This is a genomic window from Cyclobacterium salsum (assembly GCF_010119245.1).
GTDB classification, from domain to species: Bacteria; Bacteroidota; Bacteroidia; order Cytophagales; family Cyclobacteriaceae; genus Cyclobacterium; species Cyclobacterium salsum.
On the sequence record NZ_WNKG01000007.1, the window covers coordinates 1 to 115,343 of the forward strand.

The 115,343-nt window shown below is 45.7% G+C and carries 95 protein-coding genes and 1 pseudogene (1 of these 96 running past the window's edge); 45 read left to right on the forward strand and 51 right to left on the reverse strand.

Annotation, left to right across the window (positions count from 1 at the left end):
• Positions 1-814: 814 nt before the first annotated feature.
• The 4 genes from rluF to GJS45_RS13165 all read right to left on the reverse strand — a co-directional run bounded on the left by rluF (position 815) and on the right by GJS45_RS13165 (position 5,530).
• Positions 815-1,546 (reverse strand): 23S rRNA pseudouridine(2604) synthase RluF, encoded by a 732-nt coding sequence (rluF, locus tag GJS45_RS13150; RefSeq protein ID WP_162342322.1) that lies wholly within the window; start codon positions 1,544-1,546, stop codon positions 815-817.
• Positions 1,547-2,536 carry a D-alanine--D-alanine ligase gene (locus GJS45_RS13155; protein WP_162342323.1) on the reverse strand — a complete coding sequence of 330 codons (990 nt, stop codon included), beginning with the start codon at positions 2,534-2,536 and terminating at the stop codon, positions 1,547-1,549.
• A 313-nt stretch (positions 2,537-2,849) separates the two neighbouring features.
• Positions 2,850-3,287, reverse strand: a complete 438-nt coding sequence (locus GJS45_RS13160; RefSeq protein WP_162342324.1) for a DUF4221 family protein — start codon at positions 3,285-3,287, stop codon at positions 2,850-2,852.
• Between the two features lie 386 nt (positions 3,288-3,673).
• Complete coding sequence (locus tag GJS45_RS13165; protein WP_162342325.1) at positions 3,674-5,530, reverse strand: arylsulfatase; 1,857 nt, start codon at positions 5,528-5,530, stop codon at positions 3,674-3,676.
• Between the two features lie 681 nt (positions 5,531-6,211).
• On the opposite strand from GJS45_RS13165, the gene GJS45_RS13170 reads away from it, so the two are divergent.
• Both GJS45_RS13170 and GJS45_RS13175 read left to right on the forward strand, forming a co-directional pair.
• Entirely contained in the window at positions 6,212-6,772 is a 561-nt protein-coding gene (locus GJS45_RS13170) for a Crp/Fnr family transcriptional regulator (RefSeq protein WP_235954750.1), read from the forward strand.
• A 68-nt stretch (positions 6,773-6,840) separates the two neighbouring features.
• The gene (locus tag GJS45_RS13175) at positions 6,841-8,091 is read left to right on the forward strand and encodes an MFS transporter (RefSeq protein ID WP_162342327.1); all 1,251 of its coding nucleotides are present in this window, start codon (positions 6,841-6,843) and stop codon (positions 8,089-8,091) included.
• 187 nt (positions 8,092-8,278) lie between these two features.
• Here GJS45_RS13175 and GJS45_RS13180 read toward each other — a convergent pair whose 3' ends face one another.
• The 6 genes from GJS45_RS13180 to GJS45_RS13205 all read right to left on the reverse strand — a co-directional run bounded on the left by GJS45_RS13180 (position 8,279) and on the right by GJS45_RS13205 (position 16,510).
• Positions 8,279-9,934, reverse strand: coding sequence for a hypothetical protein (locus GJS45_RS13180; RefSeq protein ID WP_162342328.1), 1,656 nt, complete (start codon positions 9,932-9,934; stop codon positions 8,279-8,281).
• Between the two features lie 222 nt (positions 9,935-10,156).
• On the reverse strand, positions 10,157-10,681 hold the full coding sequence (locus GJS45_RS13185) for a hypothetical protein (protein ID WP_162342329.1): 525 nt from the start codon (positions 10,679-10,681) through the stop codon (positions 10,157-10,159).
• Positions 10,682-10,746: 65 nt separating this feature from the next.
• Entirely contained in the window at positions 10,747-11,250 is a 504-nt protein-coding gene (locus tag GJS45_RS13190; protein ID WP_162342330.1) for a hypothetical protein, read from the reverse strand.
• Positions 11,251-11,506: 256 nt separating this feature from the next.
• On the reverse strand, positions 11,507-12,574 hold the full coding sequence (locus tag GJS45_RS13195) for an NHL repeat-containing protein (protein ID WP_162342331.1): 1,068 nt from the start codon (positions 12,572-12,574) through the stop codon (positions 11,507-11,509).
• A gap of 9 nt (positions 12,575-12,583) precedes the next feature.
• The gene (locus tag GJS45_RS13200; protein WP_162342332.1) at positions 12,584-14,011 is read right to left on the reverse strand and encodes a DUF1501 domain-containing protein; all 1,428 of its coding nucleotides are present in this window, start codon (positions 14,009-14,011) and stop codon (positions 12,584-12,586) included.
• Between the two features lie 15 nt (positions 14,012-14,026).
• The gene (locus GJS45_RS13205) at positions 14,027-16,510 is read right to left on the reverse strand and encodes a DUF1549 domain-containing protein (RefSeq protein WP_202928082.1); all 2,484 of its coding nucleotides are present in this window, start codon (positions 16,508-16,510) and stop codon (positions 14,027-14,029) included.
• 299 nt (positions 16,511-16,809) lie between these two features.
• On the opposite strand from GJS45_RS13205, the gene GJS45_RS13210 reads away from it, so the two are divergent.
• Complete coding sequence (locus tag GJS45_RS13210) at positions 16,810-19,554, forward strand: DUF1553 domain-containing protein (RefSeq protein ID WP_162342334.1); 2,745 nt, start codon at positions 16,810-16,812, stop codon at positions 19,552-19,554.
• Between the two features lies 1 nt (position 19,555).
• Positions 19,556-21,016 (forward strand): DUF1501 domain-containing protein, encoded by a 1,461-nt coding sequence (locus GJS45_RS13215; protein WP_162342335.1) that lies wholly within the window; start codon positions 19,556-19,558, stop codon positions 21,014-21,016.
• Positions 21,017-21,063: 47 nt separating this feature from the next.
• Here the strand turns inward: GJS45_RS13215 and GJS45_RS13220 are convergent, their stop codons facing one another.
• Positions 21,064-22,449: a hypothetical protein gene (locus tag GJS45_RS13220; RefSeq protein ID WP_162342336.1), complete on the reverse strand. Its 1,386-nt coding sequence runs from the start codon at positions 22,447-22,449 to the stop codon at positions 21,064-21,066.
• A 288-nt stretch (positions 22,450-22,737) separates the two neighbouring features.
• Here GJS45_RS13220 and GJS45_RS13225 point away from each other — a divergent pair, with 288 nt between their 5' ends.
• The 3 genes from GJS45_RS13225 (at position 22,738) to GJS45_RS13235 (ending at position 26,781) form a co-directional block, all read left to right on the forward strand.
• Positions 22,738-24,891: an amino acid permease gene (locus GJS45_RS13225; protein WP_162342337.1), complete on the forward strand. Its 2,154-nt coding sequence runs from the start codon at positions 22,738-22,740 to the stop codon at positions 24,889-24,891.
• A 32-nt stretch (positions 24,892-24,923) separates the two neighbouring features.
• Positions 24,924-26,096 (forward strand): CynX/NimT family MFS transporter, encoded by a 1,173-nt coding sequence (locus tag GJS45_RS13230; protein ID WP_162342338.1) that lies wholly within the window; start codon positions 24,924-24,926, stop codon positions 26,094-26,096.
• 82 nt (positions 26,097-26,178) lie between these two features.
• A complete protein-coding gene (locus GJS45_RS13235) occupies positions 26,179-26,781 on the forward strand; it encodes a DUF2179 domain-containing protein (protein ID WP_162342339.1) in 603 nt (200 codons plus the stop codon).
• A gap of 92 nt (positions 26,782-26,873) precedes the next feature.
• Here the strand turns inward: GJS45_RS13235 and mtgA are convergent, their stop codons facing one another.
• Together mtgA and hflX are read right to left on the reverse strand one after the other, a co-directional pair.
• Entirely contained in the window at positions 26,874-27,557 is a 684-nt protein-coding gene (gene mtgA, locus GJS45_RS13240) for a monofunctional biosynthetic peptidoglycan transglycosylase (protein ID WP_162342340.1), read from the reverse strand.
• A gap of 159 nt (positions 27,558-27,716) precedes the next feature.
• Positions 27,717-28,982, reverse strand: a complete 1,266-nt coding sequence (gene hflX, locus GJS45_RS13245) for a GTPase HflX (RefSeq protein WP_162342341.1) — start codon at positions 28,980-28,982, stop codon at positions 27,717-27,719.
• 221 nt (positions 28,983-29,203) lie between these two features.
• Here hflX and rfbC point away from each other — a divergent pair, with 221 nt between their 5' ends.
• The 8 genes from rfbC to GJS45_RS13285 all read left to right on the forward strand — a co-directional run bounded on the left by rfbC (position 29,204) and on the right by GJS45_RS13285 (position 37,047).
• Positions 29,204-29,755 carry a dTDP-4-dehydrorhamnose 3,5-epimerase gene (gene rfbC, locus GJS45_RS13250; RefSeq protein ID WP_162342342.1) on the forward strand — a complete coding sequence of 184 codons (552 nt, stop codon included), beginning with the start codon at positions 29,204-29,206 and terminating at the stop codon, positions 29,753-29,755.
• Entirely contained in the window at positions 29,755-30,510 is a 756-nt protein-coding gene (locus GJS45_RS13255) for a tyrosine-protein phosphatase (RefSeq protein ID WP_162342343.1), read from the forward strand. Before rfbC ends, GJS45_RS13255 begins: the two co-directional genes overlap by 1 nt.
• Before the next feature lie 23 nt (positions 30,511-30,533).
• Positions 30,534-31,526, forward strand: a complete 993-nt coding sequence (locus GJS45_RS13260; RefSeq protein WP_162342344.1) for an NAD-dependent epimerase/dehydratase family protein — start codon at positions 30,534-30,536, stop codon at positions 31,524-31,526.
• Positions 31,527-31,571: 45 nt separating this feature from the next.
• Positions 31,572-32,984, forward strand: a complete 1,413-nt coding sequence (locus GJS45_RS13265) for a tetratricopeptide repeat protein (protein WP_162342345.1) — start codon at positions 31,572-31,574, stop codon at positions 32,982-32,984.
• 36 nt (positions 32,985-33,020) lie between these two features.
• The gene (locus tag GJS45_RS13270) at positions 33,021-33,782 is read left to right on the forward strand and encodes a phosphosulfolactate synthase (protein ID WP_162342346.1); all 762 of its coding nucleotides are present in this window, start codon (positions 33,021-33,023) and stop codon (positions 33,780-33,782) included.
• 34 nt (positions 33,783-33,816) lie between these two features.
• Positions 33,817-34,752, forward strand: a complete 936-nt coding sequence (locus GJS45_RS13275) for a DUF368 domain-containing protein (RefSeq protein WP_162342347.1) — start codon at positions 33,817-33,819, stop codon at positions 34,750-34,752.
• On the forward strand, positions 34,749-35,495 hold the full coding sequence (locus GJS45_RS13280) for a shikimate dehydrogenase family protein (protein WP_162342348.1): 747 nt from the start codon (positions 34,749-34,751) through the stop codon (positions 35,493-35,495). Before GJS45_RS13275 ends, GJS45_RS13280 begins: the two co-directional genes overlap by 4 nt.
• Positions 35,496-35,685: 190 nt before the next feature.
• Entirely contained in the window at positions 35,686-37,047 is a 1,362-nt protein-coding gene (locus GJS45_RS13285) for a PhoH family protein (protein ID WP_162342349.1), read from the forward strand.
• A gap of 1 nt (position 37,048) precedes the next feature.
• On the opposite strand, the gene GJS45_RS13290 is transcribed toward GJS45_RS13285, so the two are convergent.
• The 8 genes from GJS45_RS13290 to GJS45_RS13325 form a co-directional block, all read right to left on the reverse strand.
• Positions 37,049-37,804: a LytR/AlgR family response regulator transcription factor gene (locus GJS45_RS13290; RefSeq protein WP_162342350.1), complete on the reverse strand. Its 756-nt coding sequence runs from the start codon at positions 37,802-37,804 to the stop codon at positions 37,049-37,051.
• Positions 37,805-37,930: 126 nt separating this feature from the next.
• Positions 37,931-38,668 (reverse strand): LytR/AlgR family response regulator transcription factor, encoded by a 738-nt coding sequence (locus GJS45_RS13295; RefSeq protein ID WP_162342351.1) that lies wholly within the window; start codon positions 38,666-38,668, stop codon positions 37,931-37,933.
• A gap of 12 nt (positions 38,669-38,680) precedes the next feature.
• Positions 38,681-39,730, reverse strand: a complete 1,050-nt coding sequence (locus GJS45_RS13300) for a sensor histidine kinase (protein ID WP_162342352.1) — start codon at positions 39,728-39,730, stop codon at positions 38,681-38,683.
• A 31-nt stretch (positions 39,731-39,761) separates the two neighbouring features.
• Entirely contained in the window at positions 39,762-40,733 is a 972-nt protein-coding gene (locus GJS45_RS13305) for an AAA family ATPase (protein ID WP_162342353.1), read from the reverse strand.
• Positions 40,734-40,820: 87 nt separating this feature from the next.
• Complete coding sequence (locus tag GJS45_RS13310) at positions 40,821-41,477, reverse strand: pseudouridine synthase (RefSeq protein WP_162342354.1); 657 nt, start codon at positions 41,475-41,477, stop codon at positions 40,821-40,823.
• An 11-nt stretch (positions 41,478-41,488) separates the two neighbouring features.
• A complete protein-coding gene (locus tag GJS45_RS13315) occupies positions 41,489-42,325 on the reverse strand; it encodes an OmpA/MotB family protein (protein ID WP_162342355.1) in 837 nt (278 codons plus the stop codon).
• A gap of 87 nt (positions 42,326-42,412) precedes the next feature.
• Positions 42,413-44,506, reverse strand: coding sequence for an ATP-dependent DNA helicase RecG (gene recG / locus GJS45_RS13320; RefSeq protein ID WP_162342356.1), 2,094 nt, complete (start codon positions 44,504-44,506; stop codon positions 42,413-42,415).
• A 22-nt stretch (positions 44,507-44,528) separates the two neighbouring features.
• Complete coding sequence (locus GJS45_RS13325) at positions 44,529-45,602, reverse strand: phosphotransferase enzyme family protein (protein WP_162342357.1); 1,074 nt, start codon at positions 45,600-45,602, stop codon at positions 44,529-44,531.
• A 285-nt stretch (positions 45,603-45,887) separates the two neighbouring features.
• Between GJS45_RS13325 and GJS45_RS13330 the strand changes: the two genes are divergently transcribed.
• Together GJS45_RS13330 and GJS45_RS13335 are read left to right on the forward strand one after the other, a co-directional pair.
• The gene (locus tag GJS45_RS13330) at positions 45,888-47,663 is read left to right on the forward strand and encodes a sodium:solute symporter family protein (RefSeq protein ID WP_162342358.1); all 1,776 of its coding nucleotides are present in this window, start codon (positions 45,888-45,890) and stop codon (positions 47,661-47,663) included.
• A 101-nt stretch (positions 47,664-47,764) separates the two neighbouring features.
• The gene (locus GJS45_RS13335) at positions 47,765-48,181 is read left to right on the forward strand and encodes a Fur family transcriptional regulator (protein ID WP_162342359.1); all 417 of its coding nucleotides are present in this window, start codon (positions 47,765-47,767) and stop codon (positions 48,179-48,181) included.
• Positions 48,182-48,185: 4 nt separating this feature from the next.
• On the opposite strand, the gene GJS45_RS13340 is transcribed toward GJS45_RS13335, so the two are convergent.
• Positions 48,186-48,413 carry a hypothetical protein gene (locus GJS45_RS13340; protein ID WP_162342650.1) on the reverse strand — a complete coding sequence of 76 codons (228 nt, stop codon included), beginning with the start codon at positions 48,411-48,413 and terminating at the stop codon, positions 48,186-48,188.
• 171 nt (positions 48,414-48,584) lie between these two features.
• On the opposite strand from GJS45_RS13340, the gene GJS45_RS13345 reads away from it, so the two are divergent.
• Entirely contained in the window at positions 48,585-49,058 is a 474-nt protein-coding gene (locus GJS45_RS13345) for a YcxB family protein (protein ID WP_162342360.1), read from the forward strand.
• A gap of 56 nt (positions 49,059-49,114) precedes the next feature.
• On the opposite strand, the gene GJS45_RS13350 is transcribed toward GJS45_RS13345, so the two are convergent.
• The 8 genes from GJS45_RS13350 to GJS45_RS13385 all read right to left on the reverse strand — a co-directional run bounded on the left by GJS45_RS13350 (position 49,115) and on the right by GJS45_RS13385 (position 61,896).
• A complete protein-coding gene (locus tag GJS45_RS13350) occupies positions 49,115-50,035 on the reverse strand; it encodes a hydroxypyruvate isomerase family protein (protein WP_162342361.1) in 921 nt (306 codons plus the stop codon).
• A 4-nt stretch (positions 50,036-50,039) separates the two neighbouring features.
• Positions 50,040-51,359, reverse strand: a complete 1,320-nt coding sequence (locus GJS45_RS13355) for a Gfo/Idh/MocA family protein (protein ID WP_162342362.1) — start codon at positions 51,357-51,359, stop codon at positions 50,040-50,042.
• Positions 51,360-51,378: 19 nt separating this feature from the next.
• Complete coding sequence (locus tag GJS45_RS13360) at positions 51,379-52,359, reverse strand: formylglycine-generating enzyme family protein (protein ID WP_162342363.1); 981 nt, start codon at positions 52,357-52,359, stop codon at positions 51,379-51,381.
• 189 nt (positions 52,360-52,548) lie between these two features.
• Positions 52,549-53,490: a hypothetical protein gene (locus tag GJS45_RS13365; protein WP_162342364.1), complete on the reverse strand. Its 942-nt coding sequence runs from the start codon at positions 53,488-53,490 to the stop codon at positions 52,549-52,551.
• A 5-nt stretch (positions 53,491-53,495) separates the two neighbouring features.
• The gene (locus tag GJS45_RS13370; RefSeq protein WP_162342365.1) at positions 53,496-54,962 is read right to left on the reverse strand and encodes an MBOAT family O-acyltransferase; all 1,467 of its coding nucleotides are present in this window, start codon (positions 54,960-54,962) and stop codon (positions 53,496-53,498) included.
• A gap of 178 nt (positions 54,963-55,140) precedes the next feature.
• A complete protein-coding gene (gene uvrA / locus GJS45_RS13375; RefSeq protein ID WP_162342366.1) occupies positions 55,141-57,969 on the reverse strand; it encodes an excinuclease ABC subunit UvrA in 2,829 nt (942 codons plus the stop codon).
• A gap of 90 nt (positions 57,970-58,059) precedes the next feature.
• Positions 58,060-60,102, reverse strand: coding sequence for a hypothetical protein (locus tag GJS45_RS13380; RefSeq protein WP_162342367.1), 2,043 nt, complete (start codon positions 60,100-60,102; stop codon positions 58,060-58,062).
• A 201-nt stretch (positions 60,103-60,303) separates the two neighbouring features.
• Positions 60,304-61,896: an ATP-dependent DNA helicase gene (locus GJS45_RS13385; RefSeq protein WP_162342368.1), complete on the reverse strand. Its 1,593-nt coding sequence runs from the start codon at positions 61,894-61,896 to the stop codon at positions 60,304-60,306.
• A gap of 119 nt (positions 61,897-62,015) precedes the next feature.
• Between GJS45_RS13385 and GJS45_RS13390 the strand changes: the two genes are divergently transcribed.
• On the forward strand, positions 62,016-63,095 hold the full coding sequence (locus tag GJS45_RS13390; RefSeq protein ID WP_162342369.1) for an endonuclease/exonuclease/phosphatase family protein: 1,080 nt from the start codon (positions 62,016-62,018) through the stop codon (positions 63,093-63,095).
• A gap of 1 nt (position 63,096) precedes the next feature.
• Here GJS45_RS13390 and GJS45_RS13395 read toward each other — a convergent pair whose 3' ends face one another.
• From GJS45_RS13395 to GJS45_RS13405, 3 genes are read right to left on the reverse strand one after another with little or no spacing between them, the layout of a single operon-like run.
• The gene (locus GJS45_RS13395) at positions 63,097-64,020 is read right to left on the reverse strand and encodes a sugar phosphate isomerase/epimerase family protein (protein ID WP_162342370.1); all 924 of its coding nucleotides are present in this window, start codon (positions 64,018-64,020) and stop codon (positions 63,097-63,099) included.
• A gap of 11 nt (positions 64,021-64,031) precedes the next feature.
• Positions 64,032-65,186, reverse strand: coding sequence for a methionine aminotransferase (locus GJS45_RS13400; protein ID WP_162342371.1), 1,155 nt, complete (start codon positions 65,184-65,186; stop codon positions 64,032-64,034).
• Between the two features lie 51 nt (positions 65,187-65,237).
• Positions 65,238-65,705 (reverse strand): GlcG/HbpS family heme-binding protein, encoded by a 468-nt coding sequence (locus tag GJS45_RS13405; RefSeq protein ID WP_235954751.1) that lies wholly within the window; start codon positions 65,703-65,705, stop codon positions 65,238-65,240.
• A 103-nt stretch (positions 65,706-65,808) separates the two neighbouring features.
• On the opposite strand from GJS45_RS13405, the gene GJS45_RS13410 reads away from it, so the two are divergent.
• The gene (locus tag GJS45_RS13410; protein ID WP_162342372.1) at positions 65,809-66,231 is read left to right on the forward strand and encodes a secondary thiamine-phosphate synthase enzyme YjbQ; all 423 of its coding nucleotides are present in this window, start codon (positions 65,809-65,811) and stop codon (positions 66,229-66,231) included.
• 75 nt (positions 66,232-66,306) lie between these two features.
• Here GJS45_RS13410 and dgt read toward each other — a convergent pair whose 3' ends face one another.
• Genes dgt through GJS45_RS13430 form a run of 4 tightly spaced genes read right to left on the reverse strand, consistent with a single transcriptional unit; the run spans position 66,307 to position 73,487 of the window.
• Positions 66,307-67,635, reverse strand: coding sequence for a dGTP triphosphohydrolase (gene dgt / locus GJS45_RS13415; RefSeq protein WP_162342373.1), 1,329 nt, complete (start codon positions 67,633-67,635; stop codon positions 66,307-66,309).
• 48 nt (positions 67,636-67,683) lie between these two features.
• Complete coding sequence (locus GJS45_RS13420; protein WP_162342374.1) at positions 67,684-69,105, reverse strand: TolC family protein; 1,422 nt, start codon at positions 69,103-69,105, stop codon at positions 67,684-67,686.
• Positions 69,106-69,119: 14 nt separating this feature from the next.
• Entirely contained in the window at positions 69,120-72,296 is a 3,177-nt protein-coding gene (locus GJS45_RS13425; protein WP_162342375.1) for an efflux RND transporter permease subunit, read from the reverse strand.
• A 12-nt stretch (positions 72,297-72,308) separates the two neighbouring features.
• Positions 72,309-73,487 (reverse strand): efflux RND transporter periplasmic adaptor subunit, encoded by a 1,179-nt coding sequence (locus GJS45_RS13430; RefSeq protein ID WP_162342376.1) that lies wholly within the window; start codon positions 73,485-73,487, stop codon positions 72,309-72,311.
• A 251-nt stretch (positions 73,488-73,738) separates the two neighbouring features.
• Here GJS45_RS13430 and GJS45_RS13435 point away from each other — a divergent pair, with 251 nt between their 5' ends.
• The 13 genes from GJS45_RS13435 (at position 73,739) to GJS45_RS13490 (ending at position 85,819) form a co-directional block, all read left to right on the forward strand.
• Complete coding sequence (locus GJS45_RS13435; protein ID WP_162342377.1) at positions 73,739-74,803, forward strand: carbohydrate-binding family 9-like protein; 1,065 nt, start codon at positions 73,739-73,741, stop codon at positions 74,801-74,803.
• On the forward strand, positions 74,800-74,934 hold the full coding sequence (locus GJS45_RS23960) for a hypothetical protein (protein WP_262887941.1): 135 nt from the start codon (positions 74,800-74,802) through the stop codon (positions 74,932-74,934). Before GJS45_RS13435 ends, GJS45_RS23960 begins: the two co-directional genes overlap by 4 nt.
• Positions 74,935-74,956: 22 nt before the next feature.
• Positions 74,957-75,793, forward strand: coding sequence for a DUF4382 domain-containing protein (locus GJS45_RS13440; protein WP_162342378.1), 837 nt, complete (start codon positions 74,957-74,959; stop codon positions 75,791-75,793).
• Positions 75,793-76,857 (forward strand): bifunctional diaminohydroxyphosphoribosylaminopyrimidine deaminase/5-amino-6-(5-phosphoribosylamino)uracil reductase RibD, encoded by a 1,065-nt coding sequence (gene ribD, locus GJS45_RS13445; protein WP_235954752.1) that lies wholly within the window; start codon positions 75,793-75,795, stop codon positions 76,855-76,857. Before GJS45_RS13440 ends, ribD begins: the two co-directional genes overlap by 1 nt.
• On the forward strand, positions 76,850-77,332 hold the full coding sequence (locus GJS45_RS13450) for a GAF domain-containing protein (protein WP_162342379.1): 483 nt from the start codon (positions 76,850-76,852) through the stop codon (positions 77,330-77,332). Before ribD ends, GJS45_RS13450 begins: the two co-directional genes overlap by 8 nt.
• A 19-nt stretch (positions 77,333-77,351) precedes the next feature.
• Entirely contained in the window at positions 77,352-77,945 is a 594-nt protein-coding gene (locus GJS45_RS13455) for a non-canonical purine NTP diphosphatase (RefSeq protein ID WP_162342380.1), read from the forward strand.
• A 25-nt stretch (positions 77,946-77,970) separates the two neighbouring features.
• Positions 77,971-78,594 carry a uridine kinase gene (gene udk, locus GJS45_RS13460; protein WP_162342381.1) on the forward strand — a complete coding sequence of 208 codons (624 nt, stop codon included), beginning with the start codon at positions 77,971-77,973 and terminating at the stop codon, positions 78,592-78,594.
• A 146-nt stretch (positions 78,595-78,740) separates the two neighbouring features.
• Positions 78,741-79,118 (forward strand): hypothetical protein, encoded by a 378-nt coding sequence (locus tag GJS45_RS13465; RefSeq protein WP_162342382.1) that lies wholly within the window; start codon positions 78,741-78,743, stop codon positions 79,116-79,118.
• A gap of 97 nt (positions 79,119-79,215) precedes the next feature.
• Positions 79,216-82,194, forward strand: coding sequence for a protein translocase subunit SecDF (gene secDF, locus GJS45_RS13470; protein ID WP_162342383.1), 2,979 nt, complete (start codon positions 79,216-79,218; stop codon positions 82,192-82,194).
• Positions 82,195-82,356: 162 nt separating this feature from the next.
• Complete coding sequence (locus GJS45_RS13475) at positions 82,357-83,031, forward strand: hypothetical protein (RefSeq protein WP_162342384.1); 675 nt, start codon at positions 82,357-82,359, stop codon at positions 83,029-83,031.
• Positions 83,032-83,111: 80 nt separating this feature from the next.
• Positions 83,112-84,365 (forward strand): methionine adenosyltransferase, encoded by a 1,254-nt coding sequence (metK, locus tag GJS45_RS13480; RefSeq protein ID WP_162342385.1) that lies wholly within the window; start codon positions 83,112-83,114, stop codon positions 84,363-84,365.
• 113 nt (positions 84,366-84,478) lie between these two features.
• Entirely contained in the window at positions 84,479-85,057 is a 579-nt protein-coding gene (locus tag GJS45_RS13485; protein WP_162342386.1) for a DUF1572 family protein, read from the forward strand.
• A gap of 3 nt (positions 85,058-85,060) precedes the next feature.
• On the forward strand, positions 85,061-85,819 hold the full coding sequence (locus tag GJS45_RS13490; protein WP_162342387.1) for an EcsC family protein: 759 nt from the start codon (positions 85,061-85,063) through the stop codon (positions 85,817-85,819).
• A gap of 3 nt (positions 85,820-85,822) precedes the next feature.
• On the opposite strand, the gene GJS45_RS13495 is transcribed toward GJS45_RS13490, so the two are convergent.
• A complete protein-coding gene (locus tag GJS45_RS13495; protein WP_162342388.1) occupies positions 85,823-86,914 on the reverse strand; it encodes a Gfo/Idh/MocA family protein in 1,092 nt (363 codons plus the stop codon).
• Positions 86,915-86,916: 2 nt separating this feature from the next.
• On the reverse strand, positions 86,917-87,528 hold the full coding sequence (locus GJS45_RS13500; protein WP_162342389.1) for a hypothetical protein: 612 nt from the start codon (positions 87,526-87,528) through the stop codon (positions 86,917-86,919).
• Between the two features lie 186 nt (positions 87,529-87,714).
• Between GJS45_RS13500 and GJS45_RS13505 the strand changes: the two genes are divergently transcribed.
• The 3 genes from GJS45_RS13505 to gap all read left to right on the forward strand — a co-directional run bounded on the left by GJS45_RS13505 (position 87,715) and on the right by gap (position 90,201).
• Positions 87,715-88,458: a hypothetical protein gene (locus GJS45_RS13505; protein ID WP_162342390.1), complete on the forward strand. Its 744-nt coding sequence runs from the start codon at positions 87,715-87,717 to the stop codon at positions 88,456-88,458.
• A gap of 35 nt (positions 88,459-88,493) precedes the next feature.
• On the forward strand, positions 88,494-89,078 hold the full coding sequence (locus GJS45_RS13510; protein ID WP_162342391.1) for a VTT domain-containing protein: 585 nt from the start codon (positions 88,494-88,496) through the stop codon (positions 89,076-89,078).
• 130 nt (positions 89,079-89,208) lie between these two features.
• Positions 89,209-90,201 carry a type I glyceraldehyde-3-phosphate dehydrogenase gene (gene gap, locus GJS45_RS13515; RefSeq protein ID WP_162342392.1) on the forward strand — a complete coding sequence of 331 codons (993 nt, stop codon included), beginning with the start codon at positions 89,209-89,211 and terminating at the stop codon, positions 90,199-90,201.
• Between the two features lie 3 nt (positions 90,202-90,204).
• On the opposite strand, the gene GJS45_RS13520 is transcribed toward gap, so the two are convergent.
• Both GJS45_RS13520 and GJS45_RS13525 read right to left on the reverse strand, forming a co-directional pair.
• Positions 90,205-91,797, reverse strand: a complete 1,593-nt coding sequence (locus GJS45_RS13520; protein ID WP_235954754.1) for an FG-GAP repeat domain-containing protein — start codon at positions 91,795-91,797, stop codon at positions 90,205-90,207.
• Between the two features lie 271 nt (positions 91,798-92,068).
• Positions 92,069-92,491, reverse strand: coding sequence for a response regulator (locus GJS45_RS13525; protein ID WP_162342393.1), 423 nt, complete (start codon positions 92,489-92,491; stop codon positions 92,069-92,071).
• A 405-nt stretch (positions 92,492-92,896) separates the two neighbouring features.
• Here GJS45_RS13525 and GJS45_RS13530 point away from each other — a divergent pair, with 405 nt between their 5' ends.
• Positions 92,897-93,643: a 4'-phosphopantetheinyl transferase family protein gene (locus GJS45_RS13530; RefSeq protein ID WP_162342394.1), complete on the forward strand. Its 747-nt coding sequence runs from the start codon at positions 92,897-92,899 to the stop codon at positions 93,641-93,643.
• Positions 93,644-93,707: 64 nt separating this feature from the next.
• Here the strand turns inward: GJS45_RS13530 and GJS45_RS13535 are convergent, their stop codons facing one another.
• The 3 genes from GJS45_RS13535 to GJS45_RS13545 form a co-directional block, all read right to left on the reverse strand.
• Positions 93,708-97,079: a DEAD/DEAH box helicase gene (locus GJS45_RS13535; RefSeq protein ID WP_162342395.1), complete on the reverse strand. Its 3,372-nt coding sequence runs from the start codon at positions 97,077-97,079 to the stop codon at positions 93,708-93,710.
• 258 nt (positions 97,080-97,337) lie between these two features.
• Positions 97,338-97,493, reverse strand: coding sequence for a hypothetical protein (locus GJS45_RS13540; protein WP_162342396.1), 156 nt, complete (start codon positions 97,491-97,493; stop codon positions 97,338-97,340).
• A 131-nt stretch (positions 97,494-97,624) separates the two neighbouring features.
• On the reverse strand, positions 97,625-98,200 hold the full coding sequence (locus GJS45_RS13545) for a TetR/AcrR family transcriptional regulator (RefSeq protein ID WP_162342397.1): 576 nt from the start codon (positions 98,198-98,200) through the stop codon (positions 97,625-97,627).
• A gap of 246 nt (positions 98,201-98,446) precedes the next feature.
• Here GJS45_RS13545 and GJS45_RS13550 point away from each other — a divergent pair, with 246 nt between their 5' ends.
• Entirely contained in the window at positions 98,447-99,055 is a 609-nt protein-coding gene (locus GJS45_RS13550; RefSeq protein ID WP_162342398.1) for an alpha-ketoglutarate-dependent dioxygenase AlkB family protein, read from the forward strand.
• 4 nt (positions 99,056-99,059) lie between these two features.
• On the opposite strand, the gene GJS45_RS13555 is transcribed toward GJS45_RS13550, so the two are convergent.
• The 4 genes from GJS45_RS13555 to GJS45_RS13570 form a co-directional block, all read right to left on the reverse strand.
• On the reverse strand, positions 99,060-100,460 hold the full coding sequence (locus GJS45_RS13555; RefSeq protein ID WP_202928083.1) for an NAD-dependent succinate-semialdehyde dehydrogenase: 1,401 nt from the start codon (positions 100,458-100,460) through the stop codon (positions 99,060-99,062).
• Positions 100,461-100,479: 19 nt separating this feature from the next.
• Positions 100,480-101,220 (reverse strand): SDR family oxidoreductase, encoded by a 741-nt coding sequence (locus GJS45_RS13560; protein ID WP_162342399.1) that lies wholly within the window; start codon positions 101,218-101,220, stop codon positions 100,480-100,482.
• 750 nt (positions 101,221-101,970) lie between these two features.
• Positions 101,971-104,262 carry a xanthine dehydrogenase family protein molybdopterin-binding subunit gene (locus GJS45_RS13565; protein WP_162342400.1) on the reverse strand — a complete coding sequence of 764 codons (2,292 nt, stop codon included), beginning with the start codon at positions 104,260-104,262 and terminating at the stop codon, positions 101,971-101,973.
• A gap of 22 nt (positions 104,263-104,284) precedes the next feature.
• On the reverse strand, positions 104,285-104,740 hold the full coding sequence (locus GJS45_RS13570) for a (2Fe-2S)-binding protein (protein ID WP_162342401.1): 456 nt from the start codon (positions 104,738-104,740) through the stop codon (positions 104,285-104,287).
• Between the two features lie 190 nt (positions 104,741-104,930).
• Between GJS45_RS13570 and GJS45_RS13575 the strand changes: the two genes are divergently transcribed.
• From GJS45_RS13575 to GJS45_RS13590, 4 genes are all read left to right on the forward strand, one after another.
• The gene (locus tag GJS45_RS13575; RefSeq protein WP_162342402.1) at positions 104,931-105,305 is read left to right on the forward strand and encodes a BlaI/MecI/CopY family transcriptional regulator; all 375 of its coding nucleotides are present in this window, start codon (positions 104,931-104,933) and stop codon (positions 105,303-105,305) included.
• On the forward strand, positions 105,302-106,543 hold the full coding sequence (locus GJS45_RS23815; RefSeq protein ID WP_162342403.1) for a M56 family metallopeptidase: 1,242 nt from the start codon (positions 105,302-105,304) through the stop codon (positions 106,541-106,543). The genes GJS45_RS13575 and GJS45_RS23815 overlap by 4 nt, the downstream gene beginning before the upstream one ends.
• Positions 106,544-106,707: 164 nt before the next feature.
• Positions 106,708-109,092 (forward strand): PAS domain S-box protein, encoded by a 2,385-nt coding sequence (locus tag GJS45_RS13585; RefSeq protein ID WP_162342404.1) that lies wholly within the window; start codon positions 106,708-106,710, stop codon positions 109,090-109,092.
• A gap of 409 nt (positions 109,093-109,501) precedes the next feature.
• Positions 109,502-110,656, forward strand: a complete 1,155-nt coding sequence (locus tag GJS45_RS13590; RefSeq protein WP_162342405.1) for a baeRF3 domain-containing protein — start codon at positions 109,502-109,504, stop codon at positions 110,654-110,656.
• 8 nt (positions 110,657-110,664) lie between these two features.
• Here GJS45_RS13590 and GJS45_RS13595 read toward each other — a convergent pair.
• A pseudogene (locus tag GJS45_RS13595) lies at positions 110,665-110,880 on the reverse strand (helix-turn-helix domain-containing protein); the annotation flags it as partial.
• A gap of 232 nt (positions 110,881-111,112) precedes the next feature.
• Between GJS45_RS13595 and GJS45_RS13600 the strand changes: the two are divergent.
• Together GJS45_RS13600 and GJS45_RS13605 are read left to right on the forward strand one after the other, a co-directional pair.
• The gene (locus GJS45_RS13600) at positions 111,113-111,427 is read left to right on the forward strand and encodes a VOC family protein (protein WP_202928084.1); all 315 of its coding nucleotides are present in this window, start codon (positions 111,113-111,115) and stop codon (positions 111,425-111,427) included.
• A 138-nt stretch (positions 111,428-111,565) separates the two neighbouring features.
• A complete protein-coding gene (locus GJS45_RS13605) occupies positions 111,566-111,922 on the forward strand; it encodes a nuclear transport factor 2 family protein (protein ID WP_162342407.1) in 357 nt (118 codons plus the stop codon).
• On the opposite strand, the gene GJS45_RS13610 is transcribed toward GJS45_RS13605, so the two are convergent.
• Together GJS45_RS13610 and GJS45_RS13615 are read right to left on the reverse strand one after the other, a co-directional pair.
• On the reverse strand, positions 111,895-112,770 hold the full coding sequence (locus tag GJS45_RS13610) for an alpha/beta fold hydrolase (RefSeq protein ID WP_162342408.1): 876 nt from the start codon (positions 112,768-112,770) through the stop codon (positions 111,895-111,897). The genes GJS45_RS13605 and GJS45_RS13610 overlap by 28 nt on opposite strands.
• 23 nt (positions 112,771-112,793) lie before the next feature.
• Entirely contained in the window at positions 112,794-114,029 is a 1,236-nt protein-coding gene (locus GJS45_RS13615; protein WP_162342409.1) for an MFS transporter, read from the reverse strand.
• Positions 114,030-114,471: 442 nt separating this feature from the next.
• Here GJS45_RS13615 and GJS45_RS13620 point away from each other — a divergent pair, with 442 nt between their 5' ends.
• Positions 114,472-115,343, forward strand: partial view of a DEAD/DEAH box helicase gene (locus GJS45_RS13620; protein WP_162342410.1) — the 5' portion only. It continues 361 nt past the right edge of the window; 872 of the gene's 1,233 nt are visible here — the first part of the coding sequence; its start codon is at positions 114,472-114,474; its stop codon lies beyond the right edge, outside the window.

Here is a 115,343-nt window from a genome sequence, read left to right on the forward strand (position 1 = left end):
AGAATGGAAAAGTATGTGGAATTTTAGCTGTTTTGTTTGCTTTTCAACATAGGAGGACACAAAGGAGGCACGAAGGGCGCGGAGGGATGATTTGGTAATGTGGTGATTTGATGATGTAGTGAACTAAACCAAACCCTGAAAGGGTGAAAAGATGCTAACCCCGGGTAAGCCGACAAGGGAGGCGCAGCCCGGGGATAGGGGAACTGACCCTTCCTGCATTGGCTATCCAGCTGCTCAACAAAGAAGCCGGCTTTCCGCCAATGCCCCGGCACTTTAGGACCACCCCCCGGGCCCCCTTGATTTACCCACTAGATTTAGAGACTGAGAGACTTGCAGACGAAGGGATGATGTGGTGATTTGATGATAATTTGACCAAAAAATTAGTTTTTCAATGCAAGAAAAAAGCCATGAAACACTGTTCCATAGCTTTAGTCAATTAACAATAAACCCAAAATAACCTGCTGTAGGAGAAGGATTCGAACCTCCACGGAGCGGTTGGGCAAAATACGAGCTCGCTATTTGCTTTATTCCGGACTCTCCACCCCCGAGACAGGGGGGCATGTCTGCCAGTTTCATCATCCTACAAGATTTCAAACTTTCTAAGACCTTTTGTCTTTGTTTGTTATTTCAAAGGTAATAAATCGATCCATAAAATAAAATTATATCAATGATTGTAGTAAATATTTACATTTTTTTTAATAAAAATCATTTTAATTTGCTTAATTGATAATCATAAGCTAGAATGAGGTACTGGTATTAACTATTTTTCAAAGGAAAAGTCAAAAAGGGTCTTTAAAACCTCTAAATGCCCTTTTCAGGGCTGCGTTTTGGACGAGTGAGCCACTAGCTGCTGGATTTCTTGTAATTCTGATTCGGTCAGGTCACGCCATTGACCCGTAGGCAAATCCAGGTGGATATTCATGATGCGGATGCGCTTCAGGGAAACCACCTGATAGCCCAGGTATTCGCACATACGCCGGATTTGCCGGTTGAGTCCCTGAGTCAGGATGATTTTAAAGGTGTTTTTCCCCAACTGTTTTACCTGACATTTTCGGGTCATCACTCCCAATATGGGTACTCCACTGCTCATCTTCTCTATAAATTCTGGACGAATGGGCTTGTTGACACGAACCAGGTATTCCTTTTCGTGCTGATTGCCAGCCCTCAGGATTTTATTGACAATATCCCCGTCGCTGGTCAGCAGGATCAGGCCTTCGCTGGGCTTATCCAGGCGACCGATGGGAAAAATCCTCCGGGGGTGCTTGACAAAATCCACAATATTGTCCTTCTCCCCTTTCGTGTCCGTGGTACATACGATGCCCACCGGTTTATTCAGGGCAATGTAAACGGGCTTCTCCTCCGGTTCGGCAATCAATTTTCCATCCACCCGTACCTCATCCTCCGGGCCGATTTTTGTTCCCATTTCAGGTACTTTCCCATTGATAGTCACCCGGCCTGCATCAATGAGTTTATCTGCCGCCCGACGGGAACAGTATCCCACCTCGCTCAAATACTTGTTGATCCGTACCCGGTTTTTATCCTCCATTTAGGCCCACATTTCCTCTATCAACTCGGTATAAAATTCCTTCAGTGTTTTTCCCGTTGCCCGAACCTGTTGGGAAATCAGGCTGGTTTCCGTCTGTCCGGGTACAGTATTGATTTCGATAAAGAAAAAATTACCCGTCTCCCTCTCCAAAAAATAATCCATTCTTACCGAGCCTTTGCAATTGAGTTTCCGATAAACTTGCTCCGCAATCCGACTTACCCGCACTACTTCCCGCTCCTCCATACGGCCTGGGGTAATCTCCTCCGATACACCCGGTATGTATTTGGCTTCAAAGTCAAAAAACTCTTTGGAACTGATGATCTCTGTAGATGGAAGTACGGTAACTTTCCCATCGGTCTTATAAATGCCAATAGAAAACTCCCTGCCGGTCACAAATTCCTCTACCAAAACCTGTTTGTCCTCCTGAAAGGCCTTGTTCAAGGCTTCTTCCAGCTCCTCTGCCGTTTTCACCTTACTCATGCCAATGCTGCTGCCCCCATTATTGGGTTTTACAAAATAAGGTAGTTTCAACTGTGCCAGCACTTCCGAGGCGGCTTGCGGCCCATTGGCAAAAAGCTGCAGGGAGCGGGCCATGTACAGATCGGGTATACCCTCCAGTATAGCTTTGGTATAGCCCTTGTTCATGGTAATGGAAGAAGTCAGCGCATCGCAGGTGGTATAGGGGATGCCCAGCATGTCAAAATAACCCGCCAGTTTCCCATCCTCCCCTGGTGAGCCATGGATGATATTGAAAATACCATCAAAGGCAACTTTCTCCCCGTTAATTTCTACGGTAAACGCATTTTTGTCCACCGGCCATTGGGTTCCGCCTTCCTCTTCCAGGTACCAATTTCCCGGATAGATATGCAGGGGATAAACCTCATAGCGGTCCCGATCCAGGTGTTGGGCCACCACGGCGGCACTTTTTTCGGAGACCACGGCCTCCCCCGTATAGCCGCCCATGATCAGGGCGATTTTTTTCTTTGTCATGGATAAAGATTTACTGGTACGAATTACCGGAATTTTAATTTAAAATAGAAATAGAAAGAGGTTCACGTACTTATTATGCTTTCATTTCCAAATTCCGATTCCTGTGGTACCTGAACCTGTCGAAACTATAGTTCCCGCTGTTCGCTATTTGCAATGCCGAACCGAGGATAAGTAGCGTTTACAAATCCCCCTTTATCTGAACCACAGAATTACAAATTCCAGGGAGCGGGTGAAATTTACCTTTGTTCTTCTGCTGGTAATCCCAAACTTCCACTGAAAACTACCGGTCTGCTGAATTATAAAATACCATTCCTTAAAAAGTAGCCGCCAATCGAATAAAACCCAATTCATCGGCTATATTGGCAAAAATCCAAATATCGCCCTCCCGGACAAAGTAACGCACCGGATTATCTGACAGGTAGACATGGTTTTTGTCCAGCATATTCAAATGATAGATGGGACTTACGGTTCCGTTTGGGCCCTCCTTTTCAAAGGGCAGCTTTTCCAGTAGCCGACGTTCCTCCAGGTCTATTTTTTCCAGCGTATGGTCATACTGATTGAAGTTATACAGGTATTTCCCGTCTGGGGCAAGAGCAAAATCGGCTCCTTCCAGATACAGTATTTCCTCTCCTGCATCCACCATCAGGGTATCCATTTTAATTTTCAAACTATCGGTAGTGCTGGTTTCCGGCTTGTTTCCACAGGAAAAGCCGATCATTGTCAAAATGAGCAGCGGTAATTGTTTCATCATATCAAATTTAGGACAGTGTAAATTAAAAATACTTTATGGGAAAGCGAGGTTAAAAAAGGTTAAGATCAGGAGAATAACTGGAACCCGAATCCCTGGCAGAACAGGTAAAAAAAGCGCATCAGGAGGCCATTGACCAGCAATAGTGTTGATGGTTTGATGATAGGATGTGCTGATTGTGGTGGTTTGATTGTAAGATGAAATTTCTCGTTCTTAATTCCTGGCGATTTCAAATGGACTGTTGGCATAGGGTTTTCCTAGGAGGATCTTCATGTCTATCCTGGGATTACAAATCCCCTTTTATCTATCCACGGAATTACAAATTCCGAGGAGCGGGTATCAGGGATGAAATGGCAAATTTGACCCAGCACATAATTCTCACTCCCCCACTAATCCCCTCTTAAAATTAGATCGGCATGAACCGCCTGATATCCGGTGGTATCTTGGCTAACGGCCGGACCAATCCTTCGGATATGCACATAATTGGCGCTGTAGTTTTTGTCTCCGGAAAACCATGCCTTTAGAGCCGTTTCACCTGGTTTTAAATGCACCAGAAAGCTGGCTGCTCTCCTATCAGGATTCACTTCCGCCTGCCGCTCCTGATTGCCAATGATCAAATGGGCGGTATTGATAGCTGCTGTACCAGGATCAGCGTCGGTTTCAATACGAAAGCGATCGTCCTCCAAAGTGGATGTGGGGGAAAGGTTGTGCCGAAAAGTGGCTCCTTCATTTTCTACGATTCTCCTGCCGGATTCGATGGGCCAGCGATAGAGATGAAATTCATACAGCCCTTCCTGATCCACATCGAGTGCCCAGACCAATCCATCCTCAGGCCTAAGGGCATCATGGGCATAGATGGTGGAGGGGTTTTCATGCTCATTTCCGATAATTATGTGATTGTACCGGTCAAAATCAGTGGATATGTGCTGCCACCAGGCTTCATACTTTTTGGTCAGCGAATCCACCAACTCTTTGTTTTGAGCTGCAATATCCTGTTTTTGTCCCGGATCCGATTGGATGTCATACAGCTCCTTTTTATCGCGTCCTTCCAATCTCCATTTCTCGGTCAACACCTGGAAATCCTTGTACTTTTCCGGGTATTGCAACCGTTGATTGTGAACAAAAAGGGTGCGATCTTCCCATTCTTCCTGCAAACCAGTCAGCAAAGGCCGCAGGCTCCGTCCATCATACTCCAATCCTTCAGGTGCATCCAGGCCGGCCAGGTCAATGAGGGTTGGCAGTATATCAATGTGTGCCGTAAGTTGATCCACATCCCTGCCGCCACCAATACCTCCCGAAGGCCAGCGAATAAAGAATGGCACCCGGTGCGCCCCTTCGTATCCCCTTATTTTTCCTCCCCGCATGCCGGCATTAAACCCCTCCTTTACAAATAGGTCCTCATCGAGGATAATCCCTCCAAACCAGGGGCCGGGGCCATTGTCCGTCATGAATATCACAATGGTATTTTCCCGCAACTTCATCCGGTCTATCTCCGCTAGAAACCTACCCATATCCTCATCGAACTTTGCGAGCATGCCGTAATAATTGGCAATCCGGTCTGACAAGTCCGACTTATAGGGTGCAGAATAGGCTTCATCTACCAGTAAAGGGGCATGGGGAATATTGGAAGAAATGTAGGTAAAAAAGGGCTCGTCCTGGTTTTTTTCAATAAATGTCAGGGCTTCCTCAAACCATACGGTATTTGCATAGCCTTCATATTGTTTGAATATGCCGTTATGCCGGTACACATCATCAAAATAATCATTCCCCCAATAATCGGGATGGATGGCAGACGCCCCACCCCCGTGAACCAGCGTTTCCTGGAAGCCCCTGTCCATCGGGCGAAAAGGGTAATTTTCACCCAAATGCCATTTGCCAAAATACCCGGTTTGATAGCCGGCGTTTCGGAACAGATCAGCGATCGTCACTTTATCCTGCTGCAACAATGACCTGCCCCCGATGGTATGCCATACGCCTGACCGGGATGAATATTGCCCCGTCATGATGGCCGCCCGGGTAGGCGAGCAACTTGGGTCCACATGAAAATCCGTAAGGCGTACACTTTCCTGATAAAGCTGATCCAGATGGGGGGTTTTCAGGTTAGGGTTGCCATGCGCTCCGATATCTCCATAACCCTGATCATCATTCATTATCAAAATCACATTTGGACGCTCCTGCCCCGGGGTACTATCCGCATTATTATCCATGCACCCATATAAAAGCGCAGATAGCAGTCCAACATGCATAAGAAAATACAGTTTATTTACGCCAGGTTTCGTAGGCCACAAATAATTTCTGGTTATTTAGATTAGAAGGAAAATTCAACCATCAAGATCCCGATCAATCGGGAAAGTAGCAGTTTAAAGGTACAGCAATGCCTTTCTAATTGCCAACCAATTTGTTGACCAAATCATGTACTATGTTAGCTTTAATAAATGATGAGATGATTACCAAAAATCCTATTTTCAATTCTCAACAATATGCTGTACTTGACAGATGCATCAAATTTCCTTTCACAAACTCAGACTGCTTCAAAATTCAACATTTAGCTACATTTAACTCCATACCTGTATTAGTGACCATGCCTGAGTTACTAAATAAATGATACTCTTGGGTTGAATTAGGCATTTATTCAGTACATACGCTAATTCATTAAACCGCATTATCGGACCCGTGCTCATTGTCTAATTTTTTGAATTATCCAATCACTATACTTAATTCGGGTTATGCCCCGTTAAATAGTTAGTTTCCGCCTTGCAGGTTTTGGCGTTAAAAAATCCGGGCAGTGAGGTCGCAAAAGCAGAGGCCTGTCTGACGATGGTTTTGGTTTGATTACCGGTCGTGGGCTTACTAACTTACCGATTGAATGGTCAACCTGTTAAGCAGTTACCCCATATACCCCAGCTATGCACCAAACCAAACCCATTGTGAACCTATTCGATTTTTTTGATACCATTTACCCCATGGGTCCCGAAGCAAAAAAAGCCCTGGAACAGCTTATCAGAGAAAAAGGCTATGCCAAAAATGAGATCGTACAGGAACTCGGCAGTAGGTGCCGGACGATTTACATTGTAAAAACGGGTGGGGCCAGGATTTTTTATTATAAAGACGGCATTGACATTACCGAACACTTTGCCTTTGAAAATGACCTCATTGTGAGGGCCGAGAGCCTTTTTACCGGAAACCCTACCTCAAAAGGCATCCAAGCCATTGATAAAACCAGGATGGTGGCCATTGATTCGGAAAAGCTCTTTCACCTTTACGACCAACACCACGATTTGGAAAGGTTGTTTCGGCTCATTTTTGAGCGGGAATACGTGAATACCGTCAAGCGGCTGGAAATCTTGCAGTTTAAATCTGCCAGGGAACGATACCTTGAACTGCTGGAAACCACCGATTTTGTTCAAAAGATCCCGCTGAAGTACATCGCTTCCTACCTGGGAATCACACAGGTTTCCCTCAGTCGTATCCGCTCTGGTCTGGGCTGATTTTTTAACATTTGTAAAAGGTATTGTCTCCCCATCGCCTGACCTTTGTCAGACTAATTATGCGCGAGATGAATACAGATAGCATACAACTTGGATTAAAAGAAAACTGGAAACAGTTTACCATTCTGGTCATTGTAAACGCCTTTGTGGGTGGGATGATCGGCATGGAACGAACCATCATTCCGCAATTTGCGGAGATGGAATTTGGCATTGCTTCAAAAACAGCCATTCTTTCCTTTATCACGGCTTTTGGTATCACCAAAGCCATTGCCAACTACTATACGGGACGACTTGCGAACCGCTTTGGGAGAAAAAATCTGCTCCTGTTTGGATGGCTGCTGGCCATGCCCATACCGTTTATGCTGATTTATGCTGGCAGCTGGAACTGGGTGATTTTTGCCAATGTACTTTTAGGTGTAAGTCAGGGACTCACATGGAGCAGCACGGTGGTCATGAAAATTGACCTGGTGGGAGAAAAAGACCGGGGCCTGGCCATGGGCTTAAACGAATTTGCCGGTTATTTTGCCGTAGGGCTGGTGGCCTTTCTGACAGGCTATGTGGCCAATAAATACGGCATTACGCCTTATCCCTTTTACATTGGAATCTTTATCTCGGTGGTCGGATTTGTGTTGACCGCCCTCTGGGTGAAGGACACGCGGGCATTTGTGCACAAAGAAAGTGCTTCCGATACTACCAAACAGCTGAAAAATGTTTTTGTGGAAACCACCTTCAAAAACAAAACCTTAAGTTCCGTGACCCAGGCGGGGCTGATCAACAACCTGAACGATGGCATGATCTGGGGCTTGCTGCCGATCATTCTTGTCTCTCTCAATTACAACAATGAAAACATAGGCATCATTACAGCCATTTACCCTACCGTTTGGGGTATCGGGCAACTTTTTACCGGTAAGATGTCCGACCATTATTCCAAAAAGGCCATGCTCTTTTGGGGCATGCTGGCGCAGGGCCTGGCCATCTTACTGATTCCGTATAGCAGTAACTTTTACATATTGGCTTCCCTTTCTGCCATTTTAGGATTGGGAACGGCACTGGTATATCCCACCTTCCTCTCCACCATTGCCCAGGCGAGCAGCCCCAAACAGCGGGCTGAAAGCATCGGAACGTTCCGGCTATGGCGGGACATGGGTTATGCTTTCGGGGCGGTAATTTCAGGAATCACAGCCGATCTATTTGGCATTGACTACGCCATAATACTTATTGGGGTACTGACCATTGGTTCTTCCCTTGTTATTAAATTCCGAATGCCGGAGAAAATTTCTAACAAAGAAGAAATGACTTTGGAAGAATTTGGTCGCTAACACCTAAAACAAAAAGACCTGGGAAGAAATACCAATTTCCTACCGTCAGGGGATTGCAAATACCCTTTATCTGGGCCACGAAATTGCAAATTTCGCGGAGCCGTGCTGTTCGACATTTGCAATGTCGAATCACATATAACCAGGATTTGAAATCCTGCTTTCGAGAACCTCCGGACAAGGGACTTCCCTATTCCTTACGTATCTCTACGTTTCGAAATGGATAGGGATTGTCGCTGAGACGTAATTCCTTGCCACTTTCCGTGGTCACATTTTTCAGGATCACCTCCCTGGGTCGCACATGGGGGAACTTTTCCACATACGTATCGTCCGTCATTTCGGGATTGAAATTGCCAAAAATCGCCGGCCCCTGGTAATCTTCCGGATGGTTGGAATCCTTTATCCGCAGGTTTTCAATGACAATCCTTTCCGGCATATAGGTGGTATAGCCAAAATCATGCTGCCCCGAATTGGAGCCGCCGATAAGGCTGGCACTGGTGGTCCTTCCTCCTGCGGGTATAAACACGCAATCCCGAATAATGAATTCTCCCTCCCAGGTACTGCCGTAATCAGAACGTAAATTGATTAGCGTCCTGCCGTTCAGGGTGGAGTTTTCCACCAGAAAGGTGCCGGTACCGATCGCGTTTATTCCCATATGGCCCAGAGTGGAATTACGGACCGTGGCATTGGCCACCCCCATATGGGCATCAAAGCGGGAAAAGGTGCAGTGGTCCAAAATCAGGTTTTTGCAAAAATTGGAACCCATAATGCCCCAATAGGTGCGGTCGTTGATGTCATTAGTCTGGCTGCAATGCTCAAAGGAAACATTCAGCGAACGGCTCAAGGAAATATCGTAGCTGCCCATAGAGACTGGTACACCAGCCGATCCGATGGTCCGGTAGGTTTTGTGTCCTGTCAATACCGTATTGCGAACCGTTACATACGCACAATCCCGGAAATTGAGAAAGCCTCCGTAGGGAGCACCCTGTTCTCCTTCACCGGTAACCCGATGTTCCAGGCCATCCAGTAGCACATTTGATCGCCGGATAGCAATGCCACGACTATAGTAGGTGTATTTTGACTCGTCCTGGTTGGCAATGGTCATAAACCGCCCTCCTGTAATGCTGAGCTGTTTTTCGTCCATCGGGAGGGCCGTAATTTCGGTTATCTGATCAAAATCCCAGATGATGGGGGCATCCGCATCCACCTTTCCATCCTTGTCAACGATAAAAATATCGGTCTGTGGAGATCCGTCGTTTTGGTTGGGCCCATACCGGATATACCGTCTCACATTGGCATCGGTAACGGTTACCAGGCAGGAGCCAGGCAAATCAGCCTCAATTTTGTCCTGGTTCCTCTTGAGGGAAGTTACTCCTTGCAAGTCAAATGAACGCAGGGTGGAACTGACCAAAAACACATGTTTGGTTCGGTCTTCCACATTGGTATCATCAAGGATAAATTCAGCTTTTCCAAAATCGGTGTCGGTCTGGATTACTGCGGTACGCAGTTTCCCGCTAATGTAGTAAGTGTATCCATCATCTGCCTTTACTGACAGGCCTTCCTGATTGGCCAGCGCATGCGTAGCGGCGATGGCATCCATATCGTCCGATTTGCCATCTCCTTTGGCACCCAAATCACTGTAGCGAACATGTCCCCGGCCTTTAAATGCCTGCAGGTCTTCGGGGGTAACGTTGACCACTAACTCCCCCTTTTCATTGCCATTTACCTTCGTTTGACCTGTGTTGTTGGTAATCAAAACGGATTCATGTGGGCTTGTTTCCTGAGCTTCGGCTGGCAGCAAGCCTTGAAGGGTGCATAAGAAGAGGATGATCAACAGGTTTTTCATGGCAATTGGGTTTAATGAAAATAGTAAAACGGTACTCCATTCGCTTTTGACTATAAGCTGTTCAAAAGCTAAAAATTTTCGAGCGTAAACCCAAAGAAATTTCGACCAGCGGAACAAAATCCAATAAAAAGGCCTATTTCAACCGTGAAATAGGCCTTTACCTAAATTACTACATTTATTGGAAGTCCCCGGTTTCTCTTTTTTTATGACAACAGCTAATTTTCAAAGGGCTTCAATACGATCTATTTTTATTCCCCTAAAACAATCATCGACACAATTATTTTCCACATAGCCGCAAGTGGAGATCATCCCGTTGTTCTCTCTCTCAAAATAGGTTTCGGCGTTTTCTCTTGCCACCAACCATTCTTGTTGAGCTTTTGTATATACTTCGTCCAAGGTCATCGGTTCGGCTCCTTTTTGGTGGCTGCCCAGTTCGCTTTCGTTTTCCGTCCATTCCAATTCCTCCTCCGGAATCTCCTCTGACAGGTCTTCTGGTAACGTTGTATATTTAAAATGCCTTTTAGTAATGGACCCATCGATTACAGTTAGCGTGGTTTCCCAAGAAAAACCCACCCAACTTCCAAAAACGACGGTGTAGGTATAGGAATTGCCCGACGATTCCTTAAAATCCAACCAGGCCGATTGACTTGCTTCGAATTCGTTTTGGTGTTCCAGATCATCCGAAACACATGACGAAATCAAGATTCCAATCAGCAGTAGGGCAGTAGTGAAAACGGTGCTTTTCATTTTTTAACCTGTTTCTAAAAATGATTGATAATTCAACATTGAGTGCGGTACCTATTCATCCGGGCTTAAGTGGTTACCCTCGAATAAACCGGATCGGGTGCACACATAGCTGACATTACATCATTGCATTCCGTAATAATGGTCAATTTTGATCCATTTTCCCTGTATTCAAGGCTGGAGCTTACAGGCTGGCCCCCGGAATTGATTTCCATTTCAATAAGGTCATCCATGTTGCCCCATTCCGCCTCATTGCCGATATATAGGTCCTTTTCAGCTTCAAAAGCAATTGTCTCTCCCTCAAGTGTGAAGCTTCCCTCCTGAAAATGGGAATAGCCAATCCTGTGGCCTGTTTCGGGATCACGATAGGTAACGGACCTTTGATAACTCCCATTCCGGTTTAGCACCAGCGAATGGACCAGGTCCAATTCATGGTCCTCATGGAAATGAATCATTTCCCAGGATCCGTAAAGTCCTGCATGATTGAAGTCATCCCCTGAATCGGTACATGCCAGAGAAAGCACCGAAACAAGCAGCGTAAAAAGGATAGCAATTGGTTTTTGTTTTGCCATTGAATTGAAGTTTGGTTTTTTAACCATACGTGATCAACGGTCCTTTTGTCCTGATCTGGAACTAAAAAATTGATTATTTGTAACCATTGGGGAAATATCCCTGATTCCTTCCCATAAAGGTTAGCGAAAACCCAACCAATAGATACCGGCCCTTGGAATATCCGGTAGCTGGTTTCCTATAGATACCAAGAAAAAGGGTCAGACGGTTCTAAACCGTCAGACCCTTCTTCCATTACCAGACCCTTCTTACAAGTTTTTACACTCGCTCCAACTTCACCGGATAGGTTTTTTGGGAAGCCCACTGGGGAACATAGATGTTTTCGTCCCTGTCCACACAAACATCATGTGGATGCATAAACCCCTGGAAACTCATGTCTTTTCGTTGCTCCTGAAGGTTACCATTTACGTATTCGGGGGCCGTCCCTCCCGGAGTGGAAACCACCCGGTCCTGATTATCCAAAACGGTAATGTAACCCGAGTTGGGATAAGCCTGTGTGGTACTGCGGTATACAGCGGCATAAATGTTATCCCCTCGCAACACCGGTCTGCATACAAATGATCCTGGAGTAGGAATGGTTTTGATGTATTGGCCATCCAGGGTAAATCGCTTGTACTGCATGTTGCCCCGGTCGGTAATGAGTAAGGTCGGGTTGTTTTTGTCCCTGGTGTCTACCAGTATGCCATGGCAGCAGTTGAAGGTTTCATCGCTTTCTCCGGACCCACCAAATTGGCGGATAAGCTTGCCGGTGGCATCGTACTGGGTGATGTAATTTTTGCCATACCCGTCTACGACGTAAATGTCGCCATTTGCCGGATTGATGGCCGTTTCGGTCGGTACAAACTGACGGGGATAGTCGTAGTTACCGGTTTCCCTGGGATAGTCAAGGACCATAATTTCCTTTCCTTTCAGATCGGTTTTGATGACCTGACTACGGGTATTATCGCAAATGTACAAGAATTCTTCCCCGCCCTCTTCACTAATGGTCAGGCCATGGGCTCCGGGATAGGTTGTACCCCAGGTTTCCAATAATTTGCCGGATTTGTCATAAATGATGACGTTGTTTTTGGTTTCATTGGTCAACAGGATCAGCCTTCCTTTTGCATCCTCCACCATCTCGTGGCAGTCATTCACAGGATTTTTGGAAGGGTCCAGTTTTCCCCATCCTTCGATGACCCGGTAGCGGTGGCTACCATGTCCTAAAATGGTTTCTTTTTTCATGGCATGGGTTTGATGAGAAATGATGTTGGGAATCAGCACACCGCCAGCGACGGCCAGGCCTGATTTTCGGATAAATTCCCTTCTTGGGTTTACATTTTGTTTCATGATTGATGATTAAGCCAATAAGTCCAGTTCCGCTTCTCCTTCTCCATCCGGAGTGGTATAAAACGGACGTTTTTCAATTTCGTAATTCGTTTCGGGATGGATTCCCAGCGCATGATAGATGGTTTGATGAAGAGCCGCAATCTTGATGGGCTTTTCGATGCTCTTGCAGGGACGCTCATCAGCGGTTTTGCCATAGACATGGCCTCTTTTGGTCCCTCCCCCAAACATCAATATTGAACATCCGTCCGTAAAATGCCGGTGCATGCCGTAATTCTTCATGTCATCAATAATATCGGGTACCTCCACCTGGTCCTTCACTTTGGCTCCGGGCCTTCCTTCAGTAAGCATGTCCCGGCTAAATTCGCTGGCAACGATAATCATGGTCCGGTCCAGTCTGCCACTTTCATCCAGGTCTTTTACGAGCTGGGCTATGGGGGCATCGATCAGCTTTTTCATATCCACCAATCGGGTATGTCCGTTTTCGTGGGTATCCCAACCTACAAAGGGTTCGTATTCCGAAGTCACGCTGATAAAGCGGGCTCCTTGCTCGGTTAGCCTTTTAGCCATCAGGCATCCCAGTCCAAATTTTCCCGTATTGTACACATCGTATTTTTCTTTGGGCTCCTGGCTCAAGTCAAAGGCTTTGGCTTCAGGAGAATTTAACAAGCGGTAGGCCTGTTCCATGGACCGTTTTAGCGACTCTTTCTGATAATCGCTGCCAAACTCTCCCATGGCACTTTCCTGGACCAGGCGTTCATATAGCTGATTTCTGGCTTCAAATCGTTTGGAGGACATGCCTACCGGAGGCCTTACACTGTCCAAGCCGGAGGTAGGATCAGGGATCAGAAAAGGCCCGTACTCACTACCCAGAAATCCGGCACTGTGAAACGCCTTTAGCTCTTCCCCTTCTCCAACCGTAAAGCGCTGCCCAATATTAATAAAGGGGGGAATCACCGGGTTGACTGGCCCTAGTTCTTTGGCCATCCAGGACCCCATATGAGGTACCGCCACCGATTGGGGAGGTTCGTAACAGGTATGCCAATGGTATTGATGGCGGGTATGCAGGATGTGACCCAGGTCTGCGGCCACATAGGAGCGAATCAGCGTACCCCGATCCATTACCTGCCCGATGTTTTCAAGGCCTTCTGAAAATTGAATACCATCCAATGCCGTCGGAACGGATGGGAAGGTGCTTAATACCTCTTTGGATTCCATTCCCTTACGGAAAGGGGTGTATTTCTTTGGATCAAACGTTTCGGTATGCGCCATTCCGCCGGCCATGTACAAAAGAATCACCGTATCGGCACTACTTTTGATCTTGTCCTTTGACGAACAGGATCCCAGAAATCCGGACATAGGTGCTCCCGCAGCCATGGCTGCCAGGGTAGCGGCACTGGTTTTTTTTAGAAAATCCCTTCTTCTCCAATTATAATTCATTGCAAATGCTTTTGATCAGTAAATTAATTGAAATTCAGGAAGTAACAAAACTGCCCAAAACAAATCTTGAATGGCATCGGGCGAAGGATCTTCACCCAATACCTCCATCGCTACGTTGAATTCGCTTTGATGAGGATCTCGTCCCAAAAGCTTTCGGTACGTTTCATGGATGATGATATCGCCATCTTCATATTTCTCCTTCCACTTCTGCGCGCCGTCTTGTAGTGCTTCGTTCAGGGTCTTGCCATTTGTCAATTCCAGGGCCTGCAATAGGCTGGCCTGACTATCTCTATTCGTGGAGACCACTTCCCGGTTAGGTCTGCCCAACGCTTTTAAAAAATCATTATTGGCTACCAGGGATGCCCTGGCAAAAGGCATGGAGGCCTCTTCGGAAACAGCCAGCTCATTGGGATCGTATTTTAGCGCCTCTTTTTCAAAGATCGGATGGATATATTTACTGACCCCATCCGAAAACTGCTCGGCCGTAAGCCTCCTTCGAACCACCCCTTTGAAGACAAAATCATCATCTGTCAAAAGCAATGGATCATCGATACCTACTGAAGGTTGTTGGTAAGCGTTGGAAGTGGCGATTTTATAGATTAGTTGCTTCAAATCATAACCGGAGTCTTCAAAATCCGTCGCCAACCAATCCAGTAAATCCTGACTCCAGGGAATGTTGTCCATCTCATCCGCCGGTTCTACCAGCCCTCTACCCATCAACTGTTTCCAAATACGGTTAACTATAGTTCGGTACATTCTTCCATTTGCGGGCTGAACCAGATTGTCGGCGAGTTGTTTCAGCTTTTCCTTGCGGTTGGCGGTACTATCGATTTCTCCCAACTCTTCCCAAAGTATTTTGGTACTTGCCTTTTTCCCTATGGGCTTTTCACATCGGCTGACTTCCAGCGTGGTATCAGCGAAAATATTGGCAAAAGCATACGCCTCTTCCAGCTTCCAATCGCTGACAAAGCTATCGTGGCAGGAGGCACATTTCAGATTCAAACCCAAAATAACCTGCCCCACGTTTTGTGCGGCCTGCATTTCGGTAACCTGACTGGCATTCACATCCCCTCTCCAACGTATCCCCTCGATGAAGCCTTTTGACTCTTCGGTGGGGTTAAGTAATTGTTTAACAAATTGATCATAGGGCTTATTATCCCGGATAGAAGTGTATAACCAGTCCGTAATAGCAAACCTACCCTTGGTGATATAGCCGGTTCCGGTATAATCGTTTCTCAAGGCATCATTCCAAAACGTCATCCAATGAGTGGCGTAATCATCATTTCGGTTCAATAATGTTTCCACCCAAGCAGCCCGCTTGTTGGGACGGGTGTCTTTTTGAAAGGCAGCATACTCCTCCGGACTGGGTAGCAAGCCAATAATGTCCAGGTATATTCGGCGCAAGTACGTCTTATCGTCTACGGGCTCCTTCCAGGCAATGGAATTTTCCTGAAAATATTCATCCACCCAAATGTCAATGGGTTGCGCCAGCCCTTCCCGGGGTGCCGGCACATTTGGGCGTCTTGGAGCCAGTTCGGCAACTCTGTATTCACTGACTTCACTAGCTGCATCCGGCCAGGGTGCTCCTCTATCTACCCATAAGGAGATCAAGGCAATTTCGTCTGAGGAGAGTACCTTGCCTTTGGACGGCATGGACTCCTTGTGATCCTTGGGTAATTTTATTCTTCTTACCAACTCGCTTCTATCAGACTCCCCGGGCACAATCACCGGACCGGACTCCCCTCCGGTAAAAACATAGTCCTTTTCATCCAGTCGCAGTTCGCCCTTGATTTTAGCATCGCTGTGGCACTTGTAGCAATTATGCGCAAAAACAGCTCTAACTTTGCCAACCAATTCGATTTGCTTTTGTTCGCTGAGATCTCCTTCACCTTCAAACGCCACCAAATCCACCTTTAGGTCTTCCGGCGCGTATTCTTCTTCGGTCCAGGGAAAGGTACTGGTTAGGTAATCTTCCCCATGGGTAAGCGAGGCTCCAAAATGACCAGCCACCGAGACTCCTATGGCGGACACAAATAGTACCGATCGAAAAGCTTTTACTGCCGGTAGGTTTCGACCTTCATCTGTCTTCCTAAGAAAATAAATTAGCAGCAGGCCAATGATTGCGGTAGCTATACCTGTCCATTGGTGCACGTCCAGGATGCTGCCGCCATAGTCTTCCACGGTGGCCAGTATCCAACCGAGACTTGCAGACAGAACCGCCCCGGCTACTCCAGCCCATACCAGCAGGTCAATGCCCGGTCGTAGCTTATGGTTAAAATTTTTTAAGGTAAATAATTCCAACAGGGCCGCAAACAGCAATAAACTCACTGGAAAGTGAACAGCCAGGGGATGCAATCGTCCCATAAACTTCCAAAGCCAGAAGGGTTCATTACCCTCCGCTGCTTCCTGAAGTCCTGCAGCCAGCAATCCATCTCCCAAACCGACACACAGCAATACAACTGCTGTCAGCCAAAAGATGTCCGTTCTTCTAAATTTCATTTTATTCATATCTTTATACCTATACCGAGTATTTTTCATCCGCCTTCCGGCAGCATCCCGAATCAAGGGGAACGGAAAAGGCATTTCACCACTTCCGAAATCGGGATCAAGGCATCACAATAATAATTAAATTCATTAGAATTACTAGCCTGTACTATCCTGTCTATAACTCAAAATATAAATAAAGCAACATAGAATAGCAAACTGTTTTACACCTGTACTACAGTACAGTACAGGATTGGGCTTTGACAATGATGGTATAAATTGCTACTTTTAAAAAAAATGCAGACGCAAATTAAATGAAGAGTCCTAATCGCCTACTTGTATTGCCCTTTCTGGCACTTGCTGTTTATTGGTCATGGCCCAAGGATGACCCGATAAGTTACAATCGTGACATACGGCCTATCATCAACCAGAAATGCATTTCCTGTCATGGAGGGGTAAAGCAATCCGGCGGATTTTCCCTGCTATTTGAATCAGATGCCAAAATGCCCACTGAATCCGGAAAACCGGCCATCATTCCCGGTGATGCCGATGCCTCCGAGATGCTCACGCGCCTTCAGCACCCGGACCCGGAAATGCGCATGCCCCTGGGCAAAAATCCCCTTTCGGAGACAGAGATTGAACTGATAAAAAAATGGATCAATCAGGGTGCCAAATGGGAAAAACACTGGGCCTATATTCCTCCGGAAACGGACATTCCCCTGCCCTCCATTCCCGGAGAACCAGAGGCTAGAAACGAAATAGACCACTTCGTATTCAGCAAGCTTTCAGAAATGGAACTGGCTCCCAATCCGCCGGCACCCAGGGAGATACTTCTCCGTCGGCTGGCACTGGACATTACCGGCATTCCTCCTACATTAAAAGAATACGAGGCCTTTCTGAAGGACACTTCTCCGGAAGCCTATGAAAAGACCGTCGACCGCTTGCTGGATTCCCCACATTTTGGGGAAAAGTGGGCATCCTTTTGGCTGGACCTGGCACGATATGCCGATTCGAAAGGATACGAAAAGGATCTGCACCGTGAAATCTGGAAATATCGGGACTGGCTTATTGAAGCCTTCAACCAGGACATGCCCTTTGACGAATTTACCGTCAAGCAGCTTGCTGGCGATTTACTTCCAGAACCCACTGAAAACGACTTGCTGGCCACGGCCTTTCACCGAAACACCATGGCCAATGATGAGGGCGGTACCAATGACGAAGAATTTCGGGTCGCAGCAGTCATGGAGCGGGTAGGCACCACTTTTGAAGTTTGGCAAGGCACGACCATGGCCTGCGTACAGTGTCACAGCCACCCCTACGACCCCATCCGACACGAAGACTTTTACAAGTCCATGGCCTTCTTCAACAATACCCGGGACAAGGATCTGTACAACGAGCAACCAAAAGTCTTTACCTACGAACCGACCGAAAAAGCAACGGTCCAGCAACTGCTGAGCTGGATAAATGACCAGCTGGAACCTGAAGATCAATTGCCCGAAGTATCGGAAGCCTTTTTACACAGGCAAAAAGAAACCCTGCTTTACAACCTCGGTCATCGGAGGGTGGAAGCCGAAGAGTTTCAGGATAAAAGCCGCTTTATAGAACTGGTGGGCCATGATCAGGCTTCCATATGGCAAGTCCAGGACAGTTCCTGGGTCATGTATGAGCAGGTAGACCTAACCGAAGTAGAAGCGATTTCCCTGGGCTATGCTTCGCTCACCGGAGCAAAGGTAGAAATCCGGCTAGACTCCATGCTAGGCACCAAAATCGGTGAAGGAACGTTCGGTGTCACGGCGAACGGTTTTCCCGGAAACCGGCCAGAACAATGGCAAACCCTAACCGTTCCCATTCAGCCAACGGAGGGAAAGCGGGATGTATATTACTATTTTAAAAAGGACGGGATTTTTGCGCAGGACCTGGTGCGGGTAGACTGGCTCTATTACCAGGAAAAGTCACCAGAGATAGATCGCTATTCAGCAGAAATCCGGGCAAAAATAGATTCCCTTCAAGAAATAGATCCCGTGCAAACGCCCATATTGGGCGAATTGCCGGACGGCCAGAAAAGAACAACTACGGTTTTCGAACGGGGAGACTGGCGTAGCAGGGGAAAAAAAGTGCCAGCCGGTATTCCGGAAATCATGGGGACCATCGACGAAACAAACCCCAATCGGTTGGATTTTGCACAATGGCTGGTCAGTAAAGAAAACCCACTGACTGCCCGGGTAATGGTGAATCGCATTTGGGAACAGCTTTTTGGATTTGGACTGGTGGAGAGCATGGAGGACTTTGGAAGTCAGGGCATCCCTCCCACGCATCCCGAATTGCTGGACTGGATGGCCGTAACGTTTCGAGAGGACCTGAATTGGTCGGTCAAATCTCTGATCAAAAAAATCGTTATGTCCTCCACCTACCGTCAACACTCCGCGGTAAGCGACGAAAAGCAAAATAAAGACCCCTACAACAAGTACTTGTCTCGGGGATCCCGAACCCGGCTTCCGGCAGAAACCATCCGGGACCAGGCACTGGCGATCAGTGGCTTATTAAATCCCGAAACCCATGGACCCAGTGTCATGCCTTACCAGCCGGAACACATTATCAGTTTTGGTGGGAAATTCTGGAATGAAAGCGAAGGAGAAGATGCCTACCGACGAGCTGTCTATACCTATTGGAAACGGACACATCCCTATCCTTCTATGGTCACCTTTGATAATCCCAGCCGGGAAGTATGCACCTCCCGAAGAATCCGCACCAACACCCCTTTGCAATCCCTCGTGCTGCTCAATGATCCGGTTTATCTGGAAGCGGCTACGGCCTGGGCACAAAAAATATTGGATGAGCACGAAAAAGATATTAAAACCGGCATTGAAAAAAACCTGCAGCTAATAACGGCTAAAGCCCCGGAAAAAGAAAAGGTTAGGGTATTACACCAATTATACCAGGAGTCCTTAGCCTACTATCAGCAAGAGGGGGCTGATTTGGATGAAGATCCGGAACTTGCAGCCATGCGCCTGGTAAGCAATGCCATGCTGAATTTAGACGAATTTGTAACCAGAAGATAAGATGAGTATTTGGGAAGAAGCATATCTCCGGAAAGCACAGTACAACAGCCGTAGGCATTTTTTAAAAAAATGTACCTCCGGCCTTGGTGCCCTGGCATTGGGCTCATTGATAGGCTGCGGGAGAGAATCCAAGATGGCTGGGGAAAGTGCTTTCATGGCTGGTCAGGGGCCCCATTTTGCGCCAAAGGCCAAAAGCGTCATTTTCCTTCACATGGCAGGAGGTCCCTCGCACCTGGAGCTCTTTGATTACAAGCCCACCCTTCAGGAGCTCAACGGACAAGACACCCCGGAGTCCCTGATGGAGGGAAAAGAATTTGCCTTTCTTAAAGGAACACCCAAACTACTGGGACCACAGGCCAAATTTGCACAGCATGGCGAATCCAGGGCTTTTGTCTCCGATTACCTCCCCGAATTCGCCAAAATGGTGGACGAGGTCAGCTTTTTGAAAGCCATGCATACCAACGAATTCAACCATGCGCCAGCCCAATTATTCATGCATACCGGAAGTCCGAGACTGGGAAAACCCAGCATAGGTGCCTGGTCCATGTACGGATTGGGATCGGAAAACAAAGACTTACCGGGATATGTGGTGCTCACTTCGGGAGGTGGAGCCATCAGTGCGGGAAAAAGTGCCTGGGGCAGCGGCTTCCTGCCCACTGTCTATCAGGGAGTGCAGTGTCGTTCCCAGGGAGATCCGGTATTGTTTCTATCTAATCCCAGTTCCATCGATGAGCATCTCCGAAAAAAATCCATCGATGCCATCAACCAAATCAATCAGATGGAATACGAACAGGCAAGTGATCCGGAAATTCTAACCCGGATAGCGCAATACGAACTGGCCTTTCGCATGCAAACCTCTGTGCCGGAAACGATGAACATCAATGATGAGCCTGCGCACATTCATCAAATGTATGGTACGGAACCCGGCAAAGCTAGCTTCGCTAATAATTGCCTGCTGGCCCGAAGGCTGGTGGAAAAAGGTGTTCGTTTTGTCCAGCTATTTGACAATCGCTGGGATACCCATGGTGTCGGGGCTGGAAATGGAGTAGGAGCAGGAATGCGCCGCTCCTGCAAGGCCATTGACCAACCGATCGCAGCCTTACTGAAAGACCTGAAACAACGTGGGTTATTGGAACAAACCCTGGTGGTATGGGGAGGAGAGTTTGGCCGTACTCCTATGATGGAATCACGTACCGGAGAAGGATTTGACGGTAGGGACCATCACCTGGCGGCCTTTACCATGTGGATGGCCGGTGCCGGGGTCAAAAAAGGAAAAGTTCACGGTGTCACCGACGAAATCGGCTACTACGGCATTGAAGGGCAAACCCATGTGCACGACCTGCAAGCCACGATTCTGGAAAGGCTAGGTTTTGACCATGAAAAATTAACCTATGAATTTCAGGGAAGAAACTTCCGGTTAACCGACGTGCATGGAAAGGTTATCAATGAAATCCTAACCTGATTTTCTACAGGATTATTCGAAAACACCTTCGCTGAGATCTATTCTATCTAGAAAGCCAAAACGGGTTTGATGCCAACTTCCTGCTGCTTGTTTTCACTTCGGGAGCTGACCGTTGCGGTCGTTCTAAAAATCCCTTCATCAGCAACTTCGGGGTACGGATGGAAGGGCATAACTTGAGTTAGTTCGGTACCCTGCCCGGTTAGCATCATCCCATTTTTTCCCATAGCCATCAACTCCCCTTTCTGATCCAGGACAAACTGAAAATCATTTCCGCCTACTCGGATGCTATACTTAACTTTCCTGGAATCGGCAGCAAATTCGAGGGCAGAACGCTTGTGTACGGGTGAGTACCTCCGGTGAAAATCACTTTCCGTGAGAATTCTTCCGTCAGCCACATGAGTGGTTTCCCAAAGCTTTTGCCCGGTTGAATCAAATTTGCTGACATAAAAGCCATTGTATTTTTGGGCTTTAAAACGGAAAGGGTTCTTCCCAAAGGACTTTTCTCCGGACAAACCACTGATATAGAACGCCCCACTGCGCTTATCAAGGTTAAACCCAAAAAAGGCTCCAATCCGATACGCCATTCGGGACGGGCCAGGCCCAAAGGAGGAATAGTTAAAATAATTATAGTCCTTTGCCAGTACATAAAGGCGGTCATTTTCTTCCAGATGGAAGGACGGGCGGATCGCCTGATCTTCGGGACTATAATCCAGTGCAAAATTTTTGATCAATTGTCCATTGGAATCAAAACTCACCACCTGACAATGGAGGGTGTTAGACTCCAAGTCTGCATCCTTTAGCACCATGTATTTTTCATTCCCTACCTGCCCAGCAAAGGTCCACTGCGGATTCCATTTGCTTTCAGGGATTTTGGGCAAGCTAACCGCCACCTGATCAAAGTGAAAATCGGAAGTCCGGAACCGATTAAGCAAGAAGTTCAGATCAGGGGCTTTGCCTAACCTGAATTTATCCGGATCCTGATCTGCTGTCAGAAAATACAGATAGGCCTCATCCGCAAATACTGCATGCAGGGATTCCCCCATCAGCTTTTGCTGGTCTTCAAAAGAAATGCTGCGAAGCAACTTTCCTTCTTGAATATGATGAATTAAGGCTGTACCTGGCCCTTTGAGGGACGGTGTTATTTCCACCACAAAAACCTGCTCTCCCCTTGCAGAGGCCAGCAATTCTATTTGCGCGTTTGCGGAAGTCAATGGTAGAAAAATCTCCCAACCTTTCTGTCCGGAAGTATCGTAATGTAGGATGGAAAATTGCCTTTTTTGAGTTCTAAATCCTTCTAACCTACCCCCTTCTCCCAGATCCAAACCCTGTCGTTCCGGTGTTGCCTTAGTAACCAGGCAGGCATTCTGTCGCGCAAGCAGGCCGATGCTGCTAATCAAAAGAAAAATTAACGTAAAAATCACCACTCCCCTCATAATTCACTAGTTTAAAAGTTGCTGTTTGCTTTTTATAACACAAATTACATAATTATTAATTTGAATTACAAATATTTGGGTTTAAAAAAATTATTACCCGCAAAAAAATTCATCTTGAAGGGTTTGTCGGTTAAACTTATAAGGATAAAAAATGAAAACATTTCCGGTCAATTCTAAGTTTTTTACCAGAAATGAAATTCCTATATTACTTTTTTTAGTTATTTTTATCCGAAACCCTTATTTAGCTAGTAATTAATCAGTCAACCGTCTAATGCGCAAAAGCACAAAATGTCCGGAAAACGATTAAAAAAAACGTTACGTCTGTTCGATGTATATGCCATCAGTACAGGAGCCATGTTCAGCTCGGGGTTCTTCTTATTACCCGGGCTTGCTGCCGCGATGACAGGGCCGTCGGTGGTGTTGGCCTATCTGGTAGCGGGTGCCATGATGTATCCCACCATGCTTAGCGTAGCCGAATTAGCCACTGCCATGCCCCGGGCTGGCGGTGCTTACTATTTTATTGACCGAAGTTTGGGACCCTTGTTTGGAACCATTGGCGGAATCGGCTCCTGGTTTGCCCTGATATTTAAAAGTGCTTTCGCACTAATAGGAATGGGAGCGTATGTGTCCATTTTTATTGATGTGCCCATTACGCCGGTGGCCATCGGATTGACCCTTACCTTCGGGTTTACCAATATTATTGGCTCGAAAGAGGCTGGCTGGTTACAAAAGGTGTTGGTCGCTACGCTGGTGGTAATCCTGACTTTTTACACGGTCCAAGGCTTGGCAAGGGTCTTTCAATTTGATTTTTTCAACCACCTCAGGAATGAATACGATGTGTTCTTTCTTGATGGAACCCGGGGCTTCTTTGGTTCCATAGGGCTGGTTTTTGTCTCTTATGCAGGCCTGACCAAAGTGGCCAGCGTGGCGGAGGAAGTTCACAATCCAGACAAAAACATCCCCTTGGCCATGTTTTTGTCTCTGGCTACGGCAACAACCATCTACGTGGTGGGCGTTTTTATCATGGTTTCTCTGCTGGACAAGGAGGTGCTTTTCGCTGATTTGACCCCGGTCGCTACTGCCGGAGAAGTATTCATGACCTGGCTGCCGGGAAAAACCGGATTGATTTTAGTGGTTATTGCAGCCATTGCGGCTTTTGCTTCTACTGCCAATGCAGGAATTATGTCAGCGGCCCGGTATCCATTGGGCATGGCCCGAGACCATCTAATTCCCGCCTATTTTGGAAAATTAGGCAAATTCCAAACGCCACTTTATGCCACCCTGGCCACAACCGGACTAATGGTTTTCCTCTTATTGATCTTTAATGTGGAGACCGTCGCCAAAATTGCAAGTACCTTCCAGCTCATGCTATTTGGCTTGCTGAATATCTGTGTCATCGTCATGCGCGAAAGCGAACTAAAAGGTTATGACCCAGGATTCAGGTCACCCTATTATCCCTGGATGCAACTTACCGGTTTGCTTTTTTCGGTGTTTCTGATCATTGAAATGGGCTTTCTATCGCTGATTTTTACGTTTTTGATTATCGGGGCCAGTATTTTCTGGTATTTCAGCTATGCGAAGGATAAGGTCAAACGAGAAGGGGCCATGTTTCATGTGTACAGCAAACTAGGGCAACGGCGCTATGATGGACTGGAAATGGAGCTTTGGTCCATGATGAAAGAAAAAGGATTGCGAGCAGAAGACCCCTATGAAAAAGTGATCAGCCGGGCCTTGATTTTGGATACCAAAGCGGCTGAGTTCAGCTATGAACAATTATTGGAAGAAGTGTCGGTTCATTTTGCCAGAAAGACTGGTTTACGAAAGCGGCAGTTGCTAAAAGCCTTTAGAGATGAAAATGAGGAGGGATTAATTGCCATCGGTAAAACCACTGCCTTGAAGCACATCCGCTTTGAGGAAGAACTGGAATCGGAGGTAGCCATCGCCCGCTTTAAGGAGGGCTTACCGGTAAAATTTGAATTTTTTGAATTGTTTAAAGCGAAGAAACGCAACTGGAGCAAAAAATTACATGCCGTGCTGTTTCTTATCAGCTCTAAAAAACATTCCGGCCAACACCTGCGGATGCTGGCCCATCTCGCAGAAATCCTGGATAATGAAAATTTCCCTAGCCGTTGGTTGCAAGCTGCCGATGAAAGCGAGTTGCGGCAGATCCTGCTTAGAGACGAACGGTTTATCAACCTACTTCTGGAAACCGGAAAACCGTCCGGGGTACTAATCGGAAAGATGATCCAGGAGTTAAAACTTCCCGAAAAATCGCTAATCACGGTGATCAAAAGGGAGGGAAAGGTCATTTTCCCTCATGGAAATTCCGTACTTAAAGAAAGAGATGAACTGTCAATCATAGGAGAAAAGCAGGAAATTGATGAAATTCGCAGCTTGTACGAAGCCGCTAACCGGAAAACCAACGAAAAGTGGGCTGATTAGCGGACCTTTCTTTCTAACTGCAGGTAATTTTTATGAATCTATTGAAGGACAAATCCAGTGATAGCTGGCTTATTTTGGGCATTTTGCTGGTGTCTTTTAACCTTCGCCCCTCTATTACGGCAGTGGGTCCCCTCATTCCCTTTATTCGGGAGGACATGAACCTATCCAATGGCCTGGCGGGTTTTCTGACCACATTGCCCCTGCTGACTTTTGCTACCTTTTCCTTGTTTTCGGCGGCCATCGGCAACCGCCTTGGCAAAGCAAAGGCGATATTTATGGGCTTGCTAGTCCTGGGCACGGGATCGGTACTTCGGGTATCGGCAGGCCCTTTTGCCCTATATCTCGGCACGGCGCTGACCGGAATTGGCATCGTCATTTGCAACGTCCTGTTAATTCCGCTGGTAAAATCCCGCATGCCTTCCAAAACCGGAAAGGTAATGGGCCTATTCAGCACGGGCATGTCCTTATTTGCTGCGATTGCCACCGCAGTAAGTGTTCCCCTGGCCCAGGGTTTGGGTTGGGGCTGGAGAGGGTCCTTATTATTCTGGACATCCTTTCTCTTTTTAGCTTTGCTGGTTTGGTGGCCGCAATTGGCCTTTTCCCCGAGACCGCAAAAGCAAATCGAGAAAACAGGTATATCCGTATGGCGCTCCCGTTTGGCATGGCAGGTCACCTTGTTTATGGGGGTGCAATCCCTGTTGTTTTTTACCCTGATTACCTGGTTACCCGATATGATGATTGACAAAGGGCTAAGTGCCACCCATGCCGGTTTGATGGCTTCTATGATGCAGGTGGTAGGGTTGCTGGGTACGTTATTTGCCCCGGTAGTTGCTAGCCGTTTCCGGCAGCAATCCGGCATTGCCGTTTCCATTGGGGGGATCTACCTGCTGGGGTTCAGCACCTTATTTTCGCCAACCATCTGGCTAAACGTACTGGGAATCGCTGTAGTAGGACTGGGAATGGGCGCGAGCATCAGCCTGGCCTACCTACTGATCGCCCTGCGGACAAAAAATGACCGCTACACGGCAGGACTATCCGGTATGGCACAATCCGCCGGCTACTTTTTAGCAGCTTTTGGGCCGATGCTGTTCGGCATGGCATTTGACCAATGGCAGGATTGGGACATGCTGGTTTACCTGATGCTGGTTTCCTCCGTCTTTTTTACCGGTTTCGGGTATTTAGCAGGAAGAAACCGAACGGTGTAGTACGCAAAGACCCCGGCAGAAAGCTTACCAATTATCCCCAAATTTTCCGTACGTTTGTATTCTCGAACCTTACCTTTGTTTCATGCAGGAATTACTGGAAAACCTGGGCATTTCCCAATCGCTTTTTGACTACCTCGTGATGCCCTTGTTTATCTTTTTGGCCCGGGTAGTAGATGTTTCGATCAATACCCTACGGATCATGTTTGTCTTGAACGGAAAAAAAATCGTGGCTCCGGTTCTGGGTTTCTTTGAAGCACTCATATGGCTAATTGCAATTGGACAGATTTTTCAAAACATCAACAATCCGCTTTCTTACATTGCTTATGCAGGAGGGTATGCCATGGGGACTTATATTGGCATGGTCATCGAAGAACGTCTTGCCCTGGGCCGGGTATTGGTACGAATCATTACTCCCGAAGCCCTTCCCGAACTCGTAGAGTTCATGAAAGAAAAAGAATACCGCTTTACCTCAGTGGGAGCAGAAGGACGATTTGGCAAAGTCATACTCATGTTTACCGTCATCAAAAGGGAACGGCTGAAGGAATTTATCGGCAAACTCAGAGAGAGTAATGAGAAAGCTTTTTACACCATCGAGAGCGTTAAAAGGGTTTCAGAAGATGACCTTAACGTCATGGAAGACCGGCCCCGATTCACTACCCGTCTCCGAAATCTTATCCGAAAATAAACTTTCCTATTTTTCCGTTTTGTTCTCGATAAAAAAACGTCTAACTACAATCCCAAATCATTTGGAAGACCTTTCTCATTAAAGCGTTAGACTTATTCCAGCGGAAGCGCTCCTAAATTCCGCATGTTTCGTAGAATCCAAGCTTGTCGTTGTCGGAGGTAGGAGGTAGGCTGATCGGGCCTCCAGCGCAAAGGGTTAGGCAACACCGCCGCTATTAATGCTGCTTCCTGCCTGTTAAGGTCTGCTGCGGTCTTGCCAAAATAGAACCGTGAGGCTGCTTCCGCGCCATAGATTCCATCTCCCATTTCAATGACATTCAGGTACACTTCCATGATCCTTTCCTTAGACCAAAAAAACTCCATCAGAAACGTAAAATAGGCCTCCATCCCTTTTCGAAGCAGGTTTCTTCCAGGCCATAGAAAAACGTTTTTTGCGGTTTGATTACTAATGGTACTTCCGCCCCTAATCCTTTTCCCTTCCTTGTTCTCCTCCAGGGCACGTTCGATTGCATCCCAGTCAAAACCACCATGATCCAGAAATTTCTGGTCTTCGGCAGCGATAACAGCACGGTACAAATGGGGGGAAATGGCTTCTATGCGTACCCAATCCTTTTGGAAGCGGAAGTCCCTATCTTCATCCAGAACCTGCTCCACGGCTCGAATCCCCATCAAAGGAGTAAAAACGACCGGCAATATGCCCAGCACTATTACAGCCAGGATGGACAATAAAAACAACCCAAGGAAAATCCTGGCCGCCCAAACAAAGGTTTTTCTCACAAATAAATAATTTCGATGAATAAACCCACCACCCTATCCGCTTTGGTTAGGGGGTGGGCGTTGGTTAACTACAGGGGTTTGAGTATCATTTTACTAAAGATGCTGGAAAAATAATCAAATAGCCATTGTCTGAAAGAATAGCGATTATGAATGAATTCATCAATCTCCCACATCGTATTGGGACAGGTCCAACACTTCGTCCTCCAGGTAATGGGGGTATATTTTTTGATGAATTTTTTTTACTTCCGCCGTCACCACTTTTCGAAATCCTTCTATGTTAGTGCCATTTCCGGCTGCCATAAAGACGGGCCTGATCGAAGATTTCTTCGCATAGCTCTCCTCTAGCTTCTCAAAGTCAATGAAATTAGCTTCTTCTACTTCGTGTGCGGACATCAGCATCAGTTCTTCCTCGGAAGGCATCTTGGGAGCCACATCGATTTTATTAAACACCATGATTACGGGCTTGTCACCTGCACCCATTTCGTTTAACGTCTGATTCACCACGGTGATCTGATCTTCAAAATTAGGATGCGAAAGATCCACTACGTGTATAAGTAAATCAGCCTCTTCAATCTCCGCCAGTGTGGATTTAAAGGACTCGATCAGGTGGGTTGGCAGCTTACGGATAAATCCCACGGTGTCGGAAATCAGAAAAGGGATGTTTTCAAGAACCACCTTCCTCACGGTAGAATCCACTGTAGCGAAAAGCTTATTCTCGGCCAGTATATTTGCTTTGGTGAGCAGGTTCATTAGCGTACTTTTCCCCACATTGGTATACCCGACCAGCGCAGCCCTCACAATTCCCTTTCGGCCTTTGCGCTGGGTATGCCCTTGTTTCTCAATTTTCTTTAGCTTTTCTTTTAATAAATCTATTTTTTGCCGGATGTCTCGCTTATCTGTTTCGATTTCCTTTTCTCCGGCACCACCCCGTGTAGCCGTTCCTCCACGCTGTCTTTCCAGGTGAGTCCACATTCGGGTCAACCTGGGCAATAGGTACTGGTAACGTGCCAGTTCCACCTGCGTTTTTGCCTGCGCTGTCTGCGCCCTGCTTAGAAAAATATCAAGAATCAACATGGAGCGGTCATATACCTTAATCTTGAGTTCGTTCTCCAATATTTTTACTTGTGAAGGACTGAGGTCCTCATCAAAAATAGCCATATCCACGGAAAAGTACTCGATATAGGTTTTAATCTCCTCCAATTTGCCGGATCCCACAAAGGTTCTTGCATCCGGTTTATCCATTCGCTGGGTAAACCGATGTACGGATTTTGCTCCCAGCGTCTCTGTCAGGAAGGACAACTCGTCCAGGTGCTCCTGCACCACTTGCTCTGTCTCCTGCTGATGGATTAGCGCAATTAAAACTGCCGTTTCCTCTTTTGGGGCAGTGTCTACCAATTTGGCAATTTTTCTGCTGTATTTACTCATGCAAAGGTTTGTTCAAACTTCCACTCGACGATTCGAAAAGGTTTAACGTAGTTTCGCAGCAATAGATTCATGATCGAAGGTATTTGTGCACAGCGGGCCGCTCTTCTAATTCATTTTCGGTCCTAATCCGGAAACCGCGGCAAAATTCATCCACAAGTACTGCATTTTCAATACATATTTACCAAATTGCACCGTTTTAGTCAATAACCAATAATAAAGGCATGGAAATCAAAAAGACAGCAATCCAGGATGTTTTTGAAATCTACCCAAAAATTTTCGAAGATGCAAGGGGCTATTTCTTAGAAAGTTACCGGGAAGACTTGTTTAAAAAGCACGGCATGAACACCCGCTGGATCCAAGACAATCAGTCCTACTCACAGGCTGGAATCGTGCGGGGACTGCACTTTCAGACCGGAAAGCATGCTCAGGCAAAATTAGTCCGGGTCATCAGCGGAAAAGTCCTGGATGTGTGCGTAGATCTTCGCAAAGGATCAGCCACTTTTGGTGAATACCATTCAGTGATTCTGGATGAAGCACTTCAGAACATGCTCTATGTCCCTACCGGATTTGCCCATGGTTTTGCCGTATTAGAAGATGCAATTTTTACCTATAAGTGCTCCGACGTTTATCACAAAGAAAGTGAGGGGGGAATTATTTGGAATGATAAGCAGTTAAGCATTGATTGGGGAGTGGATAATCCGCTCCTATCCGAAAAGGACCAATCCTGGCCTGATCTGAAAAAATTCGAAGAATTAAGCAGAGGAGGACTTTAATGTCTATATTCGATTTATTCACCAAACAAAGAGCATCATCCGAAAATCAGGCGCTGGATCTTAGTTGGCTACAGGCCGATATGCACAGTCACTTGATTCCAGGCATTGACGATGGCTCCCAATCAATGGAGGAGTCCGTCCTACTGGTAGAGCGGCTGGCTTCCTATGGATTAAAAAAACTCATCATTACCCCGCATATCATGAGTGAGTTTTTTAGAAACACACCTGAGACCATTGAAAGCGGACTAAGGAAATTGAAGAGAGCTGTCAGCGAAGCCGGTATTCCCGTTGAGTTGGAAGCGGCAGCGGAATATTACCTGGACGAGATATTTTTTGAAAAAGTAGAAAAGAACGAACCGCTGCTCAGTTTTGGTGAAAACAAGATGGTACTCGTGGAGACCGGGTTTATGAGTAAGCCCCACATTCTCCTCGAAACCTTTTTTCAGATGGAACTGTCTGGTTACCAACCGGTATTTGCACATCCTGAGCGGTACATTTACCTGCACCAGGAAAGCAGTACGCTGGAAGGTTTGGCAGACCGGAACATCCCTTTTCAATTAAACCTGCTGTCCCTTACCGGGTATTATTCGAAGCCCGTTAAAAAATTTGCCGAGAAGTTAATTGACCGGGAGCTGGTAAAACTTGCCGGAACAGATTGCCACAACGAAAAATACCTGGATGCGTTGGAAAGGTTGCCCCAGGAAAAGTATTTTAACAAATTGAGAGATTTGGACCTTTGGAATAAGAATTTGTAAGCACCGCTCATGATGCTAAAGTTGTGAAAAAGATACTCATCACCGGCATTACCGGACTATTGGGAAGCTACCTCGCTAAAAGTCTTTCCGGCAAAGCGCTGATTTCCGGGACTAAAAGAGCTGGAAGCAATACAAGTCTGCTGGGCAGTATGGCAGACAATATTCAGTGGTATGAGGGAGAAATCACCGATGTAGAAATGCTTACCGAAGCTTGTCGGGATCAGGATCTGGTCATCCATTCCGCAGGACTGGTTTCATTCGATGATTCTAAAAAAGAAGCCTTACTGAAAACCAATGCCCAGGGTACAGCTTGTCTGGTGAATGCCATGCTTTCCCTAAACACTGGCAAATTGGTTTTTATCAGCTCGGTTGCGGCATTGGGTAGACAGGAGAATCAGCTATTCATTACCGAAGAGCAAAAATGGATCAATTCCGAATTGAATACCCCCTATGGCATCTCCAAGCACCTGGCAGAACTGGAGGTCTGGCGCGGGGCGCAGGAAGGTTTACAGGTGATGGTTTTCAATCCTTCCGTCTTGCTCGCAAAAATAACGGACGAACGCAGCAGCAGCCAGATCTATCGGTATGTGTTGGATGGCAACCGCTATTACCCTCAGGGGAATATCAACTATATTGACATACGGGATGCGGTTGCGATCATGGTTCAATTGATAGACAAGGGAGAATGGAACCAACGGTATATCATTAGCAATGAAAGCCTTCCTTACAAGGATTTTTTCAACGAAATGGCCATGGTCTTCGGGAAAAAACCCCCAAGCATTGCCCTTAGCAATTGGATGGCAGGCTGGGTGATCCGCTGGTCCCGGTTACACAACTGGTTCTCAAAAAACAAGCTACCCATCAGCCGACAAACCGTTCGGGCTGCACAGACCAGAGTAGGATATGACAGCAGCAAAATGAAAGAAGCAACCGGAACCTCCTTTACGCCATTGACGGACACATTTGAGTGGGCGATGGCAAATGAAAAGGAAAAAGGATCTGGTAAAAGAACCTAAAATGAAAATATTTGGTATCTTAAACGTAAAATTCATATCAAACCTATGACAGGAGATTTTGACAATCACTCGGATCAGGAGAAAGAATTGGTACAGCGATTTGAAAATTCTCTCAAATCCAATAGAGGCCTATTTTTTGGTGAAGAAGAATTGGAAGATATCATCAGGTATTACCATGATCATTTCAAATACAAAAAGGCTTATAAAACCAGTGAATGGGCGTTGCAGAAATTCCCTTTTTCGGTGGAAATAAAACTTTTGATGGCTCAATCCCTGCTTTTCATGGATGAGTTGGAGGAAAGCCTGGAACTGCTGGAAAACCTAAACAACCTCTCCCCAAACAATGAGGAAGTCATATTGACCATGGCCAATGCCTTGTCCTTATTGGATCAATACGAGGACGCTATCCAGCTGCTGAAAGGATTTTTGCCTTTAGCCGAAGACAAGGCTGAGGTATATTACCTGCTCGGAAATTTCTACCGTAGCGACAAAAAAATGGAGGAGGCCATCAACTGTTTTAAAGAGGTGGTGAAATTAAAGATCAATCATGAAGATGCGCTCTTTCAACTGGCCATGATGACCGAAGAAGAGGGCTCCTTCGATGAAATCCTCAATTTCTACCAGGAATTTATCGATCAAGATCCTTACAATGCCAACGCCTGGTACAATCTGGGGGTGGTCTACAATCGCCTGGGCAAATTCACAGAAGCCATCGATGCCTATGATTACGCCTTGCTCATTGACGATTCCTTTGCTTCGGCTTATTTTAACCTGGGAAATGCGCTGATGAACACCCTTCAGTACGACAAAGCCCTGGAAGCCTATCAAAACACCATCAACTGCGAAGGCAGCAATGCCGAAAACTGTTGTTACCTGGCCGCTTCCTATGAAAAGCTGGACCAGATCGATATGGCCTTCAAGTATTTCAAAAAATCTGCCAAATTGGATCCGGAATACGACGATGCCTGGTTTGGTCTCGGGATGTGCATGATGAAAAAGAAGAAATTCTTTGAAGCGATTCATTATTTTAAAAAAGCGTTGAATTTAACGTCAGAAAATGCCAATTACTGGGTAGGCCTTGCCGGTGCTGAATACGAATTGGGCAACCTTCAGGCCAGTTCAGAGGCCTATGAAGAAGCCATTAACCTGGAACCGGGTATTATTGAGACGTATATAAACCTTTCTCTCATCTATTTCGACCAAAACCGCTTTGAGGAAGCAGAGGACGTCATCAAAGAAGGAATGGAGGAGTTACCGGAGGAAGCCGAACTCTATTACAGACTGGTGGTCTACCTTATTAAAACAGGTAAATACAAAGAAGCCTTTTCAATTTTGGAAAATGCATTAACTTTGGACTTCGAAAAACACGAATTGCTTTACGAACTGATGCCCGAGTTGGAAAAACAGAAAGCAATATTTAAAATTATCAACCAGTACAGAGAGAATTTTAAAAGATAAAATTCCTTTTGTCTCAATTTATCAAAATTTTATTGGATGAATTACGATCTTAAGAGCATTCCTTCCCGGACTGACAAACCTAGAAATTCTGGATTTACCATGGCCATGGATAAGGGGCTTAGCCTTCGGGAAGTGGAAGATTTTATTGAAGTCAGTGGAGATTACGTAGATATTGTCAAACTAGGATGGGCGACTTCTTTTGTTACTAAAAATTTACGGGAAAAGATAGACATTTATCGGGCGGCAGGTATTCCGGTTTATTTCGGAGGAACGCTTTTTGAAGCATTTGTCATCCGTGATCAATTTGACGATTATGTCCGACTTTTAGAGGAATACCAACTTGAGTTCGCAGAGGTGTCTGATGGATCCATCACCCTGGACCATAACAAAAAATGCAGGTACATCGAAACGATGGCTAAAAAGGTGACCGTTTTGTCCGAGGTAGGTTCAAAAGATGCTGCCAAAATCATCCCTCCGTACAAATGGATCGACCAGATGCAGAAAGAATTGAATGCCGGTGCCTGGAAAGTAATCGGAGAATCCAGGGAAGGGGGAACAGTCGGCCTTTTCAGGGATTCCGGAGAAGTACGTCAGGGGCTGGTAGAAGAAATCCTTACCCAAATACCCGAAGAGAAAATCATCTGGGAAGCTCCTCAAAAAGAACAACAGGTATGGTTCATTAAGCTTCTGGGATCAAATGTAAATCTCGGAAACATCGCTCCCAACGAAATCATTCCCCTGGAAACATTAAGGCTGGGGTTGAGAGGAGACACTTTTGACTTCTTTTTGAACCTCTGATTTTTATTGGTTCTACTACTAAACAGGCCACACAATGAAGCGGATCAGTGACTGGGTAATTTTGTTCCTTAAGGGAATGGGTATGGGAAGTGCGGATATTGTACCCGGTGTGTCGGGCGGATCCATCGCTTTGGTTACCAAGATTTATGAGGAATTATTGGAAAGCATTAATTCCTTTAATCTGCAGGCCCTCCATTTGCTAACACGCCTGAAAATAGCTGAATTTTGGAAACACGTTAATGGAGGGTTTCTATTGGTGCTGTTTCTGGGCATTATGACCAGTATTTTTGCCTTCTCGAGGATCATTACCTTTTTTATTGATCATTTTCCCATTCCACTTTGGTCCTTTTTCTGCGGCTTGATCCTGATCAGTGCCATCGTAATCCTGAGGGAAATCAAACGGTGGAACCTCATAGCTATTCTGATGTTTCCGCTGGGAGCAGTCCTGGCCTATTTTATCACCGAATTGCCCTTAATCACCTCACCGGACACGCTTTGGTTTACATTTATTTCGGGAGCCATCGCCATTTGTGCCATGATTTTACCGGGAATTTCCGGCAGCTTCCTGTTACTCATCTTGGGCAAATATGAGTACATCCTCACGGCAGTCAATGATAAAAACCTGCTGATCCTGGGGGTATTTGCACTGGGCTGTGTCAGTGGATTACTCCTCTTTAGCCGGGTAATTTCCTGGTTTCTGAAAAATTTTCATGCGCTTACCTTATCCCTGCTTTCAGGATTTATGGTTGGCTCCATCAATAAAATTTGGCCCTGGAAAAAAGTGTTAAGCTACCGCATTTCCAGTTCTGGCATGCAAAAACCGTTACTAACGGAAAACATCCTTCCTCATGTCTACCTGCTAGAAACAGGGGAGGATCCCGGTTTCCTACTTGCCATTTTTGCGTTTTTATTTGGAGTACTGCTCGTGGTAGGGCTTGAACGATTGGCACATAATTTTAGCAGAGAATGAAAAAATACGGACTCATCGGACTTCCACTGACACATTCCTTCTCCAAGAAATACTTTTCTGAAAAATTCCGAAAAGAAGGCTTGAAAGGGTGTCAATACGAGCTTTATGAGATACCCAATATCCAGGCCTTCCCTGCTTTGCTGGCTAAGGTACCAGACCTCATTGGTCTGAATGTAACCATACCCTATAAGCAACAAGTCATCGCTTACCTGGACCGGCTGGAGCCTGCCTGTCGGGCCATTGGAGCAGTTAATTGCATCAAAGTAAGCCCCGACGAATTGGTAGGATTCAACACCGACTATATTGGGTTTAGAACCTCTCTCGAAAACTGGCTGGGGAAAAAACGGCCTGCTGCCCTTGTCCTTGGCACCGGTGGTGCGTCCAATGCCGTAGCGCAAGCCCTTAATGACCTCAATATTGCTTTTTTAAAAGTTTCCAGAACTTCGCATCCGGATTCCAAATCCATCATATCTTACAAGGAATTAGCTACGGGCCTCCTGGCAGATCATCCTCTGATCATCAATACCACGCCGCTGGGCACCTATCCCAATACCAGCGAAAGGCCGCCTATTCCCCTTGAACAGGTCGGTAAAAACCATTTAGTTTATGATCTGGTCTATAACCCAGAAGAAACCAGCCTGATGAAGGAAGCCACTGGCAGGGGTGCAAAAACTAAAAACGGCATGGAAATGCTCCATTTGCAGGCGGAAGCCGCCTGGGAAATCTGGAACGCGACAGAATGAAACAGGTGCAAGGCAATAGCTCCTTCGTTAAGGCTGGATTCACGATTTTTCGTAAATCCCAGTCGCTTAGCAGGTTAATCCTTGTTGGCAAAAATACGTTCAATGAATCCCCTTTTTTTCAATGATTTCATGAACGTTTGTCGATTAAAATAAGTATTATTAATCGTCATTCCACTCCAATTTTGTTTTTATGGTGAAGAAAGCAACGACTCAGGACAGAAAGATTTTTGTTTTAGACACTTCTGTCATTTTGTATGATCATTACTCCATAATGAATTTTGCCGAGCACGATGTTGTGATTCCGATCACGGTATTGGAAGAACTCGATCAATTCAAAAAAGGCAACGACACCAAAAATTTTGAAGCAAGGGAATTCATTCGCCTATTGGACCGCCTGGCGAAGGATCAAATGATCCAGCACTGGACTCCGCTAAACGGAAAAACCAAGGGCGCTTTTAAGGTGATGATGAATCCGGAAAACGCTCTGAATGCCAATGAAATTTTCGGGGAAGAAAAAAATGATCATAAAATTCTGAATGCGGCCTTAAGCCTGAGGCAAACGGAAAAAAAACGCAAGGTCATATTGGTCAGCAAGGACATCAATCTCCGGCTCAAGGCCAAATCCCTGGATATTCCGGCAGAGGATTACGAAACCGGAAAAATCAAAAACATCACCGAAATTGAAAACACGGGCAAGGAAATAATTGAAAACGTAAGCCCGGAAGTCATCAATACGCTTTACGAAAAAGGCAACCTGGATGCGGAGCAGGTTTTCGGAAAAAGACGAAAATCCCTACCGGCTAATAACACCTACTATATACTGAAAGGAGCCACACCGAACGCTTCCATACTGGCTTTTTACCACGCGACAGAAAATTCCTTCGAAAAAATATCCAAATCCAAGGCCTACAATATCAGTCCCAAAAATGCCGAACAGGCGTTTGCACTCCACGCCATCATGGACCCAAAAATCAAATTGGTTAGCATTCAGGGAGTAGCCGGAACGGGAAAAACCTTATTAGCCCTGGCAGGGGCATTGGAGCAACGCAGTAATTTTAAGCAAATTTTCCTTGCCCGCCCCATCGTCCCATTAAGTAATAAAGACATCGGTTATTTGCCCGGAGACATTAAATCCAAATTGAATCCTTACATGGAACCACTTTGGGACAATTTGAAATTTATTCAAAACCAATACAAGGAACATGACAAGGAGTATCAGCGAATTTCGGACATGGTAAACCAGGAAAAACTGGTGATTCAGCCGCTTGCATACATCCGGGGTCGCTCCCTTTCGAATATCTTTTTTATCGTGGATGAGGCGCAGAATCTCACCCCGCACGAGGTAAAAACCATCATTAGCAGGGCAGGAGAGAACACAAAAATTATCTTTACGGGGGATGTATTCCAGATTGACACTCCTTATCTAGACAGCCAGAGCAACGGCCTTTCTTACCTGATCGACCGGGTAAGGACGCACCCCCTTTATGCCCATGTCAAATTGGAAAAGGGGGAACGTTCCGAACTCGCCAATTTAGCTAACGAGTTGCTATAAATTAACTTTCTGTGATGGTATTCAATTTGGCCAGGAAGCTATTGTAATATTGCCTGCCCACCTGTACCACATCGCCGGTCTTCAGGTTGATCTCTTTGGTATTAAAGCTTTCTATTTGGCCCAATTGGACGATATAGGATTTCTGTACCCGAAGAAACAGGTTGGAAGGCAGCTTTTCTTCCATGTCTTTCATGGACTTTCGGATGGTGAAATTACGGTTCTTTGTAAAAATCGTCACCATGTTTCCGTTAGCTTCCACGTAATAAATGTCCGAGTAATCCACGCGTTCAAAACTGTTGTCGGCCTTTATATAAACGGCATCTACTACCAAATAAGGGCTTTCGACAATTTTAGTACTAACACCCTCTGAAAGTGCTGGTCTGGTTCGCTGGTTGTATAGGACGATTTCCACCATCGCATGGATATCGTTGCTATTGAACGGCTTTACGATGAAACCAGCCGGATGGGTTCTTTTCGCCCGTTCGATGATAGCTGGATCGCTGTAAGAGGTCACGTAGACAATGGGAGCATCCACCATTTGCTGAATAATCTCACCCAGTTCGATCCCGTCTTTATCACCCTTAAGTTTGATGTCCATGAAGACCATGTCCGGGCGGTATTTCTTAACCACTTTAATCGCCTGGTTGGCTGAATTCGCAATGTCAATATTACCATAACCCAAAAGCTGCAAAATTTCTTCGATGTTTTCAGAAATATTTACATCGTCTTCAACAATCAGTATCCTTTCTTCTTTCATGATCTTAAGTTTAAGGGAAAAATTTAAATAAAAGCTGTTTTGACCAATTTACAAATTAAAATACAAATTAATGCACAGATCCCCCTATTAAATGCCAATCCGCCTGATGAAGCCTTGTCATTCTGATTAAAGGCTCATCAAATCTTTGAAACGGGCGGCCTGTCGCCGACTCACTTCAATCCGCTCTCCCCCCTTTAAAGTTACCACCAAACCTCCGTTAAACCAGGGTTCAATGGATTCTACCCAACTCAAGTTAATGATATGTTTTCGGCTGGCCCGAAAAAAGGACTTTTCGTCCAGGCGCTCGTCCAATGCATTAAGCGATTTATGAATCATGGGCTTGTTATTCTCGAAATACACCTTAATGTAATTCCCGTCCGATTCAAATAGGCGTACATTGGCCAGCTTCACAAACCAACATTTGTCACCATCCTTCACAAAGACCTGATCCGTAAGGGAAAGTTGGCTTTTGGGACTTTTGGAAGCAGCTTCGTCTTCTTCCTTTTTCATTTCCTCCAGCTTTTTCTCCAGCTTTTTGAGGGTATCGGTAAGGCGTTCGGGCTCGATGGGTTTCAATAAATAATCCAGTGCATTTACCTGAAAAGCCTGCAAGGCAAACTCATCATAGGCGGTAATGAATACCACAAGCGGTACATGATCCAATTCCTCCAACAAATCAAAACCGGTTTTTTCCGGCATCTGTATATCCAAAAAGAGGACCTCTGGGTTCAATTCTTCTATTTTTTCCCGGGCATCGTCTACATTGTTGGCCTCACCCAAGACTTCCACATTGTCATTTTGATTCAATAGGTTGATGAGCTCCTTCCTTGCCAATCTTTCATCATCTACTACTAATACACGCATATCTTTTTTATTTTATCCTAAATTAAGGTTTTGTTTTGGTATTTTTATTTCTGTGACCACGAATTCATTTCCATAATTGAAAATTTTAAAGGAAGCACGGTTTCCGTAAATTAGTTTTAGCCGTTGTACCGTGTTAGCGATGCCATGTCCTTCGCCTTTTTTCCGTGGGGATTTATCCGCCTTGAGGTGACCGCTGTTTCTAACCCAAATATACAAATCATCCAACAGTCCAATGGTGCATTTGATTTCTATTATTCCGCCTTTCATCAAATTAGATATCCCGTGTTTGATGCCGTTTTCAACGATCGTTTGTAACATCATCGGCGGGATTTTGTACTCATAGGCCTTGGGTTCCACATCATACAGGACTTTTAGACGCTCTTCAAATCGAATGGACTCCAGATTCAAATAGTCTTTTACCGTATTCATCTCTTCCGAAAGCGGAATGGTTTTATGCTTGTCCATGACCAGGGAATACCGCAAAATGTTGGAAAGCTGAGTAATGGCCGTTTTCGCGTTGGTGGGGTTTTCGTCTACCAGCGCCCGCACACTATTCAGGGCATTGAAAATGAAATGCGGGTTTAGCTGGTTTCGTAAATGAATCAGTTTAATTTCATTAATCCTTGCCTGGTATTTCAGGCTGGAATTATAATTATCCAAAAAATAAAAGAGAAAATAGAGCAAAGACCAAAGCGAATAAAACAGAAAACTGGTAAAAAGATTGGCCAAAAGTACCAGTGGGCGGAAATCCTCCCGAAGATGCAGCGTCCCAAAAACCCAATTGATGATAATTTGGGCAAAGGTGTTCAAGAAACTGAGAATCAAAACCGCAATCAATACATGGCTGATCAATTTGGTCAGCTCAAATTCCAGCCAGCTTTTATTCTTTATCAGAAACCTGAAAAAATGTGTTGACAGAAAGTAAAAAATAGCCAGGGAAAAGTAAGCCCCTATCTGAATCGGTGTGATCCCTCTGACCATCGAAACAAAAAATAAATTGACAAGGGCAAAACAGAGCCAACCAAATAGTTGTAATAGCCAATATAACTTGTATTTATCCATTCATTGCCCTTCTCTGCACAGCGGACCGCTACTAACGGACACCGGCCACTTTATTCAAAGGGATTTTATCGAGGATTTTATGAATCAGGTCCCGGGTACTCACGTTATCTGCTTCGGCTTCATAATTTAAAATGATCCGGTGGTTCAAAACATCCTCGGCAATGGCTTTGATATCCTCCGGCAATACGTAGTCCCGTCCATCCATAAAGGCGGTCGCTTTTGCCGCCAGGTTCAAATTAATGGATGCGCGGGGAGAAGCGCCAAACTGAATGTATTTCGCTTCCTCCTGCATGCCGTATTTCTCAGGAAAACGCGTGGAAAACACCAATTCAATAATGTAATTTTCCAACGCCTCGGCTATTTGTACCTCATTGATGGCATTCCGAATCGCAAAGATATTCTCCTTATCCAATATGGGATTAACCTCCGAGGAAAAATGGGCATTAGTCATCCGGCGCATTACCTCTAACTCATCCAACTTGGAAGGGTAATCAATATTTACCTTCATCATAAACCGGTCTACCTGTGCTTCCGGTAGCGGATAGGTTCCCTCCTGATCCACGGGGTTTTGCGTAGCCAAAACCAGGAATGGCCGGTCCAGGGTAAACGTCGTTTCCCCAATGGTCACCTGCTTTTCCTGCATGGCCTCTAATAAGGCCGACTGAACTTTGGCTGGAGAGCGGTTGACCTCATCTGCCAGGATGATATTAGAAAAAATAGGTCCTTTCTTAACCTCAAAACTAGCGTTTAATTGGTTGTAGATCATGGTCCCCACCAAATCCGATGGCAAAAGATCAGGTGTAAATTGAATCCGTTTGAAATCCAAATGAAGCACCTGGGACAAGGTATTTACCGTCAGGGTCTTCGCCAATCCGGGAACCCCTTCCAAAAGAATATGACCGTTGGTGAATAGGCCGATCAAAAGCCGGTTTACCATTTTATCCTGGCCGACTACGATCTTTTTCACTTCCTGAATGACTTCTTGTATCTTCTCCTGATGCATGTTGTTTGATTCAAATTTCAATAGGATAATAAAGGCATCGCCTCAAAATAGAAGCCTAAATTAGAATATTTCATGGTTTATCCCAATTCAGAATCTTCTCTTATTTATTTCCGGGTTAAATTTGGACTTTTTTTCCTGAGATGCACCATTAATTAATAACGGAATTTTCAAAAATTCGTATATCTCTTCCTGCTCAAGTGACCGTACTTCCCCCGGCTGGAAGCCCTGTATCGTTAATGATTCGATAGCCCACCTTACCAGGCGCAAGGTAGGAAAACCCACCGCTGCGGTCATCCTACGAACCTGCCGGTTTTTGCCCTCTTTTAATGATAGTGCTATCCAGGAATCGGATACGTTCTTTCGGAAACGAATGGGAGGAACACGTGACGGTAACAGGGATTCCGCATCGGGAAGGGCAATGGCACTGGCCCCTGATGTTTTGTAGGGCTTACCTTTAATGGTGATGGTTATTCCCCGCTGCAATTGCCGCAGTGCTTCCTCTGAAATATCCCCTTCTACCTGCACCCAATACGTCCGCTCATGTCCATGATGCGGGTCCAGCAGCAAGTGATTGAGCTTAGTGTCATTCGTCAGTAAAAGCAACCCCTCGCTGTCCTTATCCAACCTGCCGACGGGATAAACATCGGAAGGGAAATCACCCAGTGCTGCCAGGGTATCTTCCTCTCCGCTAAATTGGCTTAACATGCCGAAGGGTTTGTAGACAACGAAATACCTGTAATCCATATAACGGTGTTTTACCTCAACAACTGGAACAATTCATTCAACTGAGGCGTGAGGATGATTTCGGTCCTTCTGTTTTTGGCCCGTCCTTCCGGCGAATCATTGGGAGCTTTGGGTTCGTAAAAACTTCGACCAGCTGCAATGACCCTTTCCGGTGCCACCTCGTAGGTTTCGGTCAATATCCGAACGATTGCCGTGGCCCTACCCGTGCTTAACTCCCAGTTGTCCTCAAAACTACCCCGAATAGGCACATCATCCGTGTGCCCTTCGACCATGATCTGTATATCCGGACTGTTGTTCAGGACCACTGCCAATTTTCCCAACGCTTCTCTGCCTTCCTGGTTCACCGTAGCACTCCCCGAAGAAAACAAAAGCTTATCTTGCAACGATACGTACAACTTGCCATCTTGCTCGTTTACCTGGAGTTCATCCGAACGGTATTGCACCAGGGCTTTATCAATGGTTGTTTTCAAACCCTCCATAACCGCCCGCTGCTCGTCCAGCAGGTTCTGCAGCAAATCCAGCCGCTGTTGCTGCTCCGAGAGCCGTTGCTCCTTTTCGGTAAGTTCCTGACGAACAGAAGAGGATGTGGACATGGCCCTTTGCAGCCTGTCTGCCAACTCGGACTTTTCCTGCTGCTCAGCTTCCAATTGCTCCTGAAGGTCTTTGTTTGATTCCTGAAGGCTGGCAAGTTGCTGACGGGTACTGTCTAGAACATCCTCCGTATTTCTTAAAGAACGCATCATCTCTGCATTCCTTATATTTACTTCGTGGTATTTCTTCTGGGGTACACAAGACTCCAACAAGACTACCCCAATTAAAAAACTCCCGAATAGTAAGGCTCTCCTCATAGTATATCTGTCTTTTTTATGAACGTCACCAAAAACATACCAATTTACAGGGAATCTATTAAAATTCCGGCTTGTATGATGAAATGATCAGGAAATTCTACTCCAATTCAACTCATTTTTTCTAAGTCGTGCCACCTGATCGGCTATGGGCTTGTTTTCCGAAAAACTTAGATGCGGATCCCGTTCCAAAATTTTCCGGGCCACCTCTCTCGCCTGTACCAATATTTCACCATCCTTGCTTAAATCGGCCATTTTCAGGTCCGTAATGCCGGATTGCTGAGTGCCGGAAAGGTCGCCCGGACCCCTTAGCCGCAAATCCACATCTGCAATCTCAAACCCATTGGTCGTCCTCACCATGGTTTCCAATCGTACCCGACTATCCTTCCCCAACTCATACTTGCTCATCAGGATGCAATAGGACTGCTCCGCCCCCCGGCCTACCCTGCCTCTCAATTGATGAAGCTGGGATAAACCAAAGCGCTCCGCATTTTCGATGACCATCACGCTGGCATTGGGAACATTTACGCCCACTTCTACTACGGTAGTAGCCACCATGATTTTCGTCTCTCCTTTCGAAAACCGGTTCATTTCAAAATCCTTATCTCCTGGCTTCATATTGCCATGTAATATGCCAATAGGATAGCCCGGAAAAGCCCTGCAAATGCTTTCATATCCATCCATCAGGCTCTTTAAATCGCTCTTTTCAGATTCTTCGATCAGCGGATATACGATGTACACCTGCCTTCCCTGTTCGATTTGCTTTTTTAAAAATCCAAAAACCTTTAGCCGGTCTTTATCATACCGATGAACGGTCTGAATGGCTTTCCGGCCTACCGGTAATTCATCAATGATGGAAATATCCAAATCTCCATACAAGGTCATGGCAAGGGTTCTGGGTATGGGGGTGGCCGTCATTACCAGCACGTGAGGGTAGAAATCATCGTTTTTTGCCCATAATTTAGCCCGCTGGGCCACGCCAAACCGGTGCTGTTCGTCAATAATGGCCAACCCAAGCCGATGAAAACGCACCACATCCTCCAGCAACGCATGGGTACCTACCAATAAATGAAGCTCCCCCGAAGCTAAATCCCGGTGAATTTCTTCCCGCTTTCTTTTACTGCTGGAACCTGTCAGAAGGGCGATCCTCAAGCCCATTTGTTCCGAATAATCCTTCAAGCCCTCGTAATGTTGATTCGCCAGAATCTCGGTGGGTGCCATCATACAGGTTTGGTAACCCGAATCTACCGCCACCAATAGGCAAATAAATGCCACAATGGTTTTGCCCGAGCCCACATCCCCTTGCACCAGCCGATTCATCTGCAGGCCAGATTTGAGGTCTGCGTAGATTTCCTTGATAACCCGCTTCTGCGCACCGGTCAACTGAAAAGGAAGCATTTCTTTATAAAAACGGGTTAGCAGTTGGGTTTGATCCAGTACTTTACCTCTGAATTTTTCGGTTCTGGCGAGCTTTAACTTCAACAGCCGAAGCTGTAAAAAGAAAAACTCTTCAAATTTTAACCGGTACATCGCTTTCCGCAGGGCTTCAGTTCCCGATGGAAAATGAATCTCTTTGATCGACTCTTTTTTGGATACCAGTTTCAGGGCATTAAGAATGGGTATCGGTAAGGTTTCAGGAATCTTTGGTAAAGCCAGGGGCAACAGCGCTTTTAGTATTTTGGAAATGCCCTTGCTATCCAAATACCGCTGCCTGAGCTTCTCCGTGGTGGGATAGACCGGCTGGAAAAAGGGCTCTTCTTCCTGCCTTCCACTGAGGGGTTCAAGATCCGGATGCACCATACTGTACCGACCTCCAAACCGCTGCGGTTTGCCGAATGCCACCATGGGAACACCCGCTACCAGCTTTTTGCCAACCCAATTTAGCCCCTTAAACCAGGTCAGCTCCATAATGCCCGTTTCGTCGGCAAACTGCGCCACCAGTCTTCTTTTCCTTCCCTCTCCTATAGACTGCACGGATGTAATCTTTCCGATCACCTGTACCTGTTGCAGATCGGGTTGGATTTCCCGTATTTTATAAAACCGGGTTCTGTCTTCATACCGGAAAGGATAATGCTGCAGCAGGTCCCCAAAAGTAAACACTTCCAGTTCCTTGTTCAGCAGCTGTGCTCGCTGGGGGCCAACCCCCTTCAGGTATTCGATTTTGGTGTCAAAAAAACCGGTCAATGGTTGTAATTTTAGCCTAATTTCACTGTGTCAGGGCTTTCCTGAGCTTTCCTTCCAATTCGTTTATGGCCTGCCTTTTTTCGATTAGCGCAGTCAGAAGGGCCGCCTGATTTTTTGCCCGGTGCAGGTTTTGCTCCGAGTAGTCTACCTGATAGTAAATGTTTCCATTCAGATGATCGGTCAAAAAGCGGAGTCCCATAATTAAGGTCATCATTTCTCCCCCAAAAGGCAAAGACTCCAGCTCTTCCCCCTGAATATTCCGACCTAGTATGGAGTAAAAACCTTCCAACAAACCCTCGTATTTTTCCATGTCGACCTGGATTTGATCCCATTCGATGGAGGATTCGTCTCGGGTACAGGCTACCGTTCGGACCAAATCACCGAAATCATAAAAAACAAAACCAGCCATTATGGTGTCCAAATCTATAAGCGCATTTACCTGGTCCAGGTTTTCACCAAAAATAAGGTTATTTATTTTTGTATCATTGTGGGTTACCCGCAACGGAAGTTGTTTTCGGAAATGCCCATAGGTTTCCAATAGGTCTTTCCTCCCCAGATAATAATCAATCATTTTCTCGGTGTCGGAATCTTTTTGGACTTGGGGATTTTTAAGTGCTGCATCAAATTGCTGATACCGAATCTCCAAATCATGAAAATGAGCGATGGTATCCTCCATCTTTTCCGCATCCGCATGCAAAAATACCTGAATAAACCGGGCAAATGCCTCAGCAGCAATTTTCGCCTGCTCCTTTTGGCTAACCGCATCTTGGGTGACACCACCCACAAAGGGGAATAAGCGGTACAGCCCCTCGTCCAGACGCGTAAAAAACGCCCCTTCCGTGTTCGTAATCGGCAAAGGGAGGGCGAAAGGTAAATCACCCGGGTCAAATTGCCCCGTCAGGTATTCCAAATTTCCGGAAATACGCTCAGGATGCGTAAAAACGGCATCATTAAATTCTTGCAAAATATAGGCATTAGCTGCTACATCTACCCGATAGGTCTTGTGAATATGTCCGGATCCAAACCTGTTTACGCTGATCTGACCCGTTTTCAATTCATAGGCTTTTGCCAATGCATCCAATACTGACTCCTTCATATGTGCTATTTTCTGACTAGTTTCCGATTTGATTTAGGAAAATACATTGATTTGAAGGGGTAAAATTACGATACTTTTGACTATATATCCCGAAAGGGACTATATTTACCTGAGCGGGCTTTGATTTTAACGGAACCTGGCTAATTTCACGTCCGTGAAAAAATTCCTGCATTAATTAAAATAATTGAAAAAGATTTATTTAATTAGCAAAATTTTACCATAACCTGTTAAGGTCAACATGTACCACGTATCCTGGACCAAAAACCATCTTAATCCAAGTTTACCATGAATATTTCAATCATCGATTGGGCAATAATCATTTCATTTTTTGTGATATCCATGTTAATAGGCGTGATCGCCTCCAAAACAGCGGGTAAAAATGCCAAAGAATTTTTCCTATCCGGAAGAAACATGCCCTGGTGGCTGCTGGGGGTAAGTATGGTGGCAACCACCTTTTCCGCAGATACACCCAACCTGGTGACTGACATTGTCCGTAAAAATGGTGTTTCCGGTAACTGGGTTTGGTGGGCATTTCTACTAACGGGAATGTTGACCGTGTTTGTTTACGCCAAATTATGGAGGCGCTCCGAAGTCACAACCGATCTGGAATTTTACGAATTAAGGTATGGAGGAAAAGGAGCTGCCTTCTTACGGGCCTTTCGGGCGTTATACCTGGGCGTATTTTTTAATGTGGTGATCATGGCGACCGTTTCTCTGGCAGCCATTAAAATATTTGGAGTCATGCTGGGACTAAGTTCCTGGGAAACGCTTTTGATCGTTTCGGTGGTGACAGTAATTTACAGTTCATTGGGTGGATTAAAAGGCGTGTTACTCACAGATTTTTTTCAATTCTTTATTGCGATGGGCGGCGCATTTGGTGCTGCCATTTACATCGTGGGCCTTCCTGAAATCGGAAGCCTGGACAATTTACTCAGCCATCCCAATGTGTCCGATAAGTTGAACATCATACCCGATTTCAGTGATTGGAACCTGCTGATTCCGTTATTTATCATGCCCCTGGCGGTACAGTGGTGGGCTACCTGGTATCCGGGAGCAGAGCCGGGAGGGGGAGGTTACATCGCCCAACGAATGTTATCTGCAAAGGATGAAAAAAATGCCATAGGTGCCACCTTGCTGTTTAACATCACCCATTATGCTATCCGGCCCTGGCCCTGGATTATCATTGCCCTTTCTTCGTTGATTCTATTTCCTCAGTTGAGCGATATGCAAGAGGCATTTCCTAATATTGAAGAGAGCAAACTCGGAGATGACCTGGCCTATTCCGCCATGTTGACCTTCTTACCAACGGGTTTGATCGGTGTGGTACTTGCTTCGCTGATAGCTGCCGTCATGTCCACTTTATCAACGCACCTGAACTGGGGTTCTTCCTATGTGGTGAATGATTTTTACGCCCGTTTTGTCAAGCCAGATGCCTCCGACAAGGAGCTGGTGGCTGTTGGCCGTCTTTCTACGGTTGGTCTGATGGTACTCGCTGCCTTGTTGGCAACCGTGCTTTCCAATGCCCTGGAGGCATTCAATATACTATTGCAAATCGGTGCAGGCACCGGACTGATATTCATCCTCAGGTGGTTTTGGTGGAGAATCAATGCTTACACAGAAATTTCGGCCATGATCGTATCATTTATCGTGGCTATTTACTTCGAATCCATACACAACAAACTAGGGTTTTGGCCCATTCCGGACGACATGGCCTATTTGAAACTGCTTTTTGGTGTTTCCCTGACTACCATCACCTGGGTTTCCGTTACCTTGCTGACCAAACCGGAAGACGATAAGGTATTGCTTTCCTTTTACAGAAAGGTGAGACCAGCGAGCTGGGGATGGAAAAAACTTCTGGCCAAATACCCCGATGAAAAAGAGGAAATCGGGCAGCTCCCCATGGAAATAGGACTGATGCTAATTGGATCCATCATGGTGTATGCCGCTTTATTTGCTGCGGGTTTTTGGATCTACGGCGAAACCATATCGGCCATTATTGCCACTGTCATTTCAGCAGCGGGCGGTATCCTCATATTTAGAGGCTGGAAAAAAATGAGATAAACATTGGGTTCGAACGCCAAATGATGGGAATTTTTCTCAGTAGATGCTCGTTTTATCGGTAAAACGAATAGAAAAAGTTAATTTGCATCAATTGGAAAGCAATGGAAGTCAAAACAGCCAATATTTTAAAAGACAGTAACTTGAGGGTAACCAGTTGCAGGAGAGATGTTCTTAATACATTCCTGGGAAAAAGGATTGCGCTATCTCATGCTGATCTGGAGGAGGCATTGAAAGAAAATTTTGACCGGGTCACCATCTATAGGACCCTGAAGACATTTTTAGAAAACGACCTAATCCACAAGGTACTGGACGATACCGGAGCGGCTAAATATGCGCTGTGTAACCACAGCACCGAAGAGCCTCATCACGATCACGAACATGTTCATTTTAAATGTGAGGTATGCGGTAATACGAACTGTCTGGAAGAAATCGCCTTGCCCAGTATCATGTTGCCCAGCGGTTACCAGGCACGCGAAATGAGTTTGTTAATCCAGGGGATTTGTAAGAATTGCAGTTAAAAAATTAATATACGGCGGGTTTTTCTGTTTTATCCCTGTCTTCCGAAGGCCATACGATCCCGGGTGGAAGGTCAATTTTCGGAGGCGTAAAATCCTCGACACCGCCATCCCCATCGTCATCGTTATTTTTTCTATTTCTGTTGATTTTGGCTTTGGTAAGGGTGGCAACAAAATAGATCAATACCACGTATGCCACTCCGCACAACACCAAATCGATTACCAGGCTACTCATCATATCCAAAGATTTTCATCAAATTACAATATAATTTTTAATTAATCAACAAGTTAACAATGAGAATGATAGCAATGTTGGAAAAAAAATAAAAATTAAAAGGCAATCCGAATATACTTGCTATCTAACAGATAACATGAGATATTTGCGGATCAAAATGAAAAGCAAACCATGATTGTTAAAACTAAAAAATACAAACTGGAAACAGGAACCTATATCAAGCAAGGATTAAAGAATATTTTTAAGGAACAGTGGTGGGTGATTTTCATAGCGATAGCCATTGCCTGTGGCTACTTTTGGATCCCTTCCTGGTGGTGGATCAGTATGGCATTGCTTGCATATGCGTTGTATTGGCTTTTTTGGGTCATTCAATTTGCCGGCGTGACTCAAATGGAACAAAACAAAGTAATGTTTGAAAAACTCTCCTATGAAATAGACAGCCGGCAAGTTTTGATGAAGATTAATAGCAAACAAGGCATGCCGATTAAGTGGGAAATGATTAAAAAAGCTCAAATAAAAGACAAGGCCTACATTTTGGTGTTGTCGAAGGCCCAATTTATCCACCTTCCCTTTAAAATTTTTAATTCCCAGAATGAAATAAAATTCATTGAAACCATTTTGAAAAGAAAGGGCTTGGTCGCCTAATAAAAAAAGGGACCAACCCGAAAGCTGGTCCCCTTTATATTACCACAGCAGGTGTTCTAAAGAAAGTTATCTGCTTTTCGGTAGGCAGCTATGACATCCGCTTCACCTTCTTTTCCTGGATTGGCGTTTCCATGTTCCATTCCGCAGATTCCTTTAAACCCCTTTTCGTAGATAAATTTAAATACATTCTGGTAGTTAATTTCACCCGTTCCCGGTTCTTTTCTCCCCGGATTATCTCCTATTTGTATGTAGGCAATTTCCTCCCAACACATGTCCATAAGGGTTATTAAATGCCCTTCATTTTTCTGTTGATGGTAGATATCGTAGAGGATTTTACAACTGGGGCTGTTCACTCCCTTGCATATCATATAGGTCTGGGGCGAATACCTTAAAAACAAATTCGGTGTATCACTCAATGGCTCCAATACCATGGTCAGGCCATGAGGCTCCAGGATTTCGGCTCCTTTTCTTAACGCTTCTATCACATTTGCCGTCTGAATATCCAGGGGAAGATTTCGCTGGAAATCACCCGGCACCACGGTAGTCCATTTAGCATTGACTCTTTTAGCGACTTCCACCGCTTTTCGGCAACCGTCCAGAAAGATATCCACATGCTCCTGCTTCCCTGCAGCCAGGGTATTGGCACCATTGCCCCCTTTATTGAGAACGAACACGCCCATCGTCATTCCTAACTTGGCCAGGTGATTGCCAATTTTCTCCTGCATCTCCGGCGTTCTTCCCATCATGCCGTTGTCCTCCAGACTTCGAAATCCCTTTTCGTGCATAAAGGTAATCTGATCCAGTAAATCATCCCCCGCATGGTGCTTAAACATCCCAAAATGGGGCGCATAATCCAGATTAAAGGTCTGATCGGCAGGAAGGCTATCTGTTTGCGCTGCCTTCAAAGTGCCCATGCCGGTTAATCCGGCAGCCACTGAGCCTAGTGATACGTTTTGTATGAATTTTCTTCGTTCCATCTGCTTATACCACTTTAGTTTTTCCGGGAACTGCGAATGCGTAGTAGCCTTCTTCGTTTGGAACCACTTTTGGATCGGCATCCCAGGCCAGGCGTTCCGGCATCAGGCTGACATTTGAATTGATCGCTTCGTCCCAGGTGATGGTTTTTCCGGAGTAAGTGGCGTATCGTCCAAGGATCGAACTCATGGTGCTTTTAGCGGCATTTTCTGCATCTGCAAACTTGTATTCACCCTTAACAATGGCATCAAATAATTGGTCATGTTCCACCTGATAAGGATTGGCGTTGTTTTTTCCGTCGTGCTCATACAGGCTGTTTCCCTTGTAATCAGTCAATCTGCCTACATGACCTGCATTCATATACACTTTACCCTTCGTTCCCTGGAAGCTTTCGTCTACCCGATTGGTAGCTCCGGGAAAGTGACGGCATTCACTGTGAATGACGGTTCCATCCTCATAAGTAAACAAGACCACATGATGATCAAAAATCTCTCCATGTTCTTTTCCTCTGCGGACCGTTCTTCCGCCGGTGCCTTCTGCCTTAACCGGATAGCCATTTTTCACCCAGTTGGCAACATCAATATTGTGCACGTGCTGTTCCGTAATATGGTCGCCGCAGAGCCAGTTAAAGTAATACCAGTTCCTCATTTGGTATTCCATTTCGGTTTGGCCTGGCTGCCTTTCACGAACCCAAACACCGCCGTCGTTCCAAAACACCTGGCCACCAATGATGTCGCCAATTGCTCCGTCGTGGATACGGTCTATGGTTTGGATGTAGTTATCCTGGTAATGACGCTGCAAACCAACCACCACGTTTAATTTTTTCGCCTTGGCTATTTCTGCCGCCGCAAGCACTCTGCGAATTCCCACCGCGTCCGTAGCAACCGGCTTTTCCATAAAAATTTGCTTTTCCTGTCTGACTGCCTCCTCAAAATGATCCGGACGAAAACCCGGAGGAGTAGCAATGATGACCACATCAGCCTCTTTCATGGCATGTTTATAGCCATCAAACCCAGTGAACTTCATTTCTTCCGGTACGACTACTTTGTCTTTACCATATTTTTTAAAAATCCGCTCGTAACTTTGGTCCAAACGATCTTTAAACGCGTCCGCCATGGCCACTAATTGGATATTTTGACCGGTTTCGAATGCCTGAAATACAGCACCCGTTCCCCTGCCTCCACATCCGATTACAGCAATCTTGATGGCATCGTCCCCGGCCGCATAGGCACCGGATAGGCTAAATGGACTTAACATCGCTCCACCGGTCAGTAGTGCCGAGGTCTTAATGAAATCCCTTCTTTGGTTATTATTCTTGATTTTCATATTACTTTGAGTTAGATTATTAATAGTCTTCCATTGGTATTTTGCCGTAATAGTCCGCTATTTCTTCCGGACTGGGCGGGTTCAGGGGCCGGACCAGCCGCATTCCCAGAAACGGTGCTTCTGGAAACCACCATTGACTTTTGGGAATTTGCGGGTCAATTCTTTTCCATTCGGCGGTACTGGCAAACCGCTTACTGCTTTTCAAATGCCCTGCTTCACTGTCATAACTTCCGCCACGAATCACCTTCGGATACAACTCCTCGGAAACCGTCAACGGGTTCTCGGCGGGCATCTCCCTGGTTTGGTAGGCTTCCGGATCGTAGTGATCCATGGTCCATTCGTTGACATTTCCTAATATATCATAAAGACCCCAGGGATTGGGCTCCTTTTTGCCTACTTCATGAGTGGTCCCCTCGCTGTTGGCATCATACCATGCGTATTTATCCAAATCTGCTGGATCGTCTCCAAAAAAATAAGCGGTTTCTGAGCCTGCCCGTGCAGCATACTCCCATTCCGCTTCGGTGGGAAGTCTGAAAAACACCCCGGTTTTCAGGTACAACCACCTACAAAACTGAATGGCTCCGTATTGGGTCATAGCTATGGCTGGCTTGTTCTCCTTGCCCATCCCGAAGGTCATGTCCAGATAGGGGATGGAGGGACGGGTCAGTCCATCTACCTCCGGGCTAAGGGGCCCTTCACTGGTAGAAGCTTCAAATCCTTTGTCCAGAAACAACTCAAACAAGTCCCAGGTCACTTCGTGGGAGGCCATCCAGAAAGGGGCCAGTTCTACCTTATGCGCCGGACCTTCATCGGGATCCCCGCTGTTGCTTCCCATCCTGAACGATCCTTCCGGGATAGGAACCATGGAAAATGACATTCCTGTCCCGGGAACTTCTTGTTGGTAGGGTTCAAATGGATCTTCTACGGGATAGCCACTGCCTATCAGCAGTACCGCAGCTACCGAGCCCAGCAAAGTGGTCCTTTTTAAAATAGTTATCATGGAATACGTTGAGAATAGCTTCAATTAAATAAATGATTGGTTTATCGCTACTAAAGTAAATACTTTCGAAGGTGTAAATTACTTTTATTTTTTAATAATTGAAAATGCAATGCCAGGGACGGTATATTGGTCCCGTTTTCGGTAAAAAGGGAACTGAATTCCTAATCAAAAGGTCCCCAGGCGCTTCCTCTATAAAAAATTACTATCCGTAGCTGAAGACTTATAAATAACCGCATTCTTGGGAGAATAGGCCCTGATTTCTTGAAAAATCGTTTTTGCAACTTCCTCCGTAAAATGAACCGGGTCTCTAAAATTATCTCTATCGAGGGTCAACTGCGAAGTATAGTTGAAATCAAATACATCCGCCAGGGATCTTAAATCTGCCAAAAATTTATGATTAAGTTTTTCGACTGGATAGTCTTCTACCATACTCTGATAATCACGGTGTAAAGGCGGAATCCAGAAAATAAGCTTAATTCCACGTTCCCGGCAGTAGTTGGATATTTCCTTCAGTTGCAGATAATAGTCCGTAGGATAAGCCATATTGCTGTGAAACTTACCCACTCCTTCCAATTTCTTTTGCCAATAATAATCTTTAGCATCCGGGTTATCTTCTTCGGAAAGGGTCTTTTTCTGGTCGTTACCACTCTGTAGTAAAGCAAGCGCACCTTCGAACGTGTAATTATTAAAAGAATAGCTGAAAAAATTGCTTTTCCTGGAAATGGTCTCCTCTACCCAAAATCGCTTATTGTATTTATTATACAGGCTGAGGTTAATTCCCATCAAAACCGTATCCGGCTGCTGAATGGTGTTCGCCCACCAAAACGACTGAATCATTTCTTTCAAACTGGCACCTCCATAGGCCAAATTGGCCCAATTTTCCTCGTCTGCGACATAATAGAGCCCATTGCTACGGGAATCGCCTATGACCCAGTTAGGTTTCGGATCATTTTCAAACGCCAGCATCTTGAATAAATGAGGCTCAATATCCCGCACCACTTCCTCTTTGGTACAGGTAGAAAAAATTCCCTCCCGGTCAAAATAATTGAACGGGTCTATAAAGAAAATCAGCAGGCAATACCCGGCGAATGGAACAGCAAAAAACAGCGTTTGGAGAATAAATTTTTTCATTTGCTTTAAAATTGAAAGTAAATAAATTCTTGTTGTACTCCATTCATGATAAAGCAGAAGATAATGATGGCGTAATAGGCAGCCCATCTGACCGGTTTTGGGACTTTTTCCGTGTCCAACTCTAATCCATGATTCTTTTCTCGTTGAAGCCATTCGACTAAAACAAACCCAATGATCAGGAAGAAAAGGTAGACGAGGTGATTACCAGTATTCATAGTCCAGAAATCACTAATTGGCAGTTCAAAGATCCGTATAGAAAAAATAATAGACAGGTAATCAAACGCCATAGAAAGGCTATCTGCCCTAAAAAACACCCAGGCAAGTACGGTTAAGAGAAAGGTGCTCCCCATTTGAACGAATTCTTTGATTGTAGGCAGGTATTTCCCTGAAGCCACCGTGTCGCTAGTATGGGTTCTGTTTCTTTTTGCTAATAAAAGGGGTAGGTAAAAGACTGCGTGCAAAGCACCCCAAAATAAAAAGGTCCAGTTCGCCCCATGCCAGAAACCACTGACGATGAAAATCACGAATATATTCCGGACAGTTTTCCCTTTACTCACCTTACTTCCCCCAAGGGGTATGTATACATAATCTCTAAACCAGGTGGATAAGGATATATGCCATCGTCTCCAAAACTCTGCAATGTCCCGGGAAAAGTAGGGAAAGGCAAAGTTTTTCATCAAATCAAACCCAAATAAACGAGCCGTCCCAATGGCGATATCCGAATAACCGGAAAAATCCCCGTAAATCTGCAAAGCAAAAAGAACCGCTCCCAGAAAGAGTGTGCTCCCGGAATAATCTCCATAATTTGAAAAAATATCGTTTACGTAAATAGCACAATTATCTGCAATTACAATCTTCTTAAACAAGCCCCATAGGATCTGCCGCATGCCGTCCAGCGCCTTACTATATTCAAAAGTGCGTCTCTTTAAAAACTGAGGCAGTAAATTCGTAGCACGTTCTATCGGGCCCGCTACCAATTGCGGGAAAAAACTGACATAGGCAAAAAACGAAACGGGATCAGTAGCCGGGGCGAGTTTCTTCCGATAAATATCTATGGTATAACTCATCGTTTGAAATGTATAAAAACTAATCCCTACCGGCAGTACGATGGAAAGCCTCCCAGGATCCATTGACCTGCCAAAAAAAGTAAACGCTTCGGCAAAGCTGTCCGCAAAAAAATTATAATACTTGAAAAATCCCAAAAAACCAATATTCACCAGGACACTAGTCACCACCAACCATTTGCGCTGTTGCTCCTTCTGATTCCGGCTGAGCTGAAGTCCAATAAAAAAATCCACCAGCGAACTAAAGGCGATCAGAGATAAAAAACGATAATCCCACCAGCCATAAAAAATATAACTGGCTACTAATACCCAGAGATTTTGAGTCCGTAGGTCTTTATTGAATACAAACCAGTACAAAATAAAAACCAATGGCAAGAAAATCAGAAATTCAACCGAATTGAATAACATGATAAATTAACTAACAGTGTAGGGTAAAAATATTCAAGATGACCAAATCATCTGATTCTGCTAGCAAAATCAGTACCATGGCTCTGATAAAGCACAAAATTAGGTATAAAAAACAATAAAGTGATACTAAATCACAAAAAATTAATTTCGAACGGTCATTTTATTAGTAGCATCCGGGCTAATCTGTGGAACCTTTCCCCAGCTCATTCAAATACCTGCCCGTGAAATTGCCCTTTTCCAGCATGAGCTTTTCCGGCTCCCCTTCGAAAGTCACCATTCCTCCTTTTTCCCCACCTTCCGGGCCCAGGTCAATTACCCAATCTGCTGCTTTGATTAGCTCCGTATTATGTTCGATAATCAGCACCGTATGTCCCTGACCAATCAAGGCATTCATGGAATGCAACAGTTTCTTGATATCGTGAAAATGCAAACCCGTGGTGGGTTCGTCGAAGATAAATAAAATACGATCCTTGGATTTGGTTTCGCCTTTTCCTAAAAAAGAAGCCAGCTTAACTCGCTGGGCTTCTCCTCCACTCAAGGTGTTCGAGGACTGTCCCAAGCCAATGTAGCCCAAACCTACTTCCTGAAGGGGTTGCAACTTTTGAATAATGGTATGCTTTCCTTCAAAAAAATCCATGGCCTCATCAATGCTCATTGCCAACACATCGGAAATATCCTTATCCTTGTAACTGACATCCAGGATCTCGTTTTTAAACCTCTTTCCCTTGCAGGATTCACAGGTAAGGTAAATATCTGCCATGAACTGCATTTCTATTTTCTGAGTACCTTCTCCCTGGCAGGCCTCACACCTGCCACCATCTACATTAAAACTAAAAAACGCAGGCTTGTATCCCCGTTGCCTGGAAAGAGGTAAGTCCGCAAACAATGCCCTGATCCCATCATAGGCCTTTACGTAAGTGACCGGATTGGACCGGGAGGACTTTCCGATGGGATTTTGGTCTACAAATTCCACCCGGGTAATGTTTCTAAAATCCCCCTCCAACTTGTCCAACTTTCCAGATTCCTCCGAAACGGTCCCCAGAAATTTCCCCAAGGCTGGATACAATACCTTTTTTACAAGGGTTGATTTACCCGAACCACTTACGCCGGTAATTACTGTCAGCACGCCAAGCGGCACCTTCACCGTGATGTTTTTCAAGTTGTTTTCCCTGGCCCCACGAATCAATATGTGTTCCTTCCAGGTTCTGTTGCCTGTTTTTTGACTAATGGTTTCCTGCCCGCTAAGGTAGCGCGAGGTGTAGGTGTTTCCAGCAGCCATTAATTCCTCCAAATTTCCCTGAAAAACCAACTCTCCCCCATGTATACCGGCATCCGGACCAATATCAATGACCTGATCCGCTGCCCGAATGATTTTTTCTTCGTGCTCTACGACAATAACAGTATTGCCCATATCCCGCAGGGTTTTCAGTACCGCTACCAGCCGTTCCGTGTCTCTGGGATGAAGACCGATACTTGGCTCATCCAGAATATACATGGACCCTACCAGGGCACTTCCCAGAGATGTGGCCAGTTTAATCCGCTGAAATTCTCCTCCGGATAGCGAGGAAGTCAGGCGATTTAAGGTAAGGTAACCCAAACCTACCTGGTCAAGGTAGCCTAGCCGATTTGAAATTTCCTTAAGTAAACGATAGGCGACTTTTTGATCACTTTTAGTGAGGTCCAGATTTTCAAAAAAATGAAGGCACTTATCCAGGGGCAATAAAACCAAATCTGTAATGGACTTACCTTGGATTTTTACATAGGAAGCATCTTTTCGAATCCGGGTGCCCTGACAATCGGGGCAGGTAGTCCTACCCCTAAACCGGGACAACATGACGCGATACTGTATTTTATGTAATTTGCTTTCAATAAAAGCAAAAAAATCATTCAAGCCTTTAAAATATTCATTTCCTGTCCATAAAACGGCTTTGTCCTTTTCATCCAAATCTTCGTAAGGCCTGTGGATTGGAAAATCAAATCTGATTCCATTTTTTAGTAAGGGCTGCACCCATTTTTTGGTAGTCTCTCCCCGCCAGGGTGCAATGGCTCCCTCGAATACCGACAGGCTTTTATCAGGTACCACCAAATCAGGATCAATCCCCAATACCGATCCAAAGCCTTCGCAGGTTCGGCATGCCCCATAGGGATTATTAAAACTAAAAAAATTAACCGACGGCAACTCAAAGCGAATCCCATCCAGCTCAAACTTATCACTAAAAACACGCTTATCCTTTTCCGGAATCACCACCGTACAGGTGCCATGCCCTTCAAAAAAAGCAGTCTGAACACTATCCGCAATCCGGAACTGGTTGTCCTCATCCTCGGAATTGACTGAAACCCTATCTATCAGAATCTCATAATTCCCCTCAGGCATCTCCTCACTCGTCAACAGCTCCTCAACAAAATACGCTTCCCCATCGATTAATACCCTGGTAAATCCTTTTTGAAGCAGTATTTCCAACTCTTTACCCTTTTCCCTTCCCGCCAGCAGGTACAGCGGACAGCTAATCATGACCCGATCACCCTCGTCAAAAGAGTGAATGAAATCCACTACATCCGTTACGGTGTGGTGCTTTACTTCCTCACCACTAACGGGAGAATACGTTCTTCCTATCCGGCTAAAAAGCAATTTTAGGTAATCGTACACCTCTGTAGTGGTGCCTACAGTAGACCTGGGGTTTTTAGTGTTTACACGCTGCTGTATGGCAATAGCAGGAGAGACACCCTTGATATACTCTACCTCCGGTTTTTCCATGCGACCCAAAAACTGACGCGCGTAAGAACTGAGGCTTTCGACGTACATCCGTTGCCCTTCGGCAAATAAGGTATCAAATGCAAGCGAGGATTTTCCGGAACCAGATAGACCGGTAACCACCACCAGCTTGTTTCTGGGGATCGCTATGCTCAGGTTTTTAAGATTGTTTACCCGCGCATTCTTTATTATAATGAAGGATTTTGGATCCAGGTTTTCCAGTATCGCTGTGTTCTCGGTAGTGATTGCGCCCATAACTTGCAAAGATACCAACCCAACCCCGAAAATGACAAAATGTTACGGAAAATTAATGGACCCGGCTTACCATAAACTAACGGCTCCTGATTACCTTTTGAAGATTTTGAAGGTCCTTTTCCCCTTATTAGTGGACAAGCTAATCAAGTAATGGTTGCTCGGATAGGGACGTAAATCAACCCTGTACCTGGTTTTTCCTGTTTTTTCCAGGCCTGGTGCTAATCTTATCCGTTGGTCCTGACTAATAAGCTCCACCTGGAGTATCTCTTCATTTTCATCAAAATGAATGAAGTCGGTAGTTGGATTAGGAAAGGGAAGTACTGATTCGGTGACCGAATCATTGGAAATTCGAATTACTTCAGAATAGCTACTTTTTCCGTCCCGATCCACCTGCCGGATTCGGTAATAACTCCAACTAGACTCAAATGTACTGTCAACCGCCTGGTACTGAACCTTTCCATTGGTTGCTCCTTGAGAGGGAATCTGATCATCCAACTCTTTCCAGGAAAACCCATCGGGGGAACGCTCCAGAACAAAATGGCTGGTATTTTTTTCCTGAAGGGTTTTCCAATTCAGGCAATTATTTTCTCCGCAGGCCTTTCCCTCAACAGTTCCCCATTGCAGCGGCAACACCAAACTCACAAACTCATAATCAAAATCCATGGTATTCCCTCCCGTTTCTTCGTAGTATTCCAGCACCATGTCCAATTGATCCAACCCATCCGGCACGTCGAATTGAGCCGTGTACTCCTGAGCGGAACTACCACCCGACTCCCACTGCCCCGAGAGCATCCAGGTCGCTCCTCCATCCAGACTTAACCGAAAGCCATCATCTGCCCGAACCGAAAAATTAAGCGTACCTGGCTCTACATCAAGTCGCATTTTATACCGAATCGAAAAGCGATCGGTTAGAAAAGGACAACCGTAATCAGGAGAAAAAGTAACCGGTGTAGAAGGCAATCCATTATAATCAAAATCCTGGTCAAAAACTGCATTTTCTGTTATCCTTCCTAAATAATCCTCCGAATCAAAGTTTTTGGCGCCGGAATAAACATGACCGATCCACTCATTGGTGCCGTAGGCGGCCTGATCCAGATCAGCGATGACACTGATCGTAACTTCCAATACATTGGAAGAAAAGGTATTGACCAACGTGTTTCCATCGGCATCCACTGCTGTATTTTCTGCCTTCCTTCTATAAAACCGCGTTCCGGTCCAGGCATTTTCAGGAATAGATTCATCGTAGGCAGGAATATCGTAGGTCAATCCGGTAGCACCGGAAATGGATATCCAGTCGGACTCCGAAGGGTTTTCTACACTGGTATATTGCCATTGGTAGGTGGGCTGGGTTCCTTCAGCAAATACAGCAGGACCCAGTGATTCGAAGGGCTCGGGATCCGGCGCAATCCCACAATAAGAGCGGACACCGGATTCATTTCCGGCATTACGAATCTCCCCCGGACCAAAATAAAGCTCAAAATTAAAACTCAACCGGTTGTTTCCCTCTTTTTCGTAAAAGTACAGGTCCATCCAGATAGATTCCCCACCGTCAAAAGGGACGTAATAATTTCTAATATTTTGATCGTAAACAAAATTATAAAATCCGTCACTGCCATCCTTGACCCAATTGTCGTGAGTCATCGGATCTCCATTCACGTCCAACACAGGATTGGAAGTATTGCCAGCTTCATACATCTGAAAATAGGATCCATCATCACTTCCTATTCTTACCCGGTAAATGCCAGGTTCCGTCATTTCTCGCTTGCTTCGCATAATCATTCCAAAATGCTGCAATTGGGTATTGCATCCACCTCCGGTATAGGGACTAACCCCGGTGGGAAAGAAATTTTCATCGTTTGAAAAACCATCTACCGAACTGTCCCCAAAGGTCGTGTCAAAATTTAAAGAATTACTGGGCAAAAAATGGCTGCCGCCCCTCCTTAAAACACCTTTGAACTGCTTATCTGCCTGGCTGTAGGTAGAGAACGATCTATTGAAATCAAGGTCGGGCCGATAATCTGGAGACAGTTGGTACACATAAGAATACCAGGTAGAATGCCTGGAATACCCGCCTCCCGGAAGAGAGCCACCATCACAAGCCAACTGGGCCTGACTCTCGCTAAAACTGCCCATTAATAAGCAAAAACCTACGAAAATTATACGGGATAGCTCCCCGATCTGCTGTTTAAATCCTCTCAAAACCCCTCCTATCTTAAAAATGTAATTGTACTAAAAGCGTTTCTATTGCTGTCAAATACAAAAATATACATTTAAAACAAAAAGACCAAAGGAATCCGGAAAAATTTACCGGCTTATCTTTTGGAAAGCAGGGGTTTAAAGGGAATGACCTGCTCCATGCCGCTGATCCAACCAAGGCTTTAATTGGAGGAATTGTTTCCACTTGGCATACCTGGTAATATCGTGGATTTCCTGAACCTCTTTAAAAATAGCCTTTGCTATAGAAATATCCCCCTTCCGGTAGGCTTCAAAGGCATAGGACAGGGAGGCGAAGGCCCGCTGTTCTTTCAGATCTTCTTCAATCTGCGATTCTTCATGGCGCTGCAAACTAAAATTCAGGCTGTCCTGACTGACCTTTACGCTTTGCATGCCTATTGGTGCTTTCAATACCAATCCTTCCAGGTTGGTACAGCGGCTGAGGGCTACATACACCTGCCCTGCTTCAAATGAACGCCCAATGTCTACGATGCATTTATCAAAGGTAAGCCCCTGGCTTTTGTGTACCGTGATCGCCCAGGCAAGCTTTAGGGGAAATTGGGTGAACTTACCGATCACCTCCGCATCCACCTTTCCTTCCTTTTCATTGAACCGGAAATCCACATGTTCCCATACCTCTCTTTCCACTTCCAGAAAAGCACCGGCATTGTTTTCCACCAGCACTTTATTTTCATGCATCTCAACCACCTTTCCGATCATCCCGTTATAGTAATTCTTTTCCGGATTATTTTTCATGAAAATCACCTGTGCGCCTATTTTGAGCGTCAGGTCTATGGGGTCAAAAGGGGCCATGGAGGGAGGAAACTCCCCTTCCATGGAAGCCGGATAGGTTTGCACCGGAGATTCCAGCAGGTCCAGTTTTTGCTGATTAATCTGAAGAATGGAATGGTTATGCGTCCCCAGCATAATATACCCCTGATCCAACAGATCAAAATGGTATGCCGAGGCTCTTTTGTTTAGAAACTGGATGTCATCATAGGTGTGTTTGCTTTCACGGATGCGGTTGAGTAAGTTTTTGAAAAACTCGTCTTTTTGCCGGTAGATTTTTTGCAGGGCGATGTGGTAGGGCCGGAGCTCCTGAAACGCGTGTGCGCTGAAAAAAAACCGGGTTTGGTAATGGGCAGAGAGAAGGGACCAATCGTTATCCCGGACCACTGGAGGCAACTGAAACGGGTCTCCGATCAACAATAATTGGACCCCACCAAAGGGTAGGTGCCTTTTTCTACGAAATAAGCGTAGTATCTGATCCAGCACATCCAACAACTCAACCCGGACCATGGATATTTCATCAATGACGAGCAAGTCAAGATTTCTGATCAGACTGAGCCGGCTCTTATTATACCGAAATGTATCGAAGATTGATCCGCTCGGACCGGTAGCTTTGGGTTCCAACCGTGGATCCCCTGGTAGAAACAATTGCCGGGGGTCTATCTTAAAAAAGCTATGGATCGTCTTCCCTTTTGCATTAATGGCGGCCACCCCGGTAGGAGCCACCACGACGGTATTTTTTGTGGTATTTAACCTCCTCAAGGTATGCAGAAAAGTGGTCTTTCCAGTACCTGCCCGGCCTGTGAGAAACAGGGACTTATTGGTGTATAATGCTATTTCCAGTGCCTGAATAAAGGGCTCGTTCGACATATCCAAACCCTTTGCTTCAAATTCCTGCCTGAAAAAGGTTTTCAAAAAAGTCATTGGCTCATTTCATTTATTTGTTGCTTAAAATTAGAAATAAATAAACCGGTTTCGTATATATTATGCCTAAATTGAAAATAATACCGTACAAAACCTGCTAACTTAAAATTGCCTACCCAATGGAACTGGCCCTCAACCTGACCAAAATTTTTCTTGCCATCCTATGTATACTTGCTGTCACCGCCAGCAATTTGAAATTAGGGCATTGGTCGGTAAGAATGTTTGATTTCCCAAGATTGCAGCTATTGGCCATTGCGCTCATTACCATGCTGTTGTTTTTTATCCCTTCCTTAAATACCGATCCCTGGCACTTAGGACTGCTGGCTGGTGTGGTAGCTAGTTTTGTGTTTCAAGCGGTCAAGATCTATCCCTATACCTTTTTTGGCGCAAAAGAAGTTCGAGCTTCAAGGCAGTCCTCCCTTGAAAACGAAATTTCCTTACTGGTTAGTAACGTTCTGACGCCGAATCGGCATGTGGAAAAACTGATAGCATTGGTAAACAGGTACCAACCCAACCTGCTTTTAACCCTGGAATCGGATGAATGGTGGGGAAAGCAATTGGAAATCATCGAAAAGGACTATCCCCAGCAGGTCAAAATTCCGCTCGACAACCAATATGGCATGCATCTGTATTCCAATCTTCCTTTAAATAATATAAAAAAGCTATACCTTGTGGAAGACGATATCCCCTCCATACATGCAGAGGTAATCCTGCCGTCCGGAAGAAAAGTACAAATTCATTGTGTTCACCCCGAACCCCCAAGCCCTTCCGAAAGCGAAAGTTCTGTCCCTCGGGATGCCGAATTGTTAATTGTCGGAAAAAATATCAAGGACGCAACACTACCGGTATTGGTGTTCGGTGACCTGAATGACGTGGCCTGGTCCCGGACCACCCGCTTGTTTCAGAAAATAAGCGGCTTGAAGGACCCCCGAAAAGGAAGGGGGTTTTTCAATACCTTTCATGCCAAATACTTCGCCCTTCGCTGGCCGCTGGACCATATTTTTCATTCCAAGCATTTCCTTTTGAAAAAAATCAAACGCCTTCCTTCCATTTCATCCGACCATTTCCCCATGTATGGACAATTTCAACTGGCACCTGAAAACGAACAAGAGAATGAGAAAGAAAAACTAGATAAAGAGGAAAAAGATTGGACCAAAGAAACGATCGATCAGTCCAACCCAAACATCCTTACCATCTGAGCTACGGTATGGGAATAAATTGTCTGAGGTAATTCCTCGCTGTCAAAATGGCCATTTTTACGTCTTCCGGGGATTTTTCAAAGGCCTTGTCTTCTACCTCTATACAACAGGGGCCCCTGTAGCCTACATCGGTTAGTGCCGCAAAAAACCTCCCCCAGGGCACATCTCCCAGTCCAGGAATTTTCGGGGAATGGTACTCTAGTGGATTGGCAAGAATTCCCACCCGGTTTAGCTTTTCGGGGTAGAGTTTGACATCTTTCAGGTGGATGTGGTGAAGCCGGTCCCGAAACTCGTACAAGGGTTGGACCGGGTCCATATGCATCCATACCAGATGAGAGGGATCGTAATTTAATCCAAAATGAGGATCGGGAATGATTGAAAACATTTTTTCCCAAACGGCAGGAGATATGGCCAGGTTTTTCCCGCCGGGCCATTCATCATTGGTAAAAAACATGGGGCAATTTTCGATCCCAATACGAATCCCCTTCTTTGAAGCATGCTTCACTACTGCCGGAAACCGCTCCGAAAACATCTTCAGATTGTCCTCCACATTCAGCGACGGGTTTCTTCCAATAAAGGTGTTGACCACGGGTATTCCCAGTTTCTCCGCACCGTCAATGACGGCCTTGATATGGGATAAAGCAGCATCTGCTTTCGATTCATCCGGATCCATGGGGTTGGGATAAAATCCCAAACCGGAAACAAACACTCCTTTTTCCCGCTGGTACTCCCTTATGTGGCTAATCTGGTCGGAAACCAGTTGGTTTACATCAATATGAGTCACCCCTGCATAGCGTCTTTCCGCCTTTCCTTTAGGCCAGCACATCATTTCCACACAGGAAAAATTTTCCGCGGCGGCAAAATCAATCACTTCTTCAAAACTATTTTCCGCCAGAATGGCGCTAACAAAACCTAATTTAAGCATGTAACTATCCTTTAAAGTTTAGAAAGTATTTCTCCGGCTTTGTCAAGCAAGTCGTCGTCTTTGGCAAAACAAAACCGTAGTAATTTATCGTCCTTTTTATCCTTATAAAACACGGATACCGGCACAGAGGCCACTTTAATCTCTTTTGTCAGGCGAATGGCCAGGTCGTAATCGTATTCTTCGGTGATTTCCCGATAGGAAACAATTTGAAAAAAACTTCCTTTAGACGGCGTAAAACGAAAGCGGGATGCCTGGAGGGCCTCATTAAACCGATCCCGTTTTTTTTGATAAAATGCACTCAGCTGCTCGTAATGCTCCGGAAGTTTCAAAAAATCGGCTAAGGCATATTGCATGGGTGTAACCGTACTGAAGGTGATGTACTGGTGAATTCTTCTGAATTCCTTTGACAGGGCCTTGGGAGCCAGGCAATAACCGATCTTCCAACCAGTGGTATGATAGGTTTTTCCCAGCGATCCACAAACAAATGTCCGCTCCTGCAAAACCGGATGGGTCATCATGGAACGATGGACATCTCCGTCAAATACGATGTGCTCATATACCTCGTCACTGATGATGTAAATATCGGTATCCCGAACCAGCTCGGCCAGCGTATCCAGGTCGCTTTTGCTAAATACCGTTCCAACCGGATTGTGGGGCGTATTGACCATAATGGCCCGGGTCTTCGGAGATATTTTCGCCTTTACCGCCTGCCAATCTATTTTAAATTCCGGTGCATTCAGGGTGACATACACGGGAATACCCCCGTTCAAGTCGATGGCTGGAACATAGCTATCATAGGCTGGTTCCAGAACGATCACCTCATCGCCCGGGTAAACCACCGCGGTAACAGCACAAAAAATGGCCTCTGTAGCACCAGAGGTAATGGTTACTTCCGTTTCCGGATCATAGTCCACTCCATAAACACGATTGGTTTTTTCTGCCAGGCTTTCTCTGAACGCAGGAACGCCACTCATCGGAGCGTATTGATTGTAACCATTTTTTACGTAATGGCTAACCAGTTCACTTAACCTGGGAGAACAGTCAAAACTCGGAAATCCCTGTGATAAATTAATCGCATTCTCTTTAGTAGCCAGACCCGACATCACCGTAAAAATGGTGGTGCCGACATAGGGCAGTTTAGAGGGTAATTCCTTTTCTTTTTGCATAAATAAAAAAGACCGGAAATTGCCTTCCGGTCGACTGATGGAACATTCAATTTAAAATGACTCTAATCCAGCTGCTGCAATGATCCCATCCTGGGCAGATGTGACACCACTAACCCCGATAGAACCAATCACCTGATCGCCATCCTTTATGGGCAAGCCTCCTTCCACGGCCACTACGCCGGGAAGGCTGATGAGGTGTATGTTGCCGGATTTGACAGCATCTTCAAATACTTTTGTGGGTCGTTTGAATTTCAGGGCCGAGGTGGCTTTTTGAACGCCCACATCCACGCTCCCTATTTGTGTTCCATCCATTCTCCGCAGGGCGACCAAGTGCCCACCGGCATCTAGAATGGCGACGACCACATTCCAATTGTCTTGTCGGGCTCTGGCCTCTGCCGCATCGGATATCCGCTGCGCATCCTCAAGGGTGAGTACCCGGACCCTCTCCTGAGCCTGTACCGAAAAGCTGATCGCAAAGACCAGCATTACCCAGATTGATAGTATGATTTGCTTCATCATGATGTGTTTTTTTGTTTGTTAATCCGCTTTGTCTTAAATATAAAGAAATAATGGCTATTCTTAAATTTTTTATATTTGAGAATCATCTCAAACGGACAAAATCATGAACATTTTTCAAAAAGAAATCCGATTACGCGCCTATAAAAGAGGCTTTCACCTCATTACAGGGGAAGTTGTGGATAACTTCCCGGAAATGAAAAATATAGGTACCGGCATGCTCCAGGTCTGGATCAAACACACCTCCGCCGGACTGACCATCAATGAAAACGCAGACCCCTCTGTTCGTCAGGACTTTGAAACGTTTACAAACGACTTGATTCCGGAAGATTATCCACACTTTGTCCACACCTATGAAGGGGCGGATGATATGCCTGCGCATCTGAAAGCAAGTATTTTCGGTCCTTCGGTCCAAATTCCCATTTCCGGGGGAAAACTTAACCTGGGCACCTGGCAGGGAATTTACCTGGGCGAATTCAGGGACCAGGGCGGTGCCCGAAAACTGGTCCTGACTGCCTTTGGAACCTGAGCCCGGCTTTTGCCTCTCAAACAAAGGCCTGAACCTGATTTCTTAGGGTTATCCACCGTTTTATCCACAAATCCCTTAGGTGTTGGGTAGGGAAATACCCTTCACCCTTCGGTAAAGCGAAAGGGCGTATTTGTCGGTCATTCCGGATACAAAATCCATTAATCCCCGAAGGATGGAGTAGGCCGATTGCGGACCTGTTAACACCAATTGGTCCGGAAGCAAACGCAAAATACTTTTATTTTGACCCGAAAACTTTTCCTTAACAAAATGATGGTGGTACAATGCCTCCCCAAAGGTTTCCAATAATCCTTCCAGGACCTGGTATCCGGCAGCCTCTTTCTCCAAGACCGGCTGGGAGCGGTAAATTTTCGCTACGGACAACGCATTAATCGCTCCCAATGCCTCAGCCGAGGGTATACAATCGGTAAGCGCCTGGTCAAAATCTCCCACCAGTAACAGGGGTTCCTTTTCCTGAAAAACCTTATCCGTCTCTTCAATCAATTGGTTGATGGCCATGGCCCTGAGGATAGCCAACTTCTGTCGATTAGCGGGGTATTTTTCCAATTTTTGGGCAGAAAACCGATCCCCAATGATCGCCGCCAGCAAGGCGATGGTTTCTTCCAGGGACACCAGGCCCATGGTACAGCCATCCTCCAGATCAATAATGCTGTAACAAATATCGTCCGCTGCCTCCACCAGAAAAGCAAGCGGGTGCCGCATCCAGCAATTCGGGGCAAGTGTTGGAATGGCCATCATTTCCATCAATTGCGTATAGTCTGTCAAATTGCTGGTAAAAAACCCAAACTTTTTCTGGCTGCGTCGCTTTTGATCCTCGGCGAAGGTCCAGGAAGGTCTGGGATATTTGGTAAACGCTGCCAGGGTAGGGGGAGAGATATAAATTCCGTTATTTCGATCCATAAGCATGCGAAAGCCCTGGGCATTTCCTTCAAAATGAGTGAGATCTTCCCATTCCTGACTGCTACATTGGTTTTTCCAGCATTGTCCTTTGGGGTGAAACCGGAAAAAATCCGAAATGCCTTCTTCCCCGGCATGGCCAAAAGGAGGATTTCCAATATCATGGGCAAGGGCTGCTGCGGCCACAATGCCCCCGATATCAAACGGTTGCAGGTGCCTGTTTTTCAGCCCGGGATATTTTTCCAATAGAAAATTACCAGCAGATTTACCCAGAGACCGGCCCACGCTGGATACCTCCAGGCTATGGGTCAATCTGGTATGGACAAAATCTTGCTCAGGAAGGGGAAATACCTGCGTTTTGGCTTGAAGATTCCGGAAGGGTGATGAAAAAATGATCCGGTCATAATCCTTCTCAAATTGGCTTCGTTGCTGCCCCGATTCCGAAGCAGGAAGCCCCTCCGGAATGATTAATTTTTCCCATTTCATCATATGCTGTCAAAAATACAAAGCTAGGGTTTCGGGAAAAAGAAATCTTTCCTATTTCCACCCCCCGCCCAAAGCCCGGTACAGATCTACCACCGTGAGGAACATTTCGATACGGGTATTGGTCTTACTCAATTCAGCTTCCAAAACCCTGGATTGGGCGGTAATTACTTCCAGGTAGGTAGCATAGCCTCCGCGGAACAATTCATTGGAAGTCGATACGGCATTCAGCAACACGGCGGTTTCTTCGTCTCGTAGGCTATATACCGTCCGAAGGTTTTCAATGCGCTGTAGTTTATTCATGACTTCCTGATAGCCGTCCAGTATCCGTTGCTGGTAATTATACAGTGCTATATTGTTGGAAGCCACCGCCTGATCGAACCCCCCCCGAATTTTGTTTTGGGCAAAAATGGGTGCCGTAAGTCCGCCCAATAGACCGATGGTAAGCCCCCCGGGCATTTTCAACGCTGCAGGAAGACTTCTATCGTTTAACCCCAGGTAGGGAGTAAAACTAAAAGAGGGAAAAAACTCTTTTCTAGCCGCTTCCACATTGAAGTTGGCAGCCCGGAGTTCGTGTTCCGCTTGCTGTATATCCGGTCTTCTTAGTAGCATGTCAGAAGGAAGGCCCACATCCATGGCATAAGGCAATTTAATTTCCAGCAGGGAGGAAGCGCGTTCGATGGGTTGGGGAAATCTGCCAAGAATAAAATTCAGGTTGTTTTCAGTTTCCAGTATTTCCTGTTGTTTTTCAATGGCCAAACTTTTGGTAGAGAGGAGCTGAGCCGAAAACTGCTGCACCGCCAATTCGGTGGCTCTTCCGGCCATTTTCTGGATTTTTATCAGCTCCAGTGCCATCTCCTGAAATTCAATATTTCGCTCAATGGTCTCCAATTCAATATCCATTCCCAATAGTTCGTAATACAATTTGGAAATTTCCGCTACCATATTGGTCACCACCAGGTGTCGGCCCTTCTCAGTGGCAAGGAATTGTTCGAAGGAGGCTTCTTTTCTATCCCGGAGTTTGCCCCAAACATCGATTTCCCAGGTGCTTTGAAACCCGATAAAATTATTTTCAAGCCGGTTGACTACGTTTCGGTCGCCATTGATCGTTCCGCCTAGCAGGTTGGGGCGTATATCACCCGAGCGGTACCGGACAATCCCATCCATGCTCGGATAGATTGCCCCCTTGCTGATGCGAAATTGGGTACGGGCGATTTCTATCCGCTCCAAGGCTACCCGAAGGTCCAGGTTATTTTCAAGTCCCTCGTCTATCAGGTAAACGAGTTTGGGATCATTAAAGAAGGCTTCCCAGGAGATGTCACCGATGCTGGAAGAATCCGTTATATCCAGGAAAGTTTCTGGCAAGGGTTCCATCTCCGGTAATTTCGGAACCTCAATACTTTTGCAAGAATACACCAGCACCAGGGCACAAAATATCAGGGCAAGGCGTGTGTAGGACTTATGATGTAAAAACATGGAATTTCTGTGGTTCAATTATTCGAAAAAGATACCGGTGCCTCCTCTTCCTTCAGGACAATATCCGGCTCAGAATCAATTTTTTTAAAGGTAAAATGGGCGAAAATCACATACAGGCCGGGAATGACAATTAACCCGAAAATGGTCCCGATCAACATCCCTCCGGCTGCCGCCGTACCGATGGATCTATTCCCAAGTGCACCTGCGCCGGTCGCCATGGCCAGTGGAAGCAGACCTGCTATAAAAGCAAAAGAGGTCATCAAAATCGGCCGGAGCCTGGTGACGGCACCCTCTACCGCTGCCTGGATAACGGAATGCCCGGCATCTCTCTTTTGAATGGCAAATTCCACAATCAAAATGGCATTTTTCCCTAACAGCCCGATCAACATGATCAGTGCCACCTGGGCATAGATATTGTTTTGCAAGCCAAGCACGTACAGCGCAAAAAAGGCTCCGAAAACCCCAATCGGTAGCGATAAAATCACCGGTAGGGGCAATAAAAAGCTTTCGTATTGCGCCGACAAGATAAGGTAAACGAACAAAAGACAGATCAGGAAGATGACAATGGCCTGATTTCCGGAACCCACCTCTTCTCGGGACATACCGTACCAATCGTGGCCATATCCCTGAGGTAGCTTTTCTGTCGTGATTCTTTCAATGGCAGCAATTACATCTCCACTACTGTATCCAGGTGCCGCTGCTCCTTTGACGGTAGAGGAATTGTACATATTAAAACGAGTCAGTTGTTCGGGACCATAGGCTTTTTCCATGGTAAGAAAGGAAGAAATGGGAACCATCTCTCCCACGTTATTTTTCACATGCAAATTCATTACATCCTCCGGGCTGGCACGGTATTGAGGTCCTGCCTGAAGCATCACATCGTACATTTGTTCGAAGCGAACGAAATCCGAAACATACATGCCCCCTAATAGGATCTGCATGGTGCTCAAGGCATTGGCAATCGTGACGCCATTTTTAGCCGCCATGTCCTGATCTATATGTACGATAAACTGGGGAAAGGTCGGATCAAAGTCCGTAAAGGCATTGTTTATCTCCGGAGCCGCCTCCAATTCTTTTATCAGATCGTTGGTGATGGTCGCTAGCCGGTCCAGATTACCCGTACCGGTTTGATCCAGCACCTTCATTTGAAAGCCGCTGGAATTACCAAAACCCGAAACCGTGGGCGGCAGAAAAAAGTCGATTTTTGCATCGGAAATATCCTCAGCCAAACTCCTAAAGGAATCCAGGGTTTCCTGTATGGGCAGGTCCTTTCGTTCATCCCAGGATTTTAGATTAACCATCGCCATTCCATAAGATGCTCCGGAGAGTCCATTTCCCAGGGAATAGCCAGCCAGACTGGAAACCGATTCCACCGCCTCGTTTCCTTCTAATTTCAGGATGAGTTCGTCTAGTACTTTCTCGGTTCTTTCCACAGTAGCACCCACAGGAGTAGTCACGTTCACATACACCATACTTTGATCTTCGGTAGGGATGAAACCAGTGGGCAAAATCTGGCTGATACCCCAGGTCGCTGCAAAGAAACCGATCAATATTAGGGTCGTGATCCCCTTTCTGGGAACGATATAGGTAATGTATTGATAGTATTTACTTTCAAAAAACGTATAGGTGCGATTAAACCAGTCGAAAAACCGCTGCAAAAGCGTATGCTTTTTCTCCATGCCGTAATGATTCTGTAACAGAATAGCACAGAGTGCCGGGGTTAGGGTAAGGGCGTTGATTCCGGAAATGAAAATGGCAAAGGCAAGGGTCAGTGAAAATTGCCGGTAAAAGATCCCCACTGGACCCGACATAAAGGCCACCGGAATAAACACGGCAGACATTACCATGGTAATCGCTATAATGGCTCCACTAATTTCTTTCATGGCAGCAAAGGTAGCCGCCCGGGGAGCCAGGCCTTCTTTTTCCATTTTAGCATGCACGGCTTCTACCACCACGATGGCATTGTCCACCACGATCCCGATCGCCAGAACCAAGGCAAATAAGGTCAGCAGGTTGATGGAAAAACCCAACCACTGCATGAAAAACAAGGTCCCGATCAGAGCGACTGGTACTGCCAACGTAGGGATCAATGTGGATCGAAAATCCTGAAGAAAGATGAAAACGACGATAAATACGAGAATAAAAGCCTCCACCAGCGTCACGAGCACTTCCTGAATAGAGGCATTTAGAAATCGGGATACGTCGTAGGAAATCTTGTAATCCATTCCCGAGGGAAAGCTTCCTGCCTTGATGTTTTCCATTCGCTGCTTCACCTTGGAAATCACCTCGCTGGCATTGGAGCCTGGCCTTTGAATCACCATAATGGATGCTGCAGGCCTTCCGTCGAGCTTCGAGATCCTTCCGTAATTCAGGTTCCCAAACTCTATATCGGCGATGTCCTTTAATCGTAATATGGAACCATCGGAATTGGCACGGACAACGAGATTCTCGTACTGCTTGGGCTCAAAAAACTTCCCCGTGTATTTCAATACATATTGCAGCATCTGCATGTCTTTACCCGAACTGATACCCAACTGTCCCGGAGCCGCTTCTACATTTTGATTGCGGATGGCATCTACCACATCATTCGTGGCCACGCTGTAGGCCGTCATGCGGTCCGGTTTCAGCCATACCCGCATGGAGTAATCTTTGGTACTCATGATTTCGGCAAATCCAACCCCGTCTACTCTTCTTAGTTCCTGAAGTACGTTCAGGTCGGTGAAATTATAAATAAATGCCTCATCCAGGGAAGTGTCTTCACTGGCAACATTAATATACATCAACAAGCCCTCCACTTGCTTTTCCACCGTTACACCAGCTTTCACCACCTCTTCGGGCAATTCATTGACCACGGTAGAAATCCTGTTTTGAACTTCCACTGCTGCCAGATCGGGATCCGTACCCGCTTCAAAATAAACCTTTATGATCGTTGTTCCCCGGTTACTGCTTACCGATGTCATATAGGTCATACCGGGAACCCCATTGATTACTTTTTCCAAAGGGGTAGCAACCGTTCTGGCACAAACTTCCGCGTTTGCACCCCTGTATTTGGCCTTTATCGCGACCGAAGGAGGAGCAATGTCTGGAAATAATTCAACAGGAAGTGTGACAAAGGACAACAAGCCCAACAGCACAAAAAAAAGGGAAATGACCAGGGATAATACCGGACGCTTTATAAATAAATTAAACATGATTGATTTCGCTTAACGGGTCTGCACTACTTCGGCTACTGCATTTTCATCCACTGAGGGCTCGATCGCTTCTTCATCCGAACCCACGATCTTTGGTTGAATGGTCATCCCGTTCTCAATGTTCTGAATGCCTTCAAATACCAGGCTTTCGCCCTCTTCCAATCCGGATTCTACGATGTAATAATGAGAAAATCTTGCCCTTGGGATAAAACTTCTCATTTCTACCTTATTGTTTTCATCCACTACGTAGACAAAACTCCGGTCCTGAATTTCAAAAACGGCCTTCTGGGGAATGATGATGGCATCCCGAACCCGGTTGGTCAGGATTATTTTACCGGTAGACCCGTGCTTCAGGATCTTGCTGGGATTTGGAAACCGCGCTCTAAATGCGATGGAGCCCGTATTGGCATTGAATTCACCCTGCATGGTTTCGATCATCCCTTTAAATGGATAGGGTGAACCGTCGGCTAACACCAGCTCTACCACGTTATTTTCTGCCGTTTCATCCTTAGCCTTGATGTATTCCAGGTATTCGCGTTCCGAAACATTGAAATACACGTGCACCGAACTTACATCGGATACGGTGGTCAGTAAGCTGCCTTCATCAATCAAACTTCCGGTACGCAGCGGGATCCTATCCGTAATCCCGTCAAATGGAGCGCGGATTTCCGTATAAGACAATTGAACGGCCGCATTGGCCTCGGCAGACCTTGCTTCCTCTATCTTAGCCATTACGGCATCGTATTTGGCCCGGGTCAGGTTCAGTTCAGATTCTGAAATCACATTGTTGTCTACCAAAATCTTCAACCGCTCCACCTCAAATTCCATCACCTTGGCCTCTGCCTTGGCACTTTCCAGGTTGGCCTTGGCTTTAGCCAGATCTGCCCTGTATTCCTGGTCATTCGTTTTGAAAAGGATCTGACCCTTTTTTACTTCTTTCCCTTCGTCCACATACACCTTTTCCAAAAAGCCTTCTGCCCGAGCCCTCAATTCCACGTTTTGGATGGCTTTAATGTCTGCCACATAATCCCGGTGCAAGATGGTGTCCTTGGCCACCACCTTAATTACCGGAAACTCCCTGAGGGAGGAAGAGCTGTTGTCAGCTTTTTCTTTTTCACTACATGAAAAAATAATACTGCATGCGGAAAGAAAAAAAACGATTCCGGCACCTTTTAATTTACTTCTTTTCATTTCAAATTCTCCTACAATTAACCTTCACAATCTTTATTTCTATGACCATGAAGATACTTAAAACCAGGCATAATTAATATAATTTATCTTTCTAACCAAGGGATAAATCTCCCAGGTTGGATATTCCAGCGATCAACGGGAAATATATTGGATAAATAAAACGTAATTCAACTTTTATCCCGATCGCATGGGTTTTCTGTTATTTTTGTGATTGGTTTCACATCTCCACGATCCTAACAACGTTTCATTTTATGAAAAAAATCCTTACCGGAATGCTCGTTTTGATGCTTTCATTTCAGGAAAGCTACGCTCAAGCCGTCCCAAACCCTAGAAATTACCTGGCCTATTTTGTGACAGATCAATTGATCGTGGATGGAAAGCTGACCGACTCGTCCTGGGAGCAGGCCCCCTGGTCAGAGCCTTTTCTGGACATTCAAGGACCGGACTTTCCCAAACCCCGGCAACTTACCAGAATGAAAATGCTATGGGACGAAGCATTCTTATACATAGGTGTACGGCTGGAGGAAAATCATATCTGGGCAACCTATACGGAGAGGGAATCCGTGATCTTTCATGAAAATGACATCGAGGTTTTTCTGGATCCCGATGGAGATACCCATCATTATTACGAATTGGAAATCAATGCACTCGGAACCGTCTGGGACTTAATGCTCACGCGTCCCTATCGGGATGGTGGAAAACCCATCAATGGATGGAACATCAACGATTTTCGTCATGCCATCCACCTGGAGGGAACCCTGAACGATCCCACGGATGAAGATGACTTCTGGTCCATAGAGATGGCCATTCCATGGAAAAGCCTTTCTCAATCCGGGCCCAATTTCCGGGCTCCGCAATCCGGAAACCAATGGAAAATTAATTTTTCAAGGGTTCAATGGCAGATTGAAGCCGATGGGTCCGGCTACCAAAAGAAAATTAACCCGGAGACGGGAAAACCCTTCCCAGAGGACAACTGGGTCTGGTCTCCGATGGGGCTGGTAAACATGCACCTTCCCGATCGTTGGGGGCTGGTTCAGTTTTCGGACATTCCGGTCGGTACGGGAACGGAACCCTTCGTACCTAACCCGGACGAACTCGTAAAAAGAGCATTACGTGAACTTTACGAGGCCCAACGGAAACTTTATGCCGAGCAGGGTCATTATAGTACCCATCCGGAAGGCTTAAAGCGAACCAGTGAATTGGAGAAGGTGTTCTTTGAGGTAAGCGATACCCGGTTTAAACTTTCTTCGCCTTCATTGGTGAACAAAGACCAGCGGTGGTATATTACGGAAGACGGCAGAATTTGGAAAGAATGAAATCATGCCTGTCTGACAGGCATAACGCAAACGAACCGGAGGGATATGCCCGGATCGCTATCGGGGAAAGCAGGCGAGATGCTCCCGATTTAGGATCGCGACAGGCAGGTGACCTCGAAACACAAAAATAAACAGATGAAATAACCCTAAATAATGGTAAACAATATAGGTAAGGCCGCATTTTATTCCGGTATGGCAACCCTGAAACGGTTGGCTGTTTTCTGTCTGCTGCCTGGATTCCTGGCAGCTTGCGAAGATACCTCCCTGGAAAATCGCTCGCTGGTCAATATTCTACTAATAGATGCGCCGGGGGATTTTGATGAGGTGTGGATAGAGGTGTTGGGTGTGGAAGTATTACCTTCCGGGGTCAGGGGAAGTTCGGAGAATGTAAGCTGGATTGACATTCCCTACCAGGCAGCAAGCAATATCGTGCGCATCAGTGACCTTGTAAACGACCAAAGACTATTGATCGGCCGGACAGAAATCCAATCCGGAACTATCAATGGAATCCGGCTTCGGCTGGGTGAAGAAATGTATCTGGTCAGGGATGAAATTCGGATAGATTTGGAGCCAGCTTCAAATCTGGAAACGTTACTGGATCTGGACGTATCCATCGACGTTCAGGCGGGACTTTCCTATGACTTATATATTGACATTGACCTGGCACAATCCATTCAACAAAGCACCGGAGAAAATTTTCAACTAATCCCCGAAGTCAGGGCTTTTGTCACTGAACAAACCGCAGCCATCAGCGGCACGGTGTTGCCCCGGAATATTCGACCTCATATTTTTGCGATAAGCGATACCGATACCCTAGCCACGCTAACCGAGAGCACTGGAGGGTTTCATATGAAAGGTTTGCCTCCTACGGACTACCGGATTTTAGTAGATGCACCTTCCGAATACCTGGATACTGCCTTTTGGGTCAGTACCAAACCTGATACACTGGTAACCTTACCGAATATAACCCTTCAGCTTGAAAACCCCTGATGGAGAAGAATCACCAAAGCCCTGAAGAAGCGACGACTAGCCAAGACCTGCTATTTATGCGCAGGGCCATGGAGTTGGCATCCTTGGGACAGGGACAGGTCAGTCCCAATCCCATGGTAGGTTGTGTAATTGTTCACGAGAGGATGATCATCGGAGAAGGCTATCACCGGCTGTACGGGCGAGAACACGCCGAAGTCAACGCCATTGCCAGCGTAGAGGATAGCAGCCTTCTTCCTGCCTCCACCCTATATGTCACGCTTGAACCCTGTGCTCATCATGGAAAAACTCCTCCTTGTGCGGATCTAATCGTCCACCATCAATTCAAAAGAGTGGTTGTCGGAGCCGTGGACAGCAATCCACTGGTAGGTGGTAAAGGGATCAAGCGACTTGAAGAAGCCGGAATCCAGGTGGATAGGGGATTATTGGAACAAGAAATACGCTATCAAAACCGGCGCTTTTTTACCCAGATGGAGAAAGGAAGGCCCTATATCCTGCTGAAATGGGCGCAGACCAGAGATGGTTATATCGCCCGGAGCAACTACGATAGCAAATGGATTAGCAACCCGCTTAGCCGGCAATTGGTCCATCGCTGGCGGGCGGAGGAACGGGCGATTCTGGTCGGCACAAACACCGCCCAATACGATGATCCGCAGCTAAATGTCCGGGACTGGACTGGAAAAAACCCGATCAGACTGGTGATAGACAAACAACTAAGGCTGCCTTCGTCATTAAAGCTTTTTGATGATTCCCAGCCTACGCTGATTTATAACCTGAAGGAGGACAAAATTGCCGGACAAACCCAATGGGTTCAAATGGATCTGGATTTTGGCCTAAAAAACATACTCGAAGACTTACAACAACGAAACGTCCAAAGTCTGATGGTGGAGGGGGGTGCGGCCCTGCTTCGCGACTTTATTGGGCAGGGTCTTTGGGATGAAGCCCGGGTATTCACCGGGACCAATCGATTCGGCCTGGGGATTCCGGCACCGGTGCTTCCGGGTTTCCCTGTCGAACAATTTTTGCTGGATCAGGACCTGCTACAAACCTACACTAACCATGAGTGAAGAACTACACCTACCGCTTAATAGCGGAAAGAATGAATTGTATTCGGCACTGCTGCCACAATTAGAAGCCCTTTTGGCAGCCGAAAGCGATCTGATCGCCAATCTGGCGAATATGGCTGCGGTATTAAAAGAGGCATTTGGGTTTCTATGGGTAGGCTTTTACCTGGTCAGGGAAGATCAACTGCTGCTGGGACCCTTTCAGGGCCCGGTGGCCTGCACACGAATTGGCTTTGGCAAGGGGGTCTGTGGAAAAGCCTGGGAAACCGGCCAAACCCAGGTCGTTCCTGATGTGGAAGCCTTTCCGGGCCACATTGCCTGCAGCAGCGCCTCCCGTTCTGAAATAGTGGTGCCCCTATATGCCAAGGGAAAGGTGGTGGCCGTACTGGATGTCGATTCCGAAAAGGTGGGCCATTTTGATACCACCGACCAGCAGTACCTTGAAAAAATGGTGTCGCTTATTTCCTTTCCCGGATAAGCTGCCTTAGTTTTACATTATGAAAATCTGTTTTGCTACTAATAATTCCAAAAAACTGGAAGAGGTGAAAGCGGCTTTGGGAGCTGATTTTGAGGTGGTATCCCTTGCTGATATTGGCTGCCAGGAGGAATTACCCGAGACGGGCGATACCCTACAACACAACGCCTTTCAAAAAGCCCGCTATGTACAGACACATTATGGTGTAGACTGCTTTGCCGATGATACCGGTCTGGAAGTGGAAGCACTGGACGGAAAACCGGGGGTGTATTCCGGAAGATTTGCCGGAGAACCCCGAAGTGACGAACGAAACCTGTCGCTGTTATTGGAAAGAATGGCTGAAAAGGCTAACCGAAAAGCCGCTTTTCGAACGGTCATTGCACTGCTTATGGGGAGTGAATCCCATGCTTTTGAAGGCAAGGTTGATGGTGAGATTCTGCAGCATCGCTCCGGTGAAGAGGGCTTTGGGTACGATCCTGTTTTCCGGCCGGAAGGATATGAAAAAACCTTTGCAGAACTAACCCTACTGGAAAAAAACGCCATCAGCCACCGAGGCCGGGCCGTAAGGAAGTTAGCCGATTTCCTGAAGACACATCAAGCTGGAAAAACACCGTGACTGTAACTGACAACCACTATCGTCCATGATGAACCCCTATATTATCGGCATCACAGGAGGAAGTGCCTCCGGAAAAACCCATTTCCTCGATCGCTTACTGCACGCCTTTGAACCAGGTCAGGTCTGCCTGATATCTCAGGACAACTACTACAAACCCAGGAACCTACAACCGCTGGATGAGCGGGGCATTACCAACTTTGACACCCCACATTCCATTGATTTTGAGCAATACGCTAACGACATCCGTCGTATTCAACAAGGGAAAAGTGTACAACGGCAGGAGTATACGTTTAACAATCCCAACAAAAAACCCCGGATGCTCACCTTTGAGCCGGCACCGGTGGTGGTCGTGGAAGGCATATTCGTGCTTTATTATCCCGAACTCGCCGCCCTACTGGACCTCAAAGTGTACATTGATGCCAAAGATCATATCAAATTGAAGCGGAGAATCGTGCGCGATAAAGTGGAGCGAGGATATGACCTGGATGACGTACTATACCGATACGAACAGCATGTGATGCCTACCTACGAAAAATACATCGCTCCATTCAAACAAGATGCGGACCTGATCGTACCCAATAATCAGGGATTCGAAAAAGCGCTGGAGGTAATCCGAACTTTTTTACACGTAAAAATAGCCAGCACCTAATAGCATCCACCTGGATGGGCTTTTGCTGATTAGTTACACATTATAGACCTAAATAAAGCTAACCGCTTGAGATACAAGTGATTTATAGGTGAAAATAATGTTTAGAATTACTAGTATCTAAAAAAATATTTCTATATTTGCGGCCCATGGAAAACAATAGGACAAATAGCGGAATCATACGCGAAAGGCTCACCCTCGTGCTGGTGTTGCTTTTTTGTACCTTTATTTCTGTTTCCGAATTCACCGTAGGATTGGATGCAAACAGCAGTCCTATTGACGTTCGTTTTGATCTGAGTGGAGACAGTTCCGAGGAGCAGCCGGGCGAGGAGGAGACGTTTATTCATACAGCGATAGATGCTGTGGTGCCCTTTGCATTGGTCGTGATAGATCAGGCCTATCAGCTGATTTACGAGATTTCGAGTGAAGGAAACCCCCACCTGGCCTTCGAAGCATGTACCGATCCTTCTTTCAATCAGCTATTTGAAATACTTTTTGAGCAAATAATTTCCGTGAACGCTCCCTGAAAGCGAACTTATTTAAGTTCTTTCATTTTCATCGACGGACCAATTCCTTGGTCCGTAAAAAACAGTCAACAAAAAATCACTTTATTAATTTATAATCATGAAAAACAAAGGTATTATCGTTTTTTTAACGGTGGTCATTACCGGGTTGTGTTTGTACTACCTCTCATTCACCCTGGTATCCAATAGTGTACAGGATAAAGCTACCACTTACGCTACAGACGAGTCGGGTAACGTCGACTTTGATAAAAGGCAAACCTATCTGGATTCCGTTTGGCGGGAGCCCGTTTATAATTTTCTGGGCATTCCCTTCACTTACCAGGAGGTAAAAACCACCGAACTGGGATTGGGATTGGATTTGCAAGGTGGCATGCATGTGACCCTTGAGGTTTCGCCTATAGAAATCGTTAAAGGCCTGGCTGGAGGAAGCGAGGATGCGGAATTTAATGAGGCCGTAGCCCTGGCCAGTGAACGAGCTAAAACCGCCAATGAAAGTTTCGTGAACCTCTTTTACAATGCCTGGCAGGAAGAGGCTGGTGACCGGCAGCTAAATGCCATCTTTGCTACTGCTGCCAACCGTGGAAGAATCTCATTGGAATCCTCTGATACCGACATTTTGAATATTATCGATGATGAGATTGAAAATGCCATTGACCGCTCTTTTAACATTCTAAGGACCCGAATCGACCGGTTTGGTACCTCACAGCCCAATATCCAACGGATTCAGAACACAGGAAGAATTCAGATAGAACTTCCCGGTGTGGACAATGCAGAACGAGTACGTAACCTGCTACAGGGAGTAGCGAAATTGCAGTTTTGGGAAGTAGCCGAATTTGATGAATACGGAGATGCCTTGCAGCAAGTGAACACGTTTTTAGTGGGAGAAGCTCAGAGTGAACAGCCACAGGCTAGCACTGAGGACAGTGAAGCCCTCTCCGATACAACCGATCTGGAGAGTGATTTGGCCAGGCAATTAGCCGAAGGGGGTTCAGATACGGATTCCTTAGGCATGGAGGTTTCTCCATTATTTTCGTTACTAAAAGCCAATTATGGCTTGGTGTATGAATTGAGGGACACCCTCACGATAAATAGAGTCTTGAACAGAGAGGATGTTCAGGCACTGCTTCCGCGGGACATTCGTTTTATGTGGTCCGTAAAACCTCAAGTGCAGGACGGGATGGATTTGTTGGAATTGCATGCCATCAAAGCTCCCCGTGGAACCGACCAGGCACCTTTGGAAGGAGATGTCATAACCGATGCCCGACAGTCACTTGACCAAACGTCCCGACCGGCCGTAAGCATGCAGATGAACGCAGAGGGAGCCCGAAATTGGAGACGCCTTACTGCAGAAAATATTGGCAATCGAATCGCAGTGGTTTTAGATAACTATGTCTATACCGCCCCTACCGTGCAGGGAGAAATTCCGTCCGGACAATCCGAAATTACAGGTAATTTCACGATGGAAGAGGCCAAAGATTTGGCCAATATTCTTAAATCGGGAACCTTGCCCGCGCCTACTAACATTGTGGAGGAGGCCATCGTAGGTCCAACATTGGGAATCGAAGCCCGAAACCAGGGAATCAACTCCATGATCGCCGGTTTGGTGCTGGTGGTCTTATTTATGGTAGCCTATTACTCCAAAGGAGGGTTTGTAGCCATCGCTGCCTTGCTTTTCAATATCTTCTTTATTCTGGGAATTCTTGCCCAATTGGGTGCCGCCCTTACCCTACCCGGTATTGCCGGTATTGTGCTGACCATCGGTATGTCCATTGATGCCAACGTGCTGATTTTTGAACGAATTAAGGAAGAATTAAGAAATGGAGCCGGGATTCTACAGGCAATCAGCAGTGGTTATGATAAAGCATTTAGCGCTATTCTCGATTCGAATGTCACCACCTTTCTGACTGGAGCCATTCTATATGCGCTCGGACAGGGACCGGTTAAAGGCTTCGCCATCGTGCTGATGATTGGTATCGCTTCGTCCTTTTTCTCCGCTGTGTTTATCACCCGGGTGATCGTATACTGGATGAGCAAAAAAGGAGATAAAAGTTCCATTTCGTTTGCTACCTCCTTTACAAAAAACCTCCTATCTGATCTTTCCATAGATTTTCTGGGCAAGCGAAAAGTGGCCTACCTGATCTCTACCTCTATTATCGTCATAGGTATGATCCTGGCACTTACCTCAGGCCTGAAATTCGGAGTAGATTTTACCGGAGGAAGGTACTATATCGTAGAATTTAATGAAGCGGTACCTGCCTCTGAACTAAAAGTAGGATTGGATAATGAATTTGACGGATCCGTAGAGGTAAAAACCTATGGGGCCAATAATGTTTTAAAAGTCACTACCTCTTATCTGGTAAATGAAGATAATGAGGAAGCTAACAGGGAGGTAGAGAACAAAATTAGGCAAGGTATTGGCGAAGTTACCGGTTTCAATTTTATTGAAGATGCCAGCCAAATGACAGAGGGAGCCTTTGCGATCACCGGATCCAATAAGGTAGGGGCCACCGTAGCCGATGACATCAAAAACTCCTCCCTGGAAGCCATGTTTTTCTCCCTGGTAGCCATTTTCCTTTACATCCTCTTACGATTCCGGAAATGGCAATTCTCCTTGGCTTCCATTATCGCATTGGTACACGACACGTTCTTTGTCATTGCGGCCTTTGCCATTGCCAGTGCTTTCGGTGCTACATTTGAAATCGATCAGGTATTCATCGCAGCAATGCTCACAGTGATCGGCTATTCCATTAACGATACCGTGATTGTATTTGACCGGATCCGGGAAAATATCTCCAATAGGGGTACCGGCAAATTGGTTCAGATGTTTAACGATGCCATCAATCAGACCATGGCCCGAACCCTGATTACTTCGGCTACTACACTCATCGTAGTGCTCGTCCTCCTCGTTTTCGGGGGAGAAGTGTTAAGAGGATTTTCCTTCGCGCTATTGATAGGAGTACTGATCGGTACCTATTCCTCCATATACATCGCCACTCCTGTCGTGGTGGATTTGATGAAGCGGGAGCTTGCCAATGAAACTACCCCAACTACAAAAAAAGTAGCAGAGGTAAAAGGTTAATGTTGATTTCCCAGTGCTCACCACTTGGGAAAATAGATGTATTTGGAAAGCCGGTTCTCACAGGACCGGCTTTTTTTTGGTGCAAAATGCAAAATTTTTACCCCAAACAGGGTATTGCACGGGATACTTAGTTTAGATACCTTGCACTAAAAAAATACCCCTATGCTGGTCTCTTTTTATTCCATCGCTTTGATACTTGGAATTTTGCTTTCTTCGCTGTATTTGCTATTCGGAAAAGAGCTGAAAGAATATAAGAAAATCAATGCCCTGGTCTTACTGATTCTTATAAGCGAACTGCTATCCGAATCACTTTGGAATGTTACCCGTTCCAGCGGAAAAGATTCCTTTCTGCTCTACAATGTACTTTTTGTCTACCTGAGACCTACCGTCATGCTCCTACTTTTTAGCCATTTGCCGTATTCATGTCACCTTCAAAGGAAGGTAGTACCAACCATGGGTGTATTTTTGTTCTTCGGAATGCTGAATGCACTTTTTTTTCAATCCATCCTTTCCGGCATCCAATCCTACAGTTTCCTGGTTGGCCATGCCATGGTTTTGTTTTACAGCATCATCTTTTTTAAAGACATCCTTCATCAAAGCAAATACCGAGACGTAAATCTATTGTCCCTGCCTTATTTTTGGATGGCTTCCCTTATTTTATTTTCATTTGGAGAAAGCTATATATTTTTTATTTTGACGCATTATCTACCCTCTCTGGGCGATTATCAGATGGGCCACATATTTCACTGGGTACAGTTTTTTGCGGGCATTATGTACCTGACCTTAGGCCTGTCTTTCTATGCGCCCTTGGTTTTTAAAAGACGATACAGCTATTAAGTCAGGGATTGTTGAAAATATAGTTTTTTAATTTTAGCTGTAAGATGTAAATTTACCCACTCATTTTAAAAACGCTTTGTATGTCCTACTTATTTACTTCGGAGTCGGTTTCCGAAGGACACCCGGATAAAATATCCGATCAGATATCCGATGCCATCATTGATCATTTTTTGGCCTTTGACCCCAACTCCAAAGTAGCTTGCGAAACATTGGTCACTACCGGTCAGGTAGTCCTGGCAGGAGAAGTCAAATCCAACACCTACCTGGACGTTCAGAAAATCGCCAGGGATGTGATCAATAGGATCGGTTATACCAAAAGTGAATACATGTTTGACGGCAGTTCCTGTGGCGTACTGTCCGCTATACACGAACAATCCCCCGATATAAATCAGGGCGTTGACCGAAGTGATCCGGAAGAGCAGGGAGCCGGTGACCAGGGAATGATGTTTGGTTATGCCACCAATGAAACGGATAACTACATCCCGCTAGGTCTTGACCTTTCCCACCGCTTGTTAAAGGAATTAGCCAAACTCCGGCGCGAAAACGAGCAGATCCAATACCTTCGGCCTGATTCCAAAGCGCAGGTCACCGTTCAATACAGCGACGATCACCTTCCTGAAAAGATCAATACGATCGTGGTTTCGACCCAACACGATGATTTTTCAGAGGAGGAGGCCATGCTGAAAAAGATTAAAAAGGACATTATTGAAATTTTAATCCCAAGGGTAAAGGCTCAGTTGCCTGCTTCGCTTCAGAAGTTATTTACCGATGACATTATTTATCACATTAATCCTACCGGCAAATTTGTCATAGGGGGACCTCATGGGGATACCGGACTTACCGGAAGGAAAATTATTGTCGACACCTATGGTGGAAAAGGGGCCCATGGCGGAGGAGCCTTCTCTGGGAAGGATCCCTCGAAAGTAGATCGGTCGGCAGCCTATGCAACCCGTCATATTGCCAAAAACCTGGTAGCAGCCGGAGTAGCCGATGAAGTGTTGGTGCAGGTATCTTACGCCATCGGAGTGGCAAAACCCATGGGCATCTTTGTGGACACCTATGGCAGTTCCAACGTACAGCTATCGGATGGAGAGATCGCCAAAAAGGTAGAAAAGTTATTTGACATGCGGCCCTTCGCTATCGAAAACCGGCTTAAACTTCGAAATCCCATTTACGAGGAAACCGCTGCCTACGGCCATATGGGAAGGGAAAATGAAATCGTTACCAAAACCTTCTTCTCCCCGGATAAAGCCTCCATCACCCTGGAGGTGGAGTTATTTACCTGGGAGAAATTGGATCAGGTAGCCGCTATTAAAAAGGAATTTGGTTTGTAATCGCTGGATTTCTTACCCCAGCTAAAAGCTGCCTTACCCGGCGGCTTTTTTTATTGCTTCTATTCCGGTAAATTGTACCGATCTGGCATTATGTACTTCCTAAATTGAAACCTATGGATCATTTGAAAAACTACCTCGAAAGCAGCCTCCACTTATTTCGGTTTTACAAAAGCCTGGGAGAAAAAGCCCTGGAACAGGTAGCAGACGACAAACTTTTCTGGCAACACAATGCCGATAGCAATAGCATGGCTACGATTGTCAAACACATGGCTGGAAACATGCATTCCCGCTGGACGGATTTTTTAGCGTCGGATGGAGAAAAGCCCTGGCGCGAGCGGGATGCGGAGTTTGAAAATGATATCCGCAGCCGGAAAGAAATGATGCAGGTTTGGGAGGAAGGATGGAAGGTATTGTTTGCGGCCATAGAGCCACTGACCCCAGCTGATTTTGATAAAACGGTGTATATCCGAAATCAAGCGCACAGCGTAATGGATGCCATTAACCGGCAACTAACCCATTATGCTTCGCATGTAGGACAGTTGATATATTTAGGCAAAATGCTTCATTCCGGTACTTGGCAAAGCCTGAGTGTTCCCAAAGGACAATCGAAAACATTCAATCAAAATACCTTCGGGAAAACAGGAAACGATTCCCCCTCTAAAGATGATTTTCCTAATAAAGATCAATCCTAAAACATGAATGGCGGCAAAAGCGAGGCTGACAAGTTGTATGAAAAACTGGTGCGGGAGGAACTAGGTGCGTGGTTATACCAAACCAAAAAGAAACCCTCACTGCTAAACCGGCTCACTAAAGGCTCCCAACGGTCCCTCAACAACCTGATACCCGAGAAAATCCATCAGGCGATCACCTTCGCCATAGAAAAAATGGTCAAGGGCGTATTAGTCGGGAATGAATACATCGGTCCAAAACCATATCCGATGGAATATTTGCGGCTTAAGGAATTCAAGGCAAGGAAGGCCATTCGGTTTTACAAGAGAACCGCCTCTGTGGAAGGGGCCGTCACCGGTGCCGGGGGTATCCTGATGGGGTTCGCTGACCTTCCAGCATTCTTAGCCATCAAAATGAAAATGCTCTTCGAAATTGCTGCCGCTTATGGCTACGATGTCCGGGATTTTAAAGAGCGGGTTTTTATCCTGACGATTTTTAAACTCACCTTTTCCAGTCAGAAAACCAGAAATGAAACCGTCACGTTGGTAGAAAACTGGAATGAAAAAGCGATGGAACTTCCTGATAATTTTGACAGGTACGATTGGCGTACCTTTCAACTCGAATACCGGGACTACATGGACCTGGCCAAACTGGCCCAGTTGATCCCGGTAATTGGTGCAGGTGTAGGCGCGGTAGCCAATTACAAACTCACGCAACAACTTGGAGATACGGCCATTCAGGCCTATCGCCTTCGGTTTTTTGCAGAAAAAAGTCCGATTGAATAATCCCTATTCCAAATAAACCCGCTGCCCTTTTTCAGCACTTTCCCGGGCAGCATCCAAAATCTCAACCACTACCATGTTATTTTCCAGGCTGGAAAGATCACTGGGGCTTACCTTTACAGTTCCCCGCACCACCGCTGCCAGGTACGAAAAAGGATCATCAAAAGGATACTCACGCCCAGGAAGGGTAAGTTCTTTTTCTAAATCCTCTCCAGCTGTCCTACTGATCAAGCGGGTATCGTTCTTGGCGATATAAAAGCCTGTTTTTCCATAAACCTCCATGTCCTTTCGGCTAAAAGGCCAGTTCCAGGAGGCCTGTATGACCCCCTGCGTCTCCGGATAATCTAGCAGAATGGTCGCCTCATCATCCACCTCGGGATAAATATCCGGCTTTATTTGCTTGAGTTCGGCGGTAACTGAAATGGGTTTCTCTCCATTCATGAGCCAGGTCATCAGATTGGCCCCGTAACAGCCAAAATCAATGACCGCCCCTCCGCCATTCTGAACGGGATCGGTGAGCCAATCCAGAAATTCCTGATTGACTCCTATTTCCATTGGCCCTTCATGACCGTCGTTAATAACTACTCTTCGAAGAGGTCCTATAGGGGAATCATCGGAAACCTGCTTTTTGACTTCATGATTACTCGCATACCAGGTCGTTTCGTAATTCGTCAGCAGGTGAATGCCGTGTTTTTTAGCCAAGGCCTGCATTTCCAGCGCATGCTCCAAACTTACTGCCAGCGGTTTTTCCACCATCACGTGGATACCCCTCGGCGCACAGGCCTGCACCACCTCCAAATGTTCGTAAATGGAACCAAAAGCCGTTACTGCCTCGGGTTTGACTTCCTTAAACAAAGACTCCATATCCGGATACACCAGGTCCATTGATATTCCATGACGGGAGGTAAACCTACGGGCAAGGTCTTCATTTGGCTCCGCAATGCCTACAATTTCGATGTCGCCTTTATCAGCTCTTCCCAGAATCCAGTGTACGTGTGAATGCGTAAGCCCCACCACCGCAATTTTTACCGGCGATTGCGCCATGTTTGCCTGGATGCCGGAAAAAAGACAAAAAACAGTAATCAAAAGGGTTTTCATATTCAGTTATTTTTAAAGGGTTCAAGTACTTTTTGAAAAATGCCCTGGGAGTTATTCCTTCTCTTCTTCCTGGCTTTTTGCCTTCTCTTTTTATTCTGGTTTGATCCCTTGACCAATACAGACCGGACGGATATGCCTACCTGCCCGTTGTACCAGGGCTCCCTTCCCAGCACGTTTATATTCGGTTTATAATCTACAGAAAAGGAAACGCCCATCAAAGTCATTTCTACACCGGCGATAATATCCACCCCAATCGTCCGATTGCCATAGGTCTGAAGGATGGTTTGGGTTTCCGGCTCTTTTTCCCGACTTTCCTCCAGGCCCAGGGATATCCCGGCACCGTAATAGTAATTGAATCGTTTAGAAATCAGAGGGCGATGCTTTTTAAGTAATGCATGTACGGTAGTATTAGCGTTAAAATCGGACTGGAGAATCGCTTCCACCGATAGGCCTTTCTGAATCCGCTGCTGTGCACTAAGGCCCAGCATGCGATAGGAGTTATTGTTGGCCAACCGGAGCCCCAGGGCGGTGCCGTAGGACTGGGCATAGGCACTACCGGCTAACGTACACCCAGCGATGAACGTTATAAATACTACATATACTAATTTCTGCATAGGGAATCCCATTAAGTCTGCCAATTCTCACAAAAAACCAGCCAACTAGCTGCGTGTTTCAGGAGAAAAAGGCTGAAAGGCCGCTCATCACTATATTTGCCAGTATCATCCGCAAATAAAATAAGGGATTATTGCTAAACGCAAATTAATAAGTAAATTTAACAAGTATTCAAACGCTCATAACTCATGAAAACGTTCCTATTCCTTATTTGTATTTTGATCTGCTTTCAGCTTCCCGCCCAGGATTTGGAAGGAGCCTGGAAACTAACCCATCAAAATGGTAATCCCATCACCGATCAGGAATTTATCAAAATCTATCAGGATGGTTATTTTGCTTTTGGGGCAAAAGAAATTGCCGGAAACAAATTCATGTATGCCGGAGGCGGTGAGTATAAACTGGAAGGTAATAGCTATTCAGAAAGCCTTGACTTTTTGACGCTGGATCCGGAGCAAGTAGGCACCACTAATCAATATACACTGGATTTTGCCAACAACCGCATCGTTATTTCGGGCAAAATAAAAGGAGAGGATCTGATAGAAATTTGGGAGAAAGTTTCGTCCCGCAAAGACGACCTCACCAGAAACTGGGTGATTACGGGCAGGAAACGAGATGGCGAAATTTCTGAAATGACCCCAGGAGCCAGGAGAACGGTAAAAATTCTCAGTGGTGGACGTTTCCAATGGATTGCCTTTAATTCGGAAACAAAAGAATTCAGCGGTACCGGTGGCGGCACCTATGAAGCTACCGATGGAAACTATACCGAAAACATCACCTTCTTTTCCAGAGATGATAGTCGGGTGGGAGCGGAACTAAATTTTGAATACGAAGTAATGGATGGCAAGTGGCATCATAGCGGACTGAGCAGTACGGGTAATCCGATCTATGAAATCTGGTCCCCTTATAAAGAAGCCTATCAGCCTGCTAAATAAGGATAAGCCGAATCACCCCTCATTTTTTACCTTATATGAATAGAAAAGAAATCAAGGAAAGGAGGCAGTTTTTACTTAATAATCTCCTAAAGGGTCTTTTTTATCTCGTTTTGCTGGTAGGCGTGTTTCTATTGCTGCGGCAGTTCAGCACCGAGGATCAACGATATGCCTGGTTTGGATCCATTTATGATAACGCAGTACTGGTAATAAGCCTTTTCGTTTTATCTGAAATTTTTTTTGGTATCATTCCGCCGGAAGTATTTATGCTCTGGTCGCTGGAAACGGGGATGATCGGTCCCTATTTCTTCAGCATTGCCATCCTGTCTTTGATTTCATATGGGGCAGGATTTTTAAACTTTAACATTGGCCGGTGGATCCGGGATAAAAATTGGATCAACCGCGCCCGATTTCCCCGCCTAAAAAAATACATGCGTTTATTTGAAAAATTCGGTGGTTACCTGGTGGTAGTGGCTTCCCTTACACCCTTGCCCTTTTCTGCCATATCCTTGCTTTCCGGAATAGGTGGCTTACTTCCCAGGAAGTATTTGCTGCTGAGTCTTTTTCGGATTCTGAGGTATTTTTTATACGCCCTGATTTTGTCCGGAATAGATACTTTGTAAGTGACAAATGAGAAAATCACCTCAACATCCGGACTACCGGTTGGAGGGGGTTTTTCAATATTTTTAACAGAATCACTAAAAACCAGGCATTTTTTTAAATTATTTCTTAAATTCGGCGGATAAATTAATCATGAAGAAAAAAAGAATTGCCGTTAATGGTTGTGGCAGAATTGGCCGCCTGACCATCAAGCTAATCCTGGATCGGCCCGACCTGGAGCTGGTTGCTGTGAATGATTTAACTGATCCCAATACGCTGGCTCACCTGTTGCAATACGATTCCGTGCATGGCAAATACGCCCAGCGATTTACCGAAAATGACGGAAATATCCAGGTAGGAAACAAAACCATTCGGATCTTTGCTGAAAAAAATCCCGAACGGATCCCCTGGAAGCATCTTGACATAGATGTGGTCTTGGAAGCGACGGGAAAATTTACAGACCGGGAAGGGGCTGCCTTGCACCTGAAGGCAGGAGCCCGGAAAGTAATCATCACCGCCCCCTCTAAAAGCCCGGATGTACCCATGGTCGTTCTGGGTGTCAACGAAGGAATTCTTAGAGGTGATGAAGACATCGTCTCCAATGCTTCCTGTACCACCAACTGCCTTGCCCCAATGGTAAAAGTGCTGGACGAAGCTTTTGGCATCGTAAGGGGCTATGTTTCCACGGTACACTCCTATACAAACGATCAAAATCTCCACGATGCTCCCCATCGGGATTTACGAAGGGCCAGGGCAGCAGCTTATTCCATTATTCCCACCACTACCCACGCCGCCAAAGCCATGGAGGTGGTTTTGCCGAAGCTCAGTGGTAAAATTGAAGCCTCTGCCATGCGCGTACCCGTTCCGGACGGATCACTAACCGATCTAATCGTACTCTTGGAAAAGGATGTGGATAGCCGCTCCATCAACAATGCGTTTCGGAAAGCTTCCCTGACTGACTTTAAGGGAATCATCGAATATTCGGAAGATCCTCTGGTCTCCATCGATATTGTAGGAAATCCCCATTCCTGTATTTTGGATGCCGGGCTTACTTCTTCCATGGGCAATTTGGTGAAAGTGGTGGGCTGGTATGACAACGAATCCGGCTATTCCAATCGATTGGTCGAACTGGTAACTAAAATTTGACCCCTACCGTAGGGTGTTCTCCAACCAGAGGTATGGCAAATCGCCCTCCACCCACTGATCAAAATACTGGGTATAATCCGAGCCAAACACCATGGATCCCAGTAAAATATCCAGATCTCCGTCGCCATCCATGTCTCCAACATCCATGGCTATCCAGCGACCCGCCGATGATCCTGGAAAAGTACTGGCCTCATAATTACCGTTTCCTTGGTTTTCCAGGTATACAAATCCTTCTTCCGGGGCATTTTCAAAGTCGGGGAAAAAAGAAATAGCCGCAATATCCAAATCCCCGTCCCCATCAAAATCCGCCGGAATTGCCTTATAGGCTCCGGGTAGCGGATAGAAAAACTCCTCCTCAAACCGGTTTCGGCCATCATTGATAAAAATACGAATGCCGTGGTAGGGTTTGGTAATCGGATCGTAGTCTGCGTTATCACCTGCGGTATAGATGATGTCCAGGTGCCCGTCATCATTGAAGTCGGCCAGGTCGAAAAAACTGGAACCGTAACTGGGAGGAAACCGCAGGACCGGTTCTTCAACGAAATTGCCATTGCCTTGATTATGATAAATAAAAATACCCTCATCCCCCTGCCCAAAAAGCGCGATGATATCCTGTCTCCCGTTGCCATTCAGGTCCCGGATATAGGCCTTGGTCGCGCCGGGCTTATTTTGCAAAACGAATTTCTGGTAATTTCCCGCCCGATCCTGCTTCCACCAGCTTAGGCCCCCGGTCTGTTTGCCATATTCACAGATCACTAAATCATCCCTGCCGTCTCCGTCCAAGTCACCTCTGTCCAGGTGAACGGGACGTTGCAGGTTCTGAACCAAAATGCGGGTCGGATCGCCCGGTCCTTCCGGCAGTTGCATCACATAGCCCAGGTCCATATCCGTAGGGTTAAACGTCCCGATGACCAAGGCTAAGGTACCAGCATCGTCCTGGTGGATCCAGGAGGTTCCTTCGGGAATCCGTGCCGTCTTTAATACCTGAAAATCGGCGTCCATAATGGCTAAGGCAGACCTGCCCACATCACTGATGTAAAACCGGTTGGGGGCATCCATTTTAACCATCAGCGTCATGGGATTTTTGGTTTTGCCTCCGGGCTTTTTCAGGTTAAAATAAGGCAAACCGACACGGACCGACTCCTCCCGCTCTTTCAATGGCAATTTCGCAGGAGCTTCTTCCAGATAGTAGGCACTTATTTTTTTAAAAATCAGGGTATCCATCGTAGGTGTGAGAGGGAAAACACCTTTTTGTTCCACGATCTGTCCTGCCCTTCCTCCTTCCAGTATCCAATCCCGAAGGGTATCATTGGCATAAATCCCATAGTAATGCCCCATTCTGGGTAAGATGGTTTTCCATGTCGCCTTGTCCAGCAGGTTGGGATCCGGCAACAGGTGGCAGCCGGTACAATACCTCGCTGCCAGTGTGGATGCGGGCTGCTCCAAAAGGGACGTAGCAGGCTCTTTCCCGGATTCGGTCACCAGCTGGGAATGTTCCTTTTTCTCTTTGGTCTCGGTCCCACAACTCCATCCCAGAGCCAAAAAAATCCACAGAAACCAATGCTTGCTACCGCTCATGCCCAAAGAACTCATCATACCGAAAAATGTTGGTAAATGGATTGCTGATCTATCGTTTCAAGCGGCATGATGCATGGACGGTACTTCATGTGTATCCCAGTTTGTTGATGCGGATTCTTTTCTACGAATATAAAGGATCGCCTTTACATGGGAAGGGGATTTTTAATTTTTTAATCTTCCACCGGTCAGGTATCGACTTAAAGATTTAGAAACCGTGCCGATGTTTAACCCATAAAATACGCCTAATAAAAGGGCAGATGAATGATTTGCTAGCTAAATCTGCTTGCCATCAGCCTGCTTTGCTTCTTCTATTATGAAATAAATACTGAATGGTCGCATATAAAGTAGCACCGTCTACGGGTTTGGATAAAAATTCATCAATACCCACGCTAAGCCCTTTTGACCTGGCAATTTCTGAAAGATCTGCCGTAATGGCAATAATAGGGATTTTCTGATACTCGCTGCCACAATGGCCCGAACGAATGGCATGGGTAGTCTCGTAGCCATCCAAAACGGGCATCTGCAAATCCATTAAAATCAAATCGTATCCGGGCGTTTTCAACCGTTCCAAGGCAGCAGCTCCATTTACTGCCATATCAAACCAAGTGTTTTGCCAGGCCTTGAAAGTCACCTTCAATATCAGGCGAATAACCGGATCATCATCCACGATCAATAGCCGCTTTCCTCCCAGGTCAAAAATGCTGTTTTCCATATCCTTCCCCACGCTTTACCTTAAAAAAATAAACTTAAAGCTATTCAATAATTCCGTAATAATAGATATTTCAAAATTATATTACAAGAATTTAGGATAGGTTACATATTTGCGACAATTAATTTCATTTTTCTATAATTATAAATTATAATTGATGACATAAAAGATTTGCCTCGATGAGTAATAAAACCAGTAATCATGAGAAAAGAATCTTTCATACTGCTTCTTGCTTTTTTAATCCTATCGATTTCTTGTAACAATCATGATGAACCTACCGCCCTGGGAAGGAGACGGGGTACCTGATGACCTGGATCGCGCTCCCGATGATCCTACCAGGTGGTAAATTCGCTACGAAAATAAAATTACCTATATTTCCCAAAATTCCAATCCAGCAAACCCATATCCATGCCGCAAATCAGGGTCTTTTGTGAAGAAATAAGCCCTCCGAACTGGAAGGAATATGAACGTTCCCCAAACGGTAATTTCCTTGATATCTGGCGGATTCCCCTTTCTTCGCCCGATCATGTAGTTGAACATCTAAAAGAACTGCTGACGGATCAGGAAATCCATCAAGCCGATCGGTACCTGCAAAAACAAGACCGAATCAGGCAGCTATTGGGGAAAGGATTTCTCCGTAAACTAATACAGTGCTACCTGAACGATCGACAAAAAAAGATTCGGTTTGGTAAAAACCGGTTTAACAAGCCTTTCCTCATCGGAAGGGACCATTTTCATTTTAACATCAGTCATGCGGGCGATTGGGTGGTTATTGCGCTTGCTGATTGTGAAGTGGGCATCGACATTGAACCGCTAGATTCGCGCTTTGCCTATCAAGAACTGCTTCCCAGCATTTTTTCACCCTCAGAAATCGAATTTATCGAAAAATCTCCCATACCTGTTCACTCTTTTTATAAGATATGGACTCGGAAGGAGGCATTGCTCAAAGGGATCGGGCAGGGAATCACCGACCAATTGAGTGAATACTGTCTACTGGATGGCCTTCAACAATTCTATTTTTCCGAAAAAATACCGTACGAACAATGGGACATTCGAAGTTTTATCATGAATTCAAACCACTGTGTAAGTCTTGCCCTTCCCTCAAAAGAGCATCAACCACGATTTTTAAATTGGGATTCCTTACCTTTTGGTTAACGTACCCGGGACCTAAAAACCTAAAAAATCAGGCTGGTGTCCTGCGTTTGGATGCCATCTGTTTTCAATCAAACAGTGCCAGCATGGTATCCCCGTCCAGGGCTCCCAAAAAACTATCTCCCTCTGCGATAACTTCTGCGGCCAGCTTGCTTTTTGATTCCTGGAGTTTCACGATTTTTTCTTCCACCGTGTCTTTGCATATCATGCGGTAAGCTATCACGTGCTTCTCCTGTCCCATCCGGTAACAGCGGTCTATGGCCTGGTTTTCTACCGCTGGATTCCACCAGGGGTCTAGAATGTACACGTAATCAGCAGCGGTAAGATTAAGGCCGGTTCCTCCCGCTTTGAGGCTGATCAAAAATACTCGCTTAGAGGGATCCTCCTGGAATTGGTTCACCCGGGACTCCCGCTCTTTCAGGCTGGTCTTGCCGTCCAGATAGGTATAGGGTATGTGGTTCTCCTTTAATTTTTCCTGCACGATATCCAGCATCTTTACAAACTGACTAAATACCAACAATTTATGATCCCCCGTCTTTTCTTTGACGTGCTCCAATAGTAAATCAATTTTTGCAGAGCTTTCCATTTCCTCAGTATGGGAAACCAATTTGGTAGCATCACACACCTGTCGCAATCGCGTCAAACCCTCCAACACGTACATTTTTGACTGTTCGGCCCCCTCTTCCTCAAACTTTTTCAGCAGGTAGTCTCTGTATTCATTTCGGTAGGCATCGTATACTCTGCGCTGGAGTGGCTCCATTTCACAGTAGAGGTATTCCTCGGTTTTATCCGGCAGCTCTTTGAGCACTTCTTTTTTGGTTCTTCTCAGGACAAAGGGGTCGATTTTTTTCCGCAATTCATCCTGGATAGCCCCATCTCCCTTTTTTAACGGATCCAGGTAGCTTTCCTTAAACGCCTTAAACGAATGAAAAAACCCTGGATTGACAAAGTTCATTTGGGCATAAAGCTCCGCCAACCCGTTTTCGATGGGCGTTCCGGTAAGGGCGATTCTAACCTTGCCCTTTAGCCTGGTGATGGCTTTGTAGCGCCGGGACTGCGTGTTTTTGATGGCTTGGGACTCATCCGCAATGATCAGATCAAATTCCAATTGTTGTAACAATTCCAGATCATTGATCACCAATCCATAACTGGTCAACAAAACCTGATGCTTCTGGAGCGCTTCGACCTGATCATAGCGGTTGCCATGGTGGATGAAATAATCCAGATGAGGAGCAAACTTTTCTAATTCATCCTTCCAATTAAACAGCAGCGTGGTGGGGGCTACCACAAGCACCTTCGTCCCTTTTTTGGAAGTTAACTTACAGATCAGGGTAATGAGCTGGAGCGTTTTCCCCAAGCCCATGTCATCCGCCAGGATGCCACCCCAATGGTATTCTCTCAGGAAGTTAAGCCAATTGAGACCTACTTTTTGATACGGTCTGAGCTCAGCCTTTAGTTGCTTCGGAATGCGGGTCGATTTGATGCTGGAAAACTGCTTTAACTTTTCCTTCTTTTCTTCAATTTCCGCAAGGATCTCCGGAAAATTGTGAAGTTCTTCCACCTCATCCATCAAATTAAATTGGGTTTTAGAGATGTTGAGTTGGTCTTTATCGGTTTCGCCGCTGCGAAATAGGCGGCTAAACTTCCGAACCCACTCTTCAGGTAAAATGCCGATGGTCCCGTCTGTCAATTCTACGTAATTTCTGTCCCGATCCAAAGCCCTCTTGATGTCTTTTAATTTGACCTTATTATTTCCGAAAGCGACGGCTGCCTTGAGTTCAAACCAGTCCTGGCTGGAACGGAATTCCATGTTTACGGTTGGGGGGAAAAGGGAATATTTTTTTATTTTGATGTTTTCCAACCCAAATACCGTCACCTGGTTCTCCTTCAGGATTTCAAAAGCTTTCATAAACCAAAGGTTTTCCATAAAGCTATCGTGCGTCAGGTGAAAAAACCCCTGGTTACCCCCTCTTCCAAAATTGGGATGCAGAGATCTGAGAAATGCCAGGAAATCGTCTTCCACATCTTCGTCTCTCAGGTAAAGGGTTTTACTCTCGGCATCTATGATGCTGTTGCCCTCCAGAGGATTCGAAAATGCCTGCGGTCCATATTTGATAGCCGGGCGAAAAATCACCAATCCGCTGAGTTCTGACACATACAATTGCTTTTGTAGCAAAGGGCTACGGTCGGATTCGTTGAAAAGGCCAGATTCGTCCATGATTTCAAGGTTATTTGACAGGGGTACTATTATTTTGTGGATATATTCCTCCACATCCTTTTCCAAAAAATGGAAGACAGGGTAATGGAGCAAAGGTTTTAGGGTATCCAAGGCCTTCTGGTTCTGAAAAACCAGCAATTGGCGGCCCTCCCATATGACAAAAGCAGGGGTGATGATCAACTTATTTTTTGCGGTTTCCAATTCAATGCTGTTCGCTTCCGTCCGGATAATGGGCGCCACCTCATAGATGCTCCCAGATCTACGGATCCTCATCGTGAGCCTGGCAGACTTTACTTGCAAAGGTGCTCCAAAATGTTTCTTTTTTATCCTCCCTTTCTGATACTCGTAGACGGGAGCCTGATAGTTGAATAGGGAATAGCCCTCCATTGCCGTCAGAAATTCCTTGAAAAGGACACCCAATTTTTCGGTTTTCTTTTTAGAGATCGCTTGATTTATTTTGTCTATTGCGATTAGGATCCGATCCATCCCTTCATTATTTGCCAGCCTGGGATCAAAGGGATCCTCTATTTTGGTGAACTTTACCGATAATTCCTCCGGCCTGTTTTTACTTCCTTTGGCCATGAAAGCAAAAACACTGTGAATATTTCTATCGTGGGTTAATACAAAGGCCAATCCCGGATTGTATTGGCCCAATTCGGAATCATTAACCTCCGGCAGGAGTTGCTCTGCTTTTTTCTGGGTGCGTATTCCTTCTTTTTTAAACCATTGAGAAAGGGCATCGATGTTATAGAGTCCCCGGATCGGTCCGGCCGGAAACATGCCTAATTCCCCTTCCGAAAACAAAAACTCAAAAGCCGTCAGGGGCTCGGCTACCTGTTCCTGCAATCCCCATTTGGCCAATTTCTCCTCAGCCGCTTTCTTTCGCTGCCCGGGGGTCAGGTACTGAAGGTCCCCCAAATCCGGCTGTCTGAACCGTTTTTTGAGCCACTCCAACCCCGTACGAACCAGGAATTTTCGCTGATAATCACCCTCAATGATGACCTGTTGCCCATCAAAGCCAACACGTAACAAATGACGCTGCCCATTGATATCAACAACATAGGAAATTTCACTATCTGACAGATCGGCTCTGTACAGGTTTTCATAAATAAATTTACCCGGTTCACAATCGATTTTTTTTCCCAATTGGGGTATTTCATTTTCCGAACAGGCAATTTTTATGGGAAAGGATAGGTCCTCTTTCTCCCGCTTCGTTTTCACAAACGGCTTCGGTTCCGGGATTTGTAATCCGGTAGGTTTATCTTTCCTGTAATCGACTCCTTTGGTCAACGCTAGAAAATAAATTGCCGCTGCAATATGTTTACACTGACGATTTTCTGCAAAATAGGGACAAATACAATCCACAGGATTTTGGTCAACATTACCAGAAAATGGGTTATCACTCTTGCTGGAAAAAAATTCGTTGAGCGCTGTATATTCAAGACAGATTCGTACGGAATAATACGGCTCCAAATTTCCCTACACTTCAAAAAAATAGGTTTCGTCCGCAGGGTTATAATAGACGAATTCCACTTTTTTATCGGAAAAAAGGGTGTACCCTCTGTTGAGCAAAACCGGATTAACGAACGACTTTAGTTTGTCAAGCTGACTCTTGTGTAGAAATGGTAGACTCATACGCTAAAATAAAGTCAAAATTAAATTTCTTTTCTAAGCGTAAAAATTATTTGCAGCGGAAAACCTTGGATTTAGAATGCTAAGTTTATAGTTTAAGAAAAATTCACGGATGAAATCTGTAAGGTCTATTACTAATCTTCCAAAAGCTGTAACACCACCTCCACCGCTGCCAATTGCCTGGAGGGGGCGGATTCTATTTTGGAGATGACCTGCACCCCATTGTAAAGCGTAAATAGCAGGTTAGCAAAGGCTTTTAGGTCTTTGCCTCTGGCAATTTCGCCCATCACCTCTCCGGACTTCAGGTAATCAAAAAACAACTTCTCAAATTGGATCTGATTTTCCCGCAGCATCGCTTTCATCTCGCTATCTTCCGGGACCAATTCGGTGGTGATATTCACTAAAAAGCAACCCCTGCGATCCGTATTCTCACGTACCACATGTTCAAACAGCTTTCTAAATCCTTCCATGACATTCGGCTGTGCATACAATAACTCGTAATACGTATTTTTGGTGGTCTCCCTGTAATTTTCAAATGCCCGCATAAACAGGTCTTTCTTTCCTTTGTAGGTATCATACAGGCTGGCGCGGTTGATTCCCAGGTGATCGACCAGATCCTGCACGGAGGTGGAATGGTACCCCTTTTTCCAAAACAATTCCATCGCCCTTTCCAAGGTTTCTGTTTCATCAAAAGATTTTATCCTGGGCATCGGTAAATGGGGTATAATAAGGAATTCCCGATAAATATATAATTTTGGAATGTTCATTCCAAAACTTGAATGCAATTTTTTGAGCTTTTTAGGCACTATATGCATATTATATTTCTATTTGGTCTGTTCCCAGAGAATCCGCTGTTTTCTTCCGGGTTGAATTTAAACCGGCTATTCTACCGCTCAATTTTTTAATTTGCCCGTACGGGATTAAAGTGGAAATGAAAATTTCCTTACTTTGGCCGGATGAATCTATTTGACGATCCGGCTTATCCTTCCAAAAACGTATTACCGCAAGACGGGCAGGTGTACTATCATGGCAAGGTGATCCCCGGAGTGAAAGCCGATGGTTATTTTAAGGCTTTGTGGGATACCATCGCCTGGAAAAATGATGAGGCAGTTCTTTTTGGAAAAAAAATCGTGACCAAACGAAAGGTGGCCTGGTACGGGGATCAGGAATTTGAATACACCTATTCCAATATCACTAAAAGAGCCCTTCCCTGGACGAAAGAGCTCTTGGAGATCAAAGGGATTACCGAGCAGAGCACCCGGGAAACGTATAATTCCTGCCTGCTGAATCTTTATCATTCGGGAGCAGAAGGAATGGCCTGGCACAGTGATGGAGAAAAGGACCTGAAAAAACACGGTGCCATTGCCTCTATCAGCCTGGGTGCAGATCGGAAATTTGCCTTTAAACACAAGGAAAGCAAGGAAACGGTCTCCCTATATCTTAAACATGGGAGCCTTTTGCTCATGAAAGGCACCACCCAAGACCATTGGCTCCATCGCCTGCCGCCAACCAAGAAGGTACTGGAGCCAAGGATTAACCTCACGTTTAGGTATATTAATCAGTAGCAAATTATTGCTGCCTTTTCAGAACGGCCTTAATGTTTACGAATTCCTTTAGTCCGAATCCACCGTGTTCACGGCCATAGCCAGAATTTTTAACCCCACCGAATGGCATGGCAGGATCAGCCAAACCAAAGGTATTGATAAACACCATTCCCGTGTCAAAGTGCTTCTCTGCCATTTCGATGGCCGCGGCTTCATCTTTGGAGAAAATCCCTCCGCCCAATCCGAAGCGGCTGTCGTTGGCAATGCGCATGGCATCTTCGTTATCTTTGGCTTTGATCAATGCAGCTACCGGGCCAAATAGTTCATCCTCGTAAGCAGCCTGTCCCGGCTGGACGTTTTCCAACACCGTGGCGGGATAAAAGAATCCGTTTCCATCGGGAATTTTCCCTCCGCAGGCGATTTTGGCTCCATTTTCGACGCTATTCACCACCTGTTCATGCAACTCTTTGCGGAGATCCTGGCGTGCCATGGGGCCCAATTGGGTGCTTTCCTCATTCGGATCACCCGTTTTTACTTCACTCATGGCCTTCACGAATTTCTCCCGGAATTCCTCGTAGACCTTTGCGGTTACGATAAAGCGCTTCGCAGCAATACAGGTTTCACCGTTATTGTAAATACGGCCCTTCACACAGGCCTTTACCGCCAGGTCGATATCGGCATCATCAAAGACCAGGTAGGCATCGTTGCTACCCAATTCCAACACCGTTTTTTTCAACTCAGCGGTGGCTGTTTGCCCGATCTTTCGTCCTGCACCGGGACTACCTGTGAGGGTTACGCCTCGCACCCATTTATTTTTAATCACCGCATCCGACTGATCGTGATTGATTACTAATGTGGTAAACAGGCCCTGCGGGATGCCAGCGTTTTTGTATATACGCTCCAGCAGTTTACCCGATCCGGTTACGTTTGAAGCGTGCTTTAATAACACAGCGTTACCTGCCATCAGGCCGGCTATCGAATACCGCACCACCTGGTAACTTGGATAATTCCAGGGCTGAATACCGTATACCACCCCGATAGGGGCATATGAGACGCGTCCCTTGCTTCCATTGACCATGTCACGCTCCTCGGTTTTCAGCTCATTTGGTCCAATCTCAGCCGTATATTTACAAATGGCAGCGCATAAATCCACTTCTTGCCGGCTTTGAATTAGCGTCTTCCCCATCTCATCCGTCATCAATTGCGCCAACTCTTCCTTGGCACCGAGCAAGGCTTTTCCGATCGCTTTGATCCGTTCAGCACGTTCCTCGACGGGGACTTCCCTCCACGTTAGGAAGGCTTGGTGGCATTTTGAAATGGCCTCTTCTACCTCTTCGTTGCTCATGTATTCGTAGTGATCGAGCATTTCCCCTGTTGTAGGATTAATGGTTTCTATTGTTTCTATTTCACGCATCGTATGTTCCATTTTTTTAGATTTATACTTTTTATCCTTGTTCTGTCGGCATCAGGTACACATCGTTGATATTGACTCTGTCGGGCTGATTTAAGGCGTAGAAAATGGCATTGGCGATATCTTCCGCCTCAAGAGTGGTCATCTCCTTCATACCCTTCAGTTTTTCCTTAATGTCATCGTCCGTGATGGTTTCAAACAAGTTTGTATTCACAGCCCCTGGCTCTATGGAGGTCACGTTTATACCGTACAGGGGTGCCAACTCCTTTCTCAAGCCCTCCGAAAACATTTTTACCGCTACCTTAGTAGCACAGTAGATTGCCCCACCGGGGAAGTAATTGTGTGCTGCCGAGGAGGATATGTTGATAATATGACCGCTTTTATTCGTGCGCATGGTCGGCAATACGGCTGCTACTCCGTTGAGTACGCCTTTAATGTTGACATCTACCATCTTCTCCCACTCATCGGTCTTGAGTTTTTCGACGAACGAGAGGGGCATCAGTCCCGCATTATTGATCAATACATCAATGGATCCGTACTCAGCCAGCGTTTGAGAAACGGCTTCTCCAAATTCAGCTGGTTTTGTAACATCCGTTTTTACAACCAATGCCTTCCCGCCATCGGATACAATCTTATCTTTTAATTTATTTAGTTCATTTTCACTGCGGGCACACAATACCACAGCGGCACCTTCCTTTGCTAATTTAGTCGCCGTAGCTTTCCCTATTCCACTGGAAGCTCCTGTTATGATTACTACTTTGTTTTTCAAGTCCATCTTTTATTCTTTTGGGGAGTTATTGAATTTACCATAAGCTAGCCAAAGATTAAGCCGGAAGATCTATCGCTTTACAAAGCTGTCACAGGGACATTTTTACGCTTACAGTTACCTATCTATGGGGTGGGATGAGAAAAATGGGGATTTTATGACACTACTCATTTATCAGACCAAAATGCTCAGGCCTTTGGTTTATTTACTTACCCATACTTCTGAAAACCGTTATTCGGGATCTGGATTGGTGATTAATGCAAGTTCTGATTGCATATGCCTTTCTGAAGAAGCTTTCTAAACGATATAGTCTTAGAGAAGTAAAATTTAGGATTGATTAACTCCCTGCAAGCTTTCGAAGTCAAAAAGAATTAGAAAAGTAATCGGAGAAAGAGCTGAATCGTTGAAAGGCTTCCCAGGGATTGAAAGGAAACCACAGAAATGCACCTACAAAAAGGAGCTGAGCCCTAACAAAGAATGCCAATTGGCACAGTTCCTTGTCCCGGTGATCATTACAATTACCAATATCTTAGGCTCCCGCATGCTTATAAACGAACACTTGCTCCTGTAAGCCATCTCTTCTTTTTGAAGGAACGGACTGGCAAACAAGACCAAAAACCCACTGTTAGTGTCAGGCTGTCCGATTTATGATCTGGTAGTCTGACATCCCCAGTGGGTTTTTGGGATCGTCAACTGTGCGTTCAATCCAATATTGTTGTGTCTATAAACCAGCCATCGCTTACTTTTGTCGTAGTTTTTTCAAACAAAAACTTCCTTAACCGGCAATTCATAAATCCGCTTCCCTTTTAATTTATACAAAGCATTGCACAAGGCCGGGATAAAGGGGGGAACCGGAGGTTCGCCCACACCGGTTGGCTTTTCGGTGCTTTCTATGATGTGCGTGAAAATCTTTTTCGGGGCCTGGGGCATGCGAATGATCTGGTAGCCATCAAAATTATTTTGAATGACCCTCCCATTTTCAAATTGAATGGCCGAAGAAAGGGCCAGGCTGGTGGCAAATTGTGCGCCTCCTTCAAATTGGGAGCGGATCCGGTCGGTATTGACAGGGATCCCGCAATCCACGGCATAATGCACCTCCGGAATGATCAGCTTTCCGGATTCATCTTCGGCTACTTCGACGATGCAAGCCACATAGGTAAGAAAGCTCTTGTGAGCTGCAAAACCGAGGGTTTTCCCTTCCTTTTCCGCGCTGCCCCATCCGGCCTCTTGCGCCACGCGCTCGATCACCTTTTTCATTCGGGCAGTATCCCAGGGGTATTCTTCTATCGCCTCACCGTAATTGGGATAGGCTCCTTTCATTTCTTCGCTAAAAGCAAGTTTTCGGTCTTCCCCTAACAGCGAAAGTACATAGGCCACGGGATCCATTCCCTGCTCCTCAGCGATTTCATCCAACATGCTGCAGATAGCAAAGGCATGGTGTATGTTACTTACCGAGCGCAGCCAGCCAACCCTGGTATGGGCCTTGGCCTCATGGGATTCGATCCGGATATTGGGCACCTCGTAGGGAAAATCCGTACATCCCAATCCCATTTCTCCATCGGAGGGGTGCAATTCATCGGCACTGGAGGTTCCGCCAATGGCCGGAAAAACGGTATGGTGATTCCAGGCGGATAATTTGCCGGTAGCATCCAGACCTGCCTTGATCCGCTGGGCACTGTGCGAATGATAAAAATCGTGGTGAATATCATCTTCTCGGGTCCATTGTACCCTTACCGGCTTTTGTATGGCTTTGGATAGCAAGGCAGCCTCCACCACGTAGTCCGGCTTTGACTTCCTTCCAAAACCTCCTCCCAGTAGGGTCACATTTACCCGTACCTTGGAAACATCTATTTCCAGGGCTTCTGCCACCGAATCCCGGGCCCATTGGGGGTGTTGGGTTGGAGCCCATATTTCGATGCTTCCATCCTCCTTGTAATCTGCCAGTGCTGTGGGAGGTTCGATGGTGGCATGGGCATAATAGGGAGCCCGGTAGGTATTTTCAAATATTCTTCCTCCACTGCTAAATGCCTGCTTTACATCTCCCTTTTCCCTTCTCAAGCGTCCTTCCTGTAGCGTGCTTTCGATCATGGCTTCCATTTGACTCGCACATTGGTAATCCTGATTTTCTCCCAGCTCCCAATCCACCTCCAGCGCCTCCCTTCCTTTCATAGCGGCCCAGGTATTATCTGCAATGACTGCCAACCCTTCCAAAGGCTTGTTCAGTCCCGGGTGCACCCCATTGCCGGAAATTTGAACAATCTTATTTACGCCCGAAACCTGTAGGGCTTTTTCTTCATTGTACGTACGGATCTTTCCACCAACCACGGGACTTCGTAGAATAACCGCGATTTGCTGTCCGGGCAGGTCCACGTCTGCCCCGAAGAGTGCTTTTCCTTCGGTAATATCTTTGACATCGTAAATGGGTACCGACTTACCTACCAGTTTGTAATCACTCAGCTTACGCAAGGTCAGGTTTTCCGCTTCCGGAATCGGCATCTGTCGTAATAGCTCCACCAACTCTCCAAATGGAACTGTTTGGCCAGAGGCCTCATGAACGACCATTCCCTCCCGGGTATCACAGCCGGAAGCCTCAACGTTCCATTCTTGGGCGGCTGCTTCCACGAGCATGTGCCGGGCAGTGGCCCCGGCCCGCCGCATGGGTTCAAAAAACATGCGAATCGAATAGGACCCATCTGTATTTTGATCGCCGTAAGTGGCTTCATCACCCACGGCCTGTTGAATTTTTACAGCTTTCCAGTCCGCACCCAATTCGTCCGCGACAATCATGGGCAAGGTGGTCCGGATGCCCGTGCCCATCTCGGAACGGTGCGCAATGATGGTAACCGTATTATCGGTACCAATACTAAGGTAGGCATTGGGAGCAAAGGTTACCGTTTCCCCTTTGGGTCCCGAGCATTGGAAATTAACACCAAGAACAAAGCCCCCACCGATGAGGGAACTTAGTTTCAAAAAGTCCCTTCTGCCGGGAATAAACAGCTTGCTTTTGTCGGCAGAAACTTTTTTCGATAAAAACGGAAGTTTAGGTATCATGAGCGGATGAAATAAAGTAAGATTAGGACTTGGATGCGGTTAGAATGGCATCCTTGATTCGATTATAGGTGCCGCAGCGGCAAAGATTTCCGGCCATGGCCTCCTCAATTTCCGTTTCACTTGGATGGGGCTTTTCATTCAGAAGGGCGGCGGCATTCATTAGTTGCCCGGTTTGGCAATACCCGCATTGCGGTACCACATGCTCCTGCCAGGCCTTTTGCAAGGGATGGTCTCCATCGGCCGAAAGGCCTTCGATGGTGGTTATTTTTCGGTCTCCTACCGCTGAAACCGGCAGACTACAGGAACGGGTGGCTACGCCGTCCACATGGACCGTGCAGGCACCACATAGTGCTTGTCCACAACCAAACTTGGTACCTTTAAGTGATAGCAGGTCCCGGATGACCCAAAGCAGGGGCATGTCTTCGGGAGCGGAAACTTCTTGCATGTTTCCATTTACGGATAGACGGTATTTTTCCATGGCATCTGTTTTATGATAAGGAACTTTAATATAATAAAATTCTGAAAAACCTGTAGTCATTTCACTACTATTCTTCTTATTTCCACTCATTTAGTGAAAAAGAATCTGGCAAACCAGTGAGTATACGATAATTCCGTATTTTTACGAAGTATTCGTAGGAAAACTAATTTATATGTTTTACCTTTAAGCCATGGAAGCATTGACAAGTAACGAAGAACAGGTAATGGGAATCATTTGGCAACTGGAAAAAGCGCTGGTTCGCGACGTGTTGAATCATTATCCGGAGCCCAAACCTCCCTACACTACCCTGGCCTCTATTATCAAGCAGTTGGAGAAGAAAGGGTATCTGGATCACCAGACCTATGGCACCACCCATGAATATTTTCCCGTAATCAGCAAAAAGACTTACCAACACCGGAGTTTCAACCGGATGGTAAAGAACTACTTTGAGGGGTCTGCCAAAAATGTGCTGTCATTTATGGTAGCAGAAAACAAGCTCTCCGAAAAGGATCTGAATGAATTGGAAGAGATGGTTGAAAAACTCAAAAAAGATAAAGAATCATGAATGCACTGCTGAATTATTTGTGGGAAGGAAGCGTCTGTCTGGCTTTGATGGGGCTATTTTACAGGCTTTTTCTGGCGGGAAATACCTTCTTTGTCTGGAACAGAGCCTATTTATTGACCGCTTTTGGGATCGCCTGGATCGTGCCCGCCTTAAACATTCCCCTGCTAACTGAGACAATAGTCTTTCAGGAAATACTCACTTTTCAGTTACCTACAGTGGAATTATCTCCAAAGAATCCTCAGACGGTAACAAGTGGCTGGTATTCGCTGGGCGTTTTGTTTTCAAGCGTATACCTGTCAGGTCTTGTCTTTTTTCTTATTCGGTTTGGCTGGGGACTGAGGACCTTATATACCCGGGCAGTCATCGCTAAGAAAGCTAGCTGGGGAAATTTCACCCTTCTGGAGCATCCGGATTTTGAACCCTCTTCTTTTTTCCATTGGATCTTTTTACCTCCCGAACAGAAAAACAAGGTAGATCGAGAGTGGATCCTTGCCCATGAAGCTGCTCATGGAACACTGCTGCATAGCCTGGATGTCTTGTTGTATCAATTGCTAAAAATCACCTTCTGGTTTTTGCCCCTTATCCGGTACTTCGAAAAAGCCTTAATGGAGCTGCACGAGTATCAAGTAGACCAACTGATGACCCAAAAACATCCCAAAGAAGCCTATATCGACCTGCTGCTGCATTTACTACGACCGGTTCAGCAGGGCACTTTAGTTAATAATTTCAATCAATTTCAATTAAAAAAACGACTCAACATGATGTATCAACCAAAATCCCCCCGGATGGCCCGAATCAATTATGCGCTGGCCATGCCTTTAGTAGGTTTGCTGTTTGTATTCTTTGCCTGCGAAACACAGGAAGAAAAACCCAGTTTGGATCAATCCAGCCCTGAGCAGATTTCCGAGCGCGTTATGCAAGGAGAAATATTCAATGTAGTGGAAGATATGCCCGTCCCTGAGGGCGGAATGGAGGGCTGGAACGCCTTCCTGAGTGAAAACCTCACCTATCCGGAAGCAGCCCGAAAGGATAGCATTGAAGGAACCGTTTATGCGGTATTTACCGTAAATACGGAAGGTAGTATCCATGATGTGGAACTGCTACGCGGAGTGGATCACCGTTTGGATCAGGAAGCCCTCCGGGTACTACGAAAGGCTCCCGCCTGGACCCCTGGAAAACAAAAAGGGATAGAAGTACCCGTGAAAATGCGGGTTCCGATCCGATTTAAATTAAATTAAAGCGTACGGATTGTTGTTAATCCCTCCCTGGCGGAAAGAAATGAATTTTCTACCTGCCAGGGATTTTTTAGCTTTTTTTCACAAAAAATTTCATTAAATTTACTTCTGGGGTAAGTAAATGGTTTAGTGAAGTTTGACAGCGTTTATATCTTGGAATTTTTTGTATGAATCAATCCATTTTTGGGACCGGAAATGAAGAAAAGCGATTGGAGGTATTGCATTCCTATGCGATATTGGGCGGCCCTCCTGAGAAAGAATTTGACGCGCTCACCGAATTAGCGGCCAGACTCAGTGGTTCTGCCGTTTCCTTCTTATCCTTTCTGGGACAATCAGCCTGTTTTATCAAAGCTAGTTTTGGGTTGACGATCGATGAAATCAATGAAATGCCATCGCTTTGTCAACTTGGTCTCAAAAACTCAAAAACCCCATTTCTCCTAAAAGACTCCCGGGAACATAAAGTGAAGATTGCTTCGGAACATACTGAATTCCGATTTTTTGCACGGTTTCCACTGATTTCGCCGAATGGTTTTCTGTTGGGATCCTTGTGCCTACTGGACCAAAAACCAGATGTGATAGGCAAGGGGCAGGTACGCTCGCTGGAGCTGTTAGCTGCCCAGGTGATCACCCTCCTGGAAGGCCGAAAGAAACAACGGGTGATGCAACAAAGTTACCGCCTGCACCGGGAGATGGAAAAGCAGCGGGCGCTGGACCGGTTAAATAACGATGCGCTTATCAATACCGCCACGGATGACATCTGGAGTATTGATTGTAATCAGCGGCTAATTGCCTTCAATCAAGCTTTTTCCAAGAAAATGGAAGCATTGATCGGGACCAAGGTTTTTCCGGGATCGCCTGCTCTTTTTCCCGATAAGATTCCGGAAGACATGCACCAGCAGTTTAAGTCTTTTTTTGCCCGGGCACTCTCGGGGGAATCCTTTACAGAAACCTATGGCCGGCCGGAAAAACTGAAATCCGGCATGGAGATTTGGATAGAACTTAGTGCTCATCCCATTCGCCAGGACGGAAAAATAACGGGAGCCGCTTTCTTTGCCAGAACCATTACAGAACGCAAAATAGCCGAACTCAAAATCAGGGAATCAGAGCGCAATTACCGCATGTTATTCGAGCTAAGTCCACTACCCAAAATACTTTTGGATGTGGATACCCTGGAGGTTTTGGAAATTAACCAGGCGGCACTGACGACATATGGCTACCAAAAATCAGAGATTCTAGGATTCAGTATGGGTATTCTGTTTCGGGAAGAAGAAGTTTCCACCTTTTATGAATCCATCCACAAACTAAAAGTAAAGGAAGGGGCCAGCAAACTAGATACGGTCATACAGCAGAAAAAGAATGGGGAGTTGTTACAAGGCGAGTTGTTTGTTCATGAATTGGTATATAGAGGAAGAAACTGCATCATGGCCATTTTAAATGACCAGACGGAACAGTTGCGAACGCGTTCACTAAAATCTCAGCTGGCCAGCATTATGGAAAATAGCCTGAATGAAATTTACATTTTTGATACCGATAGCCTTCACTTTTCCTACGCCAACAGGGGGGCATTGTTAAATATGGGTTATAGCTTAAAAGAAATTCAAACGTTAACTCCATACGATATTAAACCAGAATTTGGAGAACAGGAATTTCGGGATTTCCTTCAACCCCTACTATCCGATCAAAAGGAGAAACTGGTATTTGTAACCGTTCATGAACGAAAAGACGGAAGCCGCTATCCCGTCGAAGTTCACCTGCAAAAAATGCGCTACGAAGGGCAGCCCGCCTTGGTGGCCATCATCATAGACATCACAGAAACCAAAAAGACGGAGCGCAAACTACAGGAGCTAAATGATCTCCTGGCAAATAGCAATAGGGAGCTGGAGCAATTTGCTTCTGTTACCGCTCACGATTTACAGGAACCCTTACGAATGGTTTCGGGGTTTACCTCGCTCATAAAAAAGAAATATGAAGGGCAACTGGATGAAAAAGGACTTCAATACATTCATTTCGCCATGGATGGTTCCATCCGAATGCAACAGATGATCAAGGATATTCTGGAATATTCGAAGGCTGGACAAGCGTTAAAAAGAATGGAGCAATTTTCATTGATGGAAGTACTGGATCCGGTATTAAACGACCTTGAAAAAAGGATTGCCTCCAAAAGAGCCCGCATTGAAATTCCTCAACAGGACTTGCCATTACAAGGGCACCAAAATTCTATTTACCGATTGTTTCTAAATCTGATATCAAATGCATTGAAATTTATTCCGAAAGACAGGACTCCGGAAGTTCGGATTCAAGTGCGGCAGGATCTTGAGAAATACCATTTTACGATAGAAGACAATGGCATCGGGATCGCTTCGGAAGATCTTTCAAAGTTGTTTCAACCCTTTAACCGGCTGCACAACAAGCAGACCTTTGAGGGGACAGGACTTGGGTTGGCTACCTGCAAGAAAATCGTCGTAAATCATGGAGGTGAAATCTGGGTCACCTCCTCACCGGGAGAAGGCAGTCAGTTTCATTTTACGGTGCCGAAACCGACGGTTGATTGATAGATGAACTATTGAGACCATCAAAGATATCCCTCTCCCTCTATTCGAATCAAAGAAAAAGCATTACTTATGGTTGGTAACGCTGGCCTTTTACCTAAAATCCAAGCTCGGAGAAAATCCTAACGATTGATTTTTCTCCTATGCAATCCTTACATCTGTAAGGAAGGTGTTTCATCTGTTTATAGTTTGTTTTTACGCGGTCAGATAGCCTGTCCCGATACTAAATCGAGAACGTCTTTGACGATTAAAAAAATCATTGCCCTGTGTGTTTAATGATGATTAGAATCGTGTTGATTTCATTGGTAAAAAATAAAATACTATGGCATAAAAATTGTGATTGAATTAGGTAAATAGGATTGATTATTACTATTAATCCTTGTATTATTTTTAAATTGAATCAAACAGAACCATGCAGTTACTTACCGAAAAACGCATACAGGATTTATTGGCTATTGAAAAAGCTCCCTGCCTTTCGCTTTACATGCCGACTTACCGTAACCACCCAGACAATCGGCAAGACCCCATTCGGTTTAAAAACCTTTTGAAAGAAATGGAGCAATCCTTGATTCAAAAATACAGTTCAGAAGAAACGAATACCTATTTGGCTCCGCTGGAGAAATTCACCGAGGACGATGAATTTTGGAACAATAGCATGGATGGGCTGGCCCTATTTAGTGCTCCTGATTTCATCGAGGTTATTAAACTGCCTATAGCGGTAGAATCCCTTGCCATTGTGGCCGATAGTTTCCACACCAAACCACTTCGAAACTATTTACAATCTACCGACCGCTATCACCTTTTGGGCTTGAGCCTGGACGAATTCACTCTATACGAAGGAAACAGGCATTCATTGCAGCAAATAAAACTTTCCGAGGACATACCTAACACCATGGAGGATGCCCTGGGGAAAGAACTAACAGATGAGCACCACACCGTAGCCTCCTATGGCGGATCAGCCGGAGAGAGTAATGCCATGCACCATGGCCATGGCGGTAAAAAAGACCAGGTAGATTTGGATGCGGAGCGGTTTTTCCGAGTGGTATCCAAAGAAGTGGAAGAAAATTTCTCAAAACCACTAGGAATTCCTCTTATTCTGGCCGCCCTACCGGAACACCACCACCTTTTTCAGAAGGTGAACAAAAATTCTGCTCTATTACCCGAAGGGATACAGCTAAACCCTTCGGCGGTGGCAAAAGAAAAATTGGCTAAAATGGCCTGGGAAGTCATGGAGCCTGCCTACCGGGAGAATCTAAAAAATCATTCCGGGAAATATGAGGAGGCCAAAGCAGCTGGTAAAGGAACAGACGACTATAAAGAACTGGCTGTAGCTGCAGTTGAGGGAAGGATCGGCACCCTGCTTGTAGAAGCGGACAGAATCATCGCCGCTCGCATCACCAATTTAGTAACGGGCAACACCCAGAAAAAAGACATGGACAATCCCAGAGTAGATGATCTTTTGGATGATATGAGCGAGTTGGTCTTAAAGATGGGTGGTAACGTGATCGTGATGCCTACAGACAACATGCCTACGGATACCGGATTAGCGGGAATTTTAAGGTATTAAATTTCCAATCATTTTATTGAGGAAAATTTCACCTTATAATCCAGGGGGGACATGTCCGTATATTTTTTAAACACTTCCCTAAACGCCTTAGGGTCGCTATATCCAACATCATACATGATTTCGCTTACCGTTTTACGGCTTGTCTCCAATTGCTTTTTGGCTGCCTCGACTTTTACGCGCTGCATGTAATCCACAATGGTATTGGTAGTTGATTGCTTAAACCTGTCGCATTCAACCCATTACTTTGTCGGGTTTGCACAGTCAGGGACTATTAAAATTGTCTTAAATTTGTAGTACTATGTATTTAAAACGAGTGACTAACAAAAACCTCAAAGATCATGAAACCAATGATTTTCATTAATCTACCTGTAAATGACCTCCCTGCAGCCATGGAATTTTATACGCGAATAAGGGTTTACCAATAACCCTCACTTCACCGATCAAACAGCCGCAGGAATGGTCTACTCCGACACCATTTCGGTCATGCTCCTCACTCGGGAAAAATTTCAATCCTTTACTTCCAAATCGATTGCGGATACCCGAAACCAGGTACAAGTATTGAATGCGTTGGCCTTGGCTAGTAAAGAAAAAGTGGATGAAGTAACCGAAACTGCCCTACAGGCAGGAGGCACAATCGAAAGGTCCGCTTTGGACTATGGCTTTATGTATAGCACCTCTGTCAATGACCTGGACGGGCACATCTGGGAATTTTTCTGGATGGATCCCAGTCAAATCCCCGTAGAAGAAAGCCAATCCGGCAGCTCACAATAAATTGGAAATGATAAAACTGAAAAAACTAGATATTGATGTACTAGAAAAGGCAATCAAAGAATAACCAAATAATATGGGAGCGAGCGGTTGAGAAGTCTGGAAGAAACGGTAAACAATCTAAACTAAAAAAAATTAACCATGGAAACCAATAAACAGGATTTTCTTCGAAAAATGAATGAAGCCTTTGCCAATAGTGATGTGGATTTTATTCTGAATGCCGTTACTGAGGATATACATTGGACCATTGTGGGTGACAAAATTATCCAGGGAAAAGAACAATTTGCCAGAAGCTTACAGGAAATGGCTTCCCCTGAGCCTATGAAATTGGAAATCCGGCACCTTATCACCCACGGAAAAGAAGCCGTAGTGGAGGGGAGCATGATCACGCCCGATGGGAAAACCTATTCCTTTTGCGATATTTATCGGTTTAATGGATTCAAAAACGCCCAAATTAAGGAAATGACAAGCTATGTGTTTGAAGTAGCTGATCGATAGTTCTGCTCTTCCCCTGGCTCCAAAATGAAGTTGGCTGCCAGTCGGTGCACTTCAGTGGAACGCAGCCGGTGTCCCAGGCCCCGGGTAGATACGAGCCGGGCCTGAGGCCATACAGCGGCAAGTGCTATCGCATTACCATAGGGAACGCGATCGTCGTCCCTGTCATGGATAATCAGACCGGGAGTGGACAGGAGATTCGTAACCAATTGCGCGGAGTCGAACGTTTCCAGACCGCCTGGCGTGGCGGCCTGCATTTCCCCAATCATACGGTTCATCGTACCTGGATTCAAGCTTAATGTTGTCTGAAATAACGAAACCAAATCATTGAGGCTAATTGGCGGAGCCATCAATACCCATTTTTTTATTTCTGGCAGCGTATGTCTGGAAGAGGCGTATAGCAAGGAAAGACTGCCCAGGGAATGCCCCACTACGGCCTCGAAAGGTTCCTCCATCATCCGATGGATAAGTTCCGCATTGTCAGGGATGGTAAATTGCTTTCCTCCACTCAAGCCATGCCCGGGAGCATCATAAGCATGTAAGGTAAATTCGGAGCCAATCAGCGTTTCGGCCAGGGGTTTCCATCTAGCGGAAAGGCTTTGCCATCCATGTACCAAAAGTATTTTTTTAGGACCCGTTCCCCAGGTGTACGTACGGATGGATTGCCCCTGGAAATCTATTTCGCCCTGCCTGGCGGTCTGAAGGAACTCCATTTCTTCCGGATGAATTTCCCGGGGTTTTGGGGTGCAAAATAGTTTAAAAACGGTTTTTCCACCCTTTTGGGGCCAAACTCGGGTAAAGGCATTAAGATACATCCCCAAAAGCCGGTATACAAATTTTTCCTTAGTCACCAAATCTAAAAATTTATCATCCTTTACTTTTCTACTCCTGCCTTTACAGGTACTTTTTCCAGCACTGCCTCTGTGTCTACCACTTTAATTTTCCGGATTAAGGGAATGCAAGACAAACTGAGAACAATCGCTGCATATCCCACCCATTCAAAATGCATCAATTTACCATCTGCCCCCTCCACCAATACCATGCCTGCAAGAAAGGAAGCCAATCCGGCACTTAACTGCTGGACGGAGGAATTGAAACTCAGGAAGCTTCCCCTGTTCTCGGGCTTGGCTGTACCCGTAATCAAGGCAGCAGCAGGTACCATTCTACCGTTTGAGGTAATAAAGAAAAACGTGGAAACGAGCAGGGCAAAAAGGATCGGAGTAACCCCCATTTGGGTTAGAATGGCAATGGGAATCACATTCAAACTCATAAATACGGTAAATACCTTAACCTTACCATAGGTATCGGTCAACCTTCCCACCCAAGGGGAGGTAAATACAGTGAAAAATCCCCCTGCCATGTAAATATAGGTCAATTGTATTTCCGAAAATCCGACATTGGAAACCATAAATGGGCTTAAAAACGGTATGATCATAAACTGCCCCAACATCATCAATACCGTTAACGATATGGCCCGCATCTGGTTGGCATTGCCGGTAACCCTGCGGATGACCTGCATCGGGCTGGGTCTGGAATCAGCCTGCTGAATATGTGCGGTAATAGAAGGAACAAAACGGTATATCAGTCCGAGGATAACCAAGGCAAGAAAGGCCAAAAAGAAGAACGGAGCATGCCAGTTGGAAAGGCTGGCGATAAACAAGCCGAAAGGAACACCAAAAACGGAAGCTACTGAAAATGCCGCCATGACCAATCCCATGGCCCTACCCCTCCGGCTATCCGGAATAGCATCTCCAATCACCGCAAAAATCAAGGCTGAGGTAAGCCCCCCAAATAATCCGGAAACAATCCGGGAGGCTAACAACAACAAATAATTAGGTGATAGGGCACAGGCAAGGGTTCCCAGTAAAAACCCCACAAAAACCCATAAGAAAATGCTTCGGCGGTCGTACTTATCCAAAATAAAGGCCCCGATAAAACTACTGATTCCGGCACTAAAGGTATAGGAAGACACCAACAAGCCAAATTGTTGGGGAGAGATGTCAAAGACACGCATCAATTGCGGCCCCAGGGGCATCATGATCATAAAATCCACTATATGGGTAAAATTAACCGCTGCCAGTGTCCAAAGTAAAAGTTTTTCCTTATTCATTCCTTTAAAATGTCTTCAGTGAAAACCGGATAGGAAGGCCGAAAGTTCTACGCCTGGACAATAAACTTCCCCCTGAAATAAAACGCAACCCTGTAAGGTTCCCACTTGAATAGATGCCAACCAATTCTCAGTTTTGTCCACAAAATGGCGTATTTCCAGATATTTTGGCTTCTGTAGCGTTTTCGTTTCAATAAATCTAGCTACCTTTATGGGATTATAAGAGAAACGGGTAAGATAACAGCTAGTAATTGCGAGGATTACGCGCTTTTCCCAATCCAAAACCATCCTCCAAAATCGTCCTATATGAGCAGCAAGGCATTTTCGCCGCTGCAACTATCTCAAATGGATACCTCATAAAATTTCGCTACGACCCGACTTTTCTTTTTAAAATAAATCATCCTATTATTTTTGGCCTATTTGGCCATTTGAACCATGCTATTACATGACATTTAAAGAACTTAATTTAATCGATCCTTTACTGAAAGCCCTTCAGGATAAAAATTACGTGGAGCCCACAGCCATTCAGCAGAAGGCCATCCCCCAGATTTTAGCCAAAAGAGACATTCTGGGGAGTGCCCAGACCGGTACTGGCAAAACAGCTGCCTTTGCCTTGCCTATCATTCAATTACTTCATACCGACCATTCGCAGGAAAAGGGGCGGGTCGCTATCAAATCCCTGATCGTCACACCTACCCGGGAACTGGCCATCCAAATCCACGAAAACCTGGAGTTTTACGGAAAGTACACCCGACTGAGGCATGCCGTTATTTTTGGTGGGGTAAAACAGGGCTCTCAGGTAAGTGCCCTAAACCGAGGTGTAGACATATTGGTAGCCACTCCCGGACGACTTCTGGATCTGATCAACCAGGGGTACATCAAACTGGACCAGGTAAAGTTATTCGTGTTGGATGAAGCAGACCGAATGCTGGACATGGGCTTTATCAATGACATAAAAAAGCTATTGAAATTGCTGCCGACAAAAAGGCAGTCGCTTTTTTTCTCCGCCACCATGCCTGCCAATATTGTAGAACTTTCGGACAAAATCCTAACCAATCCGGTTAGAATAGAAGTAAGTCCGGTTTCTTCCGCAGCCGAAACCCTACAACAAAAAGTTTACTTCACTAATAAGTCTACCAAGAAGGACCTATTATTCCATATTTTAAAAGACAAAAATATGGATCAGGTGCTATTGTTTTCCCGAACCAAACATGGAGCAGATAAAATCACCAAAAACCTAAAGGGAGCTGGCATTCAGGCAGCTGCTATTCATGGAAACAAAGCACAAAATCACCGGCAAAAAGTATTGAGTCAGTT

Coding starts and splice junctions, on each gene's coding strand:
- rluF (WP_162342322.1), bottom strand. CDS start 1,546: ATGGAGGATAAAAACCGGGTACGGATCAACAAGTATTTGAGCGAGGTG.
- GJS45_RS13155 (WP_162342323.1), bottom strand. CDS start 2,536: ATGACAAAGAAAAAAATCGCCCTGATCATGGGCGGCTATACGGGGGAG.
- GJS45_RS13160 (WP_162342324.1), bottom strand. CDS start 3,287: ATGATGAAACAATTACCGCTGCTCATTTTGACAATGATCGGCTTTTCC.
- GJS45_RS13165 (WP_162342325.1), bottom strand. CDS start 5,530: ATGCATGTTGGACTGCTATCTGCGCTTTTATATGGGTGCATGGATAAT.
- GJS45_RS13175 (WP_162342327.1), top strand. CDS start 6,841: ATGAATACAGATAGCATACAACTTGGATTAAAAGAAAACTGGAAACAG.
- GJS45_RS13180 (WP_162342328.1), bottom strand. CDS start 9,934: ATGAAAAACCTGTTGATCATCCTCTTCTTATGCACCCTTCAAGGCTTG.
- GJS45_RS13185 (WP_162342329.1), bottom strand. CDS start 10,681: ATGAAAAGCACCGTTTTCACTACTGCCCTACTGCTGATTGGAATCTTG.
- GJS45_RS13190 (WP_162342330.1), bottom strand. CDS start 11,250: ATGGCAAAACAAAAACCAATTGCTATCCTTTTTACGCTGCTTGTTTCG.
- GJS45_RS13195 (WP_162342331.1), bottom strand. CDS start 12,574: ATGAAACAAAATGTAAACCCAAGAAGGGAATTTATCCGAAAATCAGGC.
- GJS45_RS13200 (WP_162342332.1), bottom strand. CDS start 14,011: ATGAATTATAATTGGAGAAGAAGGGATTTTCTAAAAAAAACCAGTGCC.
- GJS45_RS13205 (WP_202928082.1), bottom strand. CDS start 16,510: ATGAAATTTAGAAGAACGGACATCTTTTGGCTGACAGCAGTTGTATTG.
- GJS45_RS13210 (WP_162342334.1), top strand. CDS start 16,810: ATGAAGAGTCCTAATCGCCTACTTGTATTGCCCTTTCTGGCACTTGCT.
- GJS45_RS13215 (WP_162342335.1), top strand. CDS start 19,556: ATGAGTATTTGGGAAGAAGCATATCTCCGGAAAGCACAGTACAACAGC.
- GJS45_RS13220 (WP_162342336.1), bottom strand. CDS start 22,449: ATGAGGGGAGTGGTGATTTTTACGTTAATTTTTCTTTTGATTAGCAGC.
- GJS45_RS13225 (WP_162342337.1), top strand. CDS start 22,738: ATGTCCGGAAAACGATTAAAAAAAACGTTACGTCTGTTCGATGTATAT.
- GJS45_RS13230 (WP_162342338.1), top strand. CDS start 24,924: ATGAATCTATTGAAGGACAAATCCAGTGATAGCTGGCTTATTTTGGGC.
- GJS45_RS13235 (WP_162342339.1), top strand. CDS start 26,179: ATGCAGGAATTACTGGAAAACCTGGGCATTTCCCAATCGCTTTTTGAC.
- hflX (WP_162342341.1), bottom strand. CDS start 28,982: ATGAGTAAATACAGCAGAAAAATTGCCAAATTGGTAGACACTGCCCCA.
- rfbC (WP_162342342.1), top strand. CDS start 29,204: ATGGAAATCAAAAAGACAGCAATCCAGGATGTTTTTGAAATCTACCCA.
- GJS45_RS13255 (WP_162342343.1), top strand. CDS start 29,755: ATGTCTATATTCGATTTATTCACCAAACAAAGAGCATCATCCGAAAAT.
- GJS45_RS13265 (WP_162342345.1), top strand. CDS start 31,572: ATGACAGGAGATTTTGACAATCACTCGGATCAGGAGAAAGAATTGGTA.
- GJS45_RS13270 (WP_162342346.1), top strand. CDS start 33,021: ATGAATTACGATCTTAAGAGCATTCCTTCCCGGACTGACAAACCTAGA.
- GJS45_RS13275 (WP_162342347.1), top strand. CDS start 33,817: ATGAAGCGGATCAGTGACTGGGTAATTTTGTTCCTTAAGGGAATGGGT.
- GJS45_RS13280 (WP_162342348.1), top strand. CDS start 34,749: ATGAAAAAATACGGACTCATCGGACTTCCACTGACACATTCCTTCTCC.
- GJS45_RS13285 (WP_162342349.1), top strand. CDS start 35,686: ATGGTGAAGAAAGCAACGACTCAGGACAGAAAGATTTTTGTTTTAGAC.
- GJS45_RS13290 (WP_162342350.1), bottom strand. CDS start 37,804: ATGAAAGAAGAAAGGATACTGATTGTTGAAGACGATGTAAATATTTCT.
- GJS45_RS13295 (WP_162342351.1), bottom strand. CDS start 38,668: ATGCGTGTATTAGTAGTAGATGATGAAAGATTGGCAAGGAAGGAGCTC.
- GJS45_RS13300 (WP_162342352.1), bottom strand. CDS start 39,730: ATGGATAAATACAAGTTATATTGGCTATTACAACTATTTGGTTGGCTC.
- GJS45_RS13305 (WP_162342353.1), bottom strand. CDS start 40,733: ATGCATCAGGAGAAGATACAAGAAGTCATTCAGGAAGTGAAAAAGATC.
- GJS45_RS13310 (WP_162342354.1), bottom strand. CDS start 41,477: ATGGATTACAGGTATTTCGTTGTCTACAAACCCTTCGGCATGTTAAGC.
- GJS45_RS13315 (WP_162342355.1), bottom strand. CDS start 42,325: ATGAGGAGAGCCTTACTATTCGGGAGTTTTTTAATTGGGGTAGTCTTG.
- GJS45_RS13325 (WP_162342357.1), bottom strand. CDS start 45,602: ATGAAGGAGTCAGTATTGGATGCATTGGCAAAAGCCTATGAATTGAAA.
- GJS45_RS13330 (WP_162342358.1), top strand. CDS start 45,888: ATGAATATTTCAATCATCGATTGGGCAATAATCATTTCATTTTTTGTG.
- GJS45_RS13335 (WP_162342359.1), top strand. CDS start 47,765: ATGGAAGTCAAAACAGCCAATATTTTAAAAGACAGTAACTTGAGGGTA.
- GJS45_RS13340 (WP_162342650.1), bottom strand. CDS start 48,413: ATGAGTAGCCTGGTAATCGATTTGGTGTTGTGCGGAGTGGCATACGTG.
- GJS45_RS13345 (WP_162342360.1), top strand. CDS start 48,585: ATGATTGTTAAAACTAAAAAATACAAACTGGAAACAGGAACCTATATC.
- GJS45_RS13350 (WP_162342361.1), bottom strand. CDS start 50,035: ATGGAACGAAGAAAATTCATACAAAACGTATCACTAGGCTCAGTGGCT.
- GJS45_RS13355 (WP_162342362.1), bottom strand. CDS start 51,359: ATGAAAATCAAGAATAATAACCAAAGAAGGGATTTCATTAAGACCTCG.
- GJS45_RS13360 (WP_162342363.1), bottom strand. CDS start 52,359: ATGATAACTATTTTAAAAAGGACCACTTTGCTGGGCTCGGTAGCTGCG.
- GJS45_RS13365 (WP_162342364.1), bottom strand. CDS start 53,490: ATGAAAAAATTTATTCTCCAAACGCTGTTTTTTGCTGTTCCATTCGCC.
- GJS45_RS13370 (WP_162342365.1), bottom strand. CDS start 54,962: ATGTTATTCAATTCGGTTGAATTTCTGATTTTCTTGCCATTGGTTTTT.
- uvrA (WP_162342366.1), bottom strand. CDS start 57,969: ATGGGCGCAATCACTACCGAGAACACAGCGATACTGGAAAACCTGGAT.
- GJS45_RS13380 (WP_162342367.1), bottom strand. CDS start 60,102: ATGGGCAGTTTTAGCGAGAGTCAGGCCCAGTTGGCTTGTGATGGTGGC.
- GJS45_RS13385 (WP_162342368.1), bottom strand. CDS start 61,896: ATGACTTTTTTGAAAACCTTTTTCAGGCAGGAATTTGAAGCAAAGGGT.
- GJS45_RS13390 (WP_162342369.1), top strand. CDS start 62,016: ATGGAACTGGCCCTCAACCTGACCAAAATTTTTCTTGCCATCCTATGT.
- GJS45_RS13395 (WP_162342370.1), bottom strand. CDS start 64,020: ATGCTTAAATTAGGTTTTGTTAGCGCCATTCTGGCGGAAAATAGTTTT.
- GJS45_RS13400 (WP_162342371.1), bottom strand. CDS start 65,186: ATGCAAAAAGAAAAGGAATTACCCTCTAAACTGCCCTATGTCGGCACC.
- GJS45_RS13405 (WP_235954751.1), bottom strand. CDS start 65,705: ATGATGAAGCAAATCATACTATCAATCTGGGTAATGCTGGTCTTTGCG.
- GJS45_RS13410 (WP_162342372.1), top strand. CDS start 65,809: ATGAACATTTTTCAAAAAGAAATCCGATTACGCGCCTATAAAAGAGGC.
- dgt (WP_162342373.1), bottom strand. CDS start 67,635: ATGATGAAATGGGAAAAATTAATCATTCCGGAGGGGCTTCCTGCTTCG.
- GJS45_RS13420 (WP_162342374.1), bottom strand. CDS start 69,105: ATGTTTTTACATCATAAGTCCTACACACGCCTTGCCCTGATATTTTGT.
- GJS45_RS13425 (WP_162342375.1), bottom strand. CDS start 72,296: ATGTTTAATTTATTTATAAAGCGTCCGGTATTATCCCTGGTCATTTCC.
- GJS45_RS13430 (WP_162342376.1), bottom strand. CDS start 73,487: ATGAAAAGAAGTAAATTAAAAGGTGCCGGAATCGTTTTTTTTCTTTCC.
- GJS45_RS13435 (WP_162342377.1), top strand. CDS start 73,739: ATGAAAAAAATCCTTACCGGAATGCTCGTTTTGATGCTTTCATTTCAG.
- GJS45_RS23960 (WP_262887941.1), top strand. CDS start 74,800: ATGAAATCATGCCTGTCTGACAGGCATAACGCAAACGAACCGGAGGGA.
- GJS45_RS13440 (WP_162342378.1), top strand. CDS start 74,957: ATGGTAAACAATATAGGTAAGGCCGCATTTTATTCCGGTATGGCAACC.
- ribD (WP_235954752.1), top strand. CDS start 75,793: ATGGAGAAGAATCACCAAAGCCCTGAAGAAGCGACGACTAGCCAAGAC.
- GJS45_RS13450 (WP_162342379.1), top strand. CDS start 76,850: ATGAGTGAAGAACTACACCTACCGCTTAATAGCGGAAAGAATGAATTG.
- GJS45_RS13455 (WP_162342380.1), top strand. CDS start 77,352: ATGAAAATCTGTTTTGCTACTAATAATTCCAAAAAACTGGAAGAGGTG.
- udk (WP_162342381.1), top strand. CDS start 77,971: ATGATGAACCCCTATATTATCGGCATCACAGGAGGAAGTGCCTCCGGA.
- GJS45_RS13465 (WP_162342382.1), top strand. CDS start 78,741: ATGGAAAACAATAGGACAAATAGCGGAATCATACGCGAAAGGCTCACC.
- secDF (WP_162342383.1), top strand. CDS start 79,216: ATGAAAAACAAAGGTATTATCGTTTTTTTAACGGTGGTCATTACCGGG.
- GJS45_RS13475 (WP_162342384.1), top strand. CDS start 82,357: ATGCTGGTCTCTTTTTATTCCATCGCTTTGATACTTGGAATTTTGCTT.
- metK (WP_162342385.1), top strand. CDS start 83,112: ATGTCCTACTTATTTACTTCGGAGTCGGTTTCCGAAGGACACCCGGAT.
- GJS45_RS13485 (WP_162342386.1), top strand. CDS start 84,479: ATGGATCATTTGAAAAACTACCTCGAAAGCAGCCTCCACTTATTTCGG.
- GJS45_RS13490 (WP_162342387.1), top strand. CDS start 85,061: ATGAATGGCGGCAAAAGCGAGGCTGACAAGTTGTATGAAAAACTGGTG.
- GJS45_RS13495 (WP_162342388.1), bottom strand. CDS start 86,914: ATGAAAACCCTTTTGATTACTGTTTTTTGTCTTTTTTCCGGCATCCAG.
- GJS45_RS13500 (WP_162342389.1), bottom strand. CDS start 87,528: ATGCAGAAATTAGTATATGTAGTATTTATAACGTTCATCGCTGGGTGT.
- GJS45_RS13505 (WP_162342390.1), top strand. CDS start 87,715: ATGAAAACGTTCCTATTCCTTATTTGTATTTTGATCTGCTTTCAGCTT.
- GJS45_RS13510 (WP_162342391.1), top strand. CDS start 88,494: ATGAATAGAAAAGAAATCAAGGAAAGGAGGCAGTTTTTACTTAATAAT.
- gap (WP_162342392.1), top strand. CDS start 89,209: ATGAAGAAAAAAAGAATTGCCGTTAATGGTTGTGGCAGAATTGGCCGC.
- GJS45_RS13520 (WP_235954754.1), bottom strand. CDS start 91,797: ATGATGAGTTCTTTGGGCATGAGCGGTAGCAAGCATTGGTTTCTGTGG.
- GJS45_RS13525 (WP_162342393.1), bottom strand. CDS start 92,491: ATGGAAAACAGCATTTTTGACCTGGGAGGAAAGCGGCTATTGATCGTG.
- GJS45_RS13530 (WP_162342394.1), top strand. CDS start 92,897: ATGCCGCAAATCAGGGTCTTTTGTGAAGAAATAAGCCCTCCGAACTGG.
- GJS45_RS13540 (WP_162342396.1), bottom strand. CDS start 97,493: ATGAGTCTACCATTTCTACACAAGAGTCAGCTTGACAAACTAAAGTCG.
- GJS45_RS13545 (WP_162342397.1), bottom strand. CDS start 98,200: ATGCCCAGGATAAAATCTTTTGATGAAACAGAAACCTTGGAAAGGGCG.
- GJS45_RS13550 (WP_162342398.1), top strand. CDS start 98,447: ATGAATCTATTTGACGATCCGGCTTATCCTTCCAAAAACGTATTACCG.
- GJS45_RS13555 (WP_202928083.1), bottom strand. CDS start 100,460: ATGGAACATACGATGCGTGAAATAGAAACAATAGAAACCATTAATCCT.
- GJS45_RS13560 (WP_162342399.1), bottom strand. CDS start 101,220: ATGGACTTGAAAAACAAAGTAGTAATCATAACAGGAGCTTCCAGTGGA.
- GJS45_RS13565 (WP_162342400.1), bottom strand. CDS start 104,262: ATGATACCTAAACTTCCGTTTTTATCGAAAAAAGTTTCTGCCGACAAA.
- GJS45_RS13570 (WP_162342401.1), bottom strand. CDS start 104,740: ATGGAAAAATACCGTCTATCCGTAAATGGAAACATGCAAGAAGTTTCC.
- GJS45_RS13575 (WP_162342402.1), top strand. CDS start 104,931: ATGGAAGCATTGACAAGTAACGAAGAACAGGTAATGGGAATCATTTGG.
- GJS45_RS23815 (WP_162342403.1), top strand. CDS start 105,302: ATGAATGCACTGCTGAATTATTTGTGGGAAGGAAGCGTCTGTCTGGCT.
- GJS45_RS13585 (WP_162342404.1), top strand. CDS start 106,708: ATGAATCAATCCATTTTTGGGACCGGAAATGAAGAAAAGCGATTGGAG.
- GJS45_RS13590 (WP_162342405.1), top strand. CDS start 109,502: ATGCAGTTACTTACCGAAAAACGCATACAGGATTTATTGGCTATTGAA.
- GJS45_RS13600 (WP_202928084.1), top strand. CDS start 111,113: ATGGTCTACTCCGACACCATTTCGGTCATGCTCCTCACTCGGGAAAAA.
- GJS45_RS13605 (WP_162342407.1), top strand. CDS start 111,566: ATGGAAACCAATAAACAGGATTTTCTTCGAAAAATGAATGAAGCCTTT.
- GJS45_RS13615 (WP_162342409.1), bottom strand. CDS start 114,029: ATGAATAAGGAAAAACTTTTACTTTGGACACTGGCAGCGGTTAATTTT.